Here is a 93149-nt window from a genome sequence, read left to right as displayed (position 1 = left end):
CCACCCTGTGAGGGGGTAAGGCTCCCGGTAGACGACCGGGTTGATAGGCCGGAGGTGGAAGCGCGGTAACGTGTGGAGCTGACCGGTACTAATAGGCCGAGGACTTGACCTCAAAGCAGACTTTTCTTGCTCGCGTCCACTAAGCAATTCTGAGACAGCAAACAGTGATGTTTGTGTGTTTCGGAGGGTTACGGCGGTTATGGCGGGAAGGAAACACCCGGTTACATTCCGAACCCGGAAGTTAAGCTTCTCTGCGCCGATGGTACTGCACTCGGGAGGGTGTGGGAGAGTAGGTCACCGCCGGACAATCTTTGATGAGTGAGGGGTCTCTCCTTTGGGCGGGGCCCCTCCTCTGTTTTTGTTGTGGGTCGCGCTTGTGTGGGTTGTGAGGCGCGTTGCGTGTGGGGGTTCCGCTGGTGGCGGGGCCCCTTTTTTTGTTTGTGGAGTGGCCCGTTCGGGCGGGCGTCTTTTCTCGTGTGTGGGCGGGTTCCGCCTGGTGGTGGGGCCTGTTCTGTGGTGTGGGGGTCGCTGTTCAGGCGGCCCCTTTTTTGTTTGTAGGGGTTCTGCTGGTGGTGGGGCCCGCTTCTGCGTTTTGGGGTCTGCTGTTGGGGCGGGCCTCTTCTTTAGTTGGTGGGGGTGGCTCGTTCGGGCGGGCGCTCTTTTGGTGTGTTGTGGGGGTCGGGTGATTGGGGTGCCCCTTTTGCGTTTGCGGTGGGTGTGCCGCTGAGTCGCTCCTTCGGGTGTTTGCGAGGAGGATCCGCTGGTGAGGGCCGGCCTCCTTTGGTTTGTGGGGCGCTGCTCGGGTGGGGACTGCTTGTGTCTGATGGTCAGGGTGACCGGGTTGCGAGCGGGCTGCTGTCGGACACGTTCTTGCCTCGTACGAACGGAAGCAGGCGCTCCGCCTCCTCTCCAAGGCCGCCTGATCGAGCGTGGACAGCGGGCGGAACGGAGTGAGGCACAGGGTGCCGCCTTCGAGGGACCATGTTCCGTGTACGTGGCCGTTCACCAGGAAGGTAGGCCGTACTTGTGCCCGGCCGGGCATCACGTGTTTTCAGTCCTCGTGGCTGATGATGCGGGTCGGCGTGACAGAGCAGGGCATTGTCGAAGGCGGGTAGCAGTCGCACGAGGGCGGGTGCTTCGGGGCCGGGCAGTTCCGCGTCGGTCAGGTCGTTCAGGTTCTTGCCGTCGGAGTCGCGGTGATGGCGTAGCTCGGCCATGTCGGAGACGATCTCGCCGAGGCGGAGCGTGAGGTCGAACCGCACCGCCTGGTCGCCCTCGGCGGACGCTGGTACCTGGTCGCCTATGACCTGACCCGGAACGACTGGCGAAGCTTCCGCCTCGACCGGCTGACCGAGCCGGTCAGCACTGGCTCGCGCTTCCGACTGCGGCCACTGCCGGCCAAGAACGCCGTGGCCTTCGTTCAGGTCGCCGGCCGGAGCCTCGGTGCCGTACACGGTCCAGGCGCTCGGCCACGCCCCGGCGACCCCGGGTACAGCGGGCGGTTGGCCAGTGGGGCACGATCGAACCGCTCAATGACGACATCTGCCGGATTGCGGTCGCTGCGCTGCGGGTGGGGGGTTGGTGTCCGTCATGCTCGGGGCGGGTCCCCCCACGCTCGGGACGGGTCCCTCATGCTCGGGATCGGGTACGCCGAGATCGGGGTGGGGTCCGCCGGGCTCGGGGGTGGGCGAGGCCGGCGGACCGTGTCCGGTCAGGTGGGGAGGACCAGGAGGGCGTCGCCGATGGCGCGTTCGGCGCCGTCCGAGGGGCGGTTGACGACTTTCCTGCCGACCACCATGGCGGTCGAGCCGCCGCCGTCCAGGTTGATCGCCTGGGTGGCGCCCAGCCAGCGCATGAACTGGGCGGCCTCCACGAAGTTCGCTCCGATGGTGTCGCCGGGGCGGCGTCCGTCGATGGTGGCCAGGATCAGGCTGCCGTCCTTCGTCGTGCCGAGCAGGGTGCGGGGGTGGCGGCGGAGGATCATGTTCATCGAGTTGTGGCCGTCGCGCTTGGCGGTGATCGCGATCCTGCCGTTGCGTACGAGGCCGACGCTGCCCGCCATCACGTGCAGGTCCGGGGTCAGTTCGATGGCCCGCCGCGTACGGAGGTCGACGAGCTTGGTGTCGACGGCGACGGTCCAGTCCTGCCAGGCGTGCTCGTTCAGCCAGTCGCCGGCCACGCCGTTGCCGTGGAGCACGCGGGTGCCCCGCGGGACGGCGGCGCCGGAGGTGCGCAGGCGGATGACCTTGCCGGTGGGGTCGAGGACGGCGTCGGTGCCGCCGGTGGGCGTCTTGGCGCCGTACTCCTCCGTGTAGAGGATCAGTTCGTCGGTGGCCGCGGCCCGGTTGACGCCGTCCACCTTGGCCTTCGTGCCGTCCTGCGAGGTGGCGGTGACCCTGGTCTCCAGTTCGGTGATCTTCGCCGTACGGCCCTTGAGCACGACGGCGGACCGGCCGGGCACGGCCTCGCTGAGCAGCCGTCCCCCCACCACGGACACGCCGACCGGCTCGCCGCGCAGCGCCGGGGAGGTGTGGATGTTGAAGAAGCCGCCGTTGATGCCGACCAGGGCCTTGCTCGCCCTGACCATCGACGAGACGGTCTCGCGCTTGGCGACGCTCGTGCCGACCGAGGCCGCGTACGAGCCGCGGAACCTCCTGGGGTCGATGATGACGACTCTGGCGTCCCAGGGGCCGGTGGTCTTCAGTCCGTCGTCGCCGAGGTAGTCGAGCTTGACCTTGAACCCGGCCTCCTTGAACTCTTCGGCCGCCTTCTCCGCCTTCTTCTTGTGCTTGAAGGGCCACAGGCCGACGCGGACCATGTAGACGGTCTGGGCCGGGGCGTCGGCGACCGCCGGGCGGATCACCTCCTGGAGGCTGGGGCTCTCCCCGGCCGCCGCCTCCACCTCGGCGGCGACGAGTTCGGCCGTCGCGAGCGAGCCGTAGTCGAGGCCGTTCGGCATGAGGAAGGTGAGGGTGTAGCCGTCGGTGTGCGTGCCGGCCTTCACGGTGTACAGGTTGATGCCCTGCGACACGGCGGTCATCGTCTTGGTCGGCACGGGCCGGTTGCCCAGCGGGAAGTTGGCCGACGGGAACCCCACCGTCCGCTCCGCCTCCGCGGGCAGGGTGGTGAGGGTGACTGCCGTAGCCATGGCCAGGCCGCCGGCGAGGATGCGTCGAGACATGAACTCTCCAGATGGCGCTAAGGGACCGCACCATACTGGCGAGATCAAGGTCTCATGGTCGGGAGAACGCGCTAAAGGTGTCGAGAGGTTACGAGATCGACACTCGTAGCGATGTAGGATTTGGCTCGTGACTTACCGCCGTATCTGCATGTGGTGGCGGCCGCTCGACGGCCGCTGACCTGACCTGCGTGGCCGTCCCTGGGACGGCCCTCCTGATACGGCCCTCTCCGGGACGGTGTGATCCCAAGGAGAGAACTCATGAACGACGTCGTACTCACGGGCGACCGCCCTACCGGGCCCCTGCATCTCGGCCACTATTTCGGCTCGCTGGCCAACCGGGTCATGCTGCAGGACAAATACCCCATGTACGTGCTGATCGCCGACTATCAAGTGATCACCGACCGCGATCGGCCGGGGGAGATCCAGCGGCACACGACCGGGCTGCTGCTCGACTACCTGGCCGTCGGCATCGACCCGGCCAAGGCGACCGTCTTCCGGCACAGCGCGATCCCCGAGCTGAACCAGCTGCTGCTGCCGTTCCTGAGCCTGGTGTCGGTGGCCGAGCTGCGGCGCAACCCCACGGTGAAGGACGAGATCGCGCACAGCTCGCAGGCGGTCGTGAGCGGCCTGATGTTCACGTATCCGGTGCACCAGGCCGCCGACATCCTGTTCTGCAAGGGCACGCTGGTGCCGGTGGGCAAGGACCAGCTCCCGCACGTCGAGGTGACCAGGACGGTGGCGCGGCGCTTCAACGAGCGGTACGGCCCGGTGTTCCCGCTGCCGGAGGCGCTGATGGGCGAGCAGCCGGTGTTGAAGGGTCTCGACGGCGGCAAGATGAGCAAGAGCCGCGGCAACGCGATCGCTCTGTCGGCCACCGAGGACGAGACGGCGGCCCTCATCAGGAAGGCCCGTACCGACTCCGAGCGCCTGATCACGTTCGACGAGGAGCGCCGTCCGGAGGTGGCCAACCTGCTCACGCTGGCCGGGCTGTGTCTGGGCCGTTCGCCGCGTGAACTCGCCGACGAGATCGGCGACGGCGGCGCCGCCCAGCTCAAGCGGGTGGCGACGGAGGCGGTCAACGAGTTCCTGCGTCCGATCAGGCGTTGCCGGGCGGAGTACACCGAGGCCGACGCCCGGCAGATCCTCGCCGAGGGCAACGTCAAGGCCCGGGAGCGGGCCGTGCGCACGCTGGACGAGGTGCAGGCCGCGATGGGGTTCTAGCGCGCCGGCGCCACTGACTCGCTGCGGCAGCCCGCCACCTCGCGCGCTCGTCATTTCGGTCGGTGGGTGACGTGGAGCCGGTCGACGGCGTCGATGACGGGCGCCGCGCCGTCCTCCGCCGAGATCTGGACCGCGAGGGCTCGGGCCCGCTGCCGGTAGGCGCGGTCGGTGACCGCGGTGGTGAGCGCGGCGGCCAGCCGCGCGGGAGTCAGGCGGCGGTATGGGATCGCGGCCGGGGCCACGCCGAGTGCTGTCAGTCTGGACGCCCAGAACGGCTGGTCGTTCATGACCGGTACGGCCACGGCGGGCACGCCCGCCCGCACGCCGTTCCCGGTGGTGCCGCTCCCGCAGTGGTGGGCGACGGCGGCCATGCGGGGGAACAGCCAGTCGTGCGGCACATCGCCGATCGCCAGCACGTCGTCCGAGACGAGTCCCCGCGGGCCGGTCTGCAGCACGCCGCGCAGCCCGGCCCGCCGCAGCGCCTGTACGGCCAGTTCCGTGTACTGTTCGGCCCGCCATTCCGCGAGGCTGCCGAAGCCGACGAAGACAGGTGCGGTGCCCGATGCCAGGAAGTCGAGCAGCATAGGATCCGGCTGCCAGTTCCGCGGCCGGGGCGGCCACCAGTATCCGGTGATCTCCAGTCCTGGTCGCCAGTCGGCGGGGCGGGGCAGCACCCGTGGGCTGACTCCGTGGAAGACCGGCCAGCGCGTTCTCTCGCGGTTCCGGTAGAGGACACGTGGGGTCGTCGGGGGGAGCCCCAGCCTGGCTCGCATCCTCGCGCTCAGCCCGGCGATCATCGGGCCGGCGACGGGCACCTCGAAGGTGAGCCGGGCTGCCGTGCGGTTCCCCCAGCGTCCGAGTGATCGGCGGAAGACGCTCATGATGGGCGGGAAGTCGCCCGTGGGGTCGATCGGTTGCAGGTGCACCCCCATGCTCGGTACGCCCATCGCCTCGGCGACGTGACGGCCGAGCGCGCCCGCCGCGCCGAGCAGGAGCAGGTCGGCGTCGTGCTCGGCGAGTCCGGCCAGGCCCTCGACGAGGTGGTCGCTGTACTCCCGGTAGGCGCTGAGGGAGAAGCGGCCGGTCAGTGCGGAGAGCGGATCTCCGGGAAGGGGCACGATGTCCAGGTCCGCGTCGGTCGCCGGTTTGGTGTACGGCTGGTGCGCGGCGATCGTCACCTCGTGCCCGGCCTCGCGTAACCGTGCTCCCAGCCCCGCGTAGGGCGCCACGTCTCCGAGTGTGCCGACTCCGATGATCAGGATGCGCATCCGGTCTCCCTGTCGTCGCGGTTTGTCATACAGTCGCATGATAAAAAGCAGCGACGGTTTTTACCATGCACTCGCATGAGAAAGTGGCGGGAGATGCCGAAGATCGTTGATCACGACGCCCGGCGGCGGCACATCGCCGAGGCCGTGCACCGCGTCATCCACGACAAGGGCATGGAGAGCGTCAGCCTCAGGGAGGTCGCCGCCGAGGCCGGCATGTCGATGGGCGCGGTGCAGTACTACGTCACCACGAAGGATCAGATGCTGCTGCTGGCGCTGGAGCGCATCGGGATCTGGATCGGGGAGCGGGTGGCGGCCGTCGTCGCGGGCCGGCCGACGCCGCTCGACGTGCTGCGGGCGGTCGTGCTGGAGCTGCTGCCACTGGACGAGGAGCGCCGCTACCTGAACCGGGTCGGGCTGGCGTTCCAGGCGAGTTCGGTGACGGTCGAGAACCAGGCGGCGGCGATGCGGATGGGGTATCCGCTTCTGCTGTCCTTCCTCGCCGAGCAGATCAGGGCCGCTCAGGCCGCCGGGCAACTCGCCGCCCACCTGGACGCCGCCAAGGAGGCGAGCATCCTGTACGCCTTCGCGCAGGGCATCGTGAACGCCACGCTGGTCGGGCACTACACGCCCGAGGAGGTGGCGGCGTTGCTCGATCACCACCTGGCGCGGCTACGCGCGGGGTGATGCGTCAGCGGTTGTCTCTGCGGAACGACTCGAGGGCGAGGAGTGCCACGTGCAGGGACAGGCACGATTCGACGTCGTCGAGGTCGGTGTCGAGGATGCGTTCGAGGCGGCGCAGGCGGTCGTAGAAGGCGGGCCTGGACAGGTGGGCCTTCTGCGCGGCGACCGCCTTGTTGCGTCCTGAGTCGAGGTAGACGCGCAGGATGCGGGTCAGGTCGCCGCCGCGCTGGGCGTCGTGGGCCAGCAGCGCGCCGAGCTCTCGCTCGGCGAACGTCTGCAGCCGCGCGTCGTCGCGGAGCAGGTGGAGCAGGCCGCGCAGGCGGAGGTCGGGCAGGCGGTAGACGGCCCGGCCGTCGGGCTGGCGTACCGCAACGTCGGCCACCTGCTCGGCCTCGAGGAAGCTGCGGCGTACGTCGCGCAGCGACTCCACCACCGAGCCCGCGGCGAGGACGAACGGCGAGTGCCACAACGTGCCGAGCCGTTCCGACAGGGCGTTCAGTGCGGGGTCGGCCTGGACGCGCGGCGGCAGCGGCAGCAGCACCCCGATGCGCTCCTGGTCGAGCGCGCCGACGAGGGCGGGCAGGCGCTCGTCGCGGCAGGCGGCGGCGGTCGCCTCGCCCAGTTCGCCCAGCTGGGCGTGTCCGTCGAGCGCCTGGTCGGCCGACTCGGTGGGCCGGATCACCAGGCTCACCAGCCGGCGGCCGGTCAGGGGCACGCCGACCGCTCTGGCGCGGGCCGCGGCCTCCTCGGGGTCGGCGTAGGCGTGCGTCAGGATGCCGGTGATGATCGTGCCGTGGGCCTGGCGTTCGAGCGACTCCTGGTGGCGTTCGAGCAGGCGGCCGAGGGCGAGCGTGGTGGCGGCGCGTTCGGCGAGCACCACGTCGCGCGGCGTGGGCGGCCTGTCGTACAGGAGGATCAGCCGACCCCAGTCCTGCCCGCGCGCGCCGACCATGGTCACGAGCCAGCCGGAGGCGGGGTCGTACGCCGTGCGCTCGGCCGGCGCGACGGCCCGTGACCTGGTCTCCCACCCGGCCAGCAGGGTGCCCGCGTCGCGTCCGGCCGACTCGCAGGCCAGCACCTGGTGGGCGAGGTTCTCCAGCAGTACGGGCCGGCCGGACAGCCGCGAGACCTGGGCCAGCACCTCGGCGGGAGGGGCACCCTCGACGGACAGCTCGGTGAAGACCTCGTGCAGCTGGTCGGAGGCGCGCAGCTCCTCCAGCTGGATGTCGATGATCCGGGCGTGGACGGATTCGGTGATCTGCACGAACGGCGTCTCGCGCTCGAGCACGATGAGCGGCAGGCCGAGTTCCTCGGCCGACTTGACCACGGCCCGGGGCAGGTCGCGGACGAACTTGCGGCCCAGTTCGACGATCAGCCCGGCGGCGCCGACCTGGGAGAGCTCGCTGATGTAGTCGGCGAGCTTCTCGGGGTCGTCGGGCAGGGCGACGCCTGTGGTGAGCACGAGCTCCCCGCCGCGAAGCAGATGGGCGATGTCGGCGATCTCGCCGACGTGCACCCACCGCACCTTGGAGTCGAGCCGGTCGGCGCCCGCGACGACGCGCGGGCTTCCCCGGCGTACGGTCTCCAGAGCGAGGACGTCGGCGATGGTGGGCAGCACGGGGCAGAGCTTAGCTGATCACGTTGACCGGACGACGATAGGGAAATCCCACTTTGTGTCCCTTTTCATGAAACGAGGTCCTCCTCCCGGAATTCGCGCTGAGGCCCGCGGGCGCGGAGCTCGACGCGACGGATCTTGCCGGAGATGGTCTTCGGCAGCTCGTCGAACTCCAGCCGGCGCACCCGCTTGTACGGCGCGAGCTCCCGGCGGCTGTGCTCGAAGATCGACCGCGCGGTCTCCTCGCCGGGCTCGAACCCCGGGGCGAGGGTCACGTACGCCTTGGGCACGGCCAGACGCACCGGGTCGGGGAAGGGGACGACGGCGGCCTCGGCGACCGCAGGGTGCTCCAGCAGCACGCTCTCCAGCTCGAACGGCGAGATGCGGTAGTCGGAGGCCTTGAACACGTCGTCGGTGCGGCCCACGTACGTGATGTAGCCGTCGGCGTCACGGGTGGCGACGTCGCCGGTGTGGTAGACCCCGTCGCGCATCGCCGCACCCGATCCACCGACATATCCCGCCATGAGGCCGAGGGGGCGGCGGTCGTCCAGCGGCAGGCAGATCTCGCCGTCGTCGCCCTGCTCGCCGGTGACCGGGTCGACGAGCACCACCTCGTAGCCGGGCAGGGGCCGTCCCATGGAGCCGGGTTTGACGGGTTCGCCGAGGGCGTTGCCGATCTGCGCGGTGGTCTCGGTCTGGCCGTAGCCGTCGCGGATCGTGATGCCCCACGCCTGGGCCACCTGGTCGATGATCTCGGGGTTGAGCGGCTCGCCGGCGGCGAGGGCCGTGCGCAGCCGCAGCTGCCAGGCGGAGAGGTCTTCCTGGATGAGCATCCGCCACACGGTCGGCGGCGCGCAGAACGTGCTGACCTGCTCGTCGCGCAGCACTTCCAGCAGCGCGGGCGCGGAGAAGCGCCGGTAGTCGTGGATCAGCACGGTGGCGCCGGCGTTCCAGGGCGCGAACACGTTGCTCCACGCGTGCTTGGCCCAGCCCGGCGAGGACACGTTGAGGTGCACCTCGCCCGGCCGTACCCCGATCCAGAACATGGTCGACAGGTGGCCCGCCGGGTAGGAGGCGTGCGTGTGCTCGACCAGTTTCGGCTGGGACGTGGTGCCGGAGGTGAAGTAGAGCAACAGCGTGTCGCCGGCCCGCGTCGGCCCGTCGGGGGTGAAGGTCTCGGACGCGTCGTACGCCTCGTGGTACGGCAGCCAGCCGCCGGCCTCCCCGACGGCGATCCTGGTGAACGCGCCGGGCCCGACCTTGCCCGCGTCGGAGGCGTTGACGAGCACGTGCGAGACGCCGCCGCGCTCGATCCGCTCGGTGACGTCCTTGGCGGTCAGCAGCGGCGTGGCGGGGATGACGACGGCGCCCAGCTTCATCGCGGCGAGCAGCGCCTCCCACAGCTCGGCCTGGTTGCCGAGCATGAGCAGGACACGGTCGCCACGGCGTACGCCCTGCTCGCGCAGCCAGTTGGCGACCTGGTTGGAGCGGGCGGACAGGGCGGCGAAGGTGTACGAGGCGCTGCTGTCTCCCACGATCTTGAGCGCGACGGCGTCGGGGGTCTCGGCGGTCAGCACGCCGTCGAACCAGTCGAGCGCCCAGTTGAAGTCCGTGAGCTCGGGCCAGCGGAAGTCGCGGCGGGCGGTGGCGGGGTCGGCGCCGAGAAGGAGGTCGCGGGCGGCACGGAATTCGCTCATGCCCGGATCCTGCTACGTCGTCAGCCGCCGCTCAAGACCGTCGAGCATCGACAACAGCCCGAAATCGAAACAGAGCTCACGTACGGTGCGCGGATCCTCGTAGGCGTCCATCTCGACGCTCTCGAGCATCTCGGGGTAGTCGGCGGCAACCTTGCGCACGGCGGCCCGCAGCTCGTCGGGGTCGTGCTGGGCCTCGCCCATCGTGGTGTCCCAGGCGACCTCGGGGATCGTCATGCCGAACACGTACGCGGTGAGCGTGGCGGTGGCGAAGTCGACGGTCGTGCCCGTGAACCCGGCGACCTTGAACATTCGGCGCATCGCGTCGGAGACACGCATGGCGTTCGGGCCGAGGGCGGGCAGGCGGCCGATGAGGTCGGCCGACCAGGGGTGGCGCAGGATGACCTGGCGCATGCTGTGGGCCAGGGCGGAGACGGCGTCGCGCCAGCCGACGCCGTCGGGGTCGTGGGCCGTCATCTCGCCCCACACCTGGTCGTAGGCGAGTTCCAGCAGTTCGTCCTTGGTGGCGACGTACCAGTAGAGGCTGGTGGCGCCGGCGCCCAGTTTGGCGCCGAGCTTGCGCATGCTCAGCCCGTCGAGCCCCTCCCTGTCGAGCAGTTCGACCGCGGCGCCGACGATCTCGTCGCGGCTGCGCCCGGGGCTGCCGGACCTGCGCGGCTCGCGGAGCCAGACGGAGGTGAACTGCATGCACTCAAGAATAAATCCACTCGCACACTGTGCGAGGATTCTCGTACAGTGTGCGAGTGAACTCGAACACTGTACGAGACCCCCGTCGCTGGTGGATCCTCGGCGCCCTCTGCCTGACGCTGCTCGTCCTGGTCGTCGACAACACCGTGCTGACCCTGGCCATCCCGTCGCTCGACCAGGAGCTCGGCGCGACGCCGTCCGACATCCAATGGATCATCGACGCGTACGTGCTGGCCTTCGCGGGGCTGCTCATCACCGCGGGCAGCTTGTCCGACAAGTACGGCCGCCGCCGGTTCCTCGTCATCGGCCTGATCCTCTTCGGCGGCGCGTCGCTGCTCGCCGTGCTCGTCACCGAGCCCTGGCAGCTCATCGCCGCCCGAGCCCTGATGGGCGTCGGCGGCTCGCTCGTCATGCCGTCCACGTTGTCGATCCTCATGACCGTCTTCGACGACACCGAGCGGCGCAAGGCGATGGCCGCCTGGAGCGCCGTGGCCCTCGTCGGCATGGTGTCCGGCCCGACCTTGGGCGGCCTGCTGCTGGAGCACTACTGGTGGGGCTCGGTCTTCCTGCTGAACGTCCCGATCGCGGCGATCGCCGTCGTGGCCGCGATCGTCCTGATGCCCGAGACGCGCAGCGAGGGCAGGACGCTCGACCCGGTCGGCGTGGTGCTGTCCATCACCGGACTGACCTCGGCCGTCTACGTGATCATCGAGCGCGAGTGGAACGTCCCGGTCATCGCGCTCGCGGTCGTCGCCCTCGCCGCCTTCGTGCTCTGGGAGCGCCGCCGCGCCCAGCCCATGCTGCCGCTGTACCTGTTCGCCAACCGCAACTTCAGCGGGGCGTCGTTCTCGATCCTGCTGATGTCGTTCGGCGCGGGCGCCGTGATGCTGATGCTCACCCAGTACCTGCAGCACGTCCTCGGGTACGCCGAGATGCAGGCGGGGCTCGCCATGCTGCCGTACGCGGTGGCGGCGGCCGTCTGCAACGGCGTGGGCGCCGCGCTCGCGCAGAAGGTCAGCAACCGGACCCTGATCGGGGCCGGGCTGCTGCTCATGGCCGCGGGCTTCGTCGTCATGGCCATGACGACCGGCTACCCGCTGCTGTTCACCGCTCTGGTGATCATGGGTGTCGGCGGCGGACTCGCCGGGCCTTCGGCGTACGCCTCGCTCATGGGGGCTATCCCGCTGGAGCACGCCGGCGTCGGTTCGGCGCTCAACGACACCGTCCAGCAGGTCGGCATGGCGCTGAGCATCGCCGTGCTGGGCAGCGTGCTGGCCGGGAGGTACACCGGGGAGATGCCCGCCGGGCTGCCCGAGGCCGCCAGGGAGTCGATCGGGGCCGCGCACCTCCTTGGCTTCGCCGAGCAGGGCGACGCGGCCTTTACCTCGGCGATGCACCTCGGCTCGTGGGTGGGGGCCGCGTTCTGCGTGGCCGCGGCGCTGCTGGCGGTCGGCGTGCTGCGTCCGCAACCAGCCCCTGCTCCGCGTCCGGAGTCGGAGAACGCCCCCGTCTGACATCCTCACTTGGGCGAACCGGGCAGGCGGCGGTAGTTTGCAAGATGTAACGCTTTTCTCGGCTGTGCCGACAGGATGCACATAGGCCGAGGACGACAGGGGACGGGATACTCGGTACATGTCGGAGCTTCTCGCGCGCCATCGGGCAGTGATGCCCAACTGGCTGGCGCTCAACTACAACGAGCCGATCGAAATCGTCAGCGGCAAGGGCAACAGGGTCGTCGACGCCGACGGCAAGAGTTATCTCGACTTCTTCGCCGGGATCCTCACCAACATGATCGGCTATGACGTCCCGGAGGTGCGCGAGGCGGTCGAACGCCAGATCGCCACGGGCGTGGTGCACACCAGCACCGCCTACCTCCTGCGGGGCCAGGTCGAGCTGGCGGAGAAGATCGCTCGGCTCTCCGGCATCCCCGACGCCAAGGTCTTCTTCACCAACTCCGGCACCGAGGCCAACGAGACCGCGCTGCTGCTGGCCACGTACGCGCGTAAGAGCGACCAGGTGCTGGCCATGCGCCAGAGCTACCACGGCCGCAGCTTCGGGGCCATCAGCGTGACCGCGAACCGGGCCTGGAAGAACAACTCGTTCTCGCCGCTCAACGTGCACTTCCTGCACGGCACCGACCGGCACCTCACCCAGTTCAAGGGTCTGTCGGACGCCGACTACGTCAAGGCGTGCGTCGACGACCTGCGCCACGTGCTGGCCACCGCGGTCGCCAACGACGTGGCGGCGCTGATCGCCGAGCCGATCCAGGGCGTCGGCGGGTTCACCATGGCCCCCGACGGCCTGTTCGCCGCCTACAAGGAGGTCCTCGACGAGCAGGGCATCCTGTTCATCTCCGACGAGGTGCAGACCGGCTGGGGACGGACGGGCAGCGCGTTCTTCGGCATCCAGAACCACGGCGTGACGCCCGACATGCTCACGTTCGCCAAGGGCCTCGGCAACGGCTTCGCGGTCGGCGGCGTCGTGGCCCGCGGCGACCTGATGGACGCCCCGCACGCCGTGGGCCTGTCCACGTTCGGCGGCAACCCCATCTCCATGGCGGCCGCCAACGCCACCCTCGACTACGTCCTCGACCACGACCTCCAGGCCAACGCCGCCCGTACCGGTGAGATCATCATCAGCGGGCTCAGGGCGGCGGCCGAGCGGCTGTCCGTGGTCAAGGAGGTCCGCGGCAAGGGCCTGATGTTCGCCGTCGACCTCGAGTCGCCGCAGCAGGCCGCGCGGTTCATGGAGGAGACCAAGAAGGCGGGCCTGCTCGCCGGCAAGGGCGGCCTGTACGGCACCGCCATCCGCATGGCCCCGCCGCTCACCCTGTCGGTGGACGAGGCCACCGAGGGGCTCGGCATCATCGTCGACGCCCTCGAGACCATCGACGCGGAGGCGGCGCAGCAGTGAAGTCGGTCAAGCACTGGATCAACGGGGCTCTCGCCGACGGCGACTCCGCCCGTACCGCCGAGATCTTCAACCCGGCCACCGGCGAGGTGAGCGGGCACGTCGCGCTGGCCTCCGCCGCCGACGTGGACGCCGCCGTGGCGGCGGCCGTCGCCGCCTTCCCCGCCTGGCGGGACGCGTCGCTGGTCAAGCGCTCGCAGGTGCTGTTCCGCTTCCGCGAGCTCATGTACGCCCACCGCGACGAGCTGGCCGCCCTCATCTCCGCCGAGCACGGCAAGGTGCACTCCGACGCGCTCGGCGAGGTGGCCCGCGGCCTCGAGGTCGTCGAGTTCGCCTGCGGCATTCCGCACCTGCTCAAGGGCGGCTTCTCCGAGGGCGTCTCGACCCGGGTCGACTCGTACTCGCTGCGTCAGCCGCTCGGCGTCGTGGCCGGCATCACGCCGTTCAACTTCCCGGCCATGGTGCCGATGTGGATGTACCCGATCGCGATCGCGTGCGGCAACGCGTTCATCCTCAAGCCTTCGGAGAAGGACCCGTCGGCGTCGCTGCTCATGGCGCGCCTGTGGCAGGAGGCCGGGCTGCCCGACGGCGTCTTCTCCGTCGTGCAGGGCGACAAGGTGGCCGTCGACCGGCTGCTGGAGCACCCCGACGTGAGCGCTGTCTCGTTCGTCGGCTCCACCCCGATCGCCCGGTACGTCTACGAGACCGGCACCGCGCACGGCAAGCGGGTGCAGGCTCTCGGCGGCGCCAAGAACCACATGCTCGTGCTGCCCGACGCCGACCTCGACCTGGTGGCCGACTCCGCGGTGTCGGCCGGGTTCGGCTCGGCGGGCGAGCGCTGCATGGCGATCTCGGTCGTGCTCGCCGTCGACCCGGTCGGTGACGAGCTCGTGCAGAAGATCGTCGAACGGGTCGACCGCCTGGTGACGGGCCCCGGCGACGACCCGAAGGCCCAGATGGGCCCGCTCGTCAGTGGGCCGCACCGCGACAAGGTGGCCTCCTACCTCGACCTCGGCGTCGAGGAGGGCGCCAAGCTGGTGGTCGACGGCCGTGAGACCCCGGTGCTCGGCGGCGGCAAGGCGTCGCACACGCCCGGCTTCTGGCTCGGGCCGACCGTGCTCGACCACGTGCCCGTGGGCTCGCGCACCCACGTCGAGGAGATCTTCGGGCCGGTGCTGTCGATCGTCCGCGTCTCCTCGTACGAGGAGGGCCTCGAGGTGATCAACGGCGGCCTGTACGGCAACGGCACGGCGATCTTCACCAACGACGGCGGCGCGGCCCGGCGCTTCCAGAACGAGGTCGAGGTCGGCATGGTCGGCATCAACGTGCCGATCCCGGTGCCGATGGCCTTCTACAGCTTCGGCGGCTGGAAGGCGTCGCTGTTCGGTGACACCCACGTGCACGGCACCGAGGGCGTGCACTTCTACACCCGCGGCAAGGTCGTCACCTCGCGCTGGCTCGACCCCTCGCACGGTGGCGTCAACCTGGGCTTCCCCACCAACAAGTGACGCACACGAACGGGTAAGCGACGATTCGGGCCGGGAGGGACCGCGGGTCCCTCCCGGCGTCATCCCCGGTAAGCTCCAGCACACGGACAAGGGGGACTCGTGAATCGTCGCCGTACTTTCGCCCTGGCGCTGGCCGTGACGGCGCTGGCCTCCGGCGTGGGCGCGGCCCGATCCACCCCCACTCCCACCCCGACGCCGAGCGTCTCTCCCTCGGGCACCCCCACGCCGGGCCCCGTGCCGAGCGCCACGCAGAGCGACGGCACCCTGCAGATCCTCACCTACCGCGGCTACGCCGAGTACGGCAGCGTCAGCCCCCGGGTCAACTGGGTCGGGTCGTTCGAGAAGGAGACCGGCTGCCGCATCGCGCGGCTCGACATCGCGCAGACCGCCGAAGAGCTCGCCGCCCGGGTCGACGACCGGCCCTACGACGTCATCACCGCGGGGCCCGTCCTTTCGGCCGACCTCATCGACGCCAAGAAGGTCCAGCCGATCGACCCGGCCAAGGTGAGCGGCTACACCGACCTCGACAAGCGCTTCCGCGACATGACCACGGTGTCGGGCAAGGTCTACGGGGTGCCGTACCTGTGGGCGTACCACGAGTACGTCTACGACTCCACCAAGGTGCGGAAGCCGTCGGTTGAGCAGGTGTACACGTCCGAGCGGTCGGTGCTGCGCGACAGCCCGCTGACGATCGCCGACGCGGCGCTGGCCGAGGGTACGGTGGAGCGGCCGTACGAGCTGGGCAAGGACGAGCTCGACCGGGCGGCGGAGCTGCTGGAGCGGCAGAAGGACCGCACCTACTGGCGCAACCCGATCGACCTGGTGAAGGGGTTCGCGACGAAGGCGCTCGACTACGCGCAGGTGACCCCGTACCAGCGGCTGCTGTTGCAGAAGTCCGGCCTGCCGGTGCGGACGCTGAAGACCGGCGAGACCACCGGATGGGCCGACTCGTGGATGCTCGGGGCGCATGTCCCCGACACCACCTGCGCCTACCGGTGGCTCAACTGGGTGACTTCGGCCGACGCGCAGCGCGACGCGGCGGCGTGGGTGGGCATGGCGCCCGCCAACCACAAGGCGTGCAAGGGGCGGGCCAGGCCGATGTGCGAGCTGTACGGGGTGGGGGACGACGACCGTCTCGCCAAGGTGGCGTTCGCGGAGCGCCCGCCGGGCGCCTGCCGCACGGACGGCGGTAAGTGCCCGGGCTACGACGCCTGGGCCGAGCGGTGGAGCGACCTGATCGAGTAGGCCTGGCCGCTCATCGGCGCGGCGGAAAGCCGGGCGACGAACCAGCCGGGCGACGGATCAGCCGGGCGACGGATCAGCGGGACGGGAAGGCGACCACGGTGGCCGCTGGTTCCGGCAGGAGGGCCTCGGCGCAGTCGCCGCAGGCCAGCACGGTCGCGTTGTCGGGCAGCCGCCCGACGCGGACGCGCGGCCGTGGCCACCTCTTGTGGCAGACGACGCAGGCGTCGCCGTCGCGCTGAGCTCCGGTCAAACCTTCGGGGTCGAACGTCAACGTGCTCTGCGCCGTCCCGGCCGGACCCCAGTTCATCACGCTCCCGCGAGCCATCGCCCCTCCCTACGTCGGATCCGTTATAACCCTGACTGCGGCCAAGAGCGTTTAGCTGAGCGTCAAGTCAGGGTGAATTCTCTACCCCTCCGTCGGCGCTTACACCACAAAAAGGGGCATCCAGTCGCAAGCTGGATGCCCCTTTTTCGCAGTTTCGTCTAGAGTTCGGCGATCGCCTTTTCGAGGATGCCCAAACCCTCCTCGAGCAGGTGCTCGGGGATGACGAGCGGCGGCAGGAACCGCAGCACGTTGCCGTACGTGCCCGCGGTCAGGACCAGCAGGCCCGCCGCGTGGCAGCGCTTGACGACCTCCTGCAGCGCCGCCGGGTTCGGCTTCTTGGTGCCTGGCTCGACCAGCTCGATGGCGATCATCGCGCCCCGGCCGCGCACGTCGCCGATCACGTCGAAGCGCTCGCGCATGGCGTTGAGCCGGGGGAGCATGATCTCGCCGATCCGGCGGGCGCGCGCGACCAGGTCCTCGGCCTCGATGGTCTCCAGCACGCCGAGCGCGGCCTCGCAGGCGAGCGGGTTGCCGCCGTACGTGCCGCCGAGGCCGCTGGGGTGCACCGTGTCCATGAGCTCCGCGCGCCCGGTCACCGCGGCGAGCGGCAGGCCGCCCGCGATGCCCTTGGCGGTGGTGATGATGTCGGGGACGACGCCCTCGTCCTCACAGGCGAACAGCGTCCCGGTACGGGCGAAGCCCGTCTGCACCTCGTCGGCGACGAAGACGATCCCGTTGGCCTTGCAGAACTCCGCGATGCGCGGCAGGAAGCCCCGCGCGGGCACGATGAACCCGCCCTCGCCCGCGATCGGCTCGATCACCACGGCGGCCACGTTGTGCGCGCCGATCTGCTTGGTGATCATGTCGATGGCCTGCTCGGCGGCCTCCTCGGCGCAGTTCTCCGGCCCCGTCGGCCAGCGGTACGGGTACGCCAGCGGCGCCCGGTAGACCTCGGGGGCGAACGGCCCGAAGCCCTCCTTGTACGGCATGTTCTTCGCCGTCAGCGTCATGGTCAGCAGCGTGCGGCCGTGGTAACCGTGGTCGAACACGACGACGGCCGGCCTGCCGGTGGCGTGCCGGGCGACCTTGACGGCGTTCTCGACGGCCTCGGCGCCCGAGTTCACGAGGAACGTGCGCTTCTCGTGGTCGCCCGGGGTGAGCTCGTTGAGCTTCTCGCACACCTGCACGTACGACTCGTACGGCGCGACCATGAAACAGGTGTGGGTGAAGTCGGCCACCTGCTTCTGGACGCGGTCGACGACCCTGGGCGCGGCGTTGCCGACGTTCGTCACGGCGATGCCGGACCCGAAGTCGATCAGCGAGTTCCCGTCGGCGTCCTCGATCACGCCACCGCCCGCGCGGGTGACGAACACCGGCAGCGTGATGCCGATGCCGGGCGGGACGGCGGCCTGCTTGCGGGCCAGCAGCTCCTGGGACTTGGGGCCGGGGATCGCGGTAACGAGACGCCGCTCCTGGGAAATGCTCATGGCTTCGACGGTACGGCGGGCTCCGACCTGCGCCGATACGTCGATATGTCACACTAGGAGTGCTCGTCTTAGCCGAAATGGATAAAACTCTCATGCCGCCTTCGCTGCGGACCGTCGTGCGCCGCGTGCGCCTCCGGCCCCTGGCCGGGACGTCGCGCCCGGGCGCGCTGGACGCCGCCGTGCGGTGGGTCGCGGTCAGCGAGCTCGCCGACCCGACGCCGTACCTGGAGGGCGGGGAGCTGCTGCTCACCACCGGCCTGCGCATGGAAGGCGAGCAGTCAGGATATGTCGCCCAGCTCGTGGCGCGCGGAGTGGCCGGTCTCGGCTTCGGCGTCGGAGTCTCCCACGACGACGTGCCGCCCGCCCTGGTCGAGGCGGCAGAGGAGGCCGGGCTGCCGCTGCTGGCCGTGCCGCGCGAGACGCCGTTCATCGCGATCGGCAAGCTGGTCAGCGAGCTGCTCGCCGCCGAGCAGTACGAGGAGGTCACCCGCGCCTTCGCCGCGCAGGGCCGGCTGACCAGGGCGGCGTTGCGCCCGGAGGGCACGCACGCGGTCATCGACCGGCTGGCCAAGGAGGTCGGCGGCTGGGCGGCGCTGCTGGGCGAGACGGGCGAAATCGTGCACGCCACCCCGGACGCCGCGCCCGGCGAGGTGATCGCCGAGCTGGCCCGCCGGCGTCCCCGGCCGGGGGACGAGCCCCGATGCGCCGAGGGACGGCTACCGGCCAGCCTCGCGTTGTCCGGGCCGGGGGAGCACATCGTCGTGCAGCCGCTCGGCGGCGGCGTGCGGCCGCGCGGCTACTTCGCCGTCGGCGCCGCCCACCCGTTCTCGCCGGTCACCCACACGCTGGTCAACGCCGCAGGGTCCCTGCTCACGCTGGCGATGGAGCAGGGCGTCACCCGGTTCATGGCCGAGCGCCGGATCCGTACCGCGACGCTGGAGCTGCTCCTCGCGGGGGAGGAGGGTCACGCCCGCGCGGTCCTGGAGCCGCTCGGCGCCTGCCTGCCGGAACCGCCCCTCGTGGTGCTCGCCGCGGACGCCGCCGCGCTGGAGGCCATGGAGTCGCGGGTCTTCGCCGCCGACGTCGAGGGCGTCGCGTTCGCCGTCGTCGGTGAGGGCGAGGCCGCGCGGGTGGCGCGGGACGCGGGAGGTCCCGTCGGGGCGAGCCTGCCCGGCCCGTACGGCGCCGCGGCGCTGCGCGGCGCGCTGGAACAGGCGTCCCGGGCACTGGAGACGGCCAGGCTCAAAGCGCGGGCCGGTGAGCGGCCGGCGAGCGTACTGGTGGGTTTCGGGGAACTGGCCGGACAGGGCCTGCTCGGCCTGCTCGACCCGGCCGCCGCCCAGGCGTTCTCCGCCGCCGTCCTCGCCCCCCTCGCCGGGTACGGCTCACGCGCCGACCTGGTGGCGTCGCTGCGGGCGTACCTGGAGAGCAACGGCCACTGGGACGCGGCGGCGCAGCGGCTCGGCGTGCACCGCCACACCCTGCGCTACCGCATGAAACGGGTGGCAGAACTGCTCGGCCGCGACCTCGACGACCCGGGGGTGCGTGCCGAGCTGTGGCTCGCCCTGGAGGCCGCCCGCCGCGGCTAACGCTGCCTGTCGGTCAGGTAGCAGCAGATGACGCCCGTCGTGACCGCCTCGAACGTGCTGTCGTCGCGCAGGTGACCGGCGCGCTCCAGGCTGATCGCCCCCTGGGCGGCCGCCCACAGCGCGTCGGCGATCTTGCGTGGCTGGGTGGGCAGCAGGTAGCCGGCGGAGATGCAGTCGGCGATCACGCGGTCGAGGATGTTCAGGGCCGCGCGGGCCAGGGTGCGTGCGCGCTCGCTGGGCTCGAAGCCGGGGATGGCCTGCTCGAACATCAGGCTGTAGTAGCCGGGCTCCTCCAGGCAGGCCCGCCGGTACGCCGGGCCGAGCGCGGTCAGGGTCTCCAGCGGGTCGTGCCGCTGCGGTGCCGTCTCCAGATAGCGGCGGAAGCGTTCGAAGCCCTCCAGGTAGAGGGCCTCGGCCAGGCCCTCCCGGTTGCCGAACATGGTGTAGATGACGGTGGTCGTGCAGCCCGCCTCGGCGGCGATCCGCCGCATGGTGAGACTGTCGGGCCCGTCGGTCTGCAGCAGGTTGACCGCCACGTCGAGCAGCCGGCCGCGGAGCTCGTCCTGGGTGGCGCGTTCACCGACGAGGTAGGCGCCCTGCAGGCCCAGAGGTACGGAGGTCACGCGACCACCCCGTACGCCGGATCCGAGGCCGAGGACTTCTTCGTCCTGGTGACCTCACGGTGTTCGGTCACGGGGCCCACGCCTTTCTGCTCGGGGGCCCGCCGCGCTGGAGACCCGCACCCGGTGACTTAGCCAGGGCGGCGATGGCTCAAACCACCCTGCGTGGTAAACATCCAGAATTGGGTCTACTTCCGTTACATCATGGGTATACACCAGGGCTTGTACGTAACGGTGAGTGCTCCGGGGAGTCTTGTGCAACGCGGTGTAAATCCCCCGGCTTCCCGCTGGCATAACGTCAAGACATGGACGTGCGTACCTTCTGGCTGGCCGGCCGCCCCGCGACCGGGAAGACCGAGTTGACTGTCACCAACCCGCATGACGGCCGCGAGATCGGCCGGTACTCCGTGCCGACCGACGCCCAGGTGGAGGAGGCCGTGGCGGCCGCCCACGCGGTGGCCGGGCAGGCCGCCGCGCTGCCCGTGCACGTGCGCGCGGAGGCCCTGGCCCACATCTCGCGCCGGATCGCTGAACGGGCCGAGGAGTTCGCCCAGTTGATCACCGCCGAGAACGGCAAGCCGATCGTGTGGGCGCGCGGCGAGGTGGGCCGCGCCGTCTCCACGTTCCGCTTCGCCGCCGAGGAGACCCGCCGCTGGTCGGGCGGGGTGCAGCGGCTCGACACCGAGCCCGCGGCGAACGGGCGGCTGGCGTACGTCTCCCGCGTGCCGTACGGGCCCGTGCTGGCGATCACCCCGTTCAACTTCCCGCTGAACCTGGTCGCGCACAAGGTGGCCCCGGCCATCGCGGTCGGCGCGCCCATCGTGGTCAAGCCGGCTCCCGCCACGCCGCTGTCGTCGCTGCTGCTGGGCGAGATCATGGCCGAGACCGACCTGCCGGCCGGCATGTTCTCCGTCCTGCCCGTCGAGAACGAGCGCGCCTCCGGCCTGGTGCTCGACCCGCGGCTGCCGGTCGTGTCGTTCACCGGCTCAGGGCCCGTCGGGTACGCCATCGCCGACCAGGTGCCGCGCAAGCACGTGACGCTGGAACTGGGCGGCAACGCGGCGGCCGTCGTGCTGGCCGACGCCGACCTCGACTGGGCGGCCCAGCGCATCGCGCTCTACTCCAACTACCAGGCCGGCCAGAGCTGCATCGCGGTGCAGCGGGTGATCGTGGAGGACGCCGTCCACGACGCGTTCGTCGAGCGCCTGCTTCCCGCGGTCGCGGCGCTCGTCACCGGCGACCCGTCCGACGAGAAGACGCAGGTGGGCCCGCTGGTCTCGGAGGCCGCGGCCGAACGGGTCGAGCAGTGGGTGCGCGAGGCCGTCGAGGCCGGGGCCGAGGTGCTGGCCGGCGGCACCAGGGAGGGCGCCACCGTCGCGCCGACCGTGCTCGCCGGCGTGCCGCGCGACGCCAAGGTCGCCTGCGAGGAGGTGTTCGGGCCGGTCATGATCCTGCAGCGGGCCGCCTCGATCGACGAGGCGTACGCGATGGTCAACGACTCGAGGTACGGGCTGCAGGCCGGGGTGTTCACGCGTTCCCTCGACGCCGCCTTCCGGGCGAACCGCGAGCTCGAGGTCGGCGGAGTGATCATCGGTGACGTGCCGTCGTACCGGGCCGACCAGATGCCGTACGGCGGGGTCAAGGACTCGGGCATCGGACGTGAGGGCCTGCACTCGGCCATGGAGGACATGACGTACGAGAAGGTCATGGTGCTGACCGGGCTGCCGCTGTAAGCGGACGTGACAAGAGGGCGTGATCGCGGTGATCACGCCCTCTTGCTGTGTTCAGCTGACCGTGACGACCGGCCCGGAGGCGGTGTCGTCGTCGAGGTCGACCTCGACGCCCATCTCCTCGGCGAGCCGCAGGGCCTCCTCGATGAGGGTCTCGACGATCTGCGACTCGGGTACGGTCTTGATGACCTCGCCCTTGACGAAGATCTGGCCCTTGCCGTTGCCGGAGGCCACGCCGAGGTCGGCCTCGCGCGCCTCACCGGGGCCGTTGACGACGCAGCCCATGACGGCCACCCGCAGCGGCACCTTGAGCCCCTCCAGGCCCGCGTGGACCTGGTCGGCCAGGGTGTAGACGTCGACCTGCGCCCGCCCGCACGACGGGCAGGAGACGATCTCGAGGCCGCGCTCGCGCAGCCCCAGCGACTCGAGGATCTGGGTGCCGACCTTGACCTCTTCGACCGGCGGGGCCGACAGGGAGACCCGGATCGTGTCGCCGATGCCCTCGGCGAGCAGCGCGCCGAACGCCACCGAGCTCTTGATGGTGCCCTGGAAGGCCGGGCCCGCCTCGGTGACGCCGAGGTGCAGCGGGTAGTCGCACTGCTGGGCCAGCAGGCGGTAGGCGTTGATCATCACGACCGGGTCGTTGTGCTTGACCGAGATCTTGATGTCGCGGAAGCCGTGCTCCTCGAACAGCGAGCACTCCCACAGGGCCGACTCGACGAGCGCCTCGGGCGTGGCCTTGCCGTACTTCTGGAGCAGGCGGGGGTCGAGCGAGCCGGCGTTGACGCCGATGCGGATCGGCACGCCGTGCTCGGCCGCGGCCTTGGCGATCTCGCCGACCTTGTCATCGAACTTCTTGATGTTGCCCGGGTTGACCCGGACGGCCGCGCAGCCGGCCTCGATGGCGGCGAAGACGTACTTCGGCTGGAAGTGGATGTCGGCGATGACCGGGATCTGCGACTTCTTCGCGATGATGGGGAGCGCGTCGGCGTCGTCCTGCGACGGCACGGCCACCCGCACGATCTGGCAGCCGGACGCCGTGAGCTCGGCGATCTGCTGCAGGGTGGCGTTGACGTCGGCGGTCACGGTCGTCGTCATCGACTGGACGGAGACGGGCGCGTCACCGCCCACGGGCACGCTGCCCACCATGATCTGGCGGGAGTGGCGGCGTTCGGCCAGAGGCTTGGGACGGACCGCCGGGATGCCGAGAGCTACAGAAGACATTTCAACCCTTACTGTGACGACGCTGTTCAGTGTAGGCAGCTAGCGGGAGTGCGCGGCGGTCAGCTCGGCCGCTCTGGCACGCGCCCAGGCGTCGGCCGCCAGGACTTCTTCGACGGTTTCCGCGGGGGTCACCTGGTGTTCCTCGACGACCTCGGCCACCGTGTCGACGATGCCGAGGAACGGGAGCTCGCCCCGGACGAACGCGTCGAGGCAGACCTCGTTGGCGGCGTTGTAGACGGCGGGCGCGGTGCCGCCCTCGCCGCCGACGTGCCTGGCGAGCGCGACGGCCGGGAAGGCCGCGTCGTCGAGGGGTTCGAACGTCCAGGTGTGGGCCTTGCTCCAGTCGATCGGCCGGGCGGCGCCGGGGATGCGGTGGGGGTGGCCGAGGGCGAGCGCGATCGGCAGCCGCATGTCGGGCGGGCTGGCCTGGGCGATCGTCGAGCCGTCGATGTACTCGACCATGGAGTGGATGATCGACTGCGGGTGGACGACGACCTCGATGCGGTCGAAGCCGAGGTCGAACAGCAGGTGCGCCTCGATCACCTCGAGCCCCTTGTTGACCAGGGTGGCGGAGTTGATCGTGATGACCGGCCCCATCGACCAGGTGGGATGGGCCAGCGCCATCTCGGGGGTGACGTCGGTCATCTCGGCGCGTTTCATGCCGCGGAACGGCCCGCCGCTCGCGGTGATCACCAGCTGCTTGACGGATGAAGGGTCGTAGCCGCCCGGCCCGGAGGCCCACAGGCACTGCTGCACCGCGGAGTGCTCGGAGTCGACGGGGAGGATCTGGCCGGGCTTGGCCAGCCGCTTCACCAGCGGGCCGCCGATGATCAGGGACTCCTTGTTGGCCAGCGCGAGCGTGCGGCCGGCCTCCAGCGCGACCAGCGTGGAGGTCAGGCCGAGTGCGCCGGTGATGCCGTTGAGCACGATGTCGCACGGCCGCCCGGCCACCTCGGCGACGCCTTCGGGACCGGCCAGGACCTCGGGCTTGGCGCCGTGCGCGGTCAGCGCCTCCTTCAGCGCGGGCACGGCCGCGGGGTCGGCGACCGCCACGACCTCCGCGCCGACGTCGGCTGCCTGCCGGGCGAGCAGGTCGACCTTGCCGCCCCCTGCGGCCAGCCCCACGACCCGGAACCCCTCGGGGTTGGCGGTGATGACGTCGAGGGCCTGCGTGCCGACGGAGCCGGTGGAGCCGAGCACGACCACGGAGCGGAGGGTCTCTTCATGCACCCGTCCATTGTCCCCGCTCGGTGGGGCGCTCGGGCACCGGGCCGCCCATGTCGCGGGAATTGCCGTTCCCCTGTGACGGGAGAGAACTCGGTCAATTAATGCCGGAATGCCGCTATATCTGAATGCGCAAATCTTGAGAAATCAGGATATTGGGGCCGCTACCTTCCAAGCTCGTGTCCAGTTTCGGGAGGTACGTAATGCCGCGCAACGTCACCCTGCTTTCCTTCGCCGTGCTCGCCGCCGGCGGCGCCGTCCTGTTCCCGTCCGGCGGTGCCCAGGCGTCCGCGCCGCCGGAGCGGCCCAAGCCCGTCCAGCACGCCGCCGCCGACACCTCCGCGGAGCGGCGGCAGGTCATGACGTACTGGACGGCGAACCGGATGAAGACGGCCGAGCCGCTGGACGCGCCGACGCCCAGGCAGAGCGCGGGACTGTCGGCCGAGGAGCCCGCGAAGGGCTCGCCGTGGACCGCTCCACCCAGCGCCGGCCGCGGCGGCATGGAGACGCGCGCCGCCCGCACCAGCTCGGGCGCGGCCTGGACCCGCGGCGGCGCGGTGGCGCGGACCACGGGCCGCATCTTCTTCACCACGCAGGGACGCAACGCGTCGTGCTCCGGCACGGCGGTGACCAGCGCCAACAAGAGCGTGGTCATGACCGCGGGGCACTGCGTGAAGATGAACGGCGCCTTCCACACGAACTGGGTGTTCGTGCCGGGCTACGCGAACGGCAACCGGCCGTACGGCACCTGGGCCGCCACCCGGCTGCTCACCACGCAGCAGTGGAACGCCCGCGAGGACATCAACTTCGACGTCGCCGCCGCCGTCGTCGCGCCGCTGGACGGCAAGGCGCTGACCGACGTGGTCGGCGGCCAGGGCGTGGCCTTCAACCAGCCGCGCGGCCGGCAGATGCACGCCTTCGGCTACCCCGCGGCCCCGCCCTACGACGGCGCGCGGCTGATCTACTGCGGCGGCCGTACGTTCGACGACCCCTTCACGAGCGACGACCTCGGCCTGACCTGCGACATGACCGGCGGGTCGAGCGGCGGCCCCTGGTTGCTGAACGTCAACGAGTCGACCGGCCTCGGCACGCAGAATTCCGTCAACAGTTTCAAATACAACTTCGCCCCCAACTGGATGTTCGGCCCCTATTTCGGGAATGAGGCGCAGTCCGTCTACCAGTCGGCACAGAACGCCGGCGCACTCTGATGCTTTTACTCAAAGTAGTCACAAGGACACATGACGTGGTGCACACTCGGGGGGCATGACCCTGAGCACCCCCCTGCTTGCGGCCGTCCCGCTCCTCGCGGGGTTCATCGGACCCGCGCTGGTCGGCGCGGCTCCGGGCCCGCAGCAGACGGAACGACCGGCCGTCGCGGCCGTCTCCGCACCCACCCGGCACCACACCGCGGCCCGGCACGAGGTCGTCGAGCACGTCGCCGCCCGCACGGCCGGCGACCAGCGGCGCGTGCTCGACTACTGGACGCCTGAGCGCATGGCCAAGGCCGTGCCCGTCGACCTGCTCGACCTCCTCGCGGGCGAACGCGGCCTGTTCGGCGGACTCACCGGCCGGCCGGTCGGCGTCCTGCACGGTCTGTCCGGGCGTGACGCCGGCGGCCCGGTGCCGACGAGGCAGCGGGCGGCCGACCGCGGGGCGCCGGCACGGCCCGACGCGACCACCGCCGGCTCGCGCTGGATGACCGGCGGGCTGGTGGCCAGGACCACCGGCCGGGTGTTCCTCACCGTGGGCGGCACCGACTTCGTCTGCTCGGCCAGCACCATCAAGGGCGCCAGCCGCGACGTCGTCGTCACCGCCGGCCACTGCGTCAAGGACGGCGCCGGCGAGTGGGCCGCCAACTGGACGTTCGTGCCCGGTTACGGCTCGGCCGACACGCAGCCGTACGGCAGGTACACCGCCCGGCGCATGTTCGTCGCCGGCCCCTGGTCGCGTGGCGGCGACGACGACTACGACGTCGGCATGGTCGTACTGAACACCTCGCGCGGCAGGCACGTCGCCGACGTCGTAGGGGCCCAGGAGATCGCGTTCAACGCCCCGCGCGGCGGCCAGGTGTTCGGCTTCGGCTACCCCGCCGATCCGCCGTACGACGGCTCGCGGCTCGTCTACTGCGCGGGCCGGGTCAAGGGCGACCCGCACGGTCAGACCCGCGACCAGGGCCTGGGGTGCACCATGACGGCCGGCTCCAGCGGCGGGCCCTGGATGACCAGGTTCGACCCGGCGACCGGCAGAGGCGTCATCACCTCGCTGAGCAGCTTCAAGTACAGCGACGACCGCCGCACGATGTACGGCCCGTACTTCGGCGACGCCGTCAAGGCGCTGTACCACACGGCGCAGCGCGCCTGACCGTGGGTGCGGGCCGCCATGGGCCCATTACGGAATGGCAAGCATTTCCCCATACCCAGCGTCACCGCCCGGTTGCTCACGGCAGCATCGCAGGGCCTATGACAGGAAGGGGGCCGGGTGAAGCGGCTAGTTGGAGTTGTCGCCGGATTGGCGGTGCTCGTCGCCGGGGTCGGCAGTGCGAACGGGACGGCGGTGGCAGGCGGCAGAGCGGCGTCGTCCACGGTGAGCTGGGGGCCCTGCCCCGCGACCGACGGGAGGGAAGCGCCGGACGATCTCGAATGCGCGACGGTACGCGTGCCGCTCGACTACCGCGAGCCCATGGGGCACCAGATCGAGATCGCGATCAACCGGGTCAGGGCCAGGGTGTCCAGGGATGCGAACCACCTCGGCACGCTGCTGCTCAACCCGGGCGGCCCGGGCGCCTCGGGGCGCGAGCTGACCCGGTACGTCGCCACGTCGCTGCCGGCCGACGTGAGCGCGCGCTACGACATCGTCGGCTTCGACCCGCGCGGCGTGGGCGCCAGTGAGCCCGCGGTCCGCTGCGTCGACCCGGAGGTCTACTACCGGGCGCCGCGGGTCGACGCGGTGCCGCGCAACGCGGCCCAGGAGCGCATCCTGCTCGACCGGGCCCGGCAGTACGCCACCCAGTGCGGCAACCACTGGTCGTGGCTGCTGCCGTACATGACCACCGAGAACAGCGCCCGCGACATGGACCGCATCCGCGCCGCGCTCGGCGAGGCGCAGATCAGCTACCTCGGCTACTCGTACGGCACCTACCTCGGAGCCGTCTACGCCACGCTCTTCCCGCAGCGGGTCAAGCGGCTGGTGATGGACAGCTCCGTCGACCCGACGGCCGTCTGGTACGACTCCAACCTGCGCCAGAACCTCGCCTTCGAGCGCCGTCACCGGCAGTTCCTCGCCTGGGTCGCCAGGAACAACTCGGTCTACCGGCTCGGCAGGACCCAGGAGGAGACGTCGTTCGCCTACTACGCCCTGCGCGACCGGCTGCGCACCCGCCCCGCGGGCGGCGTCGTCGGGCCGAGCGAGCTCGACGACACCTTCACCTTCGCGGGCTACACCGACAAGGTCTGGCCGGAGTTCGCCAGGGCCTGGTCGTCGTACGTGCGGCACGGTGACGTGGACGGGCTGGTCGCCGCGTTCAACAAGCACGGCAGGACCGACGCCAAGGAGGAGAACGGCTACGCCGTCTACCTGAGCGTGCAGTGCCGTGACGCCCGCTGGCCGCGCGACTGGGCCACGTGGCGGACCGACATGACCAGGATGCACCGCGAGGCGCCGTTCATGACCTGGCCGAACGCCTGGTACAACGCGCCGTGCGCGTTCTGGCCGGCGCGCGGCGGCACGCCCGTCGAGGTGAAGGCGTCGCCGAAGCTGCCTCCGTTCCTCATCCTGCAGTCGCGCCACGACGCCGCCACCCCGTACCGGGGGGCGCTGACGATGGCCGAGCAGTTCCCCCGCGCGCGCATGGTGCTGGACGCCGGCGGCAACCACGGGGTGTCGCTGTCCGGCAACCGGTGCGTCGACCGGCACCTGGCGGCGTACCTGAGGGACGGCAGCCTGCCGCAGCGCTCGGCCCGCTGCGCCGCGTCGCCCACCCCGCAGGCGGACCCGCAGCACGGCGCGCACAGGTCGGCGGAACGCCACCGCGCGGCCACCGCGCCCACCGGGCCCACCGGGCCCACGGCGCCCGCCACGCCGGACGCGCTCGGCATCGTGGGGGTGGTGGGCCCGCTCATCGGGAGATGACGTCAAGAAAGGGTTACCGAGGGCAGCGCTAGATGAGCCAATCGGTAACCCTTCGCGTAGTCTGACCGTGTGATGCTGCGTACATCGGCGTCGCGCGTGCTCGACGACAACGACCGGGACGAGGTCCTCGCTCTCCTGGACAGCGACCCGGTCGCGAACGTCTTCGTTGCCTCGCGGGTGCGGGCGGTCGGACTCAACCCGGCAAGGCTGGGCGGGCAGATGTGGGGGTTCGGGCCGCGCGGTGGCCTCGTGTCACTCTGCTACGCCGGGGCCAACATGGTGCCGGTCAACGCGGGCCCCGAGGCCGTGCATGCTTTCGCCGACCGTGCCCGGCGTCAGGGGCGGCGCTGCTCGTCCATCGTGGGGCCGGTCGAGGCCGTCTCGCTGCTGTGGGAGCGGCTGGAGCCGCACTGGGGCCGCGCCCGCGCCATCCGACGGGCGCAGCCCGTCATGGCGACGACGAGCAAGTCGGCAGTGGCGGCCGACCCGCTGGTACGGCGGGTGCGGCCGGAGGAGTTCGACATCCTGCTGCCGGCGTGCGTGGCCATGTTCACCGAAGAGGTCGGCGTCTCGCCCAACCTCGGTGACGGCGGCGCCCTCTACCGGGCGCGGGTGGCCGAGCTGATCCGCATCGGACGCTCCTACGCGCGCATCGACGACGGGCGGGTGGTGTTCAAGGCCGAGGTCGGGGCCGTCACCCCGCAGGCCTGCCAGATCCAGGGCGTCTGGGTCGATCCTGAACTGCGGGGCCGCGGGCACGCCGTGGCCGGGATGGCCGCCGTCGTCGAGGCCACGCTGGGGTGTTTCGCCCCCGTGGTGACGCTCTACGTCAACGACTTCAACGCCTCGGCGCGCGCGGTCTACCGCAAGGTGGGCTTCCACGAGGTCGACACGTTCATGTCGGTGCTGTTCTGAGCTAGACGCGTACGAGCTTGTCGAAGAGGCGGGCCAGCTCGGTGTCGGGGTCGGTGGTGAGGCCCGCGTGCACCGGGCCCGTCTGCACGATCGTGCTGCGCGGCGCGGTCAGCCAGCGGAACCTGCCGCCGAGCGGCTCGCCCGCGAGCGGGCCTGACCGCTCGCCGCAGGCGAGCTCGTACGCCTCCAGCGCCCTGCAGACGGCGTCGACGTCGGCGTGCGGGTCGAGGGCGCGCAGCCGGACCGGGTCGAGCCCGACGCGGGCGCACAGGTAGTCGCGCGGCTGGCAGTAGAGCAGCACGCCCGCGTTGATCAGCTCACCGCGCTCGACCTTGGGCACGACGCGGATCACCGCGTACTCGTAGACGTCGCGGGTCATCGAGGGCCTCCCCGCCAGAACTCGCCGACCGATCCTGGGCCCGTCTTCGGGGCACGTTCCTGCTCGTCGCGTACGAGCCACGCGCGAGGGCCGTGCGCCCGGCGCAGCAGGTGGTCGACGTACGCTTCACGCACCTCGTCCGGCGAGGCGAAGCCGGCCTCGCCGTCCAGCCACTCGTCGGGCACCAGCGCCGTCACCGACTCCAGCAGCTCGCGGGTGATCTGCCCGGCCAGCTCGGCCCCCGCCTCGGTCACGTCGCCCGCGTACGGCGCGAGCACGTGGTCGCTCGCGTCGAACGGTCGTTGCGGGTCGGCGGTCCGCCAGTTGTGGTGGAACCAGAGTGCGGCGCCGTGGTCGATCAGCCACGTGTCGCCGTGCCAGACCAGCAGGTTGGGGTTGCGCCAGCTGCGGTCGATGTTGTGGATGAGGCCGTCGAACCACACGACCCGCGCGGCGAAGCGCGGGTCGGCCGCCCAGGCCAGCGGGTCGAACCCGAGCGCGCCGGGCAGGAAGTCGACCGCCAGGTTGAGCCCCGAGCTTCCCTTGAGCAGGTCTTGCACCTCTTCGTCCGGCTCGCGGACGCCGAGCTGCGGGTCGAGGTCGATGAGCTTGAGCTCGGGGGTGCGCAGGCCGAGACGGCGGCCCAGCTCGGCCGCGATGATCTCGGCGACCAGCACTCGCCGCCCCTGACCCGCCTCGCGGAACTTCACCACGTACGTGCCGAGGTCGTCGGCCTCGACGACGCCCGGCAGCGAGCCGCCCTCCCGCAACGGGGTCACGTAGCGGGTCGCGGCGATCCTTTGCAGCACGGGACGAGGTTATCGCCCTGGGGGAGCTCGTCGACCAGTGCCCGGAATGGTGGGATTTGATGCATAATGGTGGTATATGTCCGAGCTTAGAGTCGATGACCCGCAGGCACTCGGGGCGTACCGGTTGACCCGCAGGCTTGGCCAAGGTGGCCAGGGCATCGTCTATCTCGGCGAGTCACCCCAGGGCGCCCAGGTCGCCGTCAAACTTCTGCACGCCAGTCTGTCCGGCGACGCCGACGTGCGCCGCCGCTTCCTGCGCGAGGTCGAGGCGGTGCGCCGGGTCGCGGCGTTCTGCACGGCCCAGCTTCTCGACGCCGACCTCGACGGCGACCGTCCGTACCTGGTCAGCGAGTACGTGGAGGGTCCGTCGCTGCGCCAGCACGTCCTCACCGCGGGGCCGCGCCGGGGCGGCTCGCTCGACCGGCTCGCCATCGGCACCGCGACCGCGCTCGGGGCGATCCACCGGGCCGGGGTGGTGCACCGCGACTTCAAGCCGGGCAACGTGCTCCTCGGGCTGGACGGCCCCCGGGTGATCGACTTCGGTGTGTCCCGGCTCATGGACTCCACCGCCTCCACCGGGCACCTGAAGATGGGGACGCCCGCGTACATGGCGCCGGAACGCATCAGGAACGAGCCCTCAGGGCCGGCGACCGACCTGTGGGCGTGGGGTCTGACCATGGTGTTCACGGCCACGGGGCGGAACGCGTACGCGGGGGGCACGTACCAGGAGGTGCTGGCCCGCGTCCTGTACGGCAAGCCGGACCTCGGCACGCTGACCGGAAGGCTGCGGGAGATCGTGGACGCGTGCCTGGCCCCCGCGCCGGCCGACCGGCCGGACGCGGAGGGGGTGCTGCGCCTGCTGCTGGGCCAGGACAGGATCGGCTCGGACGTGCTGACCTCGGGCGTCATGGCCGCCGTCGGCGCCCCGGCCCCCTCCGTGCCGCCCGCCGAGGACTCCGCCGTGCGGGCGGACCCCGATGCGACCGCGCCCTTCGACGTCGGCTTCGACACCGGTTTTGACACCGGCGTCGACACCGGCTCGTCCGCCGGCAGTCCCGAGCCTGACGCCGCGGATGAGTCCGGCGGTCATGAGGCGACGAACGCCGGGCGGTCCGGCGAGGCGGAGGACCCGGACGCGACGGTCGCCGTCTCACCTCAGGCCGCCGAAGTGCTCAAGGACGAGCCGCCGGTGGTCACCGATCCCGATCCGACGACGAGCTTCCCCGCCGTCACCGGTCGCGAACGGCCGCTGAACGTTCCCCCGGCGCGTTCTCCGCAGACGGGGGCGTCCCTGCGGCGGACGGCCAGGTCGACCGCCGTCGTCGTGGTGGTCGTCGTGCTGGCCGGGATCCTGCTCCTGCTGCGCGAGGCGCACGGAGCCGTACCGCACGGGTGGAAGAGAGGCGCGGCGGAGCAGTCGAGCGTCGTCCCTGACCGTGGTCCGCACCTGGTGGTCAGCAAGGTGACACGTCCAGGTGAGGAACAAGTGACGTATCCGGGTACACCCTTCGCCGCCGGCTGACGCCGCTGTGTCACGGTCAGGCAGCGATTGCGCTGAGCACCGTTGACTGTTCCCGTCCGGTTGCCTTCAGTAGAGGACGGAAAGGGTGGCGGCGAGGGGAGGCGCTCCCGTGCCAAGGGCACAGCCGCTCAGGACGGGGGACCCGCTACAGCTCGGGGAGTACGCGCTCTCCGGACGCCTGGGTGAGGGCGGCCAAGGCACGGTGTACCTCGGTTCGCGGGGCGGCGAGACGTACGCGGTCAAGCTGCTGCACGGGCCCGTCGGGGACGAACGGGGTGTCTTCCTGCGGGAGGTGGAGCTGGCCAAGCACGTGGCGAGGTTCTGCACGGCCCAGGTGATCGACGCCGGGTTCGACGACGGCCGGCCGTACATCGTGAGCGAGTACGTCGACGGGCCCTCCCTCCAGCGGGAGGTCGCGCTCGCCGGGCCGCGGCGCGGCGGCGCGCTGGAACGGCTCGCCGTCAGCACCGCCACGGCGCTCGTGGCCATCCACCGGGCCGGGATCGTGCACCGCGACTTCAAGCCGCAGAACGTGCTGCTCGGCTCGGACGGACCGCGGGTGATCGACTTCGGGCTGGCCAAGGCGCTGGACGCGGCCGCCACGGTGAGCGGCCGGGGGGTGGGCACGCCCGCGTACATGGCGCCCGAGCAGATCACCGCGTCGGCGGTCACGGGGGCGGCGGACGTGTTCTCGTGGGGCGCGACGATGTGCTTCGCGGCCAACGCCTCGGCGCCGTTCGGGCAGGACTCCGTGGCGCCGGTGCTGCACCGCATCCTGACCGCGCCGCCCGAGCTTGGCCGCCTCGACGGACGGCTGCGGACGCTGGTCGAGTCCTGCCTGGACAAGGACGCGCGCAACCGGCCCAGCAGCAGGGAGCTGCTGTTCGAGCTGCTGGGGGAGTCGACCGGCGACATACCCGCGGAGGTCCTGCGCTCGCCCCCGCCCCACATCCTGCGCGCGCCGCCCTTGGTCCCCGAGCAACGCTCGGCGGACGTCGACCCGGACCCCGCTCACCCCCTGGCCCAACCAGAGGAAACCGGCACACCGGGCAGCTACCACCTCGCGCCCCCGACCCAGGACGCGACCTCGGAACCACCGGCCCCCGACCCCCACCCCTCGGACCCCGGCCCGTTCGCGGTGCCTGGACCGGCCGGTCCAGGCGAGGGGTGGCAGGCGGGGGAGGAGGGCGCGAGCGGCCCGGACACCGGGCCTTTCGACGCGTTCCGCAGCGGACCTCGAAGCGGCCCCGGAGCCTTTCGCGCCGAGCCTCCGGGGGATGCGCGGGACGTGAGCGCCGGGCCTCCGGGAGGTGCTGGGGCCTTCCGCTCCGGTTCTCCGGGCGATGCGGTGGGAACGGCGGAGCGGGGGGTGAAGAGGTGGCCGACGGCGGCGGTCGCCGTGTGTGTGGCTCTGCTGGTGACGGCGGGTGTGCTGGTCGCCGTGCTCGTCCCGCAGCTGACCCGCGACGACCCGACGCCCGTGGCGCGGGCGGCCGGGTCTTCGGCGCCCTCGGTGTCCGAGTCGCCCGTGTCGCGACCGGCGACGAAGGAGCCGTCCCCGTCGGATGAACCGTCCATGACCCCCACGCGCAACGAGGAACCGCCGCCCCGTGAGCCCTCCGGACGCCCGGTGCCGCGGCCGCCGGTGACCGTCGCGATCCCGGAGCTGACCGGGCTGAACCGGAACGAGGCCGCCAGAGCCGTCCGCCGGGCGGGGCTGGTGCTCGGCCAGGTCTCCGACGTCGACTCCCGCGAGCCGATCGGACGGGTCCTCGGCAGCGAACCCGCCTCCGGCACCATGGTCGCCCAGGGCAGCAAGGTCGCGCTGCGGGTGTCGGCGGGGGTGCCGGTGCCCGAGGTGGCCGGCATGCCGCGCAAGGCCGCCGAGTCGGCGCTGGCCGAGGCCGGGCTCAAGGCCGGTGGCGTGAGCCGTACGTGCTCGGAACGTCCCAACGGCCAGGTGATCTCGTCCGACCCCAAGGCGGGCGCCAGGGTGTCCGGCGGCAGCGCGGTCGCCCTCACGCTCTCCCGCCACGGGACGGACGTCCCCGGGGTGGTGGGCCGATCGGAACAGGACGGCCGCGCGGCCCTGACCGCCGACGGCTTCACCGTACGGACGCGCCCGAGACCCGTCGAGGACGAGTCGCGCATCGGCACGATCCTGAGCCAGAGCGTCGCGGGCGGCACCTGCGCCAGACCGGGCGCCGCCGTCGTCATCACCGTCGGCGTCGCCCCCCAGTCGGGCCCCGGCCCTGGCGAGGAACCCGACCCCGACCCCACCGACGTCAGCGGCACCCCCGGCCACCTCCCCGGCGGCTGACGGTTTATCGACCTTTCCGTACCCCATCCTGATCGAGCGCCGCCATGCGATGCGCGGGCCACCGTCAGGCGGCACCGCGTCGCTGATGCGTGCGGTCTTTGCGGCCGGGCAGTTGGGTCACATGCTGAACTTCCTCAGACTGCTCCTGGCCCGCCGCCTGACCCGTACGCCGATCGGACTCATCGTCATGGGCGTCATCTGGCTCCTGGCCCGCCGCCGCAGACAGCGCCAGGAGCAGGCCCACCCGCGCCCCGGCACCGCGCCGGCCAGGCAGCGTCACCCGGCCGCCAGGCGGTAGCGGGGCCCGTCAATGTCGAGCAGACGCAGCATGTCGTCGGCGGCCGGGGACAGCAGTTCGGCGGCCGGCCGGTCCTTCGGGTGGAAGCGGTAGGCGACCGCGGTCTTGGTGAGGCCGACGGCGGACGCTATGTCGGCCAGGGAGGTGCCCGCGTAGCCGTGTTCGGCGAACAGCTCGCGGGCGGCTTCCAGGATCCGGGTGCGGGTGTCGTCGGCTGTGGTCATCGTCTCAGATCACTGCGGGAGACGGCCTTACGGAATTTCGGCTTTATCGTATTCCGGTACGACCGTACAGGACAGCCGTCGAGTGAGGACTGAACGATGACGCGGTTACTGGGACGGCTGGGCGGTTGGTGCGCGCGGCACGGCTGGATCGTCCTCGTGACCTGGGTGCTCGCCGCCGCCGCGCTGATGGGCGCGAGCCTGGCCTTCCCCAGCCCGACCAGTAGCGACGCCAGCATCCCCGGCACCGACGCGCAGCGCGCCCACGACCTCATGAAGACCGGCTTCGGGTCCGGCTACGAGGCGGGCGGAACGGTGCAGCTGCTCGTGTACTCGCCCGGCGGGTCGCTGCTCGAGGACGACCGCAAGGAGGCCGTCGAGAACGCGGTCGACCGGCTGCGCACGATGCCGCACGTCGTCGAGGCCGACACGCCGTTCCGCATGGGCGGTATCTCCTCCAACCTGCAGATCGGGCTGATCAGCGTCCGTCTGGAGGGCCACGACCCCGACGCGATCGGCACGATCACGCAGGACCTGTCCAAGGCCGCCGACCCGGCCCGCGAGGCCGGGCTGGAGGTCGTGCCCGCCGACAGCTCCAACCCCGCCAACAAGGAGATCAAGACCGGGCCGAGCGAGATCGTCGGCGTGATCTGCGCGCTGCTGGTGCTGGTGTTCGCGTTCGGGACGCTGGTGGCCGCGACTGTTCCGATCTTCGCCGCGCTGGTCAGCGTGGCCTCGGGACTCGGCGTGATCGGCCTGCTCGGCTGGGTCGTGGACATGCCCAAGCAGGCCGGGATCATGGCCACGATGATCGGCCTCGGCGTGGGCATCGACTACGCGCTGTTCCTGCTGTCCCGGCATCGCCGCCTGCTCGCCGAGGGGGTGCCGGTCGTGGAGTCCGTCCGCCGGACCGTGGCCTCCTCCGGCGGGGCGGTCGTCTTCGCGGGCGGCACGGTGATCATCGCGCTGAGTGCCCTGCTGCTGGCCGGTTTCCCCCTGCTGGCGACGCTCGGCTGGGTCACCGGCATCTCGGTCGTCGCGGCCGTGCTCACCTCGATCACGCTCGTCCCGGCCCTGCTCGGGCTGCTCGGCCACCGCGTCAACGCGCTCCGGGTGCCGTTCCTGCGGGGTTCCGGCGGCGCGGGCACCGGGTGGGCGGGGCTCGGGTCGTGGGTGGCCCGCCGTCCGTGGTGGGTGCTGATCGGCAGCGTCGTGGTGCTGGGCGCGCTCGCCGCGCCCGCCCTGTCGCTCCAGCTGGGCTCCATCGACGAGGGGTACGGCGCGCAGGGCTCGGAGCCGCGGCGCGCGTACGAGCTGATGGCCACCGGCTTCGGGCCGGGCTCCAACGGCCCGCTCATCGTGGTCGGCGTCCTGCAGGAGAAGGTCGCGGACGCCGACGACCGCCTGGTCAAGGACCTCACCCGCGAGGTGGAGGACGTCGACGGCGTCGCGCACGTCAGCGAACCGAAGGTCAACGAGGACGGCCGGTCGGTGCTGCTGCAGGTCGTCCCCGCGTACGCGCCCAGCGACGAGCGCACCGCCGAGGTGGTCAGGGACGTCAGGGCACTCCAGCTGCCCGGCGTGCAGGTGCACGTGGGCGGCAAGGTCGCCGGCCTGACCGATGCCGGCGACCGCATGGCCGAACGCACCCCGCTCGTCATCGGCGTGGTGGTGCTGCTCAGCGCCCTGCTCCTGCTGCTGGCCTTCCGGGCGCCGCTGGTCGCGATCAAGGCCGCGGTGATGAACCTGGTGTCGCTCGGGGCCGCGTTCGGCGCGCTGGCTCTGGTGTTCTCGCTGGGGCTGGGCACCCGGCTCGTGGGGATGGACCCGCCGGTCAGCTCGTCGTACCTGCAGCAGATCTTCTTCTCGGTGCCGATCGAGAGCTACGTGCCGCTGATGCTGTTCGCGGTGCTGTTCGGGCTGTCGATGGACTACGAGGTGTTCCTGCTGACGGCGGTGCGGCAGTCGTACCTGCGGCACGGGGACAACGCGCGCGCGGTGGCCGAGGGGCTCGGCTCGACGGGCCGGGTCATCACGTCGGCGGCGTTGATCATGGTGGCGGTGTTCACGGCGTTCATCGCCTACCCCGACTCGATGGTGAAGACGTTCGGCGTGGGGCTCGCGGTCGCGGTCGCGGTGGACGCCACGATCATCCGGGGCTTCCTCGTGCCCGCCACCATGGTGCTGCTGGGGCGGGCCAACTGGTGGTGCCCGCGCTGGCTCGACCGGATCCTGCCGAACCTGTCGGTCGAGGGTCACGAGGAGGACGAGGAGGACGGGCCCGAGCCTGAGCCGCGCCGCCCCGACCCCGTCACGGCCGGCATCTGACCGTCAGTCGGGGTCGATGAGGTGGCAGGCGGGCACCCAGCCGACGACGCCGGTCGTCGCGTTGCGCCCGTGGTACCACAGCGTGCTGTCGAAGCGCTCGTCGCAGCGGTAGAGCTCGTGCTCCGCCGACCGGTTCGGCTCGAACCCGTCGCCGGGGTTGCCGAGCCCGTTCGGCGCGGCCCCGGCGCGCGGCTCCGACCGGATGGCCACCCCGTCGACGGTGAAGTCGTGCATCTGGAGGGCCCCGGCGGGCGGGGCGGTGAGCAGGCCGCCCAGCGCCGCGCACGCGAGCAGGCCGGTGACGGCGGATTGTCTGACGTGCACCGTGTCTCCTTGGCTGTGATGATCTCTGTCGCTCACAGTAAGGGCTTCGTCGCTCGGCGCCGCGCAGCGCCGCGTCAGACCATGTACTGGTCGTGCCGGCGGTACAGCTCCGTCCACTCCTCCGGCGTGAGGGCCCTGCCGGTGGCGGCGATGTCGGCGAGCTCCTCGAAGTACGCCTCCCTGGGCGCGCCCGGCGTGAAGAGGATCAGCATCGACGCGGGCTCACCCGACTCGTTGCGGAAGGCGTGCACGCCGCCCTCGGGCACGAACAGGAAGTCGCCCGGCCGCCCGTCGACCCATCGGACGCCGTCGTAGAGGCGGATCGTGCCGGACAGGACGTAGAAGGACTCCGTCATCGTGCGGTGGAAGTGGGCGCTGGGACCGGACGGGTTCGGGCCCATCTCCCACCGGTAGAGCCCGTACGCGCCGCCGGTCGTGCCGCCGGTGGCGAGGTAGTGGACGTCGGTGCCGCTGCGGTAGACGAGCTCGGGCTCCTGGACCGCGGACCGGTACACGCCGCTGTGCTCGCCGTGCTCGCCGAAGTAGCGCTGCGGGGGGTAGGACATGCTGTCTCCTCTGCTTTCGCGGAAGATCCTAGGACAGAGCGGGGAGTACCTCCTCGGCCAGGCGTTCGAGTTGCTCGGCCTCGTCGGTCATCGGGTCGAGCAGGACGAGGTCGGCGCCCGCCTCGATCACCTCGCGCAGGCCATGGACGCACTCGTCCGGCGAGCCGGCGACGGCCGAGTCGGCGGTCCCGTAGATGCGGCGGAGCTCGTCGCCGATCCGGTCGCGCTCGCCGACGGACACGTAGACGCGCTTGGCGACCCCGAACGTCTCCGGATCACGTCCTGCCTGCTCCAGCTCGGCCTTGAGGACGCGGACCTGCTCGGCGAACGCCGGCGTGGTCGCCGCCCCGGCGCCGACGAACCCGTCGCCGTGCCGGACCGCGCGCCGGATCGCCGCCGGACGGTGGCCGCCGATCCAGACGGGCGGATGCGGCTTCTGGTACGGCTTGGGCTCCATGCCCCCCTCGACCTGGAAGAACCGGCCATTGAACGACACGCGCGGCTGCGTCCAGCAGGACTTCATCAGCTCGAGACCCTCCACGAACCGCGCCACGAACCCCTCGGACGGAATCCCGAACGAGGACAGGTGATCGCGCCCGCCGAGCCCGAAGCCGACCTCCAGCCGGCCCCGGCTGAGCTGGTCGAGCGTCATGAGGCTCTTGGCCAGCTGCACCGGCTGGTGCAGGACGCTGACGAACACGGCACAGCCGATGCGCAGCCGCTCGGTGCAGGCCGCCGCGTACGTCATGACCTCGAGCGGCCCGAGCAGCGGGGACGGCGAGAGCGCCATCTCGCGCGTCCACGCGCTGTGGAAACCGAGCTCCTCCACGCGGGCCAGGTAGGCGCGGAAGGCGTCAGGGTCGAACGCGCCGTCGGCGACCTGCTGCGGCAGGGAGACGGCAAATCGGGTGGGAGATGTCATGTCACACCCGATAACCGCCGTCCCCCGCCGCCAAACGTGCTTACGCGGGGCGCTCGGTGAAGTCGAGGATCTTCTGCCAGGCGGCCTGGCACGTCTCCGCCCACTCGCCGTAGGAGCGGTCGAAGAACGAGTGCGGCGCGCCCTCGAACACCACGGCCTCGTGCGCGGTGCCGTACTCGTCGAGCTTCGCCTCGAACGCGGCGAACCGTTCCGGCGTCGTGGCCGTGTCGGCCCCGCCGCGCAGCATGAGCACCGGCGCGCCGGGCCCGGAGGACGGGTCGTCGACGAAGCGGAGCGTCGGGTAGAAGCCGATGCCGCCCGCCAGGCCGTTGCCGCCGCTCTCGGACGCCTGCCGCACCGCGTGGGCGCCGCCCAGGCAGAAGCCGACGATGAACACGGGCCCGACCTCGGCCAGCGCCTCGGTGGCTGCCCTCGCGTCGGCCCGCACGTGGTCGGTGGTGAGCTGCTCGACGTGCGGCATGAACGCGAAGTCGTCGCTGCGGTCACCGATGCCGGCGGAGCGACCGAAGTAGTCGATGGCGATGGCGTGGAACCCCGCCTCGGCGAACCGGACCGCCAGGTCGCGGTAGTACGGGTGCAGGCCGCGGATGTCCGGCAGGATCACCATGGCGCGGCCGTTCGGCTGCTCGGGCACGGCTCGGTAGGCGAGGAAGCGGTTGCCGTCGGCCGCGGTCAGCTCGATCTGCTCGTGAGAGGCCACCTTGCCCTGCACGGGCGGGGCGGGCGGCCTGCTGTCGGTGGAATGGCACATGATCCCAGAATGCCCATGCCTTCTCGGCCCACTCACGCCGACCCCCTCCCGACGTGGTCAAGCACCGCGCCCCACCTCAGAGCCCGCGCCCGCGCGGCGGTTGCCCGTGGTGGCTGCGCGTCCGAGGATCGAGCAGGCAACCCCCGAGCCTTTCTCGTGGAAGGGAACAGCTGGTGCTCCACCCCAATCTCGACCCCGAACTCCGCGCCGCGATCGAGCAGTCACCGATGATCACCGGCGGCGCGTCAGCCCTGACGAACGAGCGGCTGGCCGTGATGCGCGAGCAGATCGCCGCCCTGACGGCCGCGATGCCGCGGCCGGACACCTCCGTGATGATCGAGGACCGCATGGTGCCCGGCCCCGAGGGCGGCCCCGACGTCCGGCTGCGCACCTACCGGCCGCAGGGCGAGGACGACGTCCGCCCGGGGCTCTACTGGATCCACGGCGGCGGCATGGTCATCGGCGCGCCCGAGATGGACGACGCGATGCTCGTCGAGCTGGTGGAGCGGCTCGGCCTCGTCGCCGTGTCGGTCGACTACCGGCTCGCGCCGGAACACCCGTATCCCGCGCCGGTCGAGGACTGCTACGCCGGCCTCGCCTGGACCGCGGGGAACGCGGCCGAGCTCGGCATCGACCCCGAGCGCCTCGCGATGGGCGGGGCCAGCGCGGGCGGCGGGCTGGCGGCAGCGACCGTGCTGCTGGCGCGCGACAGGGGCGGCCCGGAGGTCGCCTTCCAGCTGCTGATCTGCCCGATGCTCGACGACCGCGACAGCACACCGTCGAGCCGGGCGTTCGCCGACGCCGTGGTCTGGGACCTGTCGGGCCTGCCCCCGGCGTTCGTGGACGTGGGGGAGCTGGAGGTGTTCCGGGACGAGTGCGCCGACTACGCGTTGCGGCTGGCGCAGGCGGGGGTCTCGACCGAGTTCCACCTGTACCCGGGGGCGTTCCACGGTTTCGACATCGTGACTCCTCCGCTGCCTGAAGGTAGCGGCTTCTCGCTAAGCCGCTTCCGCAGCCTGGCGAAGGGCAAGCCCTGCCCTGAGGATGTTGACCGCCGCGTTCACGTCGGCGTGCGCGGCATGCCCGCACGCCGTGCAGGCGAACTCGGCCTGGGTGAGGCGGTTCTCCTTCGCGCCGTGGCCGCATCGGGCACACGTGCGGGAGGTGTTGGCGGGGTTCACCGCGATCAGCTCTCGACCGGCGCTTTCAGCCTTGTGCGCGAGGACCGTCAGGAACACCCCCCAACCCGCATCCAGGATCGAACGGTTGAGACCGGCCTTGGCGGAGACGTTGCGGCCGGGTGCCTCGATCGTGCCGGACGCGCTGCGGGTCATGCTCGCGATCCGCAGCTCCTCGTGCACGATCACGTCGTAGGCGTGGACCAGGGCGAGCGCGGCCTTGTGCGCGTGGTCGAGCCGCTGGCGGCGCACCTTGGCGTGCAGCGCCGCGACGCGGGCCACGGCCTTACGCCGCCGATCGGAGCCCCGCTTCTTACGGGCGAGGTCCCGCTGCGCAGTCGCGAGACGTTCGGCGGTGACGGCTAGGTGGCGAGGGTTGGCGACGTGCTCCCCGTCGGATGTGGTGACGAGCCAGGCCACGCCCAGGTCGATCCCGGCCACCGCGCCCGTGGCGGACAGCGGCTCGACGGGCACGTCATCACACGACAGGACCACGTACCAGCGGCTGCCTTCCCGCTTCACGCTGATCGTTTTCACCCGGCCTTTGACCGGTCGGTGCTGATGCACCCGGACGTGCCCGATGCCCTGCAACCGGACGTAGGTCGCGGTGGGGTGCTCGGGCTGGGAGTCCCACCGGCAGCCGTCGCCGTCCTTCGGCCATTCCACGCTGTCGAACCAGCCCCGGCCCTTGAACCGCGGGAAGCCAGGCGTACGCCCGGCCTTGACCCGGTCGAAGAACGCGCGGAACGCCTTGTCGAGGCGGCGCAGCGTGGCCTGCTGGGACGAGAACGACCACCGGCCCTGCCCGCCGGCGTCGTCGGCACGGATGTGCTTCAGCTCGGCCGACTGCTCGCCGTACCGGACGCTCACAGCCGCCTTGGCGTAGGCGGTGCGGCGGTGCTCCAGCGCAGCGTTGTACAACGTGCGGTGGTCCTCCAGGCACGCCGCCAGCGCCGCGGCCTGCTTGCTCGTGGGGCGCAGCAAGAACTTCAACGATCTACGCACGGCCACCGCCATGGGGCCGCTCGTACCTGGTCTCGATGTAGCGCTGCACCGCCTCGGCCGACACCGCGCCGACCATGGCCACGAAGCAGGACCGTGACCACAGCGTGGGCAGTCGGGAACGCAGGTCGCCGAACTCGGCACGCAGGTGGTGGGAGGTGAAGCCCTTGAACGGGTCGGCCACGCACGAGGGCGAGTTCGTCGGGTCGGTGTTGACGAACAGATGCACGTGGCCCGGCATCACCTCAAGCGCCACGATCTCCCAACCATGCTCGTCGGCCCTGGCACGGATCAACTCCTCCAGGCGGTCCTTCACATGGCCGCCAAGGACCGGGCAGCCGTACTTCGGGCACCACACCACGTGGTACCCGAAGTCATACGCCGCACCGGGGGAAGTGCGCACGTGCCGAGCCACACGATCCTTATAACAGGGCTGCCCATCTCATGCGCGACGAACGGAGATCTCTGATGCGCAGACCAGGCAGGTCACTGCACGCTCGGGCCTTGGCGGCCCTCCCGCTCCCGGTTCCCCGTCGCCTGAAGGCGACGAAGTCCCCTCGGGAGAACCTGATGGTGCCGGGCGCCGCGCTCAGCGTACGGGCCAAGGAGGCCCGGGTCGCGGCGCTCCAGCGCGCCTTCTCCTAGCGGGACTTCTTGCCGATCCTCGTGGTGTGGCGCTGCCGGGTCGTCGAGCGGGTGCCGTCGTCGGTGTCGTACCGGTACGTGGTTCCCGAGTCGTTCTGGTCCGTGGTGTCCTCCTGGCGGATGGCGACCTTGCTCGCCTCGCCGCCGCGGGTCCGCGCCCTGTAGGTCTCGGAGAGCTCCGGCACATGGAACGAGCCGTCCGTGCTCCGGTCGCCCATGGCCGGGACCCGGCGGCTGAGCAGCAGGTAGTACCACTCGACGCCGCGGTCGTCGTCCTCGCAACGCTCGTCCGGGACGCGGACGCGGGTGCGTTCACGGACGCAGATCTCGACCCGGTCCCTCTCGTCGGTGAAGACGGCCTTCGACGCCTCGCCACCCTTGGCGGTAGCGCGTCCGGCGACGTAGTCAGGCGTTTTCCATGTGCCGGATCTCGCTTTCTCGCCGACGGCGGGTATTTTTGCCGTCATGGGCACATAATAGTAGGTGTGCCCTTTCTCGTGGCTGTCGCAGAGCTTGTACGGAGTTCTCGCCCGGGTGGATTCATTGACGCAGATCTCGAGGTGTACCGCGGGTTCTTCCTGTTCCGGCGCCGGTTCGGTCGCCTCGGGAATGTGGATGTCGGCCGATTGCGGGGGGAGTCGAAGCGCGCATCCCGTGGCCACGAGAAGGGGCATGAGACCGAGGGACACGATGCGTAAGACGGTTGGCGACAAGTGACCAGCTTTCCGGATATATGGGTTTTATCGCGGATTGGTTCAGACGAAAGAGGAGAGCGGGAAGTTCCCGCTTTCGGCGGGTGCGCCTTTTTGTCAGGCGCGGTGCCGGCCCGGGGTGTGGGTGGCGGCGCCGACGAGGTCGCCGTGGGCGTCGAGGCGGGGCGCCGTACGGTGACGGCGGCCGCGCGGCGCGAGGTCCGCGAACGCGGGGCGTTCGTCGGACGCGCGGCGACGACGGCGCCCCCGGTACGCGGCGGTCTGCTCGACGAGGTCCGACAGGTCGGGAGTATCCAGGATGTCGCCGCGCCCGCGTCTCGGCGGGTTGAACGCGTCGAACGCGCTCGTGGCCGCCGGGATGACGACCCGCTCGAACGCCCCGGTGTCCACGACCGGCCGCAGCGGCCCGGTGTCGAGGACGACCTCCAGCGGCCCGGTGTCGTCGGTGAAGGCGTACCGACTCCGGTCGAAGCCCGGCTCGTACGGGTCGCGCGCGAAGGCAGGGGTGAAGGCGCCACCGGTGGAGTGGCGACCCGAGCGGCGTCCGGGCTGGTCGATGGGGTGGTGCGCGGGGCGGTCGGCGGGGTGACCGGTGGGGTGGTCGGCGAGGTGGTGGCCTGTCGGGGCGGCGAGAAGGCCGTGGGCGGCGTGTCCGGCGTGGTCGCGGCCTTGCGGCGCTGCGGGGACGGTGGGGTGGCCGGCGTGGTTGTGGCGCTGTGGTGCGGCGGGGGCGCCGTCCGTGGCGAGGTCGAAGGGGCGGGTCTCGTACGGGAAGTCGCGGTGGCGGGCATGGCGCGCGCCGCCGCCCCGGGCGGCGTGCCGGGCGCGTGATCGCCGCACGCCCTCTCGGCCCTCACGCCGCAGTCCGTCGCCAGAGGCGGCTCTCGGGGCGCGGTGCGAGCCCGCGAAGGTCATCGACGCCGCGGTGGGTTCCGTGCGAGGGGCCGGTCGCGGGACCGGGACCACGCCGGACGGCGCGGGCCCGCCCGACGCGAGGACTTCCAGGGACACGGCAGCCGAGGCGGCCTCCAGTGAGGCGACCGCCTCCAGCTGGGCGGCGGTCCGGAGACGGGCGGGGGCGCGGAAGGCGGGCGGCTGTGCCGTGGCGGCCTGCGCGGAGACCGTGGACGTGGCTGCGTCCAGGGAACGGAGAAGTTCAGGGGTGGTCGTGAATTCGAGCAGGCGGCGCAGACGTCTGTCGGCCGGACGGCGTCGGCGGCGGTGGGCGGCGCGGGATGCGCTCGTCCGCGGTCCCGTGACGGCGGCGACGGCGGCGCTCAGGCGGAGACGGCGGGTCTTGGCCACGGCGATCAGCGTGAGCGCGGCCACCAGGGTGGAGCCGATCAGGGTCGGCGAGTCGATGATCGGCAGCGGGCCCGTGGCGGAGGCGTCCGCGTCGGCGGGGAGCGGTTCGGCGATCGCCGCCGTGGTGTCGGCAGTGGTGGGTTTGGCGTGCTTGCCCTTCTTCGCCGCATCCGCTGAGGTGGCCCCGGCCCGGCCCTCCCCGTCCCGGACGGAAGAGGGGCCGGAACCCGGCTCCGGGTGGGCGCCTTCGCGCGGGGCCGGACCGGCGGCGTCGGGAGCGCCGGCGCCCTGACGGGCGGCGGCCCCCTGCGGCGCGGCGAGGTCGTGGCCCCCGTCGGCGGCGGGCGCCTGCGGCCGGGCGGGGCCGTGGCCGGTGGCGGGGCCCTTTGCTCCGGCAGGGCCGTGTGCCGCGTAGAGGCCCGGCGTGCCCTGTGCTGCGGAGCTGCTCTGGGCGAGGGAGTCGGCGGGGAGGTGAGTTCGGGCCGGGGGATCGGCGGGGGTCTTGCCGGTGATCCGGGTGTCGGTGGGAGGCTGACCGGCACGGTCCTTCGAGCCTGTGCGCGGTTCCGCCCGGCCGTCGGTGCGGTCGTCGGAGGGGCGGGAGGTGGTGGGGTCCTGGCCGCGGCCGGAGGGATCGTGCTTCGCAACGCCCAGGGAGTCGAGGCGGGAGGTCGATGCGGCCCGGCCGGTCTGGGGGCGCGGGATCAGGGAGGCCAGTGACTCCTCGGGGACCTGGATCGTGCCATCGCGCTGTCCGGCCTTCTTCTGCTTCTTCTCCAGCCGCTCCTTGACGCGCTCGGGGTACCCGTACCCGACCACCTTGCTCGAGTCGCGTTCCTTGCGCTTGGCGACGCCGCCGTCCACGTTGCCCTCGACGGTGTGGATGCGCCCGGCCTTGACCTTCGTGACGACGCCGACGTGGTCGATGCGGTCGATGTCGTGCGTGCCGCCCCAGTCGTAGAAGACGATCGCGCCCACCTCGGGCTTCTTGCCCCACGCGCCCTGCTTCTTGAACCACTTGGCGTGCTCCACCGTCCAGGCGAACTGCCCGATCCACTTCTCGTAGCCGAGCTTGTACGCGGCCCAGGAGATGTACATGTCGCACCACGGCGCGGAGGTGAAGGCGGCGTCGGACTCGACGTGCCGGCCGTACCAGTGGCCGAACTTGGTGTACGCGTCGCCCTTCTCGCGGTAGCCGAGCTGGCTCTCGAGCAGGTCGATGAACTTCTTGATCTCGGGCATGGACGTCGTGAAGAACCTTCCGCGCAGACCGGGCCCACCCACTGGGACAAGTGTGGCGAAACCGGATGGTTGGCATCTTCTGTGGCCAAAGGAGATTACCTGGCCGTCATCCTGGCGAATCACGCAAAAAGCGGGTCAAAGCCCGTACGTGTCTGGAAATCGCAGGTCAAAACGTTGCCAGAAATGTCCCACGTCGGTGGGTGCAACGGTGGAAGATCTACCCTGAGGTGACAGGTAGCTATCCGTCCCCGACGTCCACGTCGTCCAAGGCCGGGGACGCCGGAACGAGCGCCTCACCCGGACCTGACGGGGTCGCGTACTGCGGTGAACCGCTTGCCGAAGGCCCGGACGTCGGCGTGGGGTCGGGCGAGCCGCTCGGCGTCGGCGGGAAGGTGCACTCGGGCCCCCGCACCGCCACCTCGTACACCTGGGGCCCGTTGGCCGCCGCGGGTTCCGTCATGACGACCAGCCCCAGGTACGCGGACCCGCCGCACCCGACGTCCCCCGGCGCGTGCGTGACCTCGCTGGTGTAGGCGGTCTTCCCGCGCAGGACGCGGGTCTCCTCGCGCAACGTCCGCACCGCGCCCCCGTCGCCGTCCCTGCGCGTGTACGCGATCCGCAGCCGCACCGGCCCCGGCCCGGTCGCCGCCACCCTGATAGCCCCCGCCTTGCCGTTCCAGCGGGCTATGGCGGCCGACCGCACCGAGGGGACCGGCGTCGAGGTGACGGGGCTGCGGGCGGGCGACGGAACCGGGGGCGCGACGCTCCGGGAGGCAGGCGGCGGGCTCGTCGGCGCGCGCCCGGACGCGGTCGCCGAGGGACGGGCCGTCGTGGTCGCGGCGTCGCGGGTGGAACGCGCAGGGCGCGGTGTGGGAGGCGGCTCGGCGGGCTGGGTCGCGGCCGTCCCCGGCTCGGTGCGCGTCTCCGGCGGCGGGATGAGGATCGTCCCTGGACCGGGCGGCAGCCGTCCGCCCGACACCATGATCGCCAGGGCCGCCGCCGCGACCGTCGCGCCCGCCACCCACAGCTGGGGCGGCAGGCGCGGCACCCGCACCGCCCGGTCGCGGAGCCCGGCCCCGGCGCTCACCTGCTGCTCGGTCCTGGCCAACGGGAACGTGAGGGCGAGCGACGTGGCCAGCTCCGCGAGGTGCCGCCGCCCGCGCTTCTCCCAGTCGGGGCCGTAGCCGGCGACCGCGTCCTCCTCGACCTCGGCCGCGAACTGCCGGGCGGAGGCGTACCTCGTCGCGGGGTCCTTGGCCATCCCGCGCTTCAGTAGGTCGCGCAGCGTGTCGGGGGCCACCTCCAGAGGCACGGGCGCCTCCAGGTGCCGCTCCCGCAGCGCGGACACGTCCGGCTCCTCCTGATGCGTCCGGTACGGCGGCCGCCCCCTGACCGCCTCGAACAGCACGCAGGCCGCCGCGTACAGGTCGGCCGGGGGACCCGCGCGGTGGTGCGTCCAGAGCTCGGGCGACATGTACGCGGGCGTCCCCGCGGGCACGCCCGGCGCCTCGGCGTGCACCACGACGCCGAAGTCGGCCAGCTTGCCGGTGCCGTCGGCCTGGACGAGGATGTTCTCCGGCTTGACGTCGCGGTGCGGCACGCCGCGCTCGTGGGCGGCCGCCAGGGCCAGCAGGGTGCTCTTCAGCACGGCCAGCGCCGCCTCCGGGCTGGTCCGGCCGTGCTCGGTCAGCAGCGTGCGCAGCGTGACGCCGTCGACCAGCTCCATGACGAGGGCGGCTCTGCCGGAGGTCTCGACGTACTCGTAGAGCCGCACCACGTGGGGGTCGTCGATGTCGACGAGCCGATGGGTGTCGGAGCGGTAGCGGTCCATGAACTCGGCGTCCCTGCGCAGCGTGGCGTTCAGGTGTTTGATCGCGACGTACGCGCCGGTCGCCTCGTACGTGGCGAGGAACACCCGGCCGGTGCGACCCGCGCCGAGCTGGCGTAATTCACGGTAACCAGGGACCAAGTCCTACCCCCATCGGCGAGCCCTCTCCGGTTCGACGGTCTCACCCGGGGTGGAGGTTGTCACGATGGCGATATTTCGCCCACCGTCAACATGTCGGGACCTACAGTGACTTCAGCGAGTCGTACACCGCCTGCACCAGATTGAGGGCCCGCAGCCCGCCGGTGGCCGTGTTGCTCATCCTGTTCATGATGTAGCCGATGCCGAGGCCGTGCTCAGGGTCGCCCATGCCGAGCGAGCCGCCCATGCCCGAGTGTCCGAACGCCGTCGCCGACGGCATCGGGAACATCATCGACGGCCGCATGAACCCGAGCCCGAACGAACTCTGCACGAACAGCACCCGGTCGGGGCCGTCCACCCGTCGCCGCGTCGCGTCGCGCAGCGTCTCAGGACGCAGGATCTCTCCGGCGATCAGCGCGCGGTAGAAGCCCGCGAGCCCGCGGGCGGTGGTGACCACCCCGGCCGCGGGCCAGCCCGCGCGCAGGATGACCGGGTTGTTGGCGCCGCCCTCCAACAGGTGCATGCCGGGGTTGCCGAGCGCCCGGTTCATCAGGCTGCCGGGGTCGAGCGCCGCCCGCGCCATCTCCGCCATCAGGTCGGGGACCCCCTCGCCCGCGGCGGCAGGGGTCCTCCCGGCCGGGGCGGCCGGGGTGGCCGGTCGCGTGCCGGGCGCAGGACGGTCGGCGGCCTTGAGTCGCGCCGCACGGGCGACCACGTCGTCCGGCGCGCCCACCCACAGATCGAGGTGCAGCGGCCCGGCGATCTCGGCGGCCACGAGGTCGCCCACCGACTTGCCGCTCACCCGCCGGACCACCTCGCCGATCAGGAACCCGTACGTGAGCGCGTGGTAGCCGTGAGCCGTGCCCGGCTCCCAGACAGGCTCCTGCCGGGCCAGCCGCGCCGCGATGGCCGGATGGTCCTCGAACTCCTCCACCGGCACCCGATCGTCGATCGCGGGCAACCCGGCCTGGTGGCTGAGCAGGTGCGCGACGGTGACGGACCGCTTCCCGCCCGCCGCGAACTCCGGCCACACGTCCGCGACCGGCGCGGAAACGTCCACCAGGCCCTGCTCGGCGAGACGCAGCAGGACGGCGGCGGTGATCGCCTTGGTGCACGAGTAGGCGAAGGCCGGGGTGTCGCGCTCCCAGGCCCGGCCGGTGCGCCGGTCGGCCAGACCGTCCCACAGGTCGACGACCAGCTCGCCGTCGAGGTGGACCGCGAAGCCCGCGCCCAGCTCCTCGCCGTCGGCGAACTGCCGCTCGAACACCTCTCGTACGCGTGCGAACCGAGGATCGCAGTGCATCAGACCTCCACGGAAGCGTTGTCCGGCCGTACCAGTGGATCACACGGCGGCGCGGTGCTCCAGAGGCGGACGGCGATCAGGCGGCGGCCGCCTCCCGCAGGGGCAGGCGCACCTCGAACCACGTGTCGCCCGGCACCGAACGCACCCTGATCTCGCCGCCGTGCCGCCCCGCCACGATCCGGTACGAGATGTCCAGCCCGAGTCCGGTGCCCTCACCCACGCTCTTCGTGGTGAAGAACGGCTCGAAGATGCGGTCCTTGATCTCGTCGGGCACGCCGTGGCCGGTGTCGCCGATCTCGACGATGGCCTCGTCCTCGTCGTGGGCGGTGCGGATCGTGAGCGTGCCCTCCGGGCCCATGGCGTCGAGCGCGTTGTGGATGAGGTTGGTCCAAACCTGGTTCAGCTCACCCGCGTAGCAGGGGATCGGCGGCAGCGTGTGGTCGTACTCGGTGACCAGGCTGATGCCGGGCGGGATCTTCCCGCGGAAGATCGCGACCGTGCTGTCGAGCAGCTCGTGCACGTCGATCTGCTGGAACGGCGCGCGGTCCATCTGCGAGTACTGCTTGGCCGAGCCGATCAGCGTGGTGATGCGGTCGGTCGCGTCGGTCACCTCGTTGAGCATCTGCGCGATCTCGATCGCCATGGTCAGCCAGTTGAGCGCACCGGCCGTGTGCTCCTCACCCACCTTGGCGCGGATCTTGTGCAGGTAGTCGATGGTGAAACCGGCCGTGACCAGCGGCGGGGCCAGGTCCCATGCGTTCGCGACGCCGAGCTCCTCCAGCGCCTCGCCGAGTTCGTCCTCGGCGTCGGCGATCTCCATGGGGGAGCGCTTCGGCTGGGTGGTCAGCTGGACCGTGCACGCCTCCTGCGCCTCGATCAGCGCGCGCAGCCGCTCTGGAGGGATGCCGTCCTCGGTGAGCTGGGCGAGCTGGCGGCGGGCACGCTTGACCAGCGAGCGCAGCTCGCCCACCGCCCGTACGGCCGCCGCCGCCGGGTTGTTCAGCTCGTGGGTCAGCCCGGCCGTGATCGTGCCGAGCGCCGTCAGCCGCTGCCGCCTGTCGATGACCTCCCGCTGCATGCGCCCGCCCGACGTCAGCCCGTCGAGCAGGTGCATCGCCATCGGGAACCATTCGGTGACGATGTAGCCGAACTTCCGCGCGGACAGCATGAACACCCGCGAAGGCGCGGTGGCGCGCAGCGTGTGCTGGTAGGTCAGCGGCGCGCGGTCGCCGAGGTAGGCGGAGGTGGCGCCGCCGTAGACACCCGGCTGCGACGTGCGCGGCATCGCGACGGTGCCCGCGCTCACCGTCTGGCTGATCATCTGGACCTCGCCCTCGATCAGCACGGCGAAGCACTCGGCCGGCTCGCCCTGCCGGACGATGTCCTCGTCCTGCTCGTACGCCCGTACCCGGCCGCTGGCGGCCAGCGTGGTGAGCTGGTCGTCGGAGAGCCGCTCGAACAGGAAGAGCTTGCGCAGCTCGTCGATGTCGATGTGCGTCTCGATCTCGGTCATTGCTTCTCCAGGTAGCGGTGCACCAGCGCCACGGCCATGGCGCCCTCGCCGACGGCCGAGGCCACCCTCTTGATCGACTCGGCGCGCACGTCACCCGCGGCCAGCACCCCTGGGACGTTCGTCTCCAGGTAGTACGGCTCGCGCCGTAGCGGCCAGTTGCGCGGCCGCTTCCCGCTCTGCACGAGGTCGGGCCCGGTCAGGACGAACCCGCGCGCGTCGCGCTCGATCGTGTCGCCCAGCCACGCCGTGTACGGCTCGGCCCCGATGAACACGAACAGCCACTGCGCGTCGACCGTGCGCTCCTCGCCCTTGTTCGACAGGGTCAGCTGCTCCAGATGGCCGTCGCCCGACCCTGCCACGACCTGGGTCTCCAGGTGCACCTCGATGTTGGGCTGCGCGGTGATCTGCTCGATGAGGTAGTGCGACATGGACTTCTCCAGCCCGTCGCCGCGCACCACGAGGTGGACCCTGCTGGCGTACTGCGACAGGTAGACCGCCGCCTGCCCCGCCGAGTTGGCCGCTCCCACGATGTAGACGTCGCAGTCCTGGCACGACGGCGCCTCGGTCATGGCGGCGCCGTAGTAGACGCCACGCCCGACGAAGTCGTCCAGGCCTGGCGCCTCCAGCCGGCGGTAGGTGACGCCGGTCGCCAGGATCACGGCGTGCGCGGCGATCTCGCCGCCGTCCTTGAAGCCCACCACGCGCGCCTGGCCGCGCGGCTCCAGGCTGGTCACCTTGCGCGCGGTCAGCAGCTCGGCGCCGAACTTCAGCGCCTGCCGCCGCGCCCGGTCGGCGAGCTGCTGCCCGGAGACGCCGTCGGGGAAGCCCAGGTAGTTCTCGATCCGCGAGCTCTGCCCCGCCTGCCCGCCGGACGAGTACGCCTCGACCAGGACGGTCTTGAGCCCCTCTGAGGCGCCGTACACCGCCGCGCCCAGCCCGGCGGGCCCGCCGCCCACCACGATCAGGTCGTAGAAGTCGGTCGCCGGCGTCGTGGACAGCCCCACCACACTGGCCAGCGTCGCCTGGTCGGGCGACTCCAGCGTCTCGCCCTCGGCGGTCACGACCAGCGGCAGGTGACAGCCCTCGCCCGCGGCCTTCACCAGCTGCGCGCCCTCGGGGTCGTCGGCCAGCAGCCACTGGTACGGCACGTGGTTGCGGGACAGGAAGTCGCGCACCCGGTACGACTGCGCCGACCACCGGTCGCCCACCACCCGCAGCTGGGTGCGCTCGACCCGGTCGGTACGCATCCACGCGTCGAGCTGGCCGTCGATCACCGGGTAGAACTTCTCCTCCGGCGGGTCCCAAGGCTTTAGCAAATAATGGTCCAGATCGACCACATTTATTGCCTGGATCGCCGCGTCGGTGTCGGCGTAGGCGGTCAGCAACACGCGGCGCGCGTACGGGTAGAGGTCCATCGCGGCCTCCAGGAACTGCACGCCGTTCATCTGCGGCATCCGGTAGTCGGCCAGGATGGCCGCCACGTCGTCGCCGCGCAGCCGCATCTCCCTGACCGCGCCCATGCCGTCGGCCGCGGTCTCGGCGCGGACGATCCGGTACTGCTGCCCGTAGCGGCGTCTCAAGTCGCGGGCGACGGCCCGTGAGACGCCCGGATCGTCGTCGACGGTCACGATGATCGGCTTTTCCATGTTCCCCGCCCCCTTATCGGCTCCTATGGGAAGCATGTCATGTGCTTTCCGGTGAACCGGACGGCCGGGGCGGTCACGTACGCGTCAGGCGATCACCCGGCTCTCACCGCCGTCGACCAGCAGCGACACCCCGTTCACGAACGAGGCCCGCTCGCCGGCGAGGAACGCCACCACGTCGCCGACCTCCTCGGCGCGGCCGATGCGGCCCACCGGCACCTCTTCGGCGCGGCGGCGCAGCACCTCGTCGTCGCCGGCCACCCGCCGCAGCCGTTCGGTGTCGATCGGGCCCGGCAGCACGTTGTTGACCAGCACCCCGTCACGGCCCACCTCGCGGGCCAGGCTGCGCACCACGCCCGCCACGGCCGAGCGGGTGGCGTTGGACAGCACGAGGCCGTCGAGCGCCTCGCGGGCCGACCGGCTGGTGATCGTGATGATCCGTCCCCAGCCGCGCGAGCGCATCTCGGGCAGCACCGCGTGCGCGAGCCGTACGGTGCCGAGAAGGTTGCGCTGGACGGCGACGTCCCATTCGGCGAGCCCGACCTCGTCGAAGCGGCCGGGCGGCGGCCCGCCCGCGTTGGCGACCAGGATGTCGACCGGCCCGAGCACGTCGCGCGTCTCCTCGACCACCCGCCGGGCCGCGGACGGGTCCTCGACGTCGGCCAGCACGGCGTGCACGACGGTGCCGAACTCCTGCAGCTCGACCACCGCGTCGGCGAGCTTCTCCGGTTCGCGGGCGCTGACGCAGACGTTGCAGCCCTCCCGCGCGAGGCTCTTGGCCGCGGCGAGGCCGATGCCCGCGCTGCCTCCGGTGACGAGGGCGACCTTGCCCGAGATGCCGAGATCCATACGCGTGACTATAGATCGTGCATCCCGCCGGAGCCGCGGCCAGGAGCAGTGCCTTGCAGGGGCACCGGTTCAGGGGGTGGCGGACCAGGCGCTCCAGCGGGTCACGTCCACGATGATCACCGGCCCCGCCGGGCGGTGCTCGCGGTACTGGACGTACTTCGCCACGAGCGCGTCGAGCGCGGCCTCCCGGTCGGCGCCCTCCTCGGTCACCCGGGCGGTCCCGTCGGCGCGGGCCCACCACAGGTGCGTCCAGTCGTCCTCGTAGTGGTCGGCCAGCAGGCTGACGGCGGGGTTCTCGCGGATGTCGCGCAGCCGCCGCAGCCCGGTGGTGGTGGTCTTGGGCTTGTGGTCGACCGCCGTCACCACCCGCTCGCCGAGCACGGCGAACGTGACGGGCACCACGTGGGGCCGCCCCGAGGCGTCGGCCGTGGCCAGCCGGGCCACCCGCTGCCCGGCGAAGCGCGCCCGCGCGGCCCGTCCCGTGTCCGTCATCTCGCCATTGTCCGGCCGCCGCCCGGCTCCGCCGGCGAGGCGCGTCCGAAACGGACAAGAACCCAGGCCGTGAGGACGGGCACGATGACGGCATGATCGTGAACCTGTCCGCGGTGCCCGCCTTCCTGGCCGGGCACGCGCGAGTACTCGACCGCCGCCGTTACGACCTGCTCATGGGCCGGGGCGACGCGGCGGGCGTCCTGGCCCCGCTGGACGGCTACCGCAACGCCGACGGCGGCTACGGCTGGGGGCTGGAGCCCGACCTGCGCGCTTCGGAGAGCCAGCCGGGGGCAGCGCTGCACGCGTTCCAGGTGTTCGAGGAGATCGCCCCGGTTACGGCGCCGCAGGCCGTGGCGCTGTGCGACTGGCTGGAGTCGGTGACGCTCCCCGACGGCGGGCTGCCGTTCGCGCTGCCCATGGGCGACCAGGCCGCCACCGCCCCCTGGTGGGCGGGCGCCGATCCGGCAGTGTCGTCGCTGCAGATCACCGCCGTGTCGGCGGCGGCCGCGCACCGCGTCGCCGCCCACGACCCCGCCGTGGCGGCGCACCCGTGGCTGGAACGCGCCACCCGCTACTGCTTCGAGGCGATCCGCGCGATCGAGGAGCCGCCGCACGCGTACGTGCTGGCGTTCGCGGTGCGTTTCCTCGACGCCGTGCACGACAGCCGGCCCGCCGCCGCCGACCTGCTCAAACGGCTCGGCGCCTTCATCCCCGAGGACGGCAGGGTCGGCGTGGCGGGCGGCACCGAGGACGAGGCGCTGCGCCCGCTCGACTTCGCGCCCGAACCAGGCGCCGCCCGCGCGCTGTTCGACCCCGGCGTGATCGAGGCCGACCTCGCCCGCCTGGCGGGGGAGCAGCGGGCCGACGGCGGCTGGGAGGTCGACTTCCTGCGCGTCTCACCGGCCGGGGCGATGGAGTGGCGCGGCGCCGCGACGGTCGGGGCGATCGCGACCCTGCGGGCCAACTCCCTTCTGTGACAAGGGCCGGCTCCCTTCCTGCGACCACTCAAGGCCGGTCAGGTGGTGGGCCAGTCGCCGGGGTCGGAGACGCACGCGCCCCGGTGCGGCACCGTGACGGCCCAGCGCTGTTCGAGCAGCAGCGCGAGCACCCGGCGCGCCGTCGACTTGGCGATGCCGTACTGCCGCATCAGGGTGGTCTCGGCGGGCAGCGCGCGGTTGGGCCGCAGCTCGCCGCGCCTGATCCGGGCGACGAGGTCGTCGCGGACGAGGACGTGCAGGGCCCTCGTCGGCTTGCGGCGCGGCACGCCGGGCGGCCCCACGAACGTGCCCTCGCCCGGCACGGTGTGGACGAGCCCGCGCCGGCGCAGCTCCCTGGCGACGTTGCGCGCGGTGGTTTTGGCGATGCCGAACTCCGCCTCCAGGGCGGCCTCGCTCGGCACCGCGTCGCCGGTGCGCAGCCGCCCGCCCGTGATCCGTTCCTGGACGACGTCCGCTACCTGCACGTAGAGCGGGACGGGTCCGTCGCGGTCGAGCATCACTCCAGACTAGACGTGCGGATACGTTCGGTCAGGCGAATTCACCCGGCCGGCCAGGAGTCCTTCGGGGAGACGTAGCTGCCGCGCTGGGCGACGGTGTAGATCCAGCCCTGCTCGCGCAGCAGCGCCATGGCCCGCCGCACGGTCTCGCGGGCGACGTCGTACTGCTTCACGAGCGCCGTCTCGCCCGGAATGGGGCGGCGGGGGAGGAACTCGCCGGCCTTGATCTGGTCGGCGACGTCCGCGGCGATCTGCTGGTAGAGCGGCACCTTGCGCTGCTTGCGCGGGGCTCCCGCGGGCGGGCCGACGAACGACCCCTCCCCGTGGACGGTGTAGATGAGCCCCTCCTCGCGCAGCACGTGGACCGCGCGCCTGGCGGTCGTCCTGGCGACGCCGAACTCCTGCTGGATCTCGGCCTCGCTCGGCACCGGATGGCCGGACGAGAGCGTGGCGACCCGGCGCCGCAGGATGTCGGCGATCTGGAGGTAGACGTGCGTGTCACCGTCGTAGTCGAGCACGTAGGCAACATAGGCCAAGACGGGCAAGAGCTCTCATATCGTTCCGTCCGTAGTGACGAACAGGCCGCTCCATGTAGACAAGAGAGGACGACCGGATATACCTTCGTGCCGACCTGCTGAGGGCCGGCACGGGCCGGCCCCGACGTCCTCTGGGGAGGCCTGGCGCGATGAACGAGACCCGCCCTGGTGACGGCGTTGCCGCCCCACCGGACGACGACCGGTTCCACGCCGTCCACGTGCCCGGCGGGCCCGCCTACACCGAGCTCGACTGGGAGCCCGTCCGCAGCGGCGGGGCCGCCCGCGTCCGCTCCTACACCTGCGACTGCCGGCCCACGTTCTACGAGCTGTGCTACGGCAACGGCCAGGCCTTCATCCGCCGCACCCGCCGCACCGACGGGCAGACCCTGGTCGACGAGTGCGCCCGCGGCCGTCCCGCCAAGACCATGGTCGTCTGGTTCATGCTCCTGTCGGGCGAGGCCACCTGAGCCGGTCTAGGCGCAGGCGGTGAACAGCGGATGCAGGTCGCGGGCCGCGTCCTCCGCGAGCAGGTCGCGGGCCGCCAGCCAGGCCGCCGCGCCCGCCGCGTCGCGCGCCGTCATGGCCGTCTCGTCCCCGAGCAGTTCGATCACCGCCCGGCGTACCGGACCGTCGTTGGTCAGGACGCTCCCCGCGAGCACCACAGGCCCCGACACGTGCACCCGCCGCAGCGTCGCCACCAGGTGCGCGGCCGCCTCACGCGTGATCTCCACCGCCGTCGGGTCGCCCTCCTCGCTGGCCCGGCTGACCAGCCGCGCCAGCGACGCCAGCCGCATGTGGTCGGCCTGCGCGATGCGGACGAGGCGGCCGGCGACCGTGCGCGGCTCGGCGGGCCGCTCGTCGCCGAAGAAGTCGGCCACGACGAGTTCGGTCAGCAGGCCCTCATCCTGTCCGCGGTCGAGCGCGGCCACCACGGCCTTCGCCGCGGCGCGGCCGATCCAGAAGCCGGAACCCGCGTCGCCCAGCAGCCAGCCCAGCCCGTCGGCGATGGCCACCTGCTGGAAGTCGGAGATCCTGGCCGCCACCGCGCCCGTGCCCGACAGCAGGAGCGCCCCCTCCGGCTCAGGAGACCCGGCCGCGTACGCGATGGGCACGTCACCCACGCACCGCGGCCCGTCGGAGATGCCGGCGCAGTCCCAGACCTTCGCCAGCGCGGGCGCCACCTCGCCCACGAGCCCGGCCACCCCGGCCACCGACGCGACCACCCGGTACCCGCCGCCGGACGGCAGGGCCGCCCGCAGCGCCGTCTCGATCGCCGTGACCGCCCGGCCGAGCCCGTGGGCGCTCGGGTTGCCCGCCCCGGCGCGCGCGTAACCGACTCGGGTGCCGTCGAGCGCGTGGACGGCGACCCGGGTGGAGGTGGCGCCGGCGTCGACGCCGACGACTAGCGATTCGGTCACGGTCAGAGTCTGGGCCTTGACGTCACTCGTTAGCAAGAATAATTTTCGCCAGAAGACCGAGTATTCGGAAGGAATATTCGTGACTTCAGGAGCGCTTGGACGCGTCGAGACGGAACTACCCGGATTGCCGGAAGCCTTGCGCAGGGTCGGCGAAGTGATTCTCGGCGACCCCGCCGAAGCCGCCCGCTCCACGATCATCGCGCTGGCCGAACGCGCGGGCAGCTCGCCCGCGACGGTCACCAGGTTCTGCCGCGCCTTCGGCTTCTCCGGCTACGCCGAACTACGCGTCGCGCTCGCCACCGAGACCGGCCGGGCCGCCCAGGCGGGCTGGGGAGCCGGGGTCGGCCACGAGATCGGCCCTGATGACCCTCTCGACCGCGTCATCCAGGTCATGGCGGCGGCCGACTCCCGGCTCGTCCAGGACACCGCGGCCCAGCTCGACCCCGCGGTCGTCGCCCGCGTGGCCGACGCCATCGTGGCGGCGCCCCGGGTGCTCCTCGTCGGCGTGTCCACCAGCGGAAACGTCGCCACCATGTTCGAGGGACGGCTGCGCCGCATCGGCATCCCCGGCTACGGCGCGGGCGACGCCCACGTGGCGCTGTCGGAGGCGGCGCTGCTCAAACAGGGCGACGTGGCCGTCGGCATCAGCCACAGAGGCCGTACCCGCGAGGTCATGGAGGCGCTGGCTGAGGCGGGCGGCCACGGCGCCATGACGGTCGCCGTGACGTCCTTCGCCCGTTCCCCGCTGGCCGAGCTGGCAGACCTCGTGCTCACCACGGCCAGCAGGGAGACCACGTTCCGGCTCGGCGGGCTGGCCGCCGTCCACTCCCAGCTCTTCGTGCTGGACGCCGTGTACGCGGCGGTCGCCCAGCGCACCTACGAACGGACGAACGAGGCGTTCGAGCGCACGATGAGCGCGGTCGAGAGCCACCGCGTGGAGAGAGGCTGAATGACGTACGCATCCAAGGTCCTCGACCTCGCCCGTGAGGTCGCCGAGAGCCAGGCCGGGGCGGTCAGCGAGGCGTCGGCGCTCCTCGTGGCCGCGCTCCGGGCCGACGGCGTGGTGAACGCCTTCGGGTCGGGGCACTCCGAGGCCATCGCCATGGAGATCGCCGGACGGGCCGGGGGCCTGGTCCCCAGCAACCGCCTGTCGCCCCGCGACCTCGTCCTGTACGGCGGCAGGCCGCCGAGCGTGCTCACCCCCGAGCTGGAGCGCGACCCGTCCGTCGCGCAGGAGATCTACGACCTCGCGCCGGTGGCCCCGCAGGACCTGTTCGTACTGATCTCCAGCTCCGGCGTGAACGGCACCGTGGTCGAGCTGGCCAGGATCGTCAAGGACCGCGGACACCCGATCGTCGCGATCACCTCCGTCCGGCACAGCACCCGGATGACCTCGCGCCACCCGTCGGGCCGCAAGCTGCTCGACCTGGCCGACGTGGTGCTCGACAACGGCGCCCCGTACGGCGACGCCGTCTTCGAACTGCCGGGCGGCGGCAGCTACGGCGCCGTCTCCACGATCACCTCGGCGCTGCTCGCGCAGATGATGGTCACCGAGGCGGTGGAGGCGCTGGTGGCGCTCGGCGAGACGCCGCCCATCTACCTGTCGGCCAACGTGGCCGGCGGCGACGAACACAACCAACGACTGGAGAGCCGTTACGCAGGCCGTATCAGGCGCGGTTCATGAGTAGTCAGGAGTAAGCCCCCATGCCTCACACCCCCCACATCAGCAGGCGTGATCTTCTTCGGGCGGCGGCGCTGGTGCCCGCGGCCGGAGCGCTGGCCGCGTGCGCCACCCCGGCGTCGCAGCCCCCCGCGACCTCCTCCGCTGCCCCGGCGGCGACCAGCGCGGCCAACCCGTTCGGCGTCGCCGACGGCAAGCCGCTCGAGGTCTGGATCTTCGACGGCGGCTTCGGCCAGCAGTACGCGACCGACATCCACCAGCCGCTGTTCAAGAGCAAGTACCCGAACGTCGAGGTCAAGCACAACTCGACCAAGGAGATCACCAAGGTCCTCCAGCCGCGCTTCGCCGGCGGCAACCCGCCCGAGGTGATCGACAACTCCGGCGCCAACGCCATGGACTTCGGCGCCCTCGCCCAGGACGGGCAGCTCCAGGACCTGACCGCGCTGCTCGACGCGCCGAGCTGGGACGACCCCAACGTCAAGGTGCGCGACACCATCGACCAGTCCGTGATCGACATCGGCACCTACGACGGCAAGTTCAGCGTCCTCGGCTACGTCAACTACATCCACGGCATCTGGTACTCCCAGAAGGTCTTCACCGACAACGGCTGGGAGGTCCCCAAGACCTGGGACGCCTTCCTCGCCCTGTGCGAGACCATCAAGAAGTCCGGCAAGATGGCGCCCTTCACCTACGCCGGCAAGCACCCGCAGTACCTGTACGAGCCGCTGCTCACCATGGCAGCCAAGATCGGCGGCAACGAGGTGCTCGTCGCCGTCGACAACCTGGAGGACGGCGCCTGGACGGCCGAACCCATGAAGGCCGCCGCCGAGAGGTGGGCCGAGGTGGGCGCGAAGTACCTCATGCAGGGCACCGCCGGCCTCGACCACGTGCAGACGCAGACCGCGCAGAACAAGTACCAGGTGGCCATGCTGCCCTGCGGCTCCTGGCTGGAGAACGAGCAGAAGACCACCACGCCCGACGACTTCGCGTACGCCATGTTCCCCATCCCCGACGTGACGGGCTCCGACGCGATGCCGTACGGCACGCTGCACACCCAGCCGGGCGAGAACTTCATCGTCTCCGCCAAGAGCGCCCACCCGCAGGCCGGCATGGAGTACCTGCGCGGCATGCTGTCGAAGAAGGCGGCCGGCGACTTCAGTGAGCTCGTCACGACGGTCACCGTGGTGAAGGGCGCGAGCGAGGGCCGCGAGATCTCGCCGGGCGTCACCAGCGCCTCCCAGGCCGTGGCCGCGGCGGGCGACAACACCGTCTACTACCGCGCCTTCGCCTGGTACGGCCCGCTCAACGACGAGGCCAAGGCCGCCACCGGTGAGCTGATGTCGGGCGGCCTGACCCCGCAGGCGTACCTCGAACGCATGCAGAAGAAGGCCGACGAGATCAAGAACGACTCCTCGATCAAGAAGTACACGCGCTGACCATGGCGTCCCACAGCCCGCGCTTCGGGTCTGGCGACAGGCCCGAAGCCGACATCACCCAAGGGGGCGCGGCCCTGTGACGCTGGAACCCCGGCGCGGCGTCAGCCTCTACCAGCGGTACCGCCGCGGCCTGTTCATCACGGCGTTCCTCGCGGCGCCGGTGACTCTCTACCTCATCTACGTGATCTCGCCGAACCTCCAGGCGTTCTACATCGCGATGACCGACTGGCGCGGCGTGACGGCCACGCCGGCGTTCATCGGCCTGGACAACTTCCAGCGGCTGCTCGGCGACAGCGTCTTCTGGAAGGCGGTCACCCACAACGTCGCGCTGCTCGTGCTGCTGCCCGTCGTGACGATCGTCATCGCCCTGTTCTTCGCCTTCCTCCTCAACCTGGGCGGACGGCAGGGCGTGTCGGGCATCCGCGGGTCCACCTTCTACCGGGTGGTCTTCTTCTTCCCGCAGGTCCTGGCCGTCACGATCGTGGCGGTGCTGTTCCAGCAGGTGTTCCGGCCCGACGGCAGCGGCATGCTGAACGGCCCGCTGATGGCGCTCGGGCTGGAGCCGGTCGGCTTCCTGTCCGACCCGGACGTCGCGTTCTGGTCGGTGCTCGGGGTGCTGGTCTGGCAGGCGGTCGGCTTCTACGTCGTGCTGTTCTCGGCCGGCCTCGCGGGCATCCCCCGCGACATGTTCGAGGCCGCGCAGATCGACGGGGCCAACCGCATCACCCTGTTCTTCCGCGTCACGCTCCCGCTGCTGTGGGACACCGTCCAGGTCGCCTGGGTCTACCTCGGCATCCTCGCCATGGACGTCTTCGCGATCGTGTGGGTGATGACCGACCAGCAGGGCGGCCCCGACTGGTCGACCACGGTCATGGCGGCCGAGATCTACCGCAACGCCTTCGAATACTTCCGCTTCGGGTACGCCTCGGCCCTGGGGGTCGTGATGTTCCTGTTCACCGTCGGTTTCGCGATCCTGTCGCTGCGGCTGTCGCGGCGCGAAAGAATCGAGTACTGAGCATGGCGACGACTCCTGTGACGGCCACGGGGATGCCTTCCAGGCGGGCCGCCCGCGTGGAGCGCAGGCGGCGGCTCGGCCCGCTGGGCGTGCTGACGCACCTCGCGCTGGTGATCTGGACCCTGCTGGTGATGATCCCGATCGTGTGGACGTTCCTGGCCTCGGTCAAGAGCGAGGACGAGATCTTCGGCGACGCGTGGTCGCTCCCGGCCGCGCTGCGCTGGGACAACTTCGCCAGGGCGTGGGAGCAGGCCCACATCGGCCAGTACATGATCAACAGCGTCATCGTGGTGTCGTTCAGCACGTTCGGCACGATGCTCGTCGGCTCGATGGCGGCGTACGTGCTGGCGCGCTACCCCTTCCGGGGGAACCGCGCGATCTACCTGCTGTTCGTCTCGGGCCTCGCCTTCCCGTTCTTCCTGGCGCTGACCCCGCTGTTCTTCGTGGTGCAGAACATGGGCAACGTGCCGGTGGTCGGGCAGTTCATCGGACTGAACACGTACGCGGGCACGGTGCTCGTCTACATCGCGTACTCGATGCCGTTCACCGTGTTCTTCCTCGCGGCCTTCTTCCGTACGCTGCCGACGGCGGTGGGGGAGGCGGCGATGGTCGACGGCGCCTCGCACACCAGGGTGTTCTTCCAGATCATGCTGCCGATGGCCAAGCCGGGCATCATCAGCATCACGATCTTCAACATCCTGGGCCAGTGGAACCAGTACCAGATCCCGCTGATCCTGCTCCAGGAGCGCGACAAGTGGGTGCTCACCCAGGGCATCGCCGACATCTCCACCGCCGCCGGCTACGACGCCGACTGGGCGGCGCTGTTCGCAGCGCTCACCCTGGCGATCCTCCCCATGATCGTCGTCTACACGGTGTTCCAGCGCCAGATCCAGTCCGGCCTGACCGCGGGCGCACTCAAGTGACCGCGGACGTACGCGCGCAGCCGGCCCGCCACCTCCCCTGGCACCGGGTGGGTTCGGTCCGGCTGCTCGCCCACCTCGTCGCCACCGGCCCGCGGGGGGCCGGTGTCAGGAGGCGAGTTCGGCCCGCAGCCGACGGGTGGCCTCGACCACGTGCCGCAGCGAAGCCTCGACCTGCTCGTACGTACGCGTCTTCAGCCCGCAGTCCGGGTTGACCCACACGCGCTCAGCCGGCAGCGCCCGCAGGGTGCGGCGCAGCAGGTCCTCGACCTCCGCCGCCGACGGCACGCGCGGCGAGTGGATGTCGTAGACGCCCGGCCCGAGGCCGCGCCCGAACGTCTCCACGGCGCCGAGGACGCGCGCCCCCGAGCGGGCCGACTCGATCGTGGTGACGTCGGCGTCCAGCGCGTCGATGGCGGCCAGAATCTCGCCGGCGTCCGAATAGCACAGATGGGTGTGGATCTGGGTGTGGTCGCCCGCCCCCGAGGTGGCCCGCCGGTACGCGCGCACCGCCCACTCCAGGTAATCGTCCCAGGCGGCCTGCCGCAGCGGCAGCAGCTCGCGCAGCGCGGGCTCGTCCACCTGGACGATCGGCACCCCGGCGGCCTCCAGGTCACGCACCTCCTCGCGGATCGCGTCGGCCACCTGGAACACCACGTCGCGCAGCGGCAGGTCGTCCCGGACGAACGACCAGGCCACGATCGTGACCGGCCCGGTGAGCATGCCCTTGACCGGCCGGTCGGTCAGCGACTGCGCGTAGGTCGCCCACCGGACCGTCATCGGCGCGGGCCGGGTCACGTCGCCGTGCAGGACGGGCGGCCGGACACAGCGGCTGCCGTACGACTGGACCCAGCCGTTGGCGGTGACGGCGAAGCCGTCGAGGTGCTCGGCGAAGTACTGCACCATGTCGTTGCGCTCGGGCTCCCCGTGCACGAGGACGTCGAGGCCGAGCCGTTCCTGCGTCCGGACGGCCCGCTCGATCTCGGCCTCGATCCGCCGTTCGTACTCGTCCTGGGCCAGCGTGCCCGCGGCGACGGCCGCGCGGGCCGCGCGCAGCTCACCGGTCTGCGGGAACGAGCCGATCGTCGTGATCGGCAGCAGCGGCAGCCGGAGCCGCGCCGCCTGCGCCGCGGCCCGCACCGCGTACGGACCGCGCTCCTCGGCGCGCGTCGGGTACGGGTCGCCTCCCTCGAGGCTCGTCAGGGCGGGTGGGACCGCGGCGGGCCGGGGCGCAGGCAGGGCGTGGCGTTCGGCGCGGGACAGCGCCACCACCTCGGCCACCTTCTGCTCGGCGAACGCCAGCCGCTCCTTCAGCGCCGCGTCGAGGTCCGGCTCCGCCTCCAGGTCGTAGGGCACGTGCAGCAGCGAACAGGACGTGCTCACCGTCACCCGCGCCGCGCGGACCGCACCCAGCGCCGCGAGCGCCCGCTCCGGCGGGGTCCGCCACACGTCCCGCCCGGACACCACGCCCGCGACCACGGTCTTGTCGCCCAGATCGATCTCAGGGACGCCGCCGCGCACCAGGTCGATCCCGATGGCCTCGACGGGCGTGGCCGCCAGCACCGGCAGCGACTCACCGAGGTCGCCGAACGACGACGCCACGAACAACCCCGGCCGCTCGGCGAGCGCCCCCAGCCGCTCGTACGCCGCCCGCACGGCGGCCAGCTCGGAAGGCGTCCGGTCGGCCACCAGCGCCGGCTCGTCGAGCTGCACCCAGGAGACCCCCTCGGCGGCCAGCGCGGACAGCAGTTCCTCGTAGCAGCCGAGCACCTCCTCCAGCCGGTCGAGCGCCGAGCCCAGCAGCAGGAACGTCACCGGCCCGACGACCACGGGACGCGTCTCGTGACCGAGCGCCCGCGCCTCCCGCACCTCGCCGAGCGGCTTGGTGGCGTCCAGCTCGAACACGGTCTCCGGGCCGATCTCCGGCACGATGTAGTGGTAGTTGGTGTCGAACCACTTCGTCATCCGCAGCGGCGTCAGCCCGTCCGTGCCGCGCGCCATCGCGAAATAGGGGTCCTCGGCCGCGCGATACCGCTTCGGTACCGCGCCGAGCATGACGGCGGTGTCCAGCACGTGGTCGTACAGCGAGAAGGTGTTGGACGGCAGCCCTTCCAGCCCCAGCCCGGCCAGCCGGTCCCAGGTCGCGGCGCGCAATTCGGCCCCCACCCGGTCGAGCTCCGCCCGGCTTGACCTGCCGTCCCAGTACGACTCCAGCGCCCGCTTCAACTCCCGGCGCGGCCCGATCCGCGGATATCCGAGCACGGTGGAGCGGGGAAATGGCGACATCGTGGTGGCTTCCTCTCAAGCAGTGGATCGCGAATGCCGAGCATCCTGCCGACCGTCACCCACGTGCGGCACCATGTATTTGTGCTGCTTATGCTCAGGGAGATCCACTGCTTCACGCGGGTCGCCGCGCGGCTCAGCTTCTCGGCCGCCGCCGCCGACCTCGGGATGTCCCAGCCCGCCATGAGTCAGGCCGTCTCCCGGCTCGAACGCGCCACCGGCCTCCGGCTCTTCCAGCGCACCGCCCGCGAGGTGCGGCTCACCGCCGAGGGCAGGGCGCTGCTGGCGCACGCCGAGCAGGTGATCGACGCGGTCGGCGCGTTCACCGCGGAAGCCGGACGGCTGGCCCGGCCGACCATTCACCTGGCTTATCCACCGCTCGTCGGGGCTCTCGCGGCACGAGTGGTCAGGCGTCTCGCGGCCCGCACCCCTGCCATCGGCGTCGAACTGCTCCCCGCCGGGCGCGGCGCGGCGGTCAGGGCGCTGGCCGACGGCGAGGTCTCGGCCGCGATCGTGGCCACTCCGGCGCCGGCCGGGCTCGTCACGGCGGCCCGCTTCCACGTCACCGTCGACCACCTGGCCGTCCCCGTGGGGCACCGGCTGGAGTCGAGCGCCCGCGTCGCGCCCGCCGACCTGGCCGGGCAGGTGCTGCTCATGCCAGGGAGCCGGCCGTGGGCACGGCTGCCCGGCCGCTCACGCCTGGTGGCCGACGACGACTTCGCCGCCGCACTCGACCTGGTGGCGGCGGGCGCCGGGCTGCTGCCCATCCCGCACCTGCTGGTCAGGACGGTCAGACGCGAAGACGTCCGGTTCGTCCGGCTGGACGCGGGCGACCTGCGCATCACGTATGCCCTCGCCTGGTCGAAGGAGCGCGTCACGCCGGAGCTGATGGCGCTGGTGCAGGCCGTCCAGGACGCGCTGTGGACGCGATGAGTCAGCCGATGTGCCTCAGCGCCTCGCGGCGGCTCAGGCCCGAGACGCCCCGCGCGTCGACGTAGCGGAGCACCTCGTCCGGGTCGGTCTTGGCGTACTCGCGCAACGCCCACCCGATCGCCTTGCGGGCGAAGAAGTCGGTGTCGGGCAGGCTCGGCTCGATGCACGCGTACAGCAGCTCGGCGTCGGTGCGCTCCTTGAAACGCGTCTGGCTGAGGATCGACGCGCGCCGCTTCCACAGGTCGGTGTCGACCGCCCACTTCAGCATCAGCGGCCGCATGCTCTCGGGGTGGGCGGCGAGCAGGTCGCCGATCCGCTGGGTGGCCAGCTCGTCCGTCAGGTCCCACCAGGCCCCGGTGACGATCATCTCCTCGTACATCGGCAGCGCGTCCATGGTCTGGAAGCCCCGGTAGAAGCGGTGGCCGGTCAGCGCGACGGCGGCGTAGCGCTCCTCGCGGTACTCGGCCTCGCGCCACAGCGCGAGCACCGCCCGGCGCCACTGCGGCGCCGTCTCCAGCCGGTGCTCGTCGAACACCTCGTTCAGCGCCGCGCGCCGCGGCGCCGCCCGCACCCCGAGGAACGGCATGGACGACTTCGTGTACGCCTGCATGGCCTCGGCTCTGTCGGGTTCGGCCACCTGCCGCAGGGCGAGGCGGACGGCCTCGCCGAGACTCATCCGGCGGTGGCCCTGTCGCGCTCGCCCGTGGCCAGCCCGTCGAACAGCACCGTGATGTAGTGCTCGGCCAGCGCATTGGTGTTGAGCCGGCCGCCGGGACGGAACCAGCGGACCGCCACCCAGATCGTGTCGCGGATCATGCGGTACGTCAGCTTGGGGTCGAGGTCGGCCCGGAACAGCCCGGCGTTCTGCCCGGCCTTGATCTGCTCGACCCAGATCTGCTCGACCTCATCCTCGGCCTTGACGAGGTAGTTGAAGCGCTCGAACTGCCGCAGGTAGTTCCAGTCGTTCTGCATCACCGTGATCGCGGCGCGGTGCGGTTCGAGCGTGGCGAACCCGACGCGGACCATCTCCGACAGCACCTCACGGGCGTCGGAGCTCGTCTCGATCGCGGCGCGGTAGCGGGCGATGATGTCGTCGAGGAAGGTGGACAGCACCTCGTCGACGATCGTCTCCTTGGAGTCGAAGTGGTGGTAGAGGCTTCCGGACAGGATGCCCGCCTCGTCGGCGATCTGGCGCACGGTGGTGGCCTGGAAGCCCTTGCGCGCGAAGAGCTCCGCGGCGAGCTTGACGAGGTGATCGCGGCGCTCGGACGCCGATCCCGTCGAGGACGCGCGCTGACGCTTGGCCGTGGTGGCGGTGCCGGAGTTCTTTCGCGTGGTCACGCCACCATTATGAGCCCTCGGACAATCGCTTGTTCACACATCCGCCCCAGCTCATAAGGGTTGGACTCCCCAACCAACCGCTCGCTACCAGGGTGCCGACCGAACCCGCCCCCGCAATTATGGCCGACCCGTAACCCCTACCCCACCGCTCCCACCTTCACCGACCTCAACCCCACTCCCCGTTCACTCACAGCTGCTGCCGCCGGCCTCGCCGCTCGCCCACCGCTCGCCGCGCCCCGGCACCCACTCAGCTTGGCCGCTCGGCACTAGCTCCTGGCCGTCGGTCGGGGGCGTGGCGGGGCTGACGTTCGAAGATGGCACTAGCAAATAGGAAAGTTTCCTATTAGATTGCCTTGCATGCCCTTGAGCGGTGACCTGCTTCGCCTCGCCGACGCCGTCCTCCTCCCCGGATTCCACGGACACGCGCCCCCCGACTGGATACGTCGCCGGCTGGGCGAAGGGCTGGCCGGGGCGGTGCTGTTCTCGCGCAACATCGCCGGCCCCGAACAGGTCGCCCGGCTCACCGCCGCGTTGCGCGCCGAGAACCCCGCGGTGCTCGTCGGCACCGACGAGGAGTCGGGCGAGGTCACCCGGCTGGAGGCCGACACCGGCAGCAGCCGTCCCGGCGCGTACGCACTCGGCGTCGTGGACGACGTCACCATCACCGAGTCGCTGGCCAGAGACCTCGGCGGCGACCTCGCCAGAGCCGGCATCACCATCGACTTCGCCCCCTCGGCCGACGTCAACGCCAACCCCGACAACCCGGTCATCGGCCTGCGCGCGTTCGGCGCCGACCCCGCCCTGGTCGCCCGGCACACGAGGGCGTTCGTACGCGGCCTGCAGTCCGCGGGCGTCGCCGCCTGCGCCAAGCACTTCCCCGGCCACGGCGACACCTCGGTCGACAGCCACCACGGCGTGCCCGTCATGGCCGAACGCGGGATACAGGACGCGCTCGTCCCGTTCCGCGAGGCGATCGCGGAGGGCGTACGCGCCGTCATGACCGGGCACCTGCTCGTGCCCTCCTACGACGCCGAACGGCCGGCCACGCTCAGCCCCAAGGTGCTCACCGGGCTGCTGAGAGAAGAGCTCGGCTTCGACGGCGTGATCGTCACCGACGGCATCGAGATGACCGCGGTGTCGGCGCCGTACGGACTGGGGGGCGCCTCGGCCCGCGCCATAGCCGCAGGGGCCGACGCCGTCTGCGTCGGCGGCGAGCACGCCGACGAGGCCACCGCCGCGAACATCCGCGACGCGATCGCGGCGGCGGTGACCACCGGGTCGCTGCCCGAGGAGCGGCTGGCCGACGCCGCTCGCAGGGTCCGCGAGCTGGCCGCGTGGGCCGGCTCCTCGGGCAGCCCGCCGCCCGGCGACACCCGGATCGGCCCGGACGCCGCCCGCCGCGCGATCAGGGTCACCCGCCGCTCGGCCGACCCGGTCCTGCCGCTGGCCGGTCCGGCGCACGTGCTGGAACTCGTCCCGGACATGAACCTGGCCATCGACAGGAAGACTCCGTGGGGGGTGGGGGAGCCGCTGTCCCGCCTCGTTCCCGGCACCGTCGTGACCCGCCTCATGGCGGGCGGGACGACCGGCTCCGCGCTGGAGGCCCTGATCGCCGCGGCGGCGGGCAAGCCGCTGGTGGTCGTGGTCCGCGACGCCCACCGCCACGCCTGGCAGGAGGACGCGCTCGGCCACCTGCTGAGCGCCCGCCAGGACGCCGTCGTCGTCGAGATGGGGCTGCCCGCCCGTACCGACCTCGGCGCCGTGCACATCGCCACGTACGGCGCCGCCCGCGTCTGCGGCGAGGCCGCGGCGGAGGTGCTCGCCGGTAGGCTCTGACACCGTGAACTTCGACGGCGAGGACCTCTCCGGCAAGGCGCTGACCGACCGTCTCCCCTCGGGGGAGTCACATGTCTTCCGGGGGTGCGACCTCACCGAGGCCGACCTGTGGGGGGCCGACCTGGCGGGGGCCACGTTCGAGTCGTGCGCGCTCGACCGCACCGACTTCCGCAAGGCCGACCTCGACGGGGCCACGTTCACCGGCGGGGGCGGCATGGGCGCCCGTTTCACCGACGCCGACCTCCTCGACGCGTCCTTCTCCGACGTCGACCTGTCGTCGGCGCAGTTCGGCGGCGCCCTGCTGACCGACGCCTCGTTCGCCGGCTGCCGCATGATCGGCGCCTCGCTGACGACCTCCAGGGGCACCGGCTTCACCGTCAACCGCTCCAACCTCACGCTGGCCGACCTCGGGGGCTGCTCGTTCCGCGGGGCGGAGTTCGAGGGTGTCCGCTTCGACGACGCCGACCTGGCGAAATGCGACTTCACCAAGGTCACGATGACCGACTGCCGCCTGATCGGGGCGCGGCTGTTCCAGACCACGTTCGCGGGGGCCGACCTGCGCGGGGCCGATCTGGGGGAGCTCGACGACACCAGGCTGCGCGCCCTCGCGGGCGCCGTGATCAGCCAGGCGCAGGCCGCGGCCATCCTCGCCGGCCGCGGCCTCACCGTCGTGTGACGTCGCGGCCTCAGCGCAGCGACGAACGCGACGTGGGCCGCAGGCGCAGCCGTACGGGCGCGGCGGTGACCCAGGACGCCGGCACCGGCAGGTCGACCGCGCGCTCCTGCTCCGGGCTGTCGAACCTGGTCCACCACACGAACACGTTCACCCCGGTCCGCACGGGCAACTGCGGGAACGTGTTGGACGCGTGCTCGGTCTCCAGGCACGCGATCGGCTGCACCCCCGCCTCCTCCAGCGCGGGGACGGCCTCACGGGCGAAGTGGCCGGCGAAGCCGTCGCGGACGTGGTGGATCGTGGCGACGTACAGCGACGGGGGCGCCTCGGCCGCGCCCACCGGCGGCCGGTCGCCCGCGGGCAGTTCGGGGCCGATCGGACGCAGCAGGAGCACGTCGTCGAACGTCTCCATCGTGGCGTTGGCGGCCTCGCGGTGGGCCCGCCACACGGGGCCTCCGTAGAAGGCCTCCAGCGCGGCCCGGCGTGACTCCATGTCGGGGAAGGCCCGCACCCACGTGAACGTGTCGGGGAAGTCGGGGTCGCGGAAGGTGCCGACGACGCGCATGCCCGCGGCCTCCTGCGGCTCCACGAACTCCCTCTCGAAGAGCTCGATCAGCGTCTCGCGCGCGCCGGGACGCAGCGTGTAACGGCGTAATTCGTAGATCATGCGGCCCACCGTACGCCGCTTGACCGACATCTCCCGGCGGTGCGTTCGGAATAAAGTTCTGATCACTGAAAGCTACCGATTGGCAACGCAGAGTTATATGCTCACACTGCCTTGATCCTCCGAGGTCAAGACGGGTCAAAGGAAAGGTTGCGCGCCAGGGCCCGGCGCTCGCCTGTCCCGAAAGGGTTCCCTCACTGGCGAAGGAGCAGAAGTGATCAAAAGGACGTGCGCCGTCGCGGCCGTGCTCGCGGCGGTCGGTGGCAGCGCACTACTGGCAGTCCCCGCTCATGCCGACGACAGATGGTACGGCGACTGGGCGGCGAACCGCAGCGCCAACAGCGACTCACTCCAGACGGGAAACAACTTCGGCGACGTCCTCGCGGGCATTCGCGGCGAGGGTTTCTCGACCAACGTCAACAACACCAATGGCATCGCCCAGACCGCCACCAACGGTGGCATCACGGTGATGTACATCTTCGGCTGACCGGCTGACGTTTTCCGCACCACAGGCTCCTAGGAAGGACATCGAGATGATGAAGAAGCTCTGCGTGACCGGTGTCATCACCGCCGCCGCGGCGGGCATGACCCTGCTCGCGACCCCCTCGTACGCTGATGTCAACGCCGGCAACACCAGCAGCAACCGCGCGTCGTCGCAGTCGGGCAACAACTTCGGCAACGTGCGCATCGCCAACGTGTCCGGTCGTAGCGCCACGAGTGTCGCCAACGTCAACGGCAACGCCGTGGTCGGCACCAGCGGCAGCGACGTCAACGTGGACGACGTGGTCGACTGAGCGTCGACGTACGCCGCGACGTCACACCGCGCGGCGACCGGAGCGCGTGCGAGCCGGGCCGGCGACGGACCCCGGCTCGCGCCGTGCCGGCACCTTCGTAGTGTCCGCGCACGACCGGCGCGCCCATGAGACCCGGGCCGGGACGACTCGCCGAGAAGGCGCTTGCTGCCGTACCCCATGTCCTTCTCCCGCCGGGCTCGACCCGGCCCGGCTCCGGCTCAGGCCGTGATCCCGCCGTCCACCGGGATCACCGTGCCCGTCAGGTACGACCCCGCCCGCGAGGCTAGGAAGATCGCCGTGCCCGCCATGTCGTCCGGCCGGCCGATGCGCCCGAGGGGCACGTTCGAGGCGATGGCCGTCCGCGTCTCGGGGTCGTCCAGGGCGAACGCCATCATCTTCGAGTCGAACGGTCCCGGCGCGATGGCGTTGACGGTGATGTGATCCTTGGCCAGATGCCTGGCCAGGTGCCGGGTCAGCATGTGCACGGCCGACTTCGTCGACGAGTACGCGTAGGTCGGCAGGCCGGGCACCTTGATGCCGTCGACCGAGCCCACGTTGATGACCCGTGCCGGGTCGTCGGCACTCGCCGCGTCCCGCAGCTGCGGCAGGAACTTCTGGGTCAGATGAAAGACGCCCTTCACGTTGATGTCCCAGAGCTTGTCGAAGGCGTGCTCCGGATACTCCTCCAGCGGCGCGCCCCACGTGGCCCCCGCGTTGTTCACCAGGACGTGCAGCGGGCCGTCCACCGCCGCCACCAGGGTCTCCAGCCCCTCGGGGGTCGACAGGTCGGCCGGCACGGCGACACAGCCCAGCTCGGCGGCCGTCTTCTCGACCTCGGCCGACTTGCGCGCGGAGATGTGGACGCTCGCGCCCGCCGCCACGAAGCCTGCGGCGATCATGCGTCCGATGCCGCGCGATCCGCCCGTGACGACGACGTTCTTGCCCGCAACCGAGAACAGAGTCATGTTCCGGAAGCATGCCATACCGAACGGTCGGTTGCCAGAAGCGGTTCAGGGGGCCGGGACCGCCTCGGCCAGGGCATCGAGACCGGCGGTGAAAGAGCCGTAGGCGCCGCGGAAGAAGACGAGCGGATCGCCGTCCGCGAGCAGGTCGAGGCGCAGCACCCGGGTCACCACGATGGTGTGGTCGCCGGCGACGTGCTCGGCCTCGATCGCGCAGTCGAGCCAGGCCAGCGCCCCGTCGAGGATCGGGTTGCCGCTGGGCGAGGCGGTCCAGCCCAGGCCGGCGAACTTGTCGCCGCCCCTCGACGCCAGCTGCGCGCAGGCCTCCCGCTGCCGTCCCGCCAGCACGTTCACCGTGATCTCGCCGGCGGCGCGCACCCGGGGCCAGCTCGTGCTGGTGTGGGACACGCAGAAGGCCACCAGCGGCGGGTCCAGCGAGACGGAGGTGAAGGAGTTGACAGCCAGCCCGTACGGCCGTCCGTCGCGCGGGTCGGCGGCCGTGACCGCGACCACGCCGGTCGCGAACGTGCCCAGCGCCTGCCGGAAGCGGCGCCCGTCGACCGTGCCGCCGTCGCCGCCGTCGCCGCCGTCGCCGCTGTCGGTGGATGCGGTGTCGCGGGTGCGGAGGGCGGGGGCCGGAGGCAGGAACGTGCCCCGGCGGGTCCTGCGCCTGCGGGGCATCACCGGAACGCCGCGGCAGCCCTCCGTCTTGCCGGTCCGGGCAGCGCGTGTGCTCATGGTCCGCCTCCTCGTCCGCCGCGCGCCTGATCGTACCAAGCGCTTGCTTGGGACGGTAGGGTGCCGGGACGGGACTGTCAAGCCGCCTGGGGAGGCCCCGTGGGACCGCTACGACCGACGTCACGCCACGTGCGGCGGCTACGCGGGTCGAGGAGCAGGCGGACGCAAGCAGTGGGGGCGTCCCGCGCCCCGCCTCGGACGGGCGCGCGCGGACACAGGCGCGCTCCGCGGTCGCTGTTCGTGCTGGGTCGTTCAGAGGAACGCGCGCCCTGGCGGGCGTGGGGGACCCGCCAGGACGCGCTTCCTCTCCCGTGCCGCGGCGGCGTCAGGACTCCGGCGAGGGATGGAGTCCTGAACCGTTGGTCCGCACACGGAGTCGATGAAGGAGCTCGAAGGCCCCTGCCGCCGGCGACGTGCGTCGAAATGCCGAGCCATGCTGACCAGGTCATCAATGAAGTGCGTGACGGGGGCGCCACCTTCCTCGTTCGCGACAAAGGATCCGTCAGCGCACCGCACGGTCAGCTCGGCCGGCACCGATGTCACGGAAACGCCACCGCTCTGGTAGGTGTGGGTTACCCCTTCGCGACTCAATCCGTAACGCAGTAAACGGGTTGCTTCGCGGGGGTCATGCCAGGGCAGGAATGGCGTACCCGTGTGGACCGGCAACACTGGCCTTCACCCCCTCACCGGCCTTTAGATGGATTTGTACCAACGAATGGATGATGGGCCGATCGAAGGGGTTCGGTCAAGGGGTTGTGGCCTGCTAGAACCAGATCGTCTAAATTGTTGGAACAAAAGGGGTGAAAGTGGCAAGGTCGGTGCTGTATCAGCAGGTGGCTTCGGAGTTGCGACGAGCCATCTACTCGGGTGTCCTCGGTCCCGGGGCGCAGCTTCCGACCGAGGCGCAGCTCATGGAAGACCATGGGGTGAGCAGGAACACCGTGCGACTGGCCCTCGGCGAACTCGTCAACGAGGGGCTCGTCACGCGCACGCCGCGGCGCGGCACGGTGGTACGCGACCGCAGGCCGCTGCTCATCTATCCGCAGCGCGAGCTGGAGCCACAACCCAGCGGGGAACTACGAGAGGCCTTCGCCTACGCCGTCGCGCAGGAGGGCCGCGAACCGAGCCAGTACATCGAGGTGCTGACGGTGTCTCCGGTCGAGGAGATCGCCAGCAGGCTCCAGCTGGCCGAGGGCGAGCTCGCGGTGGTGAGACGCCGTCTGCGTTTCGTGGACGGCCAGCCGTTCAACACCAACGACTCCTACTTCCCCCATGACATGGTGGCCGATTCCGAAATCGCCAGGCCAGGCGACATCGAGCGCGGGGCGAACCGGGTGCTGGAGGATCTCGGGCATTCCCAGGTGCGCGTCGTCGACGACATCTGGGCGCGCATGCCCAATCAGGAAGAGGCAGAACGCCTTCAATTGGAACTCGGCACACCAGTCATGGTTTATGTCCGAGTTGGGTACGACGTGTCCGACACGCCGGTGCGTGTCGCCGTTACGGTGCTTCCAGCCGACAAGCACTTGATCAGGTATGAGCTCGATCGCCGCTGAGGAGCTCAGGGTGAAGGGGTGATCCCGCCGGCCGGGCGCAGCGAGAAATAAGCCGCCTCGCTGGCCATGGGGAGTCGTGCATACTCCCCTAAATCGCCATTAACCCGTCTATTTCGGGTTGAGGTCACATTTCACCCTCACGCGACATCGCGTCATCACTTCGCGTGTCGCTGTGGGCACCTAGCGCTATGAAGGGTTCCCCTATGCACACGAACACCCTCCTCCACCCCCTCGCGCTTCGCAGGGCGGAGCCGGCCGATCTTCCCGGCGTGCTGAAGCTGCTCGCCGACGCCTCCGAGTGGCTGAACGCGCAAGGCGTGCGGCAGTGGCCCCGCGGGGGGTTCGGCCCGGAGCGGATAGAACCGCTGATCGAGGAGCGGACGCTGTTCCTGCTGGACGACGAGCTCCGCTACCTCGACCCCGACGGGTGGGCGCCGCCGGTCGCCACCATGGCCCTCGACGGCCACGCCGACCCGGAGTTCTGGACACCTGATGACGATCCCGGCTCGGCCCTGTACGTCCACAAGCTCGCGGTGGCCCGTACCTGGTCGGGCAGCGGCCTCGGCGACGCCCTGCTGGACTGGGCCGCCGCCTCGGCGTACGCGGCCGGGCTGCCCTGGGTGCGGCTCGACTGCGCGAAGACCAACCGGCGACTGCAGACCTACTACCGCACGCGCGGCTTCCGCCACCTCCGCACGGTGGACCTGCCCCACCGCGCGTCGGGCGCCCTCTTCGAACGCCCCTCCGAGGACGTGCCGCCCATGGTCTTCCGCGACCTCACCGCCTCCGAACTGATCACCGTCTGACGAGCGGCCATGCGCCCGGCCTCACACAGAGGCCGGGCGCGCCCGGCGGTTCATGGTCAGCGAGCGGCTTCCGACGTCTCCTGAGGCCCCTCGACAAGCCGAGCATCAGGGCTCCCCTTACGCCACCTCCACCGCGCACACACCGCGCGCCCAACTCCCTACCCATACGTCCGTCGCGTTCGGCGGGGTTTCTTGTATGGGCGTGCGCGGTGCCGAGGGCCGTCGTGTGGGGAGCGTGCTCGTGAGGGGGTGGGTGACTTTGGTGGCATCTGCTGCAGAAAGGGGCAGAGCACCATATAACCTCTCCTGCATGACCGGATCCCTGCTCGAGGTGATCGCGCTGGACGTGCGCGACGCTGTGGCCGCCGAACGGGGCGGAGCCGACCGGCTGGAGGTCGTCGCCGACATGGCGTCCGACGGGCTGACCCCCACGCCTGAGACGGTGGCCGCGATCGCCGCGGAATGCTCCCTGCCCCAGATGGTGATGCTCCGCCGCGCCGCCGACTTCGCCGGCGACCCCGAGACCCTCGACCGGCTGCGCCGCGACGCCAAGGAACTCGCCGAGGCGGGCGCGGCGGGATTCGTGTTCGGCTTTCTCGACGGCGCGGGCGCCGTCGACCTGGCCGCGACCGAGGCGCTCATCCACGCCGTCTCCCCGCTGCCCTGGACGTTCCACCGCGCCGTCGACAACGCCGCCGACGTCCAGGCGGCCTGGCGGGCCGTACGGCTGCTGCCCAACCTCGCCACTGTGCTGACCTCCGGCGCCCCGACGGGCGTACGTGACGGTCTCGGCGTGCTGAAGGCGCGCGCCGACGCGGGCGACGCGTCGATCGTGCTGGCCGGGGGCGGCCTGCGTCCCGGCCACGTGCCCGCCCTGCTCGACTACGGCATCCGCGCCTTCCACGTCGGCTCGGCCGTGCGGAACAACTGGTCCGAGCCGGTCGAGTGGCGCCTGGTACGGGAGTGGCGCCGCCTGGTGGAAGGCAACTGACCACGACGGCGACCGGCCTCCGGGCGACGGGTCATGGCAGGGCCGCGTCGGCGCGGCGGAGGGCCACGACGAGGGCGCGGATGGTGGCGGGTTCGTCCAACGCCCCGCCCTCGCCCGCCCGCCGCTCCTCCCACGCCCGCACCCGCTCCCGGTAGGCGTCGTACCGCGCGAGGTGGAAGGCGTACACGGTGGCGAAGCGGCTCACCAGGTGCGACGCGTGCATGTCCCAGCCCTGGTGGTAGCCGTGCGCCAGGGAGTGCCTGACGAGTTCCGCGTGCCGCCGCCACAGCTCGTGGACGTCCACCGTCCGCTCGGAGGCCGGCACGGCCGCCAGCGACCCGTCCGACAGCTCCACCCCCGTGCCCGCGAACGCCACCTGCATCACGTGCCGCGCATGGTCGCAGGCCGGGTGGTCGAGCCGCTGCTCGTGCGGGGGCAGGCCGATCGCCGCGGTGTGGTCGAACACCCCGAAGTGGGCCGCGGCCAGCCGTCCGCCCAGCGACGCGTTGAGGTCGCCGCGCAGGAACGCCAGCGTCTGCGGCGCCTCCACCTGCATCTCGAACCGCAGCGGCACGCCGACCTCGCGTTCCAGCCGCGCGAGCACTTCAACGAACTGCCCGAGGTACGCCTCCATGAGGACCTTGGGAAAGGTGACCGTGAAACCGTCCGGCAGCCCGCCGGCCCGCTCCGACACGCCCGTGACGAAGCGCTCCAGCGTGCGCACCGACCGCTCGGGGTCGCCGTCCGCGAACGACTTGACCCTGAGCCCCCACCGCCGCGGCAGCGTCCCGGCGTCGCGCATCGCGGCCACGGCCGCGACCGCGAGCCGCACGTGCTCGTCCTCGACGGGCCCCGGACGCGTCCCGTAGCCGTCCTCGAAGTCGATCCGCACGTCCTCGACCGGCTCGGTGGCGAGCTTGCGCAGCACCTTGTCGTGGACGACGGCGGCCAGCCCGCCGGGCAGGCCGAAGACCTCGGCCATCTCCTCCGGATCGTGCAGGTGCGCCTTGAGCAGCGACAACGCCCGCTCGCCCCACTCGGTGACCGTGTGCTCGGAGAACCGGTCAGCAGGCACGTAGACGGTGTGAACGGGCTGCCAACCGGGCTCACCCGCGGGATAGCGCGCCCGTTGCAGCCGGTACGCCTCCTCGAACCCCTCAGGGACGGCAGGCACGGAGCATGGCCTCCAATCCGGCGAGCTTGACGCGGTCGCCGCGCCCCAGCGTCTTGGCCAGCTCTGCCTCCGCCGCCTCGACGGCCAGCCACTCGTCGTACGTCACCGGCCGTACCCCGCGCGCGGCCAGCACCGCGCCGACGCCGTCGTGCCCCACGCGCTCGCGCCCCGCCAGATCGGCCAGCAGCGTACGGACGGTCTCCGCGGCGTCGGACTTGTTCGTGCCGATCACCCCGGTGGGCCCCCGCTTGAGCCATCCGGCCACGTACTCGCGGTCGCGGACGCGTCCGGCCTGGTTGGGCACCGTCATGGTCTGCTCGGAGAACGGCACCCCCGGCAGCGGCACGCTCCGGTACCCGACCGAACGCAGCACCATGCCGACCGGCAGCGTCTCGTACTCGCCGGTGCCCACCACGCGGCCCTCGTCGGACAGCCGGGTGCGCTCCAACCTCAGCCCCTCGACCCGCTCGGTGCCGAGGATCTCCACCGGACGCAGCCAGAAGCGCACGTCGAGCCGGCGCGGACGGCCCGCAGGCTCGCGTTCGGCCCACCCCTGCAGGACCTTGATGTTGCCCTGCACCTGGCGCGGGAAGTCGCCGCCCAGCACGACGGCCTCCTCGGGGCGCACGCAGACGTCGGCGTTGGCCAGCTCGCCCAGCTCGCGCAGCTCCTTGAGGGTGAACTTGGCGTGCTCGGGCCCGCGGCGGCCGATCATGTGGATGGCCTTCACCTGGCTCTCCTCGAGCTGTTCCAGCACCTCGTGGGGCACGTCGGTGGCGCGCAGCTCGTCAGCGGTCTTGGCGAGCACGCGTACGACGTCGACGGCCACGTTGCCGACCCCGATCACCGCCACCTCGGAGCTGTCGAGGGTGAACCGGCCGGCGTCGACGTCGGGGTGGCCGCAGTACCAGTTGACGAAGTCGGTCGCCGCCACGCTGCCGGGAAGGTCCTCGCCGGGGATGCCGAGTCTCCGGTCGACCATGGCGCCCGTGCAGTAGACCACCGCGTCGTACACGCCGAGAAGGTCGTCGACCGACAGGTGCTCGCCCAGCGTGACGCCGCCGAGGAAGCGCACCTGGGGCAGCTCAAGGACCTTGCGCAGGTAGCCGGCGATCGACTTGATCGACGTGTGGTCGGGCGCCACTCCGTACCGCACCAGCCCGTACGGGGTCGGCAGGCGTTCGAGTACGTCGACCCTCACGGGCTCGGCGGACTGCTTGACCAGCGCCTCGGCCGTGTAGATGCCGGCGGGCCCTGATCCGATGACCGCCACGTGCAACGCCACGCTGCCTCCTTCTGCCGGTGCCGGTGGTCACACGGGCACGCGTCCCACTGGATGCAACCGGCCAGTGTGATCGATGTATCCCCGATCCCCCGAACGCGCGAACCCGTCCCCGGCCGATGCGCGACGCGAGCCCGCGGTCGAGGCCGTGGAAGGACGGCGGCGGGGGAGCCGGTGACCGCGGCCGCACGCTCCCAGGACCTGCGCGCGGCCTCTCCGGCCGGCAGGCGCGACATGGCATCTCCCGGGGCAGAAGGCGCACTTCCACGCTACCCCGCACAAGCCCGCTGTGAAGGGCCCAGGAGTGGTCGCCTGCCGCCCGGATCGGCGGCAAGGGCTTGCGGGAAGGTGTGGCGGCGATCAGAGTTGATGCTCGTGAAGCGAAAGCACGTGCTGCGGCGGCCGAAGAGCGCACCGGCCGCGACCCCAGGCGACGATCTCTCGCTCACCGACGCCCGCAGGTACGAAGCGTTCGGCCGGGTGATGGCCGCGCTGGCGACCGAGGCCGACGTCATCGAGTCGTGCCGCGACCTGACCTGGTGGCGCGGGTCCGACCACAGCTGGCACATCGAGTGGCGCGACGGTCCCTACGCGTCCGAGGTGGCCGCCCTGCTCGCCGCCGCGGTGCGCGACCCAGGGCGCGAGGGTTCGCTGGTGGTCCAGGCCGGTCCTGGCGGCGACGGCTCGGCGGAGCTCGACGTGATGGGTGTGCGGTTCGTGCTGCGCGCAGTCGATCCGACCGGACGCGCCGGCGTACGCACCCGGCCGGGCCTGTGGCGGCTGGCCGAGGCCCTCGACACGAGCCGCCGCACCAACGCCCGCCACCCCTGGGAGGAGCTCCTCGGCGGCTGACGCCCGATGTAGCGCCGAGTGCCCGAAATGTCACTCTTGGGGGGAATTTAACCCAGATTTGCCTTGTTAGGGCGGGTACATGGGCTGGCGCTGGTCATCCCTATTGGGGTAGCGGGCCAGGGTTGACCAGGGACAAGGATGAACAACACCACCATCGACTATGCCGACTTCGCCGAGTACGACCGGCGTCAGCGGGCGATCGAGCGTCACTTGATGGCGGCCTTCGCCGGGGGGATGGTCATCGGTCTGATCGGCATCCTGCTGTCGGGGAACGGCCCCCAGTGGGCGGCCCAGATCTACGACCCGTACGCCTACCTCGCCCTTTCGCTCGCGGTGGGCGCGACCGCGTCCGGCTTCGCGTGGGCGCTGGTGACCACGTTCCTCGCCGCCGTCTCGGCCCTCGTGGCGACCATGGGGGCGGGCGCGCTGCGCGGCCGCGACGTCCTGCAGGCGATGGGCTCCGACGCGGGCTCGCTCAACTGGACGCTCATCCTCCTCGTCGGCCTCGGCATGCTCGCGTACGCCACGCACAGGGACGACGGCTGGGGCGACCTCGCGGCGGGCGCGGTCGGCGCGGCGCTCATCGCCGACGTCGTGGACCGCGCGACCCCCGGATTCATCGAGAGCGAGCAGTCGTTCTGGCCGGGGCCCGCGATGGTGATCGGCCTGTCGTCGCTGATCCTGGTGCTGGTGCTGCGCAGGAACGCGAGGGCGCGCCTGCGCGCGCTCGCGCTGTCGGTCGTCTTCTCCGGGACGTTCACGGCCGGTCTGGCGGTCTTCGTCACGGGCTGGGTCCCGTTGTCCGTCTGACCGGCGCCGCTCCGGGCGGCTCGCCAGATATCCGGGAGCGGGAGGCCGTGCCGAGTCGATAGCCTGTAAGCCACCGATCCAGGTTCGAGCAAGGAGTGGCCGTGTTGCTGCGCATGTCGTCGTTGTTTCTTCGCACCCTGCGGGACGACCCGGCAGACGCGGAAGTCCCGAGCCACAAGCTGCTCGTCCGCGCCGGCTACGTCCGCCGGGTCGCCCCCGGCATCTACTCGTGGCTGCCCCTCGGCAAGATCGTGCTGGAGAACGTCGCCAGGATCGTCCGCGAGGAGATGAACCGGATGGGCGCCCAGGAGGTGCTCTTCCCCGCCCTGCTGCCCCGCGAGTACTACGAGGCGACCGGCCGCTGGACCGAGTACGGCGACAACATCTTCCGTCTGCAGGACCGCAAGGGCGCCGACTACCTGCTCGGTCCCACGCACGAGGAGCTCTTCACCGACATGGTGAAGGGCGAATACAACTCGTACAAGGACTACCCGGTCACCCTCTACCAGATCCAGACGAAGTACCGCGACGAGGCGCGCCCCCGCGCGGGCATCCTGCGCGGGCGCGAGTTCCTGATGAAGGACTCCTACTCCTTCGACCTCGACGACGACGGCCTCAAGCGCTCCTACGAGCAGCACCGCGAGGCCTACATCCGCACGTTCGACCGCCTCGGCATCAACTACAAGATCGTCTTCGCCCAGTCTGGCGCGATGGGCGGCTCGGCCTCCGAGGAGTTCCTGGCCTCCACGCCCACCGGCGAGGACACGTTCGTCGCCTGCCACTCCTGCGGCTACGCGGCCAACGCCGAGGCCGTCACCACGTCGGCCCCCGCCGCCCGTCCCGACGCCGAGGCGCCGGCGCTGAAGGTGCTCGACACTCCCGGCACCCCGACCATCGAGTCGCTGGTGTCGTACGTCAACGAGCACCACGGCCTGTCCGTCACCGCCGCCGACACGTTGAAGAACGTCGTCGTCAAGGTGACCACCCCGGGCTCCGACAAGGTCGAGACGCTGATCGTCGGCGTTCCCGGCGACCGCGAGGTCGACTTCAAGCGCCTGGAGGCGGCGCTCGCACCCGGCGAGCCCGCCATCTTCGAGGCCGCCGACTTCGAACGCCACCCCGGCCTCGTCCGCGGCTACATCGGGCCGCAGGTCCTGCGCGAGCTCGGCATCCGCTACCTCGTCGACCCGCGCGTCGTCACCGGCACGTCGTGGCTCACGGGCGCCAACGAGCCCGGCCGCCACGCGGTCAACGTGGTCGCGGGCCGCGACTTCGTCCCCGACGGCACCATCGAGGCCGCCGAGGTGCGCGCCGGAGACCCCTGCCCCCGCTGCGGGTCCGACCTGTCGATCGACCGGGGCATCGAGATCGGCCACATCTTCCAGCTCGGCCGCAAGTACGCCGACGCCGCCGGCCTCGACGCCCTCGGCCCCGACGGCAAGCCGATCCGCGTCACCATGGGCTCCTACGGCATCGGCGTGTCCCGCGCGGTCGCCGTCGTCGTCGAGCAGTCCTACGACGACCTCGGCATCGTGTGGCCGCGCGAGATCGCGCCCGCCGACGTCCACATCGTCGGCACGGGCAAGGAGAACCAGGTCGAGGCGGCTCTCCAGCTGGGGGCCGAGCTGGAGGCGCGCGGGCTGCGCGTCCTCGTCGACGACCGCCGGCAGGTCTCGCCCGGCGTGAAGTTCAAGGACGCCGAGCTGCTCGGCATGCCGACGATCGTGGTGATCGGCCGCGGCCTGTCGCAGGGCGTGGCGGAGCTGCGCGACCGCGTCACCGGCGAGAAGTCGGAGATCCCGCTCGCCGAGGCCGCCGACCGCATCGTCGCCGCCGTCAACGGCTGATCCGGAGATCACCGCGCGGGCGTGTCGCCCGCGCGGTCACTCCGTCAGGCCGCCGCCCGCACCCGACGGCGACGCCGTCGCCGCTGACGTGGGCGCCGGGGCCGGGGCCGGCATGCCGGGGAAGGCCGGCGGCTGGGCCGGCCTGAACCCGTAGGCCCGCAGCACCGCGTCCTGCATGGCCTGGGCGGCGTAGCGGCGCAGCGACACGTCCTGGGCCGCGACCAGTTCGAGGTAGGCGGCCGTGACGCCGTTCTCCAGATGCACCGCGAGCTCTGCGGCCCGCCTGGCGTCGGAGGGGAAGAACGGCAGCGCGTACGAGGCGTCCGCCTCGGCCGGCTTGCCGCCCTTCGCCACGATGTACGACCGCAGCTGGTCGCGCCGCGCCCGGTGCGACTCGAAGGCGTCGACGACCCGTGTCCGCAGCGCGCCCGACGTACGGGCTCCCAGCAGCCCGTAGGCGAACAACGCCGCGTGCTCGGCCACGAGGGCCTTGTGCAGCTTGTCGAGGTCACCGGGGGCCCACAGGGCCGCGCGCCCGCTCACAGCGACCTCGGCAGGGCGACGGCGTGGGCGGCCTCGCACGCGCCGATGCTGGCGATGAGCTGCGCCACACCGGGCGAGACGGTGGCGAGCTGACGTGTGCGCAGCTCCGCCGCGTCGTCCTCGACCTTGCGCAGCCGCGACAGCGACGGCTTGGGCGGGGCTGACGGTGTGGCGGACGGTGTGGTGGACGGTGTGGCAGTCGCCTGCGCCGACGGCGGCGGAGCCGATGTCGAGGCGCCGCCCGGCACATGCTTGCGCAGCTCGTCGAGATGCGCCTGGTGGCGGTCGCGGAACGGGACCAGCTTGTCGCCGCCGTCGGCGATCAGCGACGTGTAGAGCGCGATCGTGCGCTCCTTGTCGGCGATGAGCTCCCTCAGCAGCCGCGTCTCCGGCGAGTCGACGGCCGGGGTGGTCGGTGAGGGCGGCCCCGAGGCGCTGCAGGCGGTGAGAGCGGCCGCTCCGCCGGCCAGCAAGGCTCGCCGGGACAGATGACGCGGGCGCACGGGCGTGGACCTCCAGTGACTACGGACGCAGATAGCATCGTACGGTCTGCCGCCCCGGTCCGCCGTCAGGTGGCGCGCCCGGCACGGCTGCCACTCGACAAGCGACGAGTGGCGCTCTTCCCGTGCCCGCGTACGGATAGGGTGTCAACTGTCGTCGCCGGCCCGAGCGGCCAGACGGCGGAGAGCCGAAGGCGAGGTCCGCCCGGCTGAGACATGACAATAGGGGAGGTCGATATGGGCAGCGCATCACCCCGCGACCACCTGATGAAGCTCCTGGAGCCCGTGGTCAGCGCGGAGGGCCTCGACCTGGAGGACGTCACGGTCACCCAGGCAGGCAAGCGACGCGTCCTGCGTGTGATCGTCGACCGTGACGGCGGTGTGAGCCTCGACGACGTGGCCGACGTCAGCCAGGCCGTTTCCGCGGCGCTCGACGACGACGAGGCGATGGGCCAGGCCGCTTACACGCTGGAGGTCTCCTCGCCCGGCGTCGACCGTCCGCTCACCGAGCCGCGCCACTGGCGGCGTGCCGCCAAGCGGCTGGTGAAGGCCGAGATGAGAGACGGCTCCGTGGTCGAGGGCCGCATCTTGGGCGCCGACGAGAGCGGCGTCGACATCGACGTCGCCGGCGACGCGCGAAGGCTTGATTACGAAGACCTGGCCCGGGGACGGGTACAGGTGGAATTCCGCCGGTTCGACGACGTCGACGGCGACGAGGGCTAAGGGGGAGCCGCCGTGGACATCGACATGAGCGTCCTGCGCAGCCTGGAGCGGGAGAAGGACATCTCCTTCGACCTGGTCGTCAAGGCGATCGAGGACGCGTTGCTTATCGCTTACTTCCGCACCGACGGCTCGGGGGCGAAGGCCCGCGCGGAACTCGACCGGGCCACCGGCCACGTCACCATCTGGGCGGCCGAGCTCGACGAGAACGGCGAGGTCGTCAGGGAGTACGACGACACACCTGGCAACTTCAGCAGGATCGCCGCCACCACCGCCAGGCAGGTCATCCTGCAGCAGCTGCGCGACGCCGAGGACGAGGTCAACTTCGGTGAGTTCGCCAGCCGCGAGGGCGAGCTGGTGTCCGGCGTCATCCAGCAGGGCAAGGACCCTCGCGTGGTGCTGGTCGACCTCGGCAAGATCGAGGCCGTGCTGCCGCACGCCGAGCAGGTCCCGGGCGAGGAGTACGCGCACGGCGAGCGCATCCGCGCCTACGTCGTGCAGGTGAAGAAGGGGCACAAGGGCCCCTCGGTCACCCTGTCGCGTACCCACCCGGGTCTGGTGAAGAAGCTGTTCGCGCTGGAGGTGCCGGAGATCGCCGACGGCACCGTGGAGATCGCGGCGGTGGCGCGCGAGGCGGGTCACCGTACGAAGATCGCGGTCCGGTCGCGCAAGCCGGGCGTCAACGCCAAGGGCGCGTGCATCGGCCCGATGGGCTCGCGCGTGCGCAACGTGATGACGGAGCTGCACGGCGAGAAGATCGACATCATCGACTGGTCGGAAGACCCGGGGGAATTCGTCGGGAATGCCCTGTCGCCCGCCCGTGTTTCCCACGTCGAGGTTCTCGATCTCGAAGGACGGGTCGCACGCGTGACGGTGCCTGACTACCAGCTTTCGCTGGCCATCGGCAAAGAGGGGCAGAACGCACGGCTCGCAGCCAGGCTCACCGGATGGCGGATCGACATCCGGCCGGACACCCAAGCCGAGGACGCCGCCGGTTCCGTAGATGCGTCAACACGGTAAGCTGGAATATGGTGGCCACGCAGCCCCGCAGCGCACCTGTGTGGGCTGCAGGGTTCGCACGGCTAAGTCCGAGCTGCTCCGCCTGGTTCGGGTTGAGGATCAAGTGGTCCCTGACCTGCGAGGACAACTTCCTGGCCGCGGTGCGTCGCTGCATCCGTCCATGAGTTGTCTGGAGCTTGCCGAGCGTCGCCGAGCGTTTCCGCGCGCTTTCCGTGTCGCGGGGCCGCTTGACGTGTCGCTGGTGCGGGCGCACCTGGAGGGAGAACCACGAAATGTCATGTAGGACGCCGAGTTGATGGGCGGAGTCAGATTGCTATGAGCGCCTGATGAGCACGCGGCGATGAAGACGTCAAGGTAGCGACGGTCCGGACGGCACAGCCAGCCTCCCGGGCCGAGTAAGGGAGTGCAGTGGCGAAGGTCCGGGTATACGAGCTCGCTAAGGAGTTCGGCGTCGAGAGCAAGGTCGTCATGGCCAAGCTCCAGGAGATGGGGGAGTTCGTCCGTTCGGCGTCCTCGACCATCGAGGCGCCGGTGGTCCGCAGGCTCACCGAAGCTTTGGGCGCCTCGAAGGGTGGCCCTTCCAGGGGCGGCGGTCAGCCGTCCAACAAGCCGCAGCCGCCAAGGGCTGCGCCCCGGCCGGGCGATGGCCAGGCCGGCAACGGCGCGCAGGCGCCGGTTCCCACTCCGCGTCCGGGCCCCCGTCCCGGTCCGCGTCCCGGCCCCGCAGGCCCTGCGGGCCCCGCAGGCGGCGCGCAGCCGCGTCCGCCGGTTCCGATGCCCCACCAGCCGCAGCAGCAGCCCGAGGCCGCGCGCGGTGAGACCTCCGGGGCTCCGCAGGCGCGCTTCGACAGTGGCGCGCCCGCTCGTCCGGCTCCGGGCCCGCGTCCCGGCCCCGCCGCCCGTCCCGGCCCGAAGCCCGGCCCTGGGCCCCGTCCGGGTCCTGGTGGTGGCGGTGGCGGTGGCGGTGCCGCGCAGGCGTCGCGTCCCGGCGCGCCTTCCGGTGGCGCCCCTCGTCCCGGCCCGGGCCCCAAGCCCGGCCCGCGTGGTCCGCGTCCCGGCAACAACCCGTTCTCGTCCAACGCGAGCGGCATGGGTCAGTCGCGTCCGCCGCGTCCCGGTGGCAACCGCGAAGGCGGCGGCCCCGGCCAGCGCGAGCGTCGTGACGGTCCGCCGCGCGACGGCGCGATGCCGCGTCCGCCGCAGGGCCGTTCCGGCACCGACGCCAGGCCCGGCGCCGGCGGCCCGCGTCCCGGCCCGCCGTCCGGCGGTCCGCGTCCGGGTCCCGGTGCGGGTGGTCCGCGTCCGGGTGGCCCGCGTCCCAACCCGATGATGATGCCGCAGGGTCGTCCTGCCGGTCCGGGCGCCGGGCGTCCTGGCGGCGGTGGCGGCGGTGGCGGTCGTCCCGGCGGTGGCGGCGGTGGCCGTCCCGGTGGCGGTGGCGGCGGCGGTCGTCCCGGTGGTGGCGGTGGCTTCGCCGGTCGCCCGGGTGGCGGCGGCGCAGGTCCGCGCACCGGCACCGGCGGTCCCGGTGGCGGCGGCTTCGGCGGTCGTCCCGGTGGCGGCGGCCGTGGTCGTGGCGGCGGCACCGCGGGTGCCTTCGGTCGTCCGGGCGGACGTCCGGCCCGTGGCCGCAAGTCCAAGCGTCAGAGGCGCCAGGAGTTCGACAACATGTCGGCGCCGGCGATCGGCGGTGTGCAGGTCGCTCGCGGCAACGGCGCGACGATCCGGCTGCCGCGCGGCGCGTCGCTGTCCGACTTCGCCGACCGGATCGGCGCCAACCCCGCCGCGCTCGTGCAGATCATGCTGCACCTCGGCGAGATGGTGACGGCGACGCAGTCGGTCAACGAGGAGACCCTGCAGCTGCTCGGTGCCGAGCTCGACTACAACATCCAGGTCGTCAGCCCGGAGGAGGAGGACCGCGAGCTTCTCGAGGCCTTCGACATCGAGTTCGGCGAGGACGAGGGCGACGAGGCCGACCTGGCCGCGCGTCCCCCGGTCGTGACCGTCATGGGTCACGTCGACCACGGTAAGACGAAGCTGCTCGACGCCATCCGCAAGACCAACGTGGTGGCGCGCGAGGCCGGTGGCATCACCCAGCACATCGGTGCCTACCAGGTCTCCGCCGAGCACGAGGGCGAAGACCGGAAGATCACCTTCATCGACACCCCGGGTCACGAGGCGTTCACCGCCATGCGTGCCCGTGGCGCCAAGTCCACCGACATCGCGGTGCTGGTGGTCGCGGCCGACGACGGTGTGAAGCCGCAGACGATCGAGGCCCTCAACCACGCCCAGGCCGCCGAGGTCCCGGTCGTGGTCGCGGTCAACAAGATCGACAAGGAGGGCGCCGACCCCAACAAGGTGCGCGCCCAGCTCACCGAGTACGGCCTGGTGGCCGAGGAGTACGGCGGCTCGACCCTCTTCGTCGACATCTCGGCGAAGAACGACACGGGCATCGACAACCTCCTCGAGGCGATCCTGCTCACCGCCGACGCCGAGCTCGACCTGCGGGCCAACCCGACGATGGACGCCCAGGGCATCGCGATCGAGGCACACCTCGACAAGGGCCGCGGCCCTGTCGCGACCGTCCTGGTCCAGCGCGGCACGCTCCGGGTCGGCGACTCCATCGTGTGTGGCGAGGCCTTCGGCCGCGTCCGCGCGATGCTCGACGACAACGGCGACCCGGTCGAAGAGGCCACGCCGTCCCGTCCGGTCCTGGTGATGGGTCTGACGGCAGTGCCGAGCGCCGGTGACAACTTCATCGTCGTCACCGACGACCGCATGGCCCGGCAGATCGCCCAGCAGCGTGCGGCGCGCAAGCGCAGCGCCGACATGGCGAAGTCGAGCCGTCGTCGCACCCTCGAAGAGCTGTTCAGCGACCTCGAGAAGGGCCGCGTCGACGAGCTCAAGCTCATCATCAAGGGTGACGTGTCCGGTTCGGTCGAGGCCCTGGAAGACGCCCTGCTCAAGATCGACGTCGGCGACGAGGTCAGGCTCCGTGTCCTGCACCGCGCGGTCGGCGCCATCACCGAGTACGACGTCAACCTGGCTGTCGCCGACGACAACGCGGTCATCATCGGCTTCAACGTGCGTCCCGAGCCGCGGGCGCGCGACCTGGCCGAGCGCGAGGGCGTCGACATCCGCTACTACTCGGTCATCTACCAGGCGATCGAGGAGATCGAGGCGGCCCTCAAGGGCATGCTCAAGCCCGAGTTCGAAGAAGTCCAGATGGGCACGGCGGAGGTCCGCGAGGTCTTCAAGGTGCCGAAGATCGGCAACGTCGCCGGTTCGCTGGTCCGCTCCGGCGTGATCGTCCGCAACAGCAAGGCCAGGGTGATCCGCGATGGCGTCGTCATCGCCGACAACCTGACGGTCTCGTCGCTGCGTCGCTTCAAGGACGACGCGACCGAGGTCCGCGAGGGCTTCGAGTGCGGTATCGGTGTCGGCTACAACGACATCCGGATCGACGACGTGATCGAGACGTTCGAGATGCGGGAGAAGCCGCGCGTGTAACACCGCGGCCGGGCGCCCGGCGGGACATCCGCCGGGCGCCCCTCGCACGCACTGACCTGCTCCCCACCGCGGCAGGACGGTCGTGCATCCACCCCACGAGGCCAAGCGGTGGTTGTCGACGATGTATGTGGGTGCTCTTACCCTGGACATCCTGCTCGGTGACGTCAGGTCGCTGAAGCAGAAGCGCTCCGTCGTCCGTCCTTTGATCGCGGAGCTGCAGCGCCGCTACCCGAGCATCGCGGTGGCCGAGACAGGACACCTCGACCTGCACCGCAGAGCGGAGGTCGCTGTGGCAGTGGTGTCGGCCACCCCGGGAAACTGTAAGGACATTTTGGACGCATGTGAGCGTATGGTGGCATTCCGCCCCGAGGTTGAGCTGTTGTCAGCCAGGCAGCGGCTCTACAACGACGAAGAGTGAACGACTGCACGCCAGGTCGTGCGTGAGGGGGATCGAACATGGTGGATGCCGCACGAGCGCGTAAGCTCGCCGACCGCATCCAGCAGATCGTCGCCGAGATGCTGGAGCGCCGGATCAAGGATCCCCGCCTGGGCTTCGTCACCGTGACCGACACGCGCGTCACGGCTGACCTGCGCGATGCGACCGTCTTCTACACGGTGTTCGGTTCCGACGCCGAACGCGCCGACAGCGCGGCCGCCCTCGAGAGCGCCAAGGGCATCATCCGCTCCGAGGTGGGCCGCCAGACCGGCGTGCGGTTCGCGCCGACGCTGACGTTCAAGCATGACCCGCTGCCCGACAGCGCCCGCCACCTCGACGACCTCATCCTCGCCGCCCGCGCGCGCGACGCCGAGGTCGCGCGGCAGGCCGAGGCCGCCTCCTACGCCGGTGAGGCCGACCCGTACCGCAAGGCCGACGAAGGCCCCTACGAGGGGCCGGAGGTCGGCGGAGAAGACCGGGCGTGAAACCCGACGTGCGCAAACGGGCCGGCCGCTCCTTCCATGTGGAGCGGCGGCCCGCGCAGGCGTCCCCGATCCCCGACTCCTCGTGGGAACGTGCCGTCGACCTGATCCGCCACGCCGACGAGGTGGCCCTGGCCTGCCACGTCACCCCCGACGGCGACGCGCTCGGGTCCATGCTCGCGGTGGCGTTCACGTTGCGCCGGATGGGCAAGCGGGTGGTGGCGTCGTTCGGCGACCGTCATTTCGCGGTGCCGCGTCTGCTGCGCTTCCTGCCGGGTCAGGACATGCTCGTGCCGCCGGCCGAGTTCCCGGCCGCCCCCGACCTGATGATCGTGTTCGACGCCTCGACGTTCCAGCGGCTCGGGCTGCTGTGCCCGAACGCCGCCTCCGCCCGCGAGGTCGTCGTGGTCGACCACCACCCGTCCAACGAGGGGTTCGGCACGCTCGGCCTCATCGACGCGGCGGCCGCGGCCACGGCCATGCTGGCCGAGCAGCTCGTCTACCGCCTCGGCGGGCGTCTGGACCGTGACATCGCCACCTGCCTGTACGCCGGGCTGGTGACCGACACCGGCTCGTTCCGGCACTCCTCGACCACGCCCGCCGTCCACCAGATGGCCGCCCGGCTGGTGGAGACGGGGCTGCGCACCGACGAGATCGCCCGCGAGCTGTGGGACCGCTCGCCGTTCGGCTACCTCAAGGTGCTCGCCGCCGCGCTCGAACGGGTGCGGCTGGAGGACGGCATCGTCTGGACGTACGTGACCCGGGTCGACCGGGCGGCGTACGGGCTGCCGTACGCGGAGCTGGAGGGCGTCATCGACGTCATCCGGCGTACGGACGAGGCCGAGATCGCGGTCGTGCTCAAGGAGGACGACGCGGGAGACTGGCAGGTCTCCACCAGGTCGAAGGGCGGCGTCGACGTCGGCCGGGTGTGCGCGGCGCTGGGCGGCGGCGGGCACCACAACGCCGCCGGCCACACCTCCCACGACAACGTGGCGGAGACCATGGAGAAGTTCCTGCGCGAGCTGCGGAAAGGGTCCTGAATGGCCGAGAGCGGTCTGATCATCGTCGACAAGCCGGCGGAGTGGACGTCCCACGACGTGGTGGCCAAGATGCGGCGCATCGCGGGCACGCGGCGGGTGGGCCACGCCGGCACGCTCGACCCGATGGCGACGGGCGTGCTGGTGATCGGCGTGGAGAAGGCGACCAGGCTGCTCGGCCACCTGATGCTGACCGAGAAGGTGTACGAGACCACGATCCGGCTCGGCGTCACCACCAACACCGACGACGCGGAGGGCGAGGTCACCGCGACGTCCTCGGCGGCCGGGGTGAGCGAGGCTGAGATCCGCAAGGGTGTCGAGGCGCTGACCGGCCAGATCATGCAGATCCCGCCGCAGGTGAGCGCCATCAAGGTGAACGGCCAGCGGGCGTACAAGAAGGCGCGCGCGGGCGAGGAGGTCGAGCTGAAGGCCAGGCCCGTCACGGTGCGCGAGTTCGACGTCCAGGAGATCAGGGCCGAGGGCGACGTCGTCGACGTGGACGCGGTGGTGACCTGCTCGAGCGGCACCTACATCCGTGCGCTGGCGCGCGACCTGGGGGCCGCGCTGGGCGTCGGCGGTCACCTCACCCGGCTGCGACGCACGCGGGTGGGGCCCTACGACCTCGGGCTGGCCAAGAGCGTCGAGCAGCTCGCCGAGGAGTGCGTGGTCCTGCCGATCGGCGAGGCGGTGGCGGCGGCCTTCCCGCGCCGCGACGTGACGGCCGAGGAGGCACGGGTGATCGGTCACGGTGGCCGGCTGCCCGCGGCGGACCTCGGCGCGGGGCCGATCGGCGTGTTCGGCCCGGACGGCGAACTGCTGGCGCTGGTGGAGGAGCACGGCCCGGTGGCCAAGCCCCTCGCGGTCTTCACCGGCTGATCCTTCAGCCGGGGCTGGCCTTACTGCCCTGGCCTGTGAGCTTTCTGCGCGCGAGGTGCCCAGCTGCGTGCACCGGAAGGCAGAGTCTCGTGTCAGGCGGTGGGGTCAGGCGGGCTTGTGGGCGACGATGACGTCGCGGACGATGGCCTGGTCGACCCAGTGCTCGAAGTCGGGATATTCCATGACCTGCAGGCCCGCGTCGAGGAGGATCTTGCCGAGGTCGGCGCGGGTGCCGCCGTAGGTGTTCCAGGCGATGCCCATCGCGCCGCCGGGGCGCAGCAGCTCCGCCCAGATCGGCACGGCCTGGCGCAGCAGGTCGAGCGGGCTGCGCGACAGGCCGCCCCCGCCCCTGCTGCCGTGCTGGACGCCGTAGGGCGCATCGGCCGCGAGCACGTCGAACGAGCGCGGCCGGAAGATCTCGCGGCTCTTCAGGGTGTCGGCGTTGACCACGGTCAGGTGCTGCACGTCGCCCGCCTTGACCGCGTCCTTCGACAGCCCGAACGTCACGTTGAGCCGCCGCCCCACGCGGGCGCCCTCGCGGCGCACCGGGACGAGCTCGGCGGTGTGCTTGAGCCGCTTGTTGCGCAGCCACGTCTTGACGAAGCCGGTGTAGGCCTCGAAGTCCTTGCCGTCGACGTCGATGCCGTAGGCGTCGTAGCCGTACATGAGGGCCTGGTTGAGGGTGGTGCCGCGGCCGCACATCGGGTCGAAGACGGTGAGCCCGTCGCCGAGCCCCTTGTCGCAGGCGAGCGCGGTGACGTTGAGCAGCAGCTTGGTGAAGTGCTCGTTGGTCTTGCCGGCGTACTTCTGGATGGTGAGCAGGTCGCTGCTCAGCCGGTCGCGCGGCCGCATGGCGAGCGGCCGCAGCAGGTCGCCCTCGACGCCGAACACGGCGTAGACGGAGGAGAGGTTGGACAGCAGCGCCACGTCGGGGTCGGCGAGCGGCCGCTCGGTCTCGAACGTCACGTAGGGGACGCCGCCGATGCGCGTCTCCTCGCTGCCGACGATGCCGCCGTCGAGGCCTCGCTCGCTGAAGACGGCCAGCTCGGAGCGGGTCAGCCGGACGGCGTTCTCGCCGTAGACCCGGTTGTAGGCAGGCAGGATCAGAAGCGCGTAACGAGGCATGATGCCCGATGATAGCCCCCTGGGTTGGAGCCGGGCCCGCCGTGCATGGCAGGCTTGTGCGGGTTGGCCAGGGTTGACCAGGGTTCACCAGAGTTGAGCGAATGGGGGGTGCGGTGCAGGGTTCGGACAGGAACGTCGTCACCGTGGGGGTGTTCGACGGCGTCCACCGGGGGCACCAGAGCGTGGTCCGGCGCGCGGTCGAGATCGCCCGCGAACGGGGGCTGCCCGCCGTCGCCGCCACGTTCGAGCCGCACCCCGAGGAAGTCGTGCGGCCGGGCGCGCGGCCCGCGCGGCTGACCGGCATGCGGCGCAAGGTGGAGCTGCTGACCGGGGAGGGGATCGACGAGGTCCAGGTGGTGGAGTTCACCGCCGCGCTGGCCCGTAGGACCCCGGACGACTTCGCGCAGAGCGTGCTCGCCGAACGGCTGCGCGCGGCGGTGGTCGTCGTGGGCGAGGACTTCGCGTTCGGCCGTGACGCGAGCGGAGACACCGACATCCTGCGGACACTGGGCGACAAGTACGACTTCCAGGTGGAGGTCGTGCCCCGGGTCGATGCCGTGTCCGCCGCCTCCGTCCGCGAACATGTCGTCGCCGGCGACGTCGAGGCAGCCGCGGCTCAGCTCGGCCGCCCGCACCGCGTCGAGGGCGTGGTCGTCCGCGGCTACCAGCGCGGGCGCGAGCTCGGCTTCCCGACGGCCAACGTCGAGACCCCGCCGCACACCGCGATCCCCGCCGACGGCGTGTACGCCGGCTGGCTGCAGTGCGTCCCGATGGCCAATCTGCCCGTCCTGTACGAGGGCTGCCGGTGGCCCGCGGCCATCTCGATCGGCACCAACCCGACGTTCGAGGACGTGCCGCGCACGGTGGAGGCGTACGCGCTCGACCGCGACGACCTGGAGCTCTACGGCGTGCACGTGGCGGTGGAGCTCGTGGCCCGGTTGCGCGGCAACACCCGCTTCGACTCGATCGACGCCCTGATCGCGCAGATTCAGGCCGACGTGGAGGCCACCCGGCGCATCACCGGCTGAGGTACGGATCGCCGCGAGCACGGAGTGTGAGGTGGTAACCTTGCATGTCGGCTCTGTAGCGGCGGCGCTGTGCGCTGCCCATGACGGCCTTCACTCACGGCGACTGTAGGCACGCACGGTCGTTCGTCTGTCATCACCGTTTTCGCGTGCCCGTAAGAGAAGGAGAGCCGTGTCCCTCGACACCGCTGCCAAGAAGACCATCATCGGCGAGTACGCGACGGGTGAGGGCGACACCGGTTCGCCC

The 93149-nt window shown here is 71.4% G+C and carries 88 protein-coding genes, 2 rRNA genes and 2 pseudogenes (1 of these 92 only partly in view); 48 read left to right on the top strand and 44 right to left on the bottom strand.

Translation table 11 applies throughout. The annotated features are described in order from the left end of the window. Positions 1-112 (top strand): 23S ribosomal RNA (locus BLR04_RS03600); the annotation flags it as partial. A gap of 77 nt (positions 113-189) precedes the next feature. Next, positions 190-306: ribosomal RNA gene (rrf, locus tag BLR04_RS03595) — 5S ribosomal RNA — on the top strand. A 226-nt stretch (positions 307-532) separates the two neighbouring features. On the opposite strand, the gene BLR04_RS42700 is transcribed toward rrf, so the two are convergent. The 3 genes and pseudogenes from BLR04_RS42700 to BLR04_RS03580 form a co-directional block, all read right to left on the bottom strand. After that, complete coding sequence (locus tag BLR04_RS42700) at positions 533-1042, bottom strand: hypothetical protein (RefSeq protein WP_425413423.1); 510 nt, start codon at positions 1040-1042, stop codon at positions 533-535. Positions 1043-1136: 94 nt separating this feature from the next. Continuing rightward, positions 1137-1217: pseudogene (locus BLR04_RS42975) on the bottom strand (hypothetical protein); the annotation flags it as partial. A gap of 494 nt (positions 1218-1711) precedes the next feature. After that, positions 1712-3181: a phosphodiester glycosidase family protein gene (locus BLR04_RS03580; RefSeq protein ID WP_090759434.1), complete on the bottom strand. Its 1470-nt coding sequence runs from the start codon at positions 3179-3181 to the stop codon at positions 1712-1714. A 258-nt stretch (positions 3182-3439) separates the two neighbouring features. On the opposite strand from BLR04_RS03580, the gene trpS reads away from it, so the two are divergent. After that, positions 3440-4402 (top strand): tryptophan--tRNA ligase, encoded by a 963-nt coding sequence (trpS, locus tag BLR04_RS03575; protein ID WP_090759432.1) that lies wholly within the window; start codon positions 3440-3442, stop codon positions 4400-4402. Between the two features lie 50 nt (positions 4403-4452). Here trpS and BLR04_RS03570 read toward each other — a convergent pair whose 3' ends face one another. Beyond that, entirely contained in the window at positions 4453-5670 is a 1218-nt protein-coding gene (locus BLR04_RS03570) for a glycosyltransferase (RefSeq protein ID WP_090759430.1), read from the bottom strand. 75 nt (positions 5671-5745) lie between these two features. Between BLR04_RS03570 and BLR04_RS03565 the strand changes: the two genes are divergently transcribed. After that, on the top strand, positions 5746-6354 hold the full coding sequence (locus tag BLR04_RS03565; RefSeq protein WP_090759428.1) for a TetR/AcrR family transcriptional regulator: 609 nt from the start codon (positions 5746-5748) through the stop codon (positions 6352-6354). Positions 6355-6358: 4 nt separating this feature from the next. Here the strand turns inward: BLR04_RS03565 and BLR04_RS03560 are convergent, their stop codons facing one another. From BLR04_RS03560 to BLR04_RS03550, 3 genes are all read right to left on the bottom strand, one after another. Next, positions 6359-7969 carry a PucR family transcriptional regulator gene (locus BLR04_RS03560; RefSeq protein WP_090759426.1) on the bottom strand — a complete coding sequence of 537 codons (1611 nt, stop codon included), beginning with the start codon at positions 7967-7969 and terminating at the stop codon, positions 6359-6361. A 65-nt stretch (positions 7970-8034) separates the two neighbouring features. After that, a complete protein-coding gene (locus BLR04_RS03555) occupies positions 8035-9663 on the bottom strand; it encodes an AMP-binding protein (protein WP_090759424.1) in 1629 nt (542 codons plus the stop codon). Between the two features lie 12 nt (positions 9664-9675). After that, positions 9676-10368 (bottom strand): TetR/AcrR family transcriptional regulator, encoded by a 693-nt coding sequence (locus BLR04_RS03550; RefSeq protein ID WP_090759422.1) that lies wholly within the window; start codon positions 10366-10368, stop codon positions 9676-9678. A 56-nt stretch (positions 10369-10424) separates the two neighbouring features. Between BLR04_RS03550 and BLR04_RS03545 the strand changes: the two genes are divergently transcribed. The 4 genes from BLR04_RS03545 to BLR04_RS03530 all read left to right on the top strand — a co-directional run bounded on the left by BLR04_RS03545 (position 10425) and on the right by BLR04_RS03530 (position 16031). Then, entirely contained in the window at positions 10425-11882 is a 1458-nt protein-coding gene (locus tag BLR04_RS03545; RefSeq protein WP_090759420.1) for an MFS transporter, read from the top strand. Positions 11883-12000: 118 nt separating this feature from the next. Continuing rightward, positions 12001-13281 (top strand): aspartate aminotransferase family protein, encoded by a 1281-nt coding sequence (locus BLR04_RS03540; protein ID WP_090759418.1) that lies wholly within the window; start codon positions 12001-12003, stop codon positions 13279-13281. Then, positions 13278-14786, top strand: a complete 1509-nt coding sequence (locus BLR04_RS03535) for a CoA-acylating methylmalonate-semialdehyde dehydrogenase (protein ID WP_090759416.1) — start codon at positions 13278-13280, stop codon at positions 14784-14786. The genes BLR04_RS03540 and BLR04_RS03535 overlap by 4 nt, the downstream gene beginning before the upstream one ends. Before the next feature lie 99 nt (positions 14787-14885). After that, positions 14886-16031: an extracellular solute-binding protein gene (locus tag BLR04_RS03530; RefSeq protein ID WP_090759414.1), complete on the top strand. Its 1146-nt coding sequence runs from the start codon at positions 14886-14888 to the stop codon at positions 16029-16031. A 73-nt stretch (positions 16032-16104) separates the two neighbouring features. Here BLR04_RS03530 and BLR04_RS03525 read toward each other — a convergent pair whose 3' ends face one another. Together BLR04_RS03525 and gabT are read right to left on the bottom strand one after the other, a co-directional pair. Next, positions 16105-16356, bottom strand: a complete 252-nt coding sequence (locus tag BLR04_RS03525; RefSeq protein WP_245739992.1) for a hypothetical protein — start codon at positions 16354-16356, stop codon at positions 16105-16107. Between the two features lie 158 nt (positions 16357-16514). Continuing rightward, the gene (gene gabT / locus BLR04_RS03520; protein WP_090759410.1) at positions 16515-17843 is read right to left on the bottom strand and encodes a 4-aminobutyrate--2-oxoglutarate transaminase; all 1329 of its coding nucleotides are present in this window, start codon (positions 17841-17843) and stop codon (positions 16515-16517) included. A 92-nt stretch (positions 17844-17935) separates the two neighbouring features. Here gabT and BLR04_RS03515 point away from each other — a divergent pair, with 92 nt between their 5' ends. Then, entirely contained in the window at positions 17936-19432 is a 1497-nt protein-coding gene (locus BLR04_RS03515) for a PucR family transcriptional regulator (RefSeq protein ID WP_090759408.1), read from the top strand. On the opposite strand, the gene BLR04_RS03510 is transcribed toward BLR04_RS03515, so the two are convergent. Then, positions 19429-20055, bottom strand: coding sequence for a TetR/AcrR family transcriptional regulator (locus BLR04_RS03510; RefSeq protein ID WP_090759406.1), 627 nt, complete (start codon positions 20053-20055; stop codon positions 19429-19431). The two genes, BLR04_RS03515 and BLR04_RS03510, sit on opposite strands and share 4 nt — an antisense overlap. A 302-nt stretch (positions 20056-20357) precedes the next feature. On the opposite strand from BLR04_RS03510, the gene BLR04_RS03505 reads away from it, so the two are divergent. Next, positions 20358-21785 carry an aldehyde dehydrogenase family protein gene (locus BLR04_RS03505; protein ID WP_090759404.1) on the top strand — a complete coding sequence of 476 codons (1428 nt, stop codon included), beginning with the start codon at positions 20358-20360 and terminating at the stop codon, positions 21783-21785. A 51-nt stretch (positions 21786-21836) separates the two neighbouring features. Here the strand turns inward: BLR04_RS03505 and ispG are convergent, their stop codons facing one another. Together ispG and dxr are read right to left on the bottom strand one after the other, a co-directional pair. Then, complete coding sequence (gene ispG / locus BLR04_RS03500; protein WP_090759402.1) at positions 21837-23006, bottom strand: flavodoxin-dependent (E)-4-hydroxy-3-methylbut-2-enyl-diphosphate synthase; 1170 nt, start codon at positions 23004-23006, stop codon at positions 21837-21839. A gap of 39 nt (positions 23007-23045) precedes the next feature. Continuing rightward, positions 23046-24236, bottom strand: coding sequence for a 1-deoxy-D-xylulose-5-phosphate reductoisomerase (gene dxr, locus BLR04_RS03495; protein ID WP_090759400.1), 1191 nt, complete (start codon positions 24234-24236; stop codon positions 23046-23048). Positions 24237-24433: 197 nt separating this feature from the next. On the opposite strand from dxr, the gene BLR04_RS03490 reads away from it, so the two are divergent. From BLR04_RS03490 to BLR04_RS03475, 4 genes are all read left to right on the top strand, one after another. Beyond that, entirely contained in the window at positions 24434-25438 is a 1005-nt protein-coding gene (locus tag BLR04_RS03490; protein WP_090759398.1) for a trypsin-like serine peptidase, read from the top strand. Between the two features lie 55 nt (positions 25439-25493). Then, positions 25494-26591: a trypsin-like serine peptidase gene (locus BLR04_RS03485; RefSeq protein ID WP_143021945.1), complete on the top strand. Its 1098-nt coding sequence runs from the start codon at positions 25494-25496 to the stop codon at positions 26589-26591. Between the two features lie 117 nt (positions 26592-26708). Next, positions 26709-28358 carry an alpha/beta hydrolase gene (locus BLR04_RS03480; protein ID WP_090759396.1) on the top strand — a complete coding sequence of 550 codons (1650 nt, stop codon included), beginning with the start codon at positions 26709-26711 and terminating at the stop codon, positions 28356-28358. Positions 28359-28430: 72 nt separating this feature from the next. Then, positions 28431-29273 carry a GNAT family N-acetyltransferase gene (locus tag BLR04_RS03475; RefSeq protein ID WP_090759579.1) on the top strand — a complete coding sequence of 281 codons (843 nt, stop codon included), beginning with the start codon at positions 28431-28433 and terminating at the stop codon, positions 29271-29273. A gap of 1 nt (position 29274) precedes the next feature. On the opposite strand, the gene BLR04_RS03470 is transcribed toward BLR04_RS03475, so the two are convergent. Then, positions 29275-29652, bottom strand: coding sequence for a DUF3037 domain-containing protein (locus BLR04_RS03470; RefSeq protein WP_090759394.1), 378 nt, complete (start codon positions 29650-29652; stop codon positions 29275-29277). Next, positions 29649-30461, bottom strand: coding sequence for a HipA family kinase (locus BLR04_RS03465; protein WP_090759392.1), 813 nt, complete (start codon positions 30459-30461; stop codon positions 29649-29651). The genes BLR04_RS03470 and BLR04_RS03465 overlap by 4 nt, the downstream gene beginning before the upstream one ends. Before the next feature lie 76 nt (positions 30462-30537). Here BLR04_RS03465 and BLR04_RS03460 point away from each other — a divergent pair, with 76 nt between their 5' ends. From BLR04_RS03460 to BLR04_RS39510, 3 genes are all read left to right on the top strand, one after another. Further along, positions 30538-31983, top strand: a complete 1446-nt coding sequence (locus tag BLR04_RS03460; RefSeq protein WP_090759390.1) for a serine/threonine-protein kinase — start codon at positions 30538-30540, stop codon at positions 31981-31983. Between the two features lie 109 nt (positions 31984-32092). Beyond that, positions 32093-34303 (top strand): serine/threonine-protein kinase, encoded by a 2211-nt coding sequence (locus BLR04_RS03455; RefSeq protein WP_090759388.1) that lies wholly within the window; start codon positions 32093-32095, stop codon positions 34301-34303. Between the two features lie 85 nt (positions 34304-34388). Then, on the top strand, positions 34389-34601 hold the full coding sequence (locus tag BLR04_RS39510) for a DUF6203 family protein (protein ID WP_143021944.1): 213 nt from the start codon (positions 34389-34391) through the stop codon (positions 34599-34601). Here BLR04_RS39510 and BLR04_RS03450 read toward each other — a convergent pair. After that, the gene (locus BLR04_RS03450) at positions 34580-34825 is read right to left on the bottom strand and encodes a TetR family transcriptional regulator (RefSeq protein ID WP_245739991.1); all 246 of its coding nucleotides are present in this window, start codon (positions 34823-34825) and stop codon (positions 34580-34582) included. The genes BLR04_RS39510 and BLR04_RS03450 overlap by 22 nt on opposite strands. Positions 34826-34921: 96 nt before the next feature. Here BLR04_RS03450 and BLR04_RS03445 point away from each other — a divergent pair, with 96 nt between their 5' ends. Then, positions 34922-37150 (top strand): MMPL family transporter, encoded by a 2229-nt coding sequence (locus BLR04_RS03445; RefSeq protein ID WP_090759386.1) that lies wholly within the window; start codon positions 34922-34924, stop codon positions 37148-37150. A gap of 3 nt (positions 37151-37153) precedes the next feature. Here BLR04_RS03445 and BLR04_RS03440 read toward each other — a convergent pair whose 3' ends face one another. From BLR04_RS03440 to BLR04_RS41595, 5 genes are all read right to left on the bottom strand, one after another. Then, complete coding sequence (locus BLR04_RS03440) at positions 37154-37474, bottom strand: hypothetical protein (RefSeq protein WP_090759384.1); 321 nt, start codon at positions 37472-37474, stop codon at positions 37154-37156. Between the two features lie 74 nt (positions 37475-37548). After that, positions 37549-38040: a cupin domain-containing protein gene (locus BLR04_RS03435; RefSeq protein ID WP_090759382.1), complete on the bottom strand. Its 492-nt coding sequence runs from the start codon at positions 38038-38040 to the stop codon at positions 37549-37551. 28 nt (positions 38041-38068) lie between these two features. After that, complete coding sequence (locus BLR04_RS03430; RefSeq protein ID WP_090759381.1) at positions 38069-38962, bottom strand: LLM class flavin-dependent oxidoreductase; 894 nt, start codon at positions 38960-38962, stop codon at positions 38069-38071. Positions 38963-39002: 40 nt separating this feature from the next. Beyond that, positions 39003-39734 (bottom strand): dienelactone hydrolase family protein, encoded by a 732-nt coding sequence (locus tag BLR04_RS03425; protein ID WP_090759380.1) that lies wholly within the window; start codon positions 39732-39734, stop codon positions 39003-39005. Positions 39735-39979: 245 nt separating this feature from the next. After that, positions 39980-40291: a hypothetical protein gene (locus BLR04_RS41595; RefSeq protein WP_245740005.1), complete on the bottom strand. Its 312-nt coding sequence runs from the start codon at positions 40289-40291 to the stop codon at positions 39980-39982. Between BLR04_RS41595 and BLR04_RS41590 the strand changes: the two are divergent. Beyond that, positions 40187-40630, top strand: a pseudogene (locus BLR04_RS41590) (alpha/beta hydrolase fold domain-containing protein); the annotation flags it as partial. The gene BLR04_RS41595 and the pseudogene BLR04_RS41590 sit on opposite strands and share 105 nt — an antisense overlap. Before the next feature lie 102 nt (positions 40631-40732). On the opposite strand, the gene BLR04_RS03415 reads toward BLR04_RS41590, so the two are convergent. Next, positions 40733-41917 carry an RNA-guided endonuclease InsQ/TnpB family protein gene (locus tag BLR04_RS03415; protein WP_245739990.1) on the bottom strand — a complete coding sequence of 395 codons (1185 nt, stop codon included), beginning with the start codon at positions 41915-41917 and terminating at the stop codon, positions 40733-40735. After that, positions 41910-42317, bottom strand: coding sequence for an IS200/IS605 family transposase (gene tnpA / locus BLR04_RS03410; RefSeq protein ID WP_090759378.1), 408 nt, complete (start codon positions 42315-42317; stop codon positions 41910-41912). The genes BLR04_RS03415 and tnpA overlap by 8 nt, the downstream gene beginning before the upstream one ends. 101 nt (positions 42318-42418) lie before the next feature. Here tnpA and BLR04_RS40440 point away from each other — a divergent pair, with 101 nt between their 5' ends. Then, the gene (locus BLR04_RS40440; protein WP_176902909.1) at positions 42419-42559 is read left to right on the top strand and encodes a hypothetical protein; all 141 of its coding nucleotides are present in this window, start codon (positions 42419-42421) and stop codon (positions 42557-42559) included. On the opposite strand, the gene BLR04_RS03405 is transcribed toward BLR04_RS40440, so the two are convergent. The 8 genes from BLR04_RS03405 to BLR04_RS03370 all read right to left on the bottom strand — a co-directional run bounded on the left by BLR04_RS03405 (position 42556) and on the right by BLR04_RS03370 (position 53585). Next, positions 42556-43026, bottom strand: coding sequence for a hypothetical protein (locus tag BLR04_RS03405; RefSeq protein ID WP_090759376.1), 471 nt, complete (start codon positions 43024-43026; stop codon positions 42556-42558). The genes BLR04_RS40440 and BLR04_RS03405 overlap by 4 nt on opposite strands. A 342-nt stretch (positions 43027-43368) precedes the next feature. Next, positions 43369-45819 (bottom strand): CHAP domain-containing protein, encoded by a 2451-nt coding sequence (locus BLR04_RS03400; protein ID WP_090759374.1) that lies wholly within the window; start codon positions 45817-45819, stop codon positions 43369-43371. 238 nt (positions 45820-46057) lie between these two features. Next, positions 46058-47788: a serine/threonine-protein kinase gene (locus BLR04_RS03395; RefSeq protein WP_090759372.1), complete on the bottom strand. Its 1731-nt coding sequence runs from the start codon at positions 47786-47788 to the stop codon at positions 46058-46060. A 100-nt stretch (positions 47789-47888) separates the two neighbouring features. Continuing rightward, positions 47889-49088 (bottom strand): serine hydrolase domain-containing protein, encoded by a 1200-nt coding sequence (locus BLR04_RS03390; protein ID WP_090759370.1) that lies wholly within the window; start codon positions 49086-49088, stop codon positions 47889-47891. Positions 49089-49164: 76 nt separating this feature from the next. After that, positions 49165-50601 (bottom strand): ATP-binding protein, encoded by a 1437-nt coding sequence (locus tag BLR04_RS03385; protein WP_090759367.1) that lies wholly within the window; start codon positions 50599-50601, stop codon positions 49165-49167. Continuing rightward, a complete protein-coding gene (locus tag BLR04_RS03380; RefSeq protein WP_090759365.1) occupies positions 50598-52247 on the bottom strand; it encodes an NAD(P)/FAD-dependent oxidoreductase in 1650 nt (549 codons plus the stop codon). Before BLR04_RS03380 ends, BLR04_RS03385 begins: the two co-directional genes overlap by 4 nt. An 84-nt stretch (positions 52248-52331) precedes the next feature. Beyond that, entirely contained in the window at positions 52332-53093 is a 762-nt protein-coding gene (locus BLR04_RS03375) for an SDR family NAD(P)-dependent oxidoreductase (RefSeq protein ID WP_090759363.1), read from the bottom strand. Between the two features lie 69 nt (positions 53094-53162). Beyond that, positions 53163-53585 (bottom strand): TIGR03668 family PPOX class F420-dependent oxidoreductase, encoded by a 423-nt coding sequence (locus BLR04_RS03370; RefSeq protein ID WP_090759361.1) that lies wholly within the window; start codon positions 53583-53585, stop codon positions 53163-53165. A gap of 92 nt (positions 53586-53677) precedes the next feature. Here BLR04_RS03370 and BLR04_RS03365 point away from each other — a divergent pair, with 92 nt between their 5' ends. Continuing rightward, entirely contained in the window at positions 53678-54562 is an 885-nt protein-coding gene (locus BLR04_RS03365; protein ID WP_090759359.1) for a hypothetical protein, read from the top strand. Between the two features lie 38 nt (positions 54563-54600). On the opposite strand, the gene BLR04_RS03360 is transcribed toward BLR04_RS03365, so the two are convergent. Together BLR04_RS03360 and BLR04_RS03355 are read right to left on the bottom strand one after the other, a co-directional pair. Further along, on the bottom strand, positions 54601-55080 hold the full coding sequence (locus BLR04_RS03360; protein WP_090759357.1) for a GntR family transcriptional regulator: 480 nt from the start codon (positions 55078-55080) through the stop codon (positions 54601-54603). Between the two features lie 41 nt (positions 55081-55121). Continuing rightward, on the bottom strand, positions 55122-55598 hold the full coding sequence (locus tag BLR04_RS03355) for a GntR family transcriptional regulator (RefSeq protein WP_245739989.1): 477 nt from the start codon (positions 55596-55598) through the stop codon (positions 55122-55124). Between the two features lie 167 nt (positions 55599-55765). Here BLR04_RS03355 and BLR04_RS03350 point away from each other — a divergent pair, with 167 nt between their 5' ends. Then, positions 55766-56083, top strand: a complete 318-nt coding sequence (locus tag BLR04_RS03350) for a hypothetical protein (RefSeq protein ID WP_090759354.1) — start codon at positions 55766-55768, stop codon at positions 56081-56083. A gap of 6 nt (positions 56084-56089) precedes the next feature. Here the strand turns inward: BLR04_RS03350 and BLR04_RS03345 are convergent, their stop codons facing one another. After that, the gene (locus BLR04_RS03345; RefSeq protein ID WP_176902908.1) at positions 56090-57034 is read right to left on the bottom strand and encodes an N-acetylglucosamine kinase; all 945 of its coding nucleotides are present in this window, start codon (positions 57032-57034) and stop codon (positions 56090-56092) included. Positions 57035-57113: 79 nt separating this feature from the next. Between BLR04_RS03345 and BLR04_RS03340 the strand changes: the two genes are divergently transcribed. The 5 genes from BLR04_RS03340 to BLR04_RS03320 all read left to right on the top strand — a co-directional run bounded on the left by BLR04_RS03340 (position 57114) and on the right by BLR04_RS03320 (position 62089). Next, a complete protein-coding gene (locus BLR04_RS03340) occupies positions 57114-57983 on the top strand; it encodes a MurR/RpiR family transcriptional regulator (protein ID WP_090759350.1) in 870 nt (289 codons plus the stop codon). Then, positions 57984-58718 (top strand): sugar isomerase domain-containing protein, encoded by a 735-nt coding sequence (locus BLR04_RS03335; RefSeq protein WP_090759348.1) that lies wholly within the window; start codon positions 57984-57986, stop codon positions 58716-58718. Between the two features lie 20 nt (positions 58719-58738). Then, positions 58739-60151, top strand: coding sequence for an N-acetylglucosamine/diacetylchitobiose ABC transporter substrate-binding protein (gene ngcE / locus BLR04_RS03330; protein WP_090759347.1), 1413 nt, complete (start codon positions 58739-58741; stop codon positions 60149-60151). A 76-nt stretch (positions 60152-60227) separates the two neighbouring features. Continuing rightward, on the top strand, positions 60228-61166 hold the full coding sequence (locus BLR04_RS03325; RefSeq protein WP_245739987.1) for a carbohydrate ABC transporter permease: 939 nt from the start codon (positions 60228-60230) through the stop codon (positions 61164-61166). 2 nt (positions 61167-61168) lie between these two features. Further along, entirely contained in the window at positions 61169-62089 is a 921-nt protein-coding gene (locus BLR04_RS03320; protein ID WP_245739986.1) for a carbohydrate ABC transporter permease, read from the top strand. 105 nt (positions 62090-62194) lie between these two features. On the opposite strand, the gene metE is transcribed toward BLR04_RS03320, so the two are convergent. Further along, the gene (gene metE / locus BLR04_RS03315; protein WP_090759344.1) at positions 62195-64372 is read right to left on the bottom strand and encodes a 5-methyltetrahydropteroyltriglutamate--homocysteine S-methyltransferase; all 2178 of its coding nucleotides are present in this window, start codon (positions 64370-64372) and stop codon (positions 62195-62197) included. Between the two features lie 90 nt (positions 64373-64462). On the opposite strand from metE, the gene BLR04_RS03310 reads away from it, so the two are divergent. Further along, a complete protein-coding gene (locus BLR04_RS03310; RefSeq protein ID WP_245740003.1) occupies positions 64463-65302 on the top strand; it encodes a LysR family transcriptional regulator in 840 nt (279 codons plus the stop codon). A gap of 1 nt (position 65303) precedes the next feature. Here BLR04_RS03310 and BLR04_RS03305 read toward each other — a convergent pair whose 3' ends face one another. After that, positions 65304-65978, bottom strand: a complete 675-nt coding sequence (locus BLR04_RS03305) for a DNA alkylation repair protein (RefSeq protein ID WP_090759340.1) — start codon at positions 65976-65978, stop codon at positions 65304-65306. Further along, positions 65975-66643 carry a TetR/AcrR family transcriptional regulator gene (locus BLR04_RS03300; RefSeq protein ID WP_090759338.1) on the bottom strand — a complete coding sequence of 223 codons (669 nt, stop codon included), beginning with the start codon at positions 66641-66643 and terminating at the stop codon, positions 65975-65977. The genes BLR04_RS03305 and BLR04_RS03300 overlap by 4 nt, the downstream gene beginning before the upstream one ends. Before the next feature lie 357 nt (positions 66644-67000). On the opposite strand from BLR04_RS03300, the gene BLR04_RS03295 reads away from it, so the two are divergent. Both BLR04_RS03295 and BLR04_RS03290 read left to right on the top strand, forming a co-directional pair. Beyond that, positions 67001-68479 (top strand): glycoside hydrolase family 3 protein, encoded by a 1479-nt coding sequence (locus BLR04_RS03295; RefSeq protein ID WP_090759336.1) that lies wholly within the window; start codon positions 67001-67003, stop codon positions 68477-68479. Positions 68480-68483: 4 nt separating this feature from the next. After that, a complete protein-coding gene (locus BLR04_RS03290) occupies positions 68484-69155 on the top strand; it encodes a pentapeptide repeat-containing protein (RefSeq protein ID WP_090759334.1) in 672 nt (223 codons plus the stop codon). A gap of 10 nt (positions 69156-69165) precedes the next feature. Here BLR04_RS03290 and BLR04_RS03285 read toward each other — a convergent pair whose 3' ends face one another. Further along, on the bottom strand, positions 69166-69819 hold the full coding sequence (locus BLR04_RS03285) for an NIPSNAP family protein (RefSeq protein WP_090759574.1): 654 nt from the start codon (positions 69817-69819) through the stop codon (positions 69166-69168). Between the two features lie 211 nt (positions 69820-70030). Between BLR04_RS03285 and BLR04_RS03280 the strand changes: the two genes are divergently transcribed. Continuing rightward, positions 70031-70303 carry a hypothetical protein gene (locus BLR04_RS03280; protein ID WP_090759332.1) on the top strand — a complete coding sequence of 91 codons (273 nt, stop codon included), beginning with the start codon at positions 70031-70033 and terminating at the stop codon, positions 70301-70303. Positions 70304-70349: 46 nt separating this feature from the next. After that, positions 70350-70610, top strand: a complete 261-nt coding sequence (locus BLR04_RS03275) for a hypothetical protein (protein WP_090759330.1) — start codon at positions 70350-70352, stop codon at positions 70608-70610. Positions 70611-70828: 218 nt separating this feature from the next. Here the strand turns inward: BLR04_RS03275 and BLR04_RS03270 are convergent, their stop codons facing one another. Beyond that, positions 70829-71575, bottom strand: coding sequence for an SDR family oxidoreductase (locus BLR04_RS03270; RefSeq protein WP_090759572.1), 747 nt, complete (start codon positions 71573-71575; stop codon positions 70829-70831). Positions 71576-71620: 45 nt separating this feature from the next. Further along, on the bottom strand, positions 71621-72310 hold the full coding sequence (locus BLR04_RS03265; RefSeq protein WP_245739985.1) for a flavin reductase family protein: 690 nt from the start codon (positions 72308-72310) through the stop codon (positions 71621-71623). Between the two features lie 818 nt (positions 72311-73128). Here BLR04_RS03265 and BLR04_RS03260 point away from each other — a divergent pair. From BLR04_RS03260 to BLR04_RS03250, 3 genes are all read left to right on the top strand, one after another. Continuing rightward, complete coding sequence (locus BLR04_RS03260; protein ID WP_090759328.1) at positions 73129-73866, top strand: GntR family transcriptional regulator; 738 nt, start codon at positions 73129-73131, stop codon at positions 73864-73866. Between the two features lie 203 nt (positions 73867-74069). Then, entirely contained in the window at positions 74070-74672 is a 603-nt protein-coding gene (locus BLR04_RS03255) for a GNAT family N-acetyltransferase (RefSeq protein ID WP_090759326.1), read from the top strand. A gap of 310 nt (positions 74673-74982) precedes the next feature. Further along, positions 74983-75663 (top strand): copper homeostasis protein CutC, encoded by a 681-nt coding sequence (locus tag BLR04_RS03250; RefSeq protein WP_090759324.1) that lies wholly within the window; start codon positions 74983-74985, stop codon positions 75661-75663. Positions 75664-75694: 31 nt separating this feature from the next. Here the strand turns inward: BLR04_RS03250 and BLR04_RS03245 are convergent, their stop codons facing one another. Together BLR04_RS03245 and BLR04_RS03240 are read right to left on the bottom strand one after the other, a co-directional pair. Further along, entirely contained in the window at positions 75695-76837 is a 1143-nt protein-coding gene (locus BLR04_RS03245; RefSeq protein ID WP_090759322.1) for a DUF6986 family protein, read from the bottom strand. After that, entirely contained in the window at positions 76821-78122 is a 1302-nt protein-coding gene (locus BLR04_RS03240; RefSeq protein ID WP_245739984.1) for an FAD-dependent oxidoreductase, read from the bottom strand. Before BLR04_RS03240 ends, BLR04_RS03245 begins: the two co-directional genes overlap by 17 nt. 366 nt (positions 78123-78488) lie before the next feature. Here BLR04_RS03240 and BLR04_RS03235 point away from each other — a divergent pair, with 366 nt between their 5' ends. The 3 genes from BLR04_RS03235 (at position 78489) to BLR04_RS03225 (ending at position 81628) form a co-directional block, all read left to right on the top strand. After that, a complete protein-coding gene (locus BLR04_RS03235; protein ID WP_090759319.1) occupies positions 78489-78971 on the top strand; it encodes a hypothetical protein in 483 nt (160 codons plus the stop codon). Positions 78972-79109: 138 nt separating this feature from the next. Beyond that, positions 79110-79781: a hypothetical protein gene (locus tag BLR04_RS03230; RefSeq protein WP_090759317.1), complete on the top strand. Its 672-nt coding sequence runs from the start codon at positions 79110-79112 to the stop codon at positions 79779-79781. 101 nt (positions 79782-79882) lie between these two features. After that, positions 79883-81628, top strand: a complete 1746-nt coding sequence (locus BLR04_RS03225; RefSeq protein WP_090759567.1) for a proline--tRNA ligase — start codon at positions 79883-79885, stop codon at positions 81626-81628. Between the two features lie 36 nt (positions 81629-81664). On the opposite strand, the gene BLR04_RS03220 is transcribed toward BLR04_RS03225, so the two are convergent. Next, positions 81665-82171, bottom strand: coding sequence for a ferritin-like domain-containing protein (locus tag BLR04_RS03220; protein ID WP_245739983.1), 507 nt, complete (start codon positions 82169-82171; stop codon positions 81665-81667). Continuing rightward, complete coding sequence (locus tag BLR04_RS03215; RefSeq protein ID WP_143021942.1) at positions 82168-82674, bottom strand: hypothetical protein; 507 nt, start codon at positions 82672-82674, stop codon at positions 82168-82170. Before BLR04_RS03215 ends, BLR04_RS03220 begins: the two co-directional genes overlap by 4 nt. A 234-nt stretch (positions 82675-82908) precedes the next feature. On the opposite strand from BLR04_RS03215, the gene rimP reads away from it, so the two are divergent. From rimP to truB, 8 genes are all read left to right on the top strand, one after another. Further along, on the top strand, positions 82909-83394 hold the full coding sequence (gene rimP, locus BLR04_RS03210; RefSeq protein WP_090759313.1) for a ribosome maturation factor RimP: 486 nt from the start codon (positions 82909-82911) through the stop codon (positions 83392-83394). A gap of 24 nt (positions 83395-83418) precedes the next feature. Then, positions 83419-84411, top strand: coding sequence for a transcription termination factor NusA (gene nusA / locus BLR04_RS03205; protein ID WP_090759564.1), 993 nt, complete (start codon positions 83419-83421; stop codon positions 84409-84411). Further along, positions 84395-84694, top strand: a complete 300-nt coding sequence (locus BLR04_RS03200; RefSeq protein ID WP_090759311.1) for a YlxR family protein — start codon at positions 84395-84397, stop codon at positions 84692-84694. The genes nusA and BLR04_RS03200 overlap by 17 nt, the downstream gene beginning before the upstream one ends. Before the next feature lie 125 nt (positions 84695-84819). Then, positions 84820-87921 (top strand): translation initiation factor IF-2, encoded by a 3102-nt coding sequence (gene infB, locus BLR04_RS03195; RefSeq protein ID WP_090759309.1) that lies wholly within the window; start codon positions 84820-84822, stop codon positions 87919-87921. Between the two features lie 121 nt (positions 87922-88042). Next, positions 88043-88339, top strand: a complete 297-nt coding sequence (locus BLR04_RS03190; RefSeq protein WP_090759307.1) for a DUF503 domain-containing protein — start codon at positions 88043-88045, stop codon at positions 88337-88339. A 38-nt stretch (positions 88340-88377) separates the two neighbouring features. Next, positions 88378-88842 carry a 30S ribosome-binding factor RbfA gene (gene rbfA / locus BLR04_RS03185; protein ID WP_090759305.1) on the top strand — a complete coding sequence of 155 codons (465 nt, stop codon included), beginning with the start codon at positions 88378-88380 and terminating at the stop codon, positions 88840-88842. Next, on the top strand, positions 88839-89879 hold the full coding sequence (locus BLR04_RS03180; RefSeq protein WP_342672254.1) for a DHH family phosphoesterase: 1041 nt from the start codon (positions 88839-88841) through the stop codon (positions 89877-89879). Before rbfA ends, BLR04_RS03180 begins: the two co-directional genes overlap by 4 nt. Next, complete coding sequence (truB, locus tag BLR04_RS03175; RefSeq protein WP_090759303.1) at positions 89880-90752, top strand: tRNA pseudouridine(55) synthase TruB; 873 nt, start codon at positions 89880-89882, stop codon at positions 90750-90752. Between the two features lie 105 nt (positions 90753-90857). On the opposite strand, the gene BLR04_RS03170 is transcribed toward truB, so the two are convergent. Next, on the bottom strand, positions 90858-91877 hold the full coding sequence (locus BLR04_RS03170) for a TRM11 family SAM-dependent methyltransferase (protein WP_090759301.1): 1020 nt from the start codon (positions 91875-91877) through the stop codon (positions 90858-90860). Positions 91878-91978: 101 nt separating this feature from the next. Here BLR04_RS03170 and BLR04_RS03165 point away from each other — a divergent pair, with 101 nt between their 5' ends. Beyond that, positions 91979-92905, top strand: coding sequence for a bifunctional riboflavin kinase/FAD synthetase (locus BLR04_RS03165; protein WP_090759299.1), 927 nt, complete (start codon positions 91979-91981; stop codon positions 92903-92905). 169 nt (positions 92906-93074) lie between these two features. Then, positions 93075-93149: the beginning of a 30S ribosomal protein S15 gene (gene rpsO / locus BLR04_RS03160; protein WP_090759297.1), read on the top strand. It continues 195 nt past the right edge of the window; 75 of the gene's 270 nt are visible here — the first part of the coding sequence; it begins with the start codon at positions 93075-93077; its stop codon lies beyond the right edge, outside the window.

It is taken from the genome of Nonomuraea maritima, from assembly GCF_900100395.1.
GTDB classification, from domain to species: Bacteria; Actinomycetota; Actinomycetes; order Streptosporangiales; family Streptosporangiaceae; genus Nonomuraea; species Nonomuraea maritima.
This window is presented reverse-complemented; position numbering and strand designations above follow the sequence as displayed.

Excerpts from the sequence above, each read along its gene's own strand:
- BLR04_RS03165 (WP_090759299.1), top strand. The coding sequence starts at position 91,979 with ATGGGGGGTGCGGTGCAGGGTTCGGACAGGAACGTCGTCACCGTGGGG.
- BLR04_RS03430 (WP_090759381.1), bottom strand. The coding sequence starts at position 38,962 with ATGACATCTCCCACCCGATTTGCCGTCTCCCTGCCGCAGCAGGTCGCC.
- BLR04_RS03375 (WP_090759363.1), bottom strand. The coding sequence starts at position 53,093 with ATGGATCTCGGCATCTCGGGCAAGGTCGCCCTCGTCACCGGAGGCAGC.
- BLR04_RS03270 (WP_090759572.1), bottom strand. The coding sequence starts at position 71,575 with ATGACTCTGTTCTCGGTTGCGGGCAAGAACGTCGTCGTCACGGGCGGA.
- BLR04_RS03555 (WP_090759424.1), bottom strand. The coding sequence starts at position 9,663 with ATGAGCGAATTCCGTGCCGCCCGCGACCTCCTTCTCGGCGCCGACCCC.
- BLR04_RS03235 (WP_090759319.1), top strand. The coding sequence starts at position 78,489 with ATGCTCGTGAAGCGAAAGCACGTGCTGCGGCGGCCGAAGAGCGCACCG.
- BLR04_RS03370 (WP_090759361.1), bottom strand. The coding sequence starts at position 53,585 with ATGACGGACACGGGACGGGCCGCGCGGGCGCGCTTCGCCGGGCAGCGG.
- BLR04_RS03425 (WP_090759380.1), bottom strand. The coding sequence starts at position 39,734 with ATGTGCCATTCCACCGACAGCAGGCCGCCCGCCCCGCCCGTGCAGGGC.
- BLR04_RS03460 (WP_090759390.1), top strand. The coding sequence starts at position 30,538 with ATGTCCGAGCTTAGAGTCGATGACCCGCAGGCACTCGGGGCGTACCGG.
- nusA (WP_090759564.1), top strand. The coding sequence starts at position 83,419 with ATGAGCGTCCTGCGCAGCCTGGAGCGGGAGAAGGACATCTCCTTCGAC.
- BLR04_RS03365 (WP_090759359.1), top strand. The coding sequence starts at position 53,678 with ATGATCGTGAACCTGTCCGCGGTGCCCGCCTTCCTGGCCGGGCACGCG.
- ispG (WP_090759402.1), bottom strand. The coding sequence starts at position 23,006 with ATGTCTTCTGTAGCTCTCGGCATCCCGGCGGTCCGTCCCAAGCCTCTG.
- BLR04_RS03385 (WP_090759367.1), bottom strand. The coding sequence starts at position 50,601 with ATGACCGAGATCGAGACGCACATCGACATCGACGAGCTGCGCAAGCTC.
- BLR04_RS03335 (WP_090759348.1), top strand. The coding sequence starts at position 57,984 with ATGACGTACGCATCCAAGGTCCTCGACCTCGCCCGTGAGGTCGCCGAG.
- BLR04_RS03285 (WP_090759574.1), bottom strand. The coding sequence starts at position 69,819 with ATGATCTACGAATTACGCCGTTACACGCTGCGTCCCGGCGCGCGCGAG.
- BLR04_RS03320 (WP_245739986.1), top strand. The coding sequence starts at position 61,169 with ATGGCGACGACTCCTGTGACGGCCACGGGGATGCCTTCCAGGCGGGCC.
- BLR04_RS03310 (WP_245740003.1), top strand. The coding sequence starts at position 64,463 with ATGCTCAGGGAGATCCACTGCTTCACGCGGGTCGCCGCGCGGCTCAGC.
- BLR04_RS03295 (WP_090759336.1), top strand. The coding sequence starts at position 67,001 with ATGCCCTTGAGCGGTGACCTGCTTCGCCTCGCCGACGCCGTCCTCCTC.
- BLR04_RS03445 (WP_090759386.1), top strand. The coding sequence starts at position 34,922 with ATGACGCGGTTACTGGGACGGCTGGGCGGTTGGTGCGCGCGGCACGGC.
- BLR04_RS03250 (WP_090759324.1), top strand. The coding sequence starts at position 74,983 with ATGACCGGATCCCTGCTCGAGGTGATCGCGCTGGACGTGCGCGACGCT.
- BLR04_RS42700 (WP_425413423.1), bottom strand. The coding sequence starts at position 1,042 with ATGCCCGGCCGGGCACAAGTACGGCCTACCTTCCTGGTGAACGGCCAC.
- BLR04_RS03515 (WP_090759408.1), top strand. The coding sequence starts at position 17,936 with ATGCCGCCTTCGCTGCGGACCGTCGTGCGCCGCGTGCGCCTCCGGCCC.
- BLR04_RS03475 (WP_090759579.1), top strand. The coding sequence starts at position 28,431 with ATGCTGCGTACATCGGCGTCGCGCGTGCTCGACGACAACGACCGGGAC.
- BLR04_RS03380 (WP_090759365.1), bottom strand. The coding sequence starts at position 52,247 with ATGGAAAAGCCGATCATCGTGACCGTCGACGACGATCCGGGCGTCTCA.
- BLR04_RS03490 (WP_090759398.1), top strand. The coding sequence starts at position 24,434 with ATGCCGCGCAACGTCACCCTGCTTTCCTTCGCCGTGCTCGCCGCCGGC.
- gabT (WP_090759410.1), bottom strand. The coding sequence starts at position 17,843 with ATGAGCATTTCCCAGGAGCGGCGTCTCGTTACCGCGATCCCCGGCCCC.
- rimP (WP_090759313.1), top strand. The coding sequence starts at position 82,909 with ATGGGCAGCGCATCACCCCGCGACCACCTGATGAAGCTCCTGGAGCCC.
- BLR04_RS03190 (WP_090759307.1), top strand. The coding sequence starts at position 88,043 with ATGTATGTGGGTGCTCTTACCCTGGACATCCTGCTCGGTGACGTCAGG.
- BLR04_RS03230 (WP_090759317.1), top strand. The coding sequence starts at position 79,110 with ATGAACAACACCACCATCGACTATGCCGACTTCGCCGAGTACGACCGG.
- BLR04_RS03450 (WP_245739991.1), bottom strand. The coding sequence starts at position 34,825 with ATGACCACAGCCGACGACACCCGCACCCGGATCCTGGAAGCCGCCCGC.
- trpS (WP_090759432.1), top strand. The coding sequence starts at position 3,440 with ATGAACGACGTCGTACTCACGGGCGACCGCCCTACCGGGCCCCTGCAT.
- BLR04_RS39510 (WP_143021944.1), top strand. The coding sequence starts at position 34,389 with ATGCGTGCGGTCTTTGCGGCCGGGCAGTTGGGTCACATGCTGAACTTC.
- ngcE (WP_090759347.1), top strand. The coding sequence starts at position 58,739 with ATGCCTCACACCCCCCACATCAGCAGGCGTGATCTTCTTCGGGCGGCG.
- BLR04_RS03485 (WP_143021945.1), top strand. The coding sequence starts at position 25,494 with ATGACCCTGAGCACCCCCCTGCTTGCGGCCGTCCCGCTCCTCGCGGGG.
- BLR04_RS03525 (WP_245739992.1), bottom strand. The coding sequence starts at position 16,356 with ATGGCTCGCGGGAGCGTGATGAACTGGGGTCCGGCCGGGACGGCGCAG.
- rbfA (WP_090759305.1), top strand. The coding sequence starts at position 88,378 with ATGGTGGATGCCGCACGAGCGCGTAAGCTCGCCGACCGCATCCAGCAG.
- BLR04_RS03540 (WP_090759418.1), top strand. The coding sequence starts at position 12,001 with ATGTCGGAGCTTCTCGCGCGCCATCGGGCAGTGATGCCCAACTGGCTG.
- BLR04_RS03275 (WP_090759330.1), top strand. The coding sequence starts at position 70,350 with ATGATGAAGAAGCTCTGCGTGACCGGTGTCATCACCGCCGCCGCGGCG.
- BLR04_RS03255 (WP_090759326.1), top strand. The coding sequence starts at position 74,070 with ATGCACACGAACACCCTCCTCCACCCCCTCGCGCTTCGCAGGGCGGAG.
- BLR04_RS03470 (WP_090759394.1), bottom strand. The coding sequence starts at position 29,652 with ATGACCCGCGACGTCTACGAGTACGCGGTGATCCGCGTCGTGCCCAAG.
- BLR04_RS03170 (WP_090759301.1), bottom strand. The coding sequence starts at position 91,877 with ATGCCTCGTTACGCGCTTCTGATCCTGCCTGCCTACAACCGGGTCTAC.
- BLR04_RS03435 (WP_090759382.1), bottom strand. The coding sequence starts at position 38,040 with ATGTCCTACCCCCCGCAGCGCTACTTCGGCGAGCACGGCGAGCACAGC.
- truB (WP_090759303.1), top strand. The coding sequence starts at position 89,880 with ATGGCCGAGAGCGGTCTGATCATCGTCGACAAGCCGGCGGAGTGGACG.
- BLR04_RS03200 (WP_090759311.1), top strand. The coding sequence starts at position 84,395 with ATGCGTCAACACGGTAAGCTGGAATATGGTGGCCACGCAGCCCCGCAG.
- BLR04_RS03305 (WP_090759340.1), bottom strand. The coding sequence starts at position 65,978 with ATGAGTCTCGGCGAGGCCGTCCGCCTCGCCCTGCGGCAGGTGGCCGAA.
- BLR04_RS03565 (WP_090759428.1), top strand. The coding sequence starts at position 5,746 with ATGAGAAAGTGGCGGGAGATGCCGAAGATCGTTGATCACGACGCCCGG.
- BLR04_RS03390 (WP_090759370.1), bottom strand. The coding sequence starts at position 49,088 with ATGCACTGCGATCCTCGGTTCGCACGCGTACGAGAGGTGTTCGAGCGG.
- BLR04_RS03400 (WP_090759374.1), bottom strand. The coding sequence starts at position 45,819 with ATGCCCGAGATCAAGAAGTTCATCGACCTGCTCGAGAGCCAGCTCGGC.
- BLR04_RS03505 (WP_090759404.1), top strand. The coding sequence starts at position 20,358 with ATGGACGTGCGTACCTTCTGGCTGGCCGGCCGCCCCGCGACCGGGAAG.
- BLR04_RS03350 (WP_090759354.1), top strand. The coding sequence starts at position 55,766 with ATGAACGAGACCCGCCCTGGTGACGGCGTTGCCGCCCCACCGGACGAC.
- BLR04_RS03580 (WP_090759434.1), bottom strand. The coding sequence starts at position 3,181 with ATGTCTCGACGCATCCTCGCCGGCGGCCTGGCCATGGCTACGGCAGTC.
- metE (WP_090759344.1), bottom strand. The coding sequence starts at position 64,372 with ATGTCGCCATTTCCCCGCTCCACCGTGCTCGGATATCCGCGGATCGGG.
- BLR04_RS03265 (WP_245739985.1), bottom strand. The coding sequence starts at position 72,310 with ATGAGCACACGCGCTGCCCGGACCGGCAAGACGGAGGGCTGCCGCGGC.
- BLR04_RS03570 (WP_090759430.1), bottom strand. The coding sequence starts at position 5,670 with ATGCGCATCCTGATCATCGGAGTCGGCACACTCGGAGACGTGGCGCCC.
- BLR04_RS03360 (WP_090759357.1), bottom strand. The coding sequence starts at position 55,080 with ATGCTCGACCGCGACGGACCCGTCCCGCTCTACGTGCAGGTAGCGGAC.
- BLR04_RS03550 (WP_090759422.1), bottom strand. The coding sequence starts at position 10,368 with ATGCAGTTCACCTCCGTCTGGCTCCGCGAGCCGCGCAGGTCCGGCAGC.
- BLR04_RS03405 (WP_090759376.1), bottom strand. The coding sequence starts at position 43,026 with ATGACGGCAAAAATACCCGCCGTCGGCGAGAAAGCGAGATCCGGCACA.